The following is a 115,343-nucleotide window of genomic DNA, read 5'->3' as shown; positions in this document are numbered from 1 at the left end:
ACCGCTAGCGGGGCATAGCGGTTGTGGCGCAGTACACGCAGTACGCCTTCCTCCCCGAACTCCTCCTGGTTGCTGTCGAATACCTCCGTCAGGCCATCGGTGTAGGTGAGCAGCAGCGTACGTGGGGGCACCACTACCTCCCCTACCAGCAGCATGGGCAGCTCCTCCATCACGCCCAGCATAATGGTGCCCGACTTGAGCAGCAGCATGGGGCCCTGGTCAGGAATGAGCAGAGGGTCGTTGTGGCCCGCGTTTACGTATTGCAGTACGCGGGTGCCCCGGTCGTAGAGCCCGAAGAATACGGTGATGAACTTGTCGCCGCCGGCATTGCGGAAAATGAGGTTGTTCAGTTCATGCACCACCGTGGCCAGGTCGGCCTTCTGGCGCAGCAGGGTGCGCAGACCCGCCTGGAAGTTCGACATGAGCAGAGAGGCCGCCACGCCCTTGCCAGACACATCGGCCACGCAAAACAGGAACCGGTTATCGTCGAGGCTAACCACATCGTAGTAGTCGCCGCCCACGGCGGTGTGAGGCACGTAGCTGGCCTGCACCGCCACCTGGGCATCATTGGGCAGCTTGCGTGGGAAGAGCATAGTCTGCACTTCCTGGGCAATTTCAATCTCCTTCCGGATGGCGGCATCGGCTACGCGCTGCCGCGCCAGCCGGCGGCTCTCAATGGCCCCGATAAGAATGTTGCTCAGCGTTTGCAGAAACTTGGTGGCTTCCTCATCGGCGTAGTCTTCGTGCACGTTGCCGATAAACACGTAAGCCTGCACATTCCCATTCGATACTACCGGAATCACCGTCTCCAGATGCTGCCACTCGGGGCTCAGCCCAAAGTGCTTAACCGGGCACGGCAGGGCCGTACAACCTTCCTGCACGGCCAGGGGGAGGCTCACCGTACGAAAATCAGGCAGCCCAGCCCCAAAGGATACCATGCACTCCCAGGCACCCTCATCCTTCACGTACAGCACCAGCCGTCGAATATTCAACTGGCCTAGCAGCGTAAACTGAAAGATTTTATAGAGCGCTCCTTCCGTCGGATCGAGGTTAATGGCTTGAGTGATTTCCAGCAAAGCCCCCAATTCACGCTCCTTCAGTAGTAGGCGTTTCTCAGGGCTTATTGAGCGAGAAGTAGACATCAGGTGAAGTGGTGAGCTTGTGAAGTAGTGGAGAAGTGAAAGGGTGCCCTTGTGAGGTGGTGCTTTTCAGGTTTACCAAGCCTGGGTTTAAAGCAGGCTCACAAGTTCACAAATTTGCCTTTCACCTGTGCTAGCCTACTGGCGTTTTAGGGTCGTACGCGTCGCGCAGGCCGTTGCCAAGCAAGTTAAAGCTGAGCACCAGCAGGCTGATGGCCAAACCTGGCAGCAGCGTGAGCCACAAGCCAGCCTCGGTACCCAGCAGCTGAAAACCCTCATTAACCATCAGCCCCCACGAAGGGGCCGGCGGCTGCACGCCCAGGCCTAAAAAGCTCAGGCCCGCTTCCAGCAAGATAGCGGCTGCAAAGTTACTGGTTGCTAACACAATCAAAGGCCCGGTCATGTTAGGCAGTAAGTGCCGCCAGATCAGGCGACTCTGGGGCAGGCCCAGCACCCGGCCGGCTTCCACGAAGGTTTTTTCGCGCAGGCTCAGCATCTGCCCGCGTACCACGCGGGCCACATCTACCCACATCGTAAGGCCAACTGCCACAAACGAAGTCCAGACGCCTTTGCTGTCGAGGGCGAGGGATATGGCAATGACCAGCATGATGCCGGGGATGCTCCATACCACCGTCATGAGGCCCAGCAATAGGCTATCAACCCAGCCGCCCACGTAGCCCGCCACGGCCCCAATGGCCATGCCCAGCAGCACCGATATCAGCACCGCCACCAGACCAATACCGAGCGAGATGCGCGTGCCCAGCAGTAAACGACTGAGCTCGTCGCGCCCAGCTTTATCGGTACCCAGCAGGTAGGTGCGGGAGCTGATGGCCTGCTCAGCAATGAATTGGGGGGTACTATTGGCGAGCCTGTTTTTGGTTAGGCTGGCCAGAGCAACACCCTGCTCAGCCACCCGCGCCGCCCCTGCCGACCGGTACGTCTGGAACGGGCGCACAAAAAGTGAGTCGGGGGTGGTGCGGTACTGCGCTTCAATGGGCACCTCCCGGTACGGCGAGGGCTGCCCACCCCACCACAGGCCCAGCAAGCCTACCCGGGCCGCACTGCGGGCTGAATCAGGCAGCGGAATACGCAGCACATTTACCCGTAAGCCGGGCGGCTGCTTCTGCAGGGCCACTAGGCTGTTGTTGGCGTTAGGAGTATTATCAGGCAGCACCCAATAGCCCAGCACCGCTACCAGGGTACACAGCACAATAAAGCCCAGCCCGAGCATGGCGGGCTGGTTGCGCAACAGCCGCCGCCGTACGTAATAGCCCGGCGGCCGGGCCGGGGGCAGCGTAGCCGAAACAGGAGCAGCTATGGCCACAGGCTAGCGGGTGTTATGCTGCAAAAGGCCTTCTTTGGAGGCCAGAAAAAAACTATCGCGCACGATGGCGCCAAAGGAGCTTTCTTCGTAGGCCAGCTCCGTGTCGGGGTCGGGCCAGAAGCTGCGGATGAGGTCCTGCGCTAACAGGTTACGCAGGTTACGCTCCAGCTCAGCCGGAGCTAACCGCGTTTTGGTAACCAGATCGGAGAAGGAGCAGACGAAATACAGCTCATCGAGAATATCGAATTCGGTGTCGGTCACGGGCAGAATGGGGCTTGGCAGGATGAACAAAGGTAAAAGGCCCCGCCCAATTTCAGCAGATACCAGCGAAAAGGCTACTCCCGGAACCTGAAAGTAACCCAGCTGGGCTTAGTGCGCACCACACGCCGCTGGGCTGCCGCCCCTTAATCAGCTGTTACTTAACTACCGCCACGGCGCCGTTATACTCGGCACCACTTGCCTTATGAGACTTCACATAGGCCAGTATTTGCCGTATTTCTGATTCAGAAAGCTGGAAGCTGGGCATTTGCTGCTGGCCATATTGATTAAAGATCTTTATGGCATACTCGTCGCCGCTGGCTACCATCCTGCCGGAGTTTTTAATCCAGCTCAGGAGCCACCTTTCGGACCGACGCTTGTCGAGCCCCATGAGCGCCGGACCCACTACCACCTCGTTTATGGCGTGACACTGAGCGCAATTGCCTTTAAATAAGGCTTCGCCAGCAACTTCTGTTTCTGATAGCGCAGGCCCCATGGCTATAGCTTGGCCCGCTGAATTGAGCCCGGCGACCTGGGCTTGCGCAAGTGAATCGGGCTGCGCGCCGCTTTGTGCCGTGGTTCCCATTTGGAAAGGCTCTATGACGCCGGTAGCGGCGAAAAAGACACCACCAATCAAGAAGAGCAACAACACAACCAGCAACGGAAACAGGGCTTTTAGGCTGAAATGGGACATAGCACCAGAGCTTATGGATAGACCTAACTTTTCGCCAATAAGTAGTGCTCAATTGCTACCCTACCACTCCTTTTCGACTTTTTATTTTCTGATTACTATATAGTAGAAAAAGCGTCTTACGTCTGGGTCTGGCGGCCTTTCCACACATATCCGCCCCGCAGGCCCAATAGGCCGGTAGCTAGCGCGTACGGCGCGTAGGCCAGTTGCAGCACAGGCACCCAGCGTAACCAGTGCGCCCTTCCCAAAAACTGCAATACCGGTCGTAGAAACACTACATCTCCTGCTAGTTTCAGCCCCCAAGCCAGAGGTGCTAACCACCCCGCAGAGGCACCGCCCAGCCAAAGCCCTAGGCCTATTGGGAAGGTGAGGTTAGCCAGCAGCACCAGCACCGCCAGCCGTTGGGGCGCGGCCGCCTGGTAATGGCGCCATTTGCTGGCCCAACGCACCCGCTGCCACAGGAGCTGCCGCAGGGTGGGTTGCGCCGCCGTACGCACAATTGCCTGCCGGTTTTGCAGGAAGCGTACCCCACCGGGGTAGGCCGCGTGCATCTTATGCAGCAGAAACTCATCGTCGCCGCTGGGTACGGCCTCATTGCCCCGGAAACCATCTACGGCGGCAAAGGCGGCGCGGCGGTAGGCCAGGTTGGCCCCGTTGCACATAGTGGGCTGTTGCCGGTTAATAGAAGCGGCCCCTACTCCTACCAAACCGGCCAGCTCCAGGCCCTGCAGGGCAGCCAACCAGCCAGTACCCGTCAGGAGCACGGGGCCGCTGATGAACTGCACGGCAGGGTCGGCGGCAAGGGTAGCGTAGGCCTGTAGCCAGCCAGCGGGCACCCGGCAGTCGGCATCGGTGAGGAGCACCCAGGGCGCCTGTGCTGCCCGCACGGCAGCTTCTACCGCTGCCTTTTTGCCGGTACGGGCACCGGGCAGATTCGCCAGCTGCAACAGCCGCACCGAAAACGGCAGGCGCTGCGCTGCCTCCAGCACTACTGCGGCAGTGGCATCAGTAGAATGGTCATCGGCCACCAACACCTCAAACCCGCCGGGCACTGGCAACTGCTGCTGCAAATCAGCCAGCAGCAGCGGCAAGTTCTCGGCCTCATTACGGGCCGCAATCAAAATAGAGAAGGCAGGCGCAGGCCTCTCTCCTGCTCCTGCTGTATTATGGACGAAGGAATCTGTGCTGGATAGGTCGTTGGGGCCGTCTGGCACCCTTTCCCCTTGGGAGCAGGGCTGAGCGTTGCACCAGGCGCGGCGGTAAAGCAGCATCTGCCACAGGTAAATACCCGCAATCAGCACCTGCAATGCCAGTAGGCCACTCCCCCACTCCCAGCTACTCATGCGCGGCGGGCTTTGCGGGTGCTTTGCCACGCTTACGAACTACCTTCAGCCGCAGCACAAAGCCCAGGCCGGCGGCGCTCGGCAGGGCAATATTAACAACCCACAGGCTGATGCTGGCGCTAAGCACCGGCAACACCGGCTCGCCCAGCAGCCCAAACAAATGCGTAGCCGACAACTCCCGCACGCCCACATCGGCCAGGGCATTGAGCGAGGGCACCAGTGACTTTAGCAGGAAGGTGCCCGCAATAGCCGCTACTCCCGGCCCGAATGGCGCATGGGCTCCGTAGGCCACTAGCAGCAACCCAAACTGCACGCAAAACACTCCGTACCGCAGCCCCGAAATAAGCAGGACTGCCGTGAGGGCCCGCGCCGGGTACGTGGGCATAACGGCCAGAAACCGCCGGAACCGCCGCAACGGCCGCACCGCCATTACGGCCGCCACCAGCAACCGTGAGCGGTACAAGGGCAACAGCACGGCCAGGTTAGCTAGCACCACGGCCACCACCAGGCCTAGGCCAGTGGCAGGGTAGCCGTGCAGGTAAAACCGCAGCACAAAGTACAGCAGCCCCGTAGTGCCGGCCAGCACGGTAACCACCAACTGGCAGTAGCGCCCCAGAAATACGGCCCCCAGCGCATCAAGCCGCCGGCTTTTGAGTTCAATAATGCGGCCAGCGTAATCCCCTACGCGGTTAGGGGTTACGAAACCCAGCGTGAGGCCCACCAGAACTGCCCGAAAGCTGCGCCGAAACGATACCGGCTCCAGGTGCCGGGCCAGGCGCCACCACTTCCAGGCCTCGAGGCCCCAGTTGGCTGGCATCAGGATCAGGGCCAGCAGAATAGGCCCGCGCCCCTCCCCGCTTAGGGTGCGGGTAAGCAAGCCGCGCCAGGCCGTGGCGGTGTCGGCGTCCTGAAACACCGAGTACCAGAGCAACCCCAGCGTGAGCAGGGTAACGAGAAGTTTGCCCATCACCACAAACCCGCGCCGACGAGCGGCACTATCCGGCTTTTGGACGTAGTTTTGTAGAAGGTCAGGGGGCAAAACGGCGGAAATAGTATTCGGTTAGCTACTTTGGTTTATCGGCCGACAGCCGCGTAAGTCCCCATCTGAACGACCTACTACGCCTACCCCGCCATGATTCTGCCCCTTGCCACCACCGATTTGCTACCCAAGATTATCATGGGTGTCGACCCTGGCACGCAGATTATGGGCTATGCCATTATTGAGGTGCAGGGCCAGCGGGTGCGCGTGGTGCAGTACGACGTGATTAACATGAAAGCCCTGGGCTCGAATCACGCCGTAAAGCTAAAGAAGATCTACGACCGGATGGTGGAACTCATCGACGAGTTCTTACCCGACGAGCTGGCCATTGAGGCGCCATTTTTTGGGGTGAACGTGCAAAGTATGCTCAAGCTGGGCCGGGCCCAGGGCGTGGCCATTGCCGCGTGCCTCTCCCGCCAGATCCCGTACGTGGAGTACGCGCCCACCAAGGTGAAGCAGTCGGTAACAGGCTCGGGCAACGCCACCAAGGAGCAGGTAGCCCACATGCTCCGCCAGACCCTGCAGCTCCCACCCATTGAGGAGGCCCCGAAGTTCCTGGATGCTACCGATGCCCTGGCCGTGGCCATGTGCCACCACTACCAGAAAGGCAACAACGTGAAAGCCGGTGGTAAAAGCTGGGGCAAGTTCATTGCCGATAACCCCGGTAAGCTGGCGGCCCCCGTGGCCGGCAAGAAGGCGGCAGTCAGCAAGAAGAAGCCAGCGGCGTAGCTGATTGCTATTTGCTGAAAATACTATCACCAGAGTCTGGACAGCGACTCTCCTGAGCAGCTACTTCGGGGACACGAGAAAATTGCCTCACGGTGCTCCTCTGCTTTAGGGTAGCACTAGTGAAATAGCCCTGGCGGTGGGGTGTACGGTTTGCTTGCGAGGGCCGTATGTTTGCGGCCATGACTGATCTGCCGCGTCTTCTGCTGGTACTACTGCTGCTCGCCGCCGGCATGGTGTATAGCTGGCGCCGGAATAAACTAACTCCGGTGGCTATCTGGACGGGGGGACTGCTAGGCCTGCTTATCTACAGCGGCTGTGGCTTGCTGGGGGTAGGCCTGCTGGCTTTATTTTTTGGCTTAGGCTCCGTGGCTTCTTCCTGGAAGGTAGTCGAAAAGCGCCGGCTAGGCCTCGCAGAGGCCAACAAGGGCCAGCGCACGGCAGGACAGGTGCTGGCCAATGCGGGGGTAGCCGCGTTGGTAGCGGGGTGGGGCTGGCAGTTCCCCGCCAACGCCTCGGTAGCTCAGCTCATGCTGGCCGGCAGCTTTGCGGCCGCAACGGCTGATACTCTCTCCTCTGAGTTGGGCAACGTATATGGCCGGCGGTACTTTAACATCCTCACCTGGCGCCCTGATGTGCGGGGCGAAAATGGAGTAGTAAGCGTAGCAGGCACTGCGTTGGGTCTGTTGGGTAGCGCGGTGGTTGCCGGGGTCTATTGCTTAAGCACGGGCCTGGGGTCAGCTTTCTGGTTGCTCTTGGTTGCGGGCACAGCTGGCAACCTGGCCGATTCTGTCCTGGGCGCTACACTAGAGCGGCGACATTATATTACGAACAACATCGTCAACTTTTGCAACACCCTGGTTGGCGCTGTGGTGGCGGCCGGCTTGGCTCAAGTATTCTAACCGCATTAAGTGGCAAGCCGGGTACGTGGGTTGATGTGGCTTTGCTTACCAGAAACGGTTGGTACATACCACCTGCGCCTTTTTCTTGAGGCGTAGGCCTACCAGTATCTCGTGGCTGCCGCCGTGGTAGCCGGCCAACTGAGACAGGCCCGCGTCATAGGAATATCCTACCGTAAACTGCTCATAATTGAGGCCCACCATGCCCACGAATGAGTCAAAGGCGCGCCACGAGACGCCGCCCCACAGCAGATCCTGGTACTTAAGCTTGGCGTTGAGGTCAACAGAAAGCGGTGCTGGCTGCACGGCCTTCACCAGCACCGATGGCACCAGCGACCAATCATCACTGAGGGGTACCCGCACCCCGCCCGTGGCAAAGTAGTGGCGCTTAAGTGTATTGCCCTCCCCTGCCTCCAGTGAGTTAGGGCCATAGGAAAAGTTAAGCTTATTGCCCAGCAGCTGCGCCCCCGATACGCCAAAGTAAAAATCGGAACTATACACCCATAGGCCTACTGACCCATCGAGCACCCGTGAGGCGGCGCTGGCGGCTACAGTGGTAGGATCAAAAAACTGCAGCTTCTGCCCATCAACGGCAAACTGCTGCATACCTGCCGACACCCCCAGCGCCGCCCGCAGGTTAGGCCGCAGCACCAGGTTATAGGCGTAGGAAAGATAGGCACCGGTCCGGCTGGTAGGGCCGGTTTCATCCTTATACACTAGGCCACCTATGGCATGAAACGGCCGGCGCCGGTCGCGCAGGGTGCGCTTGCCGGTGGTGCGCCACTTGCCCAGCGAGGAGCTGGCGCTGGCGTAGTAGGTCTTGGGGGCTCCCTCCAGACCTGTCCACTGGGTGCGGTAGCTAAGCTTGACGTCAATGTAGTCCTCTACCCCGGTGGCGCCGGGGTTCAGGATGTAGTTGTTGTTCATGTATTGGCTGTACTGCGCCTGCTGCTGGGCCAGGGCCGGCACGACAGCCACAAGCAGCAGCGGGAGCAGCAGTAGAGTTAAAGCTCTTTTCATAACAGTTGGGACCTTAGCGTAAGAACTAAGCGGTAGCCCTGCTGCGACACACGCAGCAGGGACAGATTGTTAATACAGAATGGTAATGGAGCCACTATAGGATTTGCCTAACGGTCCCTTCGTGACGACGACGTAATAGTAGGTTCCCACCGGAGCGGGCTGGCCGTTGATGTCGCCGCGCCACTCATTGGCCCGGCTGTAGTTCTCAGCTGAGAATATTTTGTTGCCCCAGCGGTTAAACACGGTCACGGTGTTTTCGGGGAACTGCTCAATAAACTCAATCTGCCAGGTATCGTCGCGGCCATCACCGTTGGGCGTGAAGGCGTTCGGAATGCGGATGGCGGGGCGTACCGTGATGGTGACCTGGTCGCTGTCTGCGCAGCCCCCGCTGCCCGCCGACAAGGTGTAGGTGGTAGTTACCAAGGGAGTAACTCTAGGCCGCAACTGGTCATTAAACGGGAAAGTCAGCCCCGCAGCCGCGGTCCACGTCACGGGGTAATTGCCGTCGGCGCGGCCTTCCAGCGTAATAGTGGTACCCGCCAGAATCTCCCGGTCGGGGCCCGCGTCTACATCAACCGGTGGTTGAATCTGCACGGTTATTCCATTAGAAACGGCCGTAACTGGTTGCCCGCACACGTTGGTTGTACGCAGCCGCAGGGTCACGACCTGACCTTCGCGCAGCGTTGTGCTAGTAAATACTGGCCCCGTAGCCCCGGCCACGTCTCCGCCATTCACCTGCCACTGGTATTGAGGGGCCGGACCAGCCTCCGTTACGTTGACGAGGCTGAAGGTAAGGGGCGCGCCCAAGCAAACGGGCCCGCCCGGCTGCACCGAAATAGTGAGCGTGGGTAGCGGAGTGGGCGTGCGCGTTACGGTAACCGTTGCCACGGCTGGCCCCGTGCTGCAGAGCCCCGCCGTGGGGGTTACCTCCACCCGCACTTGGTCGCCGGTGACCAAGGTGCTGCTGGTGAACGTGGGCCCCGTGGCAACGGCTACGTTATTAACGAGCCAACGGAAAGTAGGCGCGGCCCCCGCATTGGTCACCACCGCCGTGAAGGTAAGCGGCGTGCCAGGGCACTGCACGGGCGGAGTAGCCAGAGTTACCGTGGGCGTCACGGCAGGCTGCACCTGTATGGTCACCACGTTGGAAACCACCGTTGCGCAACTGCCCATGCCCGACGTTACCCGGCGGCGGAAGTACGTGGTAGCCGTGAGGGTGCCCGGCGCGAAAGTAGAGTTAGTTGCCCCGGCTATGGCTGACCAGTTTGAGTTATCAGCCGAGGATTCCCACTGATACGCAAACGTGCCAGTACCTCCGCTGGGGTCAGTGGTGTTGGTGAGCGGGTTGGGGACAGTACCAGTACAGATAGTCTGGTCGGCCGCAATAGAACCCGCCGTCAGGACTGGCAATACCCTTAGAATTACTGGCTGTGAATACTCCGGCCCACAAGGCCCGGAGGTCACCCGACGCCGGAAATACGTAGTGGCTGTCAGCGGACCAGGCGCAAAGGTTTCGCCAGTGGCACCGGCAACCACCGCCCAGGTAGAGCCATTGGGGCTAGCTTCCCACTGGTAGGTGTAGCTGCCCGTGCCGCCGGTAGCAGGAGTGGCACTGGTCAGGGGGGCCGGTGTTGCGCCCAGGCAAACGGTTTGGTCGGCGGCAATGCTGCCGGCCGTTAGCGCCGGAGCCACGGTAATAGTTACAACATTAGAATATACTGGTCCACAGTCTCCGGCCATCACCCGCCGCCGGAAAAAGGTAGTTACCGGCAGTGGGCCGGGCGCAAATACGGCCCCCGTAGCACCGGACACAGCAGTCCAGGTGGCATTATCAGTTGATGACTCCCATTGGTAAGCCAAAAAGCCCGTACCACCCGCCGCTGATGTAGTGCTGGTCAGTGGGGCAGGTGTAGTGCCAGCACAAACCGTTTGATTAGCCCCAATGGTGCCAGCTGTTAGCACGGGCAATACCGTGATGGTAACAACATTTGAATATACCGGTCCGCAGGTTCCGGAATCTACTTGCCGCCGGAAGTACGTGGTAGCTGCTAGTACGCCAGAAGCGAATGTTTCTGTGTTCGCCCCAGAAATAGGCGTCCAGGTAGCGTTGTCCGTTGATGACTCCCACTGATACGCAAACCGGCCAGTTCCGCCGCTAGGTCCAGCCGTGCTGGTAAGAGGGGCAGGCGTAGCACCTGAGCATACCGTTTGGTTGGCCGCAATAGTGCCGGCTGTTAAAACTGGTAACACTGTAATAGTAACGGCGGGTGAATACACGGGGCCACAGGCTCCTGCAGTTACTCCGCGCCGGAAATACGTGGTGCTGGTGAGCGGACCGGGGGCATACTCCGAATTGGTCGCGCCGGTAATGGCCGTCCAAGTAGTATTGTCCGGGGAAGATTGCCACTGGTAGGTGAATGCGCCCGTCCCGCCCGTGGCCGGAGCGGTGCTGGTTAGGGGAGCAGGCGTACCGCCCGGACAAATAGCTTGGTCGGCGGCAATGGTACCGGCTGTTAGAACGGGTAGCACCGTAATGGCAACCGTATTAGAAACTGCCGGAGCGCAGGCAGTGCCTGTGCTAGCCTGCCGCCGGAAGAAGGTGTTGGTGGTAACCGGACCGGGAGCATAGTCGGCGCCCGTTGCGCCAGGAATGGGCGTCCAGGTAGCGTTGTTCGTTGACACCTCCCACTGATAGGCAATAGCGCCAGCGCCACCTGTGGCTGGCGTGACACTGGTGAGGGGCGCCGGCGTACCGTTAGCGCATACTGTTTGGTCGGCGGCAATAGTACCGGCCACCAGGGCGGGCACTATCGTAATCTTAACCACATTGGAGGGCGTGGTAGCGCAGGCGCCAGAGCTTACCTGCCGCCGGAAGTACGTGGTAGTGGTAAGTATACCGGGCGCAAACTCCGGGTTAGTAGCACCCGAAATCGGTGTCCAGGTGACGTTGTCCGGGGAAGATTCCCACTGATAGGCAAACGTGCCAGTGCCGCCTGTAGCCGGGGCTGTGGTGGTAAGCGGCGTAGCGGCAGTGCCAGCGCACACGGTCTGGTCGGCGGCGATGCTGCCGGGGGTGAGGGCCGGCAACACGGTAATGGCTACCGAGACAGTAAAGGTGGGAGTACAGTACGGCCCTGACTGGTCAGGCAGCAACAGTTGCACGCGCCGACGGTAATACGTCGTGCCAGGGGTTTGGGTAGTTGGGGGCTGGTAAGTTGGCCCATTCGCTCCACTGATAGCCGTGAAAGTAGTATTGTCCGATGATGACTCCCACTGGTAAACGAGCGGCAGGCCGGCGTCGCCGGAGGCATCAACAGCGCTGGTAAGCGGAGCCGACGCTGTGCCGGCGCACAGAGTTTGCGGGCTGGCAATACTGCCAGGCACCGGCAAATCTGGCACTTGAATAGTGACTGAACTTTCGCGGCAAAAACAGTTGGTCGTGATGCGTAGCGTTACGGTGTAGTTGCCGGGCGTAGCATAAATATGAACTGGATTCTCTTCTGTTGAGGTGCTACCGTCACCGAACGTCCATGCATAAGTCTTCCCATCAAAGTCAATGGGAGGAGCCCTAAAGGATATTTGCCGACATCCCGTTATCTGCGCACTCGGTCCCACGCGCAACAAGGAGCTTTGGTTGAAATTGACCAGACCTAGGCCACTCGTACGGCTGCCGCCCAGCTGCAGACTATCGTCGGCGTAGAGGGCTTTGGGCCCTAGTGAGTCGGGGTAGGCAATAAAACCCACCGCGGGCTGGTTGTCGCGGGCCACGTATATTTTGCCGTCGGGCGCGGCCTGCAGGGAGCCCAGGTCGGCGGGGGTCTTCTGCTTGAGCGGAATATCCTGCTTGGTAACCGGGCCGTTGCCGCTGATATCAAATTGCAGCAGCTTGGGCGGGTTGCGCACTGTGGCGTAGAGGAAATTGCCAGACGAAAACCCTACCCCATAGTATTTTCCTTCGCCCTTGTCCACGATGTACGGAACCTGGGGGTTAACGCTCACCTGGCCCGTGCCGGTGTCAAACCCAAATAGCTCAACGGTGCTGGTGCTGTCGCCCAGCGCTTCGCTGTAACGGGCCAGGGCCAGCCGCTGCCCATCGGGGGTTATCTTCATCTGGCCTTTGTAGCCCAGGGCCGCCACGCTCGGCGCGTGCAGGCTACCAACGGGCGAAGAAATGGGCGCATCAATGAGGACCGGACCTGTATAGCCGACTGATGGCCGCACGCGGTAGGCCAGAAAGGCGTCGCCTCGGTTGTTGTTGCCGGTTTTGGCAGCGCCCCAACCGTGCGCGATAATCCAAATATCGCAACCGTTTTTATGGAATACCCCCGTCAGTTTCTCCGCCGTACCGCGGGCCAGAGGCGTGTTTTTGGTAGCTGCTATGACGGTACCCGGTCCGCCAGTCGCAGGAATTTCTATTTCCGAATAGCTTAGGCCAACGGTGTCTTGCAGAGTGAACAGTAGGTAGCGCGTGGGCTGGCCTGTTCCAGGTAAGCCCGGCAGCTTAATAGGTAAGGGGCCGTCGGTGGTGAAGCGGCTGCCAGCTAGGCCAGTGCCATTAGTCATCACGGTGCCGTCGCCGTTCCACACGGTTTCGCCGTTGCTGTAAAAGAGAATTTTGCCGTTTTTATCCGACATCACCCCCGAGCCGGCGGGAGCATCCATGGCCCCATCGGTGAGCACCTTTGGGAGGGAATCGGCGGAGGCCTGATTGAAGTCTAACCCGGCCTTAAAGCCGAAGTACCACGTGTTGGCAAATTTCTCATCGGCCGCACACTCGGGGGATGTTGGCGCTTGTGCAAGAGCCGTTGAGGCGGCACCGCTTACCAATAGCAGTAGGGTAAGTAGCCACCTAATACCAGGCAGCCTTCGCCCGCTTGAGCAACAGGCGCTTATACCACCCGATGAACGGTTTGGCTTAGTGGGAAACGGGTAAGAAGTATAGGTAGTAAACCGGGCGGAAAGCGGTAGCTCTGCGGGCATAATGGAGCAAGTAAGTGGGCAGATAGGTAAACGAATACTTCTAAAGAAAAGTACTACTCCCTGCCCTGAGAGAAGGAACCTGATGACCAGTTAGTACTAATAAGCGCAGTCAGCCGGTAGTAGTAAATCTACACACTGCCGACCAGCTTTGTGCAAGACAATGTTCGAATAGTGATGAAGTACAATCACCGCCGGTATGTTTACAGAAAATTCGGCGTGTCCTGCCTTCTAGGCCACTTGCTAAGTTTTTTCAAGCTCCGTCAGTCCAAAAACTTCCTAGCCTCCACAGCTTCTATTTCACCCGGATTAGTTACCCTATCGGGTCACTTTCAAACGTCTTGAAAAATAACGCTTTAACTTGGCCTACAGCATTATTTTCGTCCCTACAGCCTGTTGAATATCGGAGCTCATGCAAGAAATGGCAGCTCAAATCCGACATGAATAGTTTGATGCAAGATTAGTTATATCTAATTTTTGGGCTCAGTTAAACAGCCTTCTGAGCGTAGGGTGTTCGTCTGTCTCACTAATGGAAATCATTCTATTTTATTCCCATTCATCTATTCCTATGCAACGCCGACCAATCCGTTCTACCTCGCTTAAAGCGGTGGGCTATGATGCCACCACCGAGACCCTGGAAATAGAGTACCGCCATGGTAGCCTGGTGCGCTATACCGGTGTGCCAGCCGCTCTGTATGAGGCATTACTGCAAGTGCCAGGCAAGGCTATGTTTGTGGAGCAGGTGATTGAGCGCAGCGGCTATGGCCGCCAGCAGGTGCGCGGTTCCTAGGCCAGTTCGCAGCAACGTACTGCTCTAAAGCCTGTAGTAACGTTAACCTGCAGCTCCTGAATTGTGAAGCCAGCAGGGGAAATGGGGAGCCAGCCACAGCAGAGGCAGTAAGTTCCGGTGAAACGACCAAGCTACTTCGGTCTCTCAACTGGCCTGTGGTTGCTTGGGCTGAGCTTCTAATCTGTGATTTACGCACCTCGGCAGAGCTGTTTTACGTTTAGATGGTTTTGCTCTGCCCCTGAAAGCGCGCAAAGTGGCCTACTCACACGGCGCAGAGATTTCCGGTTTCACCTCCAGAATCATCCTGATGAGAATTTCCACTCTGCTGCTTTCCGGCTGTTTTTGCTTAGTACAGCTGGGCAGTGTTAGCTGCACAACCAAGCAAAACCCGAATGAGGAAAATAACAACAAGCGTAGCACTCCAGCTTTCCTGGCAGACGAACCCTCATCGACCGAAACCACTACAAACGGGGCTGCTGCAGGTATTGGCAACTTTGTAAAGGCCTCCAAGGCGGCTACTCCGGCCGTGGTGCACATCAAAACCTCGTATGGGGCTGCCTCATCTTACGATGACCCATATGCCCAAACGTACGGCTCACCCTCCCGCGGTGGAGTAGCTATGGCCTCTGGCTCTGGGGTACTGGTCACCAGCAACGGCTACATTGCCACGAATAATCACGTGGTGGAAAACGCCTCTACAATTGAGGTAGTGCTGCCCGACAATCGTCAGTTTGCCGCTGAGTTGATAGGCCGGGACCCCAACACTGACTTGGCGCTCATCAAAATAAAAGCCGATGACCTGCCTCACATAAAGCTCGGCAACTCCGATAGCGTGCAGGTGGGTGAGTGGGTGGTAGCAGTAGGCTATCCTTTCTCCCTGAATACTACCGTTACGGCGGGCATTGTGAGTGCCAAAGCACGTAGCATTGGCATAATTAACCGGCCCAGCGGCAATGGCTATTCGGGGTCGCGGGGTAATACCGGCATTGAGTCTTTCATTCAAACCGATGCGGCCATTAATCCCGGCAACAGTGGGGGCGCTTTAGTTAACACGAATGGTGAGCTCATTGGTATTAACTCCGCCATTGCCTCGCAGACTGGCAGCTACGCTGGCTACTCGTTCGCCATTCCGGTGAATCTGGCGAAGAAGATTTTAGGTGACTTGAAAGAATATGGCTCGGTGAAGCGGGGGCTGCTGGGCGTATCGTTCCCCTCTCCTACTGCTGAGGCGCAGTTTCTGCAGCAGCAGGGTCTTGAGCCGGGTGTGGTAAAAGGCGTGTACATCACCGGCGTGCTAGACAACAGTGCAGCAGCGGCGGCCGGCCTGCAGGAGGGTGATATTGTGCAGAGCATTGACGGCCTGCAACTGAACTCCTCTTCAGAGTTCTCAGAAAGAATTGCCCGGCACCGGCCCGGCGATGTGGTTAAGCTAACCTACCTGCGCAACAACAAGGCTCGCTCTACCTCGGCTACACTGAAGGGAGAGGAAACTACGGTTACGGCGAAAAGCAATGCCAACCTCGATAAAATCTATAGCAAGCTCGGCGCCAGTTTCGCCCCAGTGCCTGATGCCCTAAAGCAACGGCTCAACCTAAAGGCCGGAGTGCAGGTTGCTGAGGTTAGGCAAGGCGGCTTCTTTGAGCACATTGGCATTCCCAGCGGCACCATTATCGCTTTTATCAATGGCAAAGCCATTGATACCCCTCAGGATATTGACCGGGCTCTGCTTTCGGCTCAAAATGGCATGATTCAGATGATGGCTATTGCACCAGATGGTTCGCGGGTGGTGTTCAATTTTTCGCTCGGCACCTAAGCGTATCGGATGGCTTCTGGGCTTTTAGCAGAGCTTACAGGTGGCCTAGGGCCCCACACCCGCCACCAACTTGCGTGGGTGTGAGGCTCTAGGCCTCTTATTAGGGGCGCAGAGAGTAAGCGGCCCCCTCTATCAGTGGGCACCTGCGCGGGGGTAACCTACCTGGGCCACTCGTAAGCCACTGACCATTCCTGGAAGGCTTTTACCTCATCGGGGTGCTGCTCCAGCCACTGCTGCACGTGGGGCTGGTCGGGTACTGATGAATGAATGAGGTAAGCAAAGGCTGGCACGTGGCCCGCCTTCTCCATGGCCACGAAATACGGCACGTACTGTTCCCACACGAAACCGGTGCTCCGCTTGCCGCTTAGCTCCTGCAGGTTCTGGCACAGGGTGGCAAATTTCTCGGCGAAGCGGGCCGTGCTGGTTTTGCCTTTGTTCTTGTCGTCGTAATCCATGGCCGACAGCATGGAGAGCAGCATGTCGGAGGGGCCGAAGTTATCGGGCTGCACCTTTTTCTTGCCGGCCTCTTTCAGCACACTGGAGTTTACACTAATGGTGATGTTGTTTTCGCCGGTTTTGGAAACGCCCTGCTGCATGGCTTTATCCAGGAGGGCAACTTGTTTGGGGGCGCGTTTGCTGTGGGGCTCCAGCACCAGAAAGCGCGCAATTTCCAACATCCCCGGAATGCGGTTTCCACTCTCTAGCGTGAATATCCCGAGGTAGAGCGGGGAGCTGGGATGCCGGGGCATGAGGCGGGCGGCCTGCTGCAGATCAGTAATGGCATCGGCCCTCTGATTCAGATGGTAATGCGTTAGGCCCAGGTTAAAGTGCAGCATACCATTGGTGGGGAAGCGTTTGATGCCTTCCTGATATACCTCAGCCGCCTGCTTAGACTGCTTTAAGTCGTCGAGGCTGTTGCCGTAGGTCACGAATACGGTGGGGTCGATGCCGGTGGGGCTTTTCACCAGCTCCCGGCACAGCTCTACGGCCTCAGCATATTTGCCCGCCGAGTTATACGAGAGGGCTAGTTCCGTCCGGGCCATTACGTTGCTGGGGTCTAGCTTAAGCGCCTCCTGGTATTTGGCTGCGGCCGCATCAAACTGATCCTGGTCATGCAGAGCTATGCCTTCTTTCACAAGCCGTTGCACATCGGCGGCCTGAGCAAAGCCAAGAATAGGTAAGGCCCATAGGCCTAGCAGCAGCCAGCAGCGGGAGTAGGTAGTAAAGGTGAGCACGACAGATAAATAAGATGGTGAAAGGACAAGTGAGATATTTGCGACGGATAAGCTTGTTATTTTTTTCTGCTCACCCAGTTATAGCATCAGGCTGCCTATTGCTTCTGTTAAAGCAATAGGCAGCCTGTATTTTTACCTTCAATAATATGAAGAACCTAAGCTCCCTATCCTACCGGCACCTCAATCTCGCCGCGCAGGTACGTGATGGCGTGGCCACTCATGAGCACCCGGTCGCCGCGTAGCTCGCACCACAGGTCGCCGCCGCGAGGTGAAACTTGGCGGGCGTGGAAGGTGGTTTTACTTAGGCGCTCAGCCCAGTAAGGCACCAGCGTGGTGTGAGCCGAGCCGGTAACCGGGTCTTCGGGCACGCCCACCCGGGGGCCAAAGAAGCGCGACACGAAATCAACACCATCGGAGCCGGGAGCCGTCACGATAACAGCCCGGTACTCCACTTTAGCCAAGTGGGCCATGTCGGGCTGAATGGCACGCACCTCGGCTTCTGTAGCGAACAGGCACACCAGATCGGGGCCAGCCAGCATCTGCAAGGGTGTAGCGCGCAGGCCGTCCAGCAAACCATCGGGATGAATGGCAAGGGGCTTGGGTGGCCTGGCGGGAAAGTCGAGGGTGAAGCGGCCTTCGCTGGCGCGACTTACGCGCAAAGGGCCGCTGCGGGAGTGAAAGATGATTTCAGCGTCGGAAAAGCCCAGGTGGTTGTACAATACGTGGGCTGAAGCCAGGGTGGCGTGGCCGCACAGCTCTACCTCTACGGCCGGGGTAAACCAGCGCAGTTCATACTCGTTCCCGCTCTTAGGCACGAAAAAAGCCGTTTCGGCAAGGTTGTTCTCGGCCGCAATGGCCTGCATGGTTTCGGCGGGCAGCCAGCTTTCCAGAGGGCATACGGCGGCGGGGTTACCGGCAAAGGGCCGGTCAGAGAAGGCATCAACCTGATAGATAGGCAGCAGCATAGCGAGCAGTGTGTTTAGGCAACCAGCAGTTGCAGACGGGTGGGCGAAGCTAGATATTGTCGGGTAATTATCTGTACGATTTGTTGCAGCTGACGCTATCTATTTGCCTGGTTGTTGGTATAGCCTAGCATCCTTCGCCTGCCCCACTTTTTTACCACTGGATGTTGAGAAGCTATTCCGGCCGCTCCATCCGCACCCCATTGATAATAACTTCCTGCACTGGGTTTTCACCGAGCCAGTATGGGATTTCTTCGTACGTTGGCACACTGAGCAGCAGAATATCGGCGCGCTTACCGGGCTCCAGGCTACCGCACTCTCGCTCCTGCCCAATGGCCCAGGCCGCGTTGAGCGTAACGGCGGCCAGGGCCTCCAGAGGCGTGAGCCCCATTTTCAGGCAGGCCATAGATAGGGCCAGCCACAGGTTTTTGCTGGGGCAGGACCCGGGGTTAAAATCGGTGCTGATGGCCACGGGCAGGCCGGCGTCAATGAACTGCCGGCCGGGCGCGTATTTCTCCTGGCGCAGAAACAGCGGCACCAGGGGCAGCAGCACGGCCACCGTCTGGCCAGCCGTGAGCTGCGCAATGCGGGCAGCCGCTTCGGGGGTCAGGTAGTCGCAGTGGTCGATGCTGGTAGCGCCCAGCGCGGCGGCCATTTCGCAGCCGCCCAGGTCGTGTAGCTGCTCGGCATGAATCTTTAGCCGGAAGCCCTGTGCCTGGGCTTCTGCCAGGTAAGCCCGGGCATCCTCAGTCGAGAAAGCCCCTTCCTCGCAGAAAATATCCACAAACTCTGCTACCCCCCGCAAAGCAGGCAGCACGTCTGTGGCCAGAAAGTTGAGGTAGTCGGTGGGGCGGCCTTTGTACTCTGGGGGCACCACGTGGGCGCCTAAAAAGGTGCGCACCACCCGCACCTCCTGCCGGTGGCCAGCCGTGCCCGCCACCCGCACCAGCGCCAGTTCCGTTTCACGGTCGAGCCCGTAGCCGCTTTTGGCCTCTACGGTAGTTACCCCATAGCGCCGGAAGCCCGCTAAATGGTGCATGGCGTTGTCAAGCAATTCTCCTTCTGAAGCGGCGCGCGTAGCCCGCACGGTGCTCAGAATACCGCCGCCGCTGGCCAAAATATCCAGGTAGGCCTCTCCCTCCAGCTTGCGCTGAAACTCGTGCGCCCGGTTGCCGCCAAACACCAGATGCGTGTGGCACTCTACCAGGCCGGGCATTACCACGTGGCCCCGCGCATCTATAATAGCCGTTCCGGCCGTCACCTGACTCAGATCCAGCTCGTGCATGGGGCCTACGGCCACAATCCGGCCTTCTTCGCACGCCACGTAGCCATCGGGAATAATGCGCCAGCTGCTCAGGTGGCTGCCCACCAGCGGCCGGCCGGCAGGGCCACCGGCCAGCGTCAGGAGCTGCCCACAGTGCCGCACAAGTAAAGTATAGGCCATAACGCGTTGAAATAGGTGCTGTGAGGAGAACAGAGGAAGTGGCCAGCTACGTTACAGCCAGCCCAACGGATAGCTCTAGGCCACTGAAGGCTTCTCGGCTACCACGGAATACACCAGGGGCAGCTTGTTTCTGAGGGGCTCAATCTGGTAGCGCCCCGGCTCCACTTCTACGGTATGCGAGAAGCAGTTGTAGGGCGAGTAATCATACTCCTGAAAATCATGGAGCTGCAGGCCCTGCCGCCGCAAACTGCCAAGCACCTCCCCCAGCCCGTGGTTCCAGCTCACGGAGGTAGTGGTGATGGGGGCGGCACGGTTGGCGTAGGTGCCGGTTTCTGTTTCCTCAATGGTTTCGCGGTTGAAGTAGCTGTACTGCACCTCAGTAAAGCTGCCGTTGAACATCCATACCACCGGATGAAACTCCACCAGCACCAACCGCCCACCGGGCTTCAGATAGCGGCCCACCACGGCGGCCCACCGGTCGAGGTCGGGCAGCCAGCCGAGCACCCCATACGTGGTGTATACCACGTCAAATGCCGGTTCCGCAGGCAGGTGCTCGGGCAGGCTGTACAGGTCGCAACACACAAACCGGGCGGGCAGCTGCAGCTCCTCCGCTAATTGCCGGGCGGTGCGTATGGCCTCATCTGATAAATCAACCCCCACTACCGTGGCCCCCATTCGGGCCAGGGAAAGCGTATCGAGCCCAAAATGGCATTGCAGGTGCAGCACCCGCTGACCGCTGACCTGGCCTAGCAATGCCAACTCAATCTCCTGCAACGAGGTGCGCCCCGCCCGAAAACCGGCTACATCATAAAACGCCGAGTGGAGATGATGCTCAGTCTTTGCATTCCAGAGGGCGCGGTTCAAGGAAATATAATCAGGAGCAGTAGCCATGACGAAAGATACACTTCTGCCCTGTTTTCTGCCTATCCTGGCGCCTGCTCCGTACAGCCAACTTTCTAGTCAGTGCCAAGCCTATGCTTCCTCCCGATTCTGCCCCCCTCATCCTGACGCTGGCCCTCGACCCGGCTTCTCAGGCCCACTTCAATGCCTTGCGGCAAGAGCACTTTCCGAAAGAGCGCAACTACTTGCAGGCGCACGTAACGCTTTTTCATCACCTGCCCGCCGCTGAAAAACCCGCCATTGAAGCGGAGCTGAGGCGCCTGAGCTGCCCCCTGCCTCCGCTTACGTTACGCGTGACTGGCCTGCGCTTTATGGGCCGCGGAGTGGCCTACGACCTTGAAAACACTGTATTGCAGCAGCTACACAAGCAGCTACAAACCACCTGGGCCGCTTGGCTGACGCCCCAGGACCAGCAGCGCCTGAAGCCCCACATCACCGTGCAAAACAAAGTAAACCCCGCCGTGGCCCGCGCCCTTCACGCAGAGCTAGCGGAGCAGTTCACCCCCTTTGAGGTAAACGGCACTGGCCTACACCTGTGGGCATACCGCGGCGGGCCCTGGGAGAAGCTGCAGGAGTTTGCTTTCAGCGGTGAAGTGGCCTAGCCATTACTTCTTGCGGGGCGTGATGGTGTGGGTGAGGGATTTAAACTGGCCTAGCGCCGTTTCGTAGTCTTGGCGGGCTAAGCCCTGCATGGCCACGGCGGTATTCCCAATGATGCTTACCTGCTGGTAAAGCAGCACACGCTGGCCCTGCATCATGCCAAAGCCTTCGGTTTCATAGGTGAGTAGGTCGTTTACTTTAGCCGACGACATTTTGCGCGCTGTGAAGCCCGTGAACCCAAAGCGGCTGAGGGTACCGAGTAGCTCATTACTCACATCGGCGGCCGTTAGGGAAGGGTTGTAGGGCAAGGGCGTAACGGTGAGCAGGGGCTCGGTGCCGTAATCGTCCTTCTGCTGGCCACCCAGCGCATACAGGTAAAGATTGGCCGTGGTTTTGGCGAAAGCAAAGGGCGACTTCTTCTCATCGAAGGCAAACACGGCCTTGGCGAAGGGGTCGGAGGCCAGGTTTTTCTGATAAGTAGCCGTGAGCAGCGCCTCCCGAATGGCCGTGCCCGTACTTGCCTCCGCCACGGGGTACACGCCTACCAGCTGCACCGCAAACGTGGAGTCGCCGAACATGAGCTGGGCCGACTCCTGGGTGGGCGAGTTTTGTACCCGCGCCAGCCGGGCTGGGTAACCCTGCACCGTTAGCTCCTGAAATTCCAGCACCTTCATGCCGCGGGCCTCAAAGCGCGCTTTCCCAAATGAAGCGGCGTTCTTGAAGTAGTTGCTGCCCGGCAAATCATACACCTGAATGGCAGCATTGCCCTTCCGGACGCCGGTAAGCCCGGGGGCCGGGCCAAACCCATCTGGCGGCACCAGCACCACGTGCGTGCCCGGAATAAGCCGCGGTACGGCGGCCGGTGTTTGGGCGGACGCTACCGAGAGGCCCAGAGAACTGGCAACAACAAGGGGGAAGAAAAAACGCGTCATTCGTATGCAATCCAACAGAAAAAAAAGCCCGCCCAACACCAGCGGGCGCTGAGCGGGGCACAAGGTAGGCAGGAAATGGCGCGGGTGCTATTTCGGGCGCTGCCTAGGCCAGCACAGGGTGGAGAGCCACAAAGTTTCGCAGAAGTTGCATAAGCGCCGGGCTGGCGTTGTGCGCCCGCGGCAGCGGAAACAGCGGCTTTTCGGGGTTCACGTACCCCGTCAGGCGCTCATACTCGGCAGAGTCGGCCACGGTAAAGCCCATGCTCCAGTCGGGGAATACGCGCTGCGGTACCGTGGTATCAACCAGCGTAACTAGTTGGTGGTGGCGCTTGTCGGAGGTAATGGCGCTGTATACAGCCCGCACTGCCGCCTCCTGCCCTTCCAGTACCTGCAGCACCCGCCCGTCAGCATACAGTAGAATACCCGTTATCAGGAGCCGGTGGTTTTTACTGCGCGCCTGGTGCAAAAGCTGAGTCAGCTGCTCCTCGGTGGGCTTTTCTCTGAATCGGCTGAGGTAGATAATTTGGTGCGTAGTCATAGCGGCAGGAATGGAAAGCAGACTAGTTTTAACCCGCCTTTGCTTATAACCGTTCATAAGCAGCCTACTGGTGGCACAAGTACGTTTGCTACCTTCTCCTTACCAGCTACTTACTTACATCTATTGCATTATGCGCGCATTACTGCTCATCGATATACAGAATGATTTCCTGCCCGGCGGCTCATTAGCTGTGCCCGGCGGCGAGGAAATCCTGCCCCTGGTTAATGCCCTCCAGCCCACGTATGAGCTGGTAGTAGCCACTCAGGATTGGCACCCCGCTACCCACCAAAGCTTTGCCAGCCAGCACCCCGGCCGGGGGCCTTTTGAGCAAATAGACCTGCATGGCCTTCGCCAAACCCTCTGGCCCGACCATTGCGTGCAAACCACCTCCGGAGCTGAGTTTAGCGCGGCCCTGGACCAGCACCGCATTGAAGCCATCTTTCGGAAGGGCACCAACCCTGAAATAGACAGCTACAGCGGCTTCTTCGATAATGGCCACCGCAAAAGCACTGGCCTAGCCGACTACCTGCGCGGCCGCGGGGTGCGTGAGGTACACCTGGCCGGCCTGGCCGCTGATTTCTGCGTTAACTTCTCGGCGCTGGATGCCCTGCGGGAAGGCTTTGAGGTGGTATTTCTGCAAGAAGCAACGCGGGCCATTTCGCCCGATGGCTACGCGCAGGCCCGGCAGGAGCTGCAGCGGCGCGGCGCGCGGTTTGGGGCGCGCTAGGCCACTCCGGCCTAACCTTTGGGCCGGGTTTGGGGTACAGAAGGGTTCTTTTTCTCTGCGCCGCTCCTTACTCCCGACGCCGTACTCATGCTTGATTTCTTTTCTGACCTTCCCGAGTATCTCCGCGTTTGGCTGCAGCCTCTGGCCGTTATTGCGGGCAGCCTGTTGGCCGGCAGCTTACTTAAATACGCGGTGTTTGCGCTGCTGGCCGCCTATAACCGGCGCGAGCCCGTGCTGCTCACCAAATCAGTGGCCCGGCACCTGAGCGCCCCCAGCGCGTGGTTTTTTCCGGTGTTGGTGCTCTCCTTTATGCTGCCGCTTACCTACCTGGAGGCGCACTTCCTGGAGGTAATGCGCCGGTTTGTAGAAACAGCCCTACTCATCACGTTTGCGTGGGGCCTGGTGAAAACCGTTGACGTAGTTCAGGATTTGGTAGAAGACCATTACCGCCTGGGTTCAGCTGATAATTTGCGGGTACGCAAGCTGTTTACGCAGCTTCAGTTTATAAAGAAGCTGGTAGTCACGCTCATCATCTTCGTGGCCGTAGCCCTTATTCTGATGAGCTTCGCCACGGTCCGTAAGATTGGTACCGGCCTGCTAACCTCGGCGGGTATAGCCAGCGTTATTGTGGGTTTTGCGGCGCAGCGCTCTATCAGCAACCTGCTGGCTGGCTTCCAGATTGCGTTTACCCAACCCATCAGGCTGGATGATGTGCTGGTGGTGGAGGGCGAGTGGGGCCGCGTGGAGGAAATTACGTTCACCTACGTGGTGCTGCGCATCTGGGACGAGCGCCGCCTGGTATTGCCGCTCAACTACTTCATTGAGAAACCCTTCCAAAGCTGGACGCGCACCACATCGCAGCTTCTGGGCACCGTGTTTCTCTACACCGACTATACCGCCCCGATAGAGGCCATCAGGCAGGAGCTGGAGCGCTACGTAAACGGCCACTCCCTCTGGGACCGGCGCGTGTGCGTACTGCAAGTCACTGACTCAAAGGAGCGCACCCTGGAGCTACGCTGCCTGGTGAGTGCTACCAACTCCAGCAACACCTTTGACTTGCGCTGCGCCGTGCGCGAGCACATGGTTACCTACATTCAGCAGCATCACCCCGAGGCCTTGCCCAAAACCCGCACCCTGGTAGAGGCCAAAGACCAGCCTTTTACCCTGGCACCCGAGGAGTAGACAAGCCTCACTAACGAAGTTGAGAAATAGGATTTTTTGCCGTAATTTAGCGGGTTCTGAAACTTAGCCAACGGTCATTTTCGTGGCCGTTCGGCGTCTACTTCTGCTTGCTGCTTACATGATTCAATTAGAATATTTCACCTCTTCTGATTTCGACCAACTCATCACCTGGATTGATTCTCCTCACCTGCTCATGAATTGGGCGGGCCCTATGTTTAACTTCCCCCTCAACCGCGATAAACTGGACTGGTACTTACAGGACAGCAATGAGCTAGGCCAGTCAGAGGTGTTTACTTTCAGAGCCGTTGATACGGACACGGGTACCGTAGTAGGCCACATCTCCCTGGGTAGCATCAGCGAAAAAAAACAGCGCAGCCCGCGTAAGCCGCGTGTTTATTGCCCCCGAAGCCCGGGGCAGGGGCTTTGCTCGGCGTATGCTGGTGGAAGCGCTGCGCTTTGGTTTTGAGCAGCTTCATTTGCACCGCATTACGCTGGGGGTGTATGACTTCAACACCGCGGCTATTTCAGCTTATACGCGGGCCGGTATGCAGCGCGAAGGCCTCTTCCGCGACGTACTCAAGTATAACGATGAATACTGGAGCTTACTGGAAATGAGCATGCTGCAACCCGAGTGGCAGGCCCTACACCAGAATAAGGTCGAGTGCTTAGCCTTGTAGTTGCACTTTTTCAGTACAAAGCAAAAGGCCGGACTCAGGTTGTATACCTGAGTCCGGCCTTTTGCTTTAAGCATGGCGATTTTCTACCAGCGGTGGCTTACGTCCAGTACTGAACAGGCGCATTAGGGAAGCGCTTCTGCCACTCTTCATAGAAGAACTGCCGCAGGGTGCGCATGTCTTCGGGCTGGTACACGTACTTCACGCCCCCAAACTTATTGCGCTTCACAGCACGAGTGGCTTCATCAAAGTCCAGGGAAGTATTAGGGTACCACTGCTGCAGCACGTCGCGGGAGCCGGGCGTAAAGCGGTGCGTAATGAACTCCACCGTAAGGTCGCACTCAAAGTCAAGCGCGGCGGCCATTCGGTCAAACAGTTCCGTGTAGTGCTGCCGCCAGTTAGGGATTTGCATAATGGGAGCCAGCACTACCCCCACGGGGTAGCCACCGCCACCCTGGGCATGCGGCAGGGCCAGCTGGCGCAAAGCCTGCAGGCGCGCCTCTATTGAGGCAGTCCCTCCTTCCAGCCGCCGGGCCACGGGCTCGGCGTTGAGGCTCACCCGGGCTCGGGTGTGGCCATTGTGAGGGAGGCCCAGCAGCGAGTCAACCTGGTTGTACTTACTCACAAAGCGCAGCTGCGCACCTTCGCGGGTGCCGAAGTAGCGGATGCACTCGGCCAGGCTGCCCGTGAGGTGCTCTATACCAAGTACATCGGTGTAGCAACTCACCTCAAAAGAGGTGCGGCGGCCAGCTTGCTCGTAGGTGGCAGTATTGTGCAGCAACTGGGGCAGGTTGGCAAACACCCGCACCACCGGTGGCCCCTGTAGGCTACCAGCCAGGTAGCAGTACTGGCAGTGCGCTGGGCAGCCCTCGGCCAGGTTCATCTGCCAGTCGGCGGAGGGCGGGGTGGGCTGCAGGCGCAGCGCGCCGGCCGGGGCTTTCACCACAGCCATAGTGTTCTTGGCATTGCGGTACGTCTCGCGCGCGTCCTCACCCCGTAGGCCAGTAATACGGTTGCTTTTCAGCACCTCAATGGGCAGCCCTTGAGCGGCCACGCGCTCATAAATCTGCTGGCCAAAGGGCTCATCCAACGCATCGGGGGTGAAGAGCACCCGCTTGGGCAGCCAGAGCCGCGCGTTATGCGTCAGGGGCGCTGGGGTGGGCTGCGGGGCAGCGTTCAACACAGGTAAATCGAAGAGCTCCAAGGTCTGGTTTGTCATAGCTAGTTATAACACGCCGCAGCCCCGGATAGCTCCCTCCCGCTCACTATTTCCTTGGATATTTACCTCAGGAAAAACCTATTGATAGGGAGAAGAAACGCCCTGTCAGGTGTCTCTTTCAGCCAATGAAGTTGTTTAGCAATTGCTCCTACCTTACAAAATGGTCCTGCTTGATCTGGCATCCGCGCAGCCGAAGCATTTCTACCGCTGGCTGCCCCCTATCGTAAGGAAGAAGCGGTAAAGATGCTTCGGCAAGCTCAGCAGGATGGTCTTTTAGCTTCCTGAACAGACTTAGTAGTTAGTGAGTGGCAGGCTACTGGCCTAGCCTACTTATTTATGAGCTTAAACCGGGTATTTAGCTGTTCACGTGAGGCCAGGCGCGCTTCCTCCGAAGTTCCGTAGCCTACCTCCTGCTCTCCCTGAGCCAAGCGCTCCAGCACCGAGTCGGCGAAGGCATCAACGGGTGCCCCAAAGGTGTGCAGACCCGGTCCGCCGAGGTCGGTGTTAACGGCTGGGGGCACAATCTCCAGCACCCGAATGGGCGTGCTGGCCAGTTGATGCCGCAACGACAGCGTAAAGGAGTGCATGGCCGCCTTGGTAGCACTGTAGATGGGCGCAAAAGCTGCTGGCGCAAACGACAGCCCCGAAGTAACATTAATGATGGCGGGATGTTGCTGCTGACGCAGGTGCGGTATCAGCAGCAGCGCCAGGTGCATGGGCGCCTCTACGTTAATGGCCAGCTCATTTTGGTAGTCGGCCCAGTTGCTAGACGTATCAGGAGCGGCCAGCTGCCAGCGGTTCTGAATGCCAGCGTTGTTAATGAGCACGTTAAGGCCTGGAAACTCTTGCTGCACCCAGCGGGCCAGGTCTTCGCGCTCCTCGGGGCGGGCCACGTCGCACACGCGGGTATGCAGGCCCGGCAGGCGGCGCTGGGCTTGTTCCAGAGCTTCGGCCCGGCGGCCGCACACTATAACCTTGCTGCCCACTTTCAGAAACCGTTCCGTAAGCGCCAGGCCTATGCCCGTGGCGCCGCCGGTAATCAGGATGGTGTTATTGCTAAGATTCATGAGTTCAGGAACAAGTTGGAGGAGAAAAAATGTACTGTACTACCGGGCTGAAGCCCTTTTTGTTGCCAGACCTCATGGCCCTTGGCTGAGCTGGTTACACGGTTCAGCTTTACATTCTTTCTGGAACAAAGGCCACCTTTTCGGACTTTCCCCGTACTTCGTAAGTCCTATTTCTGATCTGCGCATGAGTACTACTGATAGCTCCGCCACCCTCTCTGCCGATGTGGTATTGATTGGGGCTGGCATTATGAGCGCAACACTGGGCATGATGCTCAAGGAGTTGCAACCCGACTTAACCATTGCCATTTTTGAGCGGCTCGATGTGGCCGCCGCCGAAAGCTCCGACGCCTGGAACAACGCCGGCACTGGCCACTCTGCTTTTTGTGAGCTGAACTACACCCCCGAGAAGCCCGACGGCCACATCGATATTTCCAAAGCCATTGCCATTGCTGAGCAGTTCGAGCAATCAAAGCAGTTCTGGTCGTATCTGGTGGAGAAATACCAGGTGACGGGCGTTACGCGCTTCATCAACCATATTCCGCACCTGAGCTTTGTGTGGGGCGATAAGAACGTGGAGTTTCTGCGCAAGCGCCACGCCGCCCTTACGCAGTCGCCGCTGTTCCAGGGCATGGAGTTTACCCAGGACTATGATTTGATGGAGCAGTGGATGCCCCTGGTAATGGACGGCCGCGACCCAAACCAACCTGTGGCGGCAACCCGCATGAACCTGGGCACCGACGTAAACTTTGGCGCTCTTACCCGGGGCATGTTCACACTGCTGCAGCAAAAGCCGGGTGTCTCGTTCTACTTCCACCACGATGTGGATAAGATCAGACGCAAGGAAGATGGGCGCTGGGGAGTGCGGGCTGTAGACCTGAGCAACGGCAATAAAGTGAAGGTGCGGGCCCCCTTTGTATTTATTGGGGCCGGGGGCGGCTCATTGCCCTTGCTTATCAAGTCTGGCATTCCGGAGGGCCAGGGCTTTGGCGGCTTCCCCGTGAGTGGGCAGTGGCTGAAGTGCGTGAACCCCGCCGTAATTGCCAAGCACCACGCCAAAGTATACGGCAAAGCCTCGGTGGGCTCCCCCCCATGTCGGTGCCCCACCTCGATACGCGAGTGATTAATGGCAAGCAGGAGCTGCTGTTTGGCCCCTACGCCGGCTTTAGCACTAAGTTCCTGAAGCAGGGTTCCTACCTCGACTTGCCCCTGTCGGTGAAGCTGAGTAACATGCGCCCCATGATTATTGCGGGCCTCAAGAATATTCCGCTTACCAAGTACCTCATCAACCAGGTGCGGCAGTCGCCGGAAGACCGCATTGCGGCCCTGCGCGAGTACTTACCCGAAGCCAACCCCAAAGATTGGGAGTTGGAAATTGCAGGCCAGCGCGTGCAGGTAATTAAGAAAGACGCCAAGCAAGGCGGCGTGTTAGAGTTCGGGACGGAAGTAGTTTCAGCCGCCGATGGCTCAATTGCCGCGCTTTTGGGTGCCTCCCCGGGTGCCTCTACGGCCGTGAGCATTATGCTTGGCTTAGTACAGCGCTGCTTTCCGCAGTACGCTAACACGCCTGAGTGGCAAACCAAGCTGCGCGAGATGATTCCGTCGTTCGGCCAGTCTCTGAATGAAAATCCGCAGCTGGTAGAGCAGCTTCGGGCGCACACCAGCGAGGTGCTAGGCCTCAACGCCACCGCCGAAGCCGCGCAGTAAACTGCGCCCATCATACAAAAAGAGCCGTCTGATGTTATGTCAGGCGGCTTTTTTTGTATTATCTAACCTCATTTTTCTCTGGCAGATACACCTCCGCAAGCATACACCGTATGCTGCCACCCCCAAGGGTTTCAATAGTGGGAATGGGTAAGGGCAGCAGCTCGCAGTAGTGGCCTAGCGTGGCGCGCTGCTCCGGCGTAAGCGCCTCAAAAGCCCTCTGCGAAAGTGCCAGTAACGGCTGCTCCTGAGCACCTCGCAGGCTGAGCATGTTGCCGGCAAAGTGCGCTACTTGGCGTAGGCTTATGGCTACCAGGTGGTGGCCAGTGGCAGAAAGAGCTGCTACCACAGCTGCCCGCTCCGCCGCATCCGGAATGCTTTCCAGGCACACCACGGCAACTCCCGCGCTTACGCACATCATTACGTTGGTATGGTAAATGGCCAGCCCACGCTCATCGAAGGCATGGAACAGCACAGGCCGGTAGCCTAGCAGCGTGCACACCTGCCTGAACAAATTGGGGTCGGTGCGGGGCGAGATGGCCGCGTAGGCCACTCGGTGCTCATGATCAAATACCATACTACCCGTGCCCTCCAGAAACTGCCCCGCCAACTCTGGCCCCGATAGATCAAGCACCTCACTGATGTGGAACTGTTGACCCAAGGTGGCCAAAATATCGGGGCGGCGCTCCAGGCGGCGGTTGGGCGCACACATGGGGTACAGCAGTACCCGGCCATCGGGGTGCAGGGTAAGCCAGTTATTGGGGAATATGGAATCTGGAGTGTGCGGCTCCGGCGTATCGTCAAACACCGTAACCCGCACCCCTCTGAAGCGCAGGGTAGCTACTACCTGGTCAAACTCTGCCTGCACCTTCGCCTGCACTTCTGCCTCACTGCCAACGCTTACAGCCTGCTGAAAGTGGTTGGACGCGGCAGTTTCAACGTTAAACGAAAACCGCACGGGCCGGACCAAAAAGACGGTGGAGGCTGCCTGCATAGAGGGTAGAGAAAACTGAAAGAGGTATAAAGTAACTGTTTGCTGCGCACTTCCAGAAGCGCCAGCTAACAATTCTGGCGGCGAGTGGGCGTGCCAAAAGCTAAATTATTGGTAGATTAGGGTAATAATCTCTCCATAAAATCCTCTTTTGATATGTTACTGCGTTTGTCCCTTCTCGGAGCGCTACTGCTACCGGCCACGCTCTGCCTGGCCCAACAGCCCAATATTGAGCAGGTTGGTGCTGCTGGCCAGGCTAATTTACAAGCGCTGGCGGCGGGCTCTCCGGCCGTGTTGCCTAGCAGCGTTCGTAATGAGGTAATTGGCTCGCCCTACGCCGATCAGCGCTGGCTGCCGGCCCAGCTCATTATGAGCAACAAAGTACCCCTGGCCCCCGTGCCGCTGAAGTACGACGTGTACAACAAGCGCCTGCTTATGCGCCTCGTTGACCGGCCCAAAGACTCGCTGCAGCTGGATGACCGCCTGCTGGAAAGATTTATTCTGCAGGAGCCCGCTACGGCCATTTCCCCGGCCCGGCAACGCGTATTCCGCCGGTTTACCGACGCCCCCGTGGCTACCCACCGCACGCAATACGTTGAGGTGCTGCAGGACGGAAAATTCTCCCTGCTGAAGCAATATGTAAAGCTCCTGCACAAAGCCCAGACCGGGGCGTATAGCAATGGTAACCGCATGGATGAGTTAGAAGACAAACCCAACTATTACGTCCGCGGCTCAAATGGTACGGCGGTGCCCGTAAAACTGAACCTGAAGCAAATACAAAGCGCCGTGCCGGAGCTGTCGGCGGCGCTGCAGGCTACCCCCGGCGCCAAAACCGCCAAAACCGAAGCCGACTGGGTGGCCGTTTTCAAAGCCCTGAATGCCCGCCCCTAGAGCGGCCTGGTAGCGCTAAAAGCAAAAAAGGAGCAAGCCAAGTGGCCTGCTCCTTTTTTGTTGGGCTTCGGGTTAGAAGCAGAAACTACGCGCGACGAACTTTAACGGCGCTCAGGCCTTTACGGCCTTCTTCTACTTCAAACTCTACTTTGTCGTTCTCACGAATCTCATCGATGAGGCCCGTGGCGTGAACGAATACGTCTTGGCCGGTGGCGGCATCGTTGATGAAGCCAAAGCCTTTGGTTTCATTGAAAAATTTTACGGTTCCTGTTGACATGATGCTTTAGGAAAGAATTGAAAGAATAGCAACTGGCAACGGAACTCTACTATTATTCAGCACGCGAATTGATGGTAGTGACAGAAGACAATTTGCCTTAACGGCCGTAAACGTACGGCTTTTATTCTAATTAGTGCCCTAAGGTGGTAGCCGCGGCACTGCGGGCCGGTACCCCCGGGGCCCTCCCCTGCGCAGCACCGGCCGCAGAATTAGCGCACTGGCCTGAGCGCATCTCTTCGCATCCAGCCTCGGGTGGTTACCTTTTCCCAGTTCGTAAACGTCACGTACACGGCCTCTCCCTGCACATCGCCCAGCCACACCTTGTCGCCCTGCACGCAGTGAGCTTTGCGGGGCTGGCGCAAATCAGGCGAGTTGTAAAAGTAAGAGCGCGCCACCTGCACTACCGCCTGGGGGGTGGCGGCCGTATGGGGTACAGTACCCGTCCGTGGGGCCGGGGTAGCGGCGGGCGCCGGCTCCACGTTGGGCGTTGGGGCGGCGGGGGTATTTGTGGAAACTTGTACTGTGCTGGCCGGAGCAGCAGCCCTACTGGCCAGCAGGCCCAGCTCCTGCTGCTTTAACCAGCCCGTGGCGGTAGCGCCGTTGGGCAGCTTAAACTGCGTCCGGACGAACCCGTTACGCACTTCATCCCCATAAAGCACGTCGCCGCGAAGCAAATAATTGCCCGTGGGCTTGCTTGCAGGCGTGGGAGAAGCAAAGAAGTACGTGGTACCGGCCATCACTTTATACTTTCTTGGCTCGGTAGCGGTGGAGGCCTCGGAGCTGGGCGCCGTCTCTTCGGCAGCTATAGTCTCAGTTGGGCCGTTCGAGGCTGCTCGCTCGTTACCAACCGGCTTATCATCTGAGCACGCCACCAGCCCTGCCAGGAGTACTACTACGCCCCCTAGCGCCTTACCGGCGCACTTGCGGAGGTGGCCTAGGCCAGCACTGGCCCTTCGCCAGCTTCTGGCTTCTTCCGTATCTGACTGCTGCGGCTGACTGGTGGTTGGATGACTGCGCATATGCCTTGCGTGCTGTGGTTACCAAACGATACCCGAGTTCTTGTTACCTACTGATACGGATTCAGGTATTTTCCGACGGTCCTGGGCTTGGAGTGGGGCGCAAGCAGTAATTGAATTAGGGATTGCGCGGCTGTAGCAGCTTGGCGATGAGGCCCGTCCAGCCGGTTTGGTGGCTGGCGCCCAGGCCCTGCCCCGTGTCGCCGTGGAAATACTCGTGAAACAACACGTAGTTTCGGAAATGAGGGTCGGTTTGCCAGCGCTTCTCCTGGCCTAGAGCCGGCCGAATACCTTCGTCGTTACGCAGAAACAGCTTGGTGAGGCGACTACTCAGGGCATCGGCAATTTCGAGCAGGGTGCTGTACTGGCCCGAGTGGGTGGGGTACTCTACCTTAAAATCGTCGCCGTAGTAGTGGTGGAAGCGCTGCAGCGACTCAATCAACAGGAAGTTCAGGGGAAACCAAATGGGCCCCCGCCAGTTGGAGTTGCCGCCAAACAGTGCGGTTTCTGCCTCCCCGGGCTCATACTGCACTTTCATCTTCTTCCCATCATAGGCCAGGTAAAACGGGTGCGCCTGGTGGTAGCGAGACAGGGAGCGGATGCCATACTCCGATAAAAACTCGTTCTCATCCAGGGCCCGTGCCAGCAGCCGCTTTACCCGGTGCCCGCGCAGCAGGGAAAGCAGGTGAGTGTCGCCGCGGCCAGGCTCCCGCCACCGCGAAACCTGGCTGGCCAGTTGCGGGCGGTTCTCCAGAAACCAGTTCATACGCGCCACAAAGGTGGGCATGCCTTGCAACTCTTCATCTGTGAGCACCTCCACCGCAAACAGCGGAATCAGTCCCACTAACGACCGGGTTTTTAGAAACTGCCGGCCGTTTTGCGGGGTGTGCAGAGCATCATAGTAAAACTCATCCTCCAGGTCCCACAGGTCAAGCTCGTCGGCATCCATATTGGTCATGGCCCCGGCGATATAAAGGAAGTGCTCAAAAAACTTGCTGGCCAGGTCCTGATATACGGGGTTGGTTTTAGCCAGCTCCAGCGCAATGCGCATCATGTTCAGGGCGTACATAGCCATCCAGCTTGTGGCATCGGCTTGCTCCAGGTAGGTACCATCGGGCAGAGGTGCTGACCTGTCAAAGACGCCAATGTTATCAAGCCCCAGGAAGCCGCCCTCAAAAATGTTATGCCCGTGCCGGTCTTTGCGGTTTACCCACCAGGTAAAATTTAGCAGCAGACGATGAAATACCGTGCTCAGAAAGTCAAGGTCGCCGGTGTCGTTGCTTTGCTTCTGGCACATTTTATACACCCGCCACGTGGCCCAGGCGTGTACGGGAGGGTTCACGTCGGAGAAATTCCACTCGTAGGCGGGCAGTTGGCCATTGGGGTGCATGTACCAGTCTTGGCAGAGCAGGCGCAGCTGGGACTTAGCAAACCAGGGGTCAAGCTGCGCCAGGGGCACACAGTGAAAAGCCAGGTCCCAGGCGGCATACCAGGGGTACTCCCACTTATCGGGCATGGAAATAATGTCGCCGTTGTTGAGGTGCGGCCAGGCACTGTTGCGGCCGTGCTGCCGCTCCGGGGGTGGCTTGGGCAGCGCAGGGTCGCCCTGCAGCCACTGGGCTACATCGTAGTTATAGTACTGCTTGCTCCAGAGCATGCCGGCAAAGGCCTGCCGCTGCACGCTGCGAGTGTCGGGGTCGGGTAGGCCACGCTGCTGGTGCGCGTAGTACTGGTCGGTTTCCTGGCGCCGCAGGTTCAGCACCTCATCAAAATCGGCAAACGGGGTGGCCTGCCCCGCAGGAGCCAGCCGCACCCGCACTGCTTGGCAGCTGCCAGCAGCTACCGTTAGCGTATAATGAGCTGCGGCCTTGGTACCCACCTGCGTTGGGTTTACAGTGGGCGCCCCATGTACTATGCAGTCCTGAATGCCGTCTTTGTAAAACTGCGTTTGGGTGGGCGGGGCCAGGTGGGGCAACCGGTGGGGGTTGGTGTCGTTGTCGCAGAAGAGCAGAGCCGGGGCGTGGTCGGCGTACAGGCACAGATGAGGCAGCTCGCGGTGCCGAACGGCAATGGCTCCTGCCTCCTCAATCAGCTCCGGGCGGTAGCTATCAGTCTCCCAGGCCCAGGTATTCCGAAACCAGAGCTGGGGCAGCACGTGTACCTCCGCTTCCTCAGGGCCCCGGTTGTGCACGGTAATCTGCAGCAACAGGTCCTCGGGGCTGGCTTTGGCGTACTCTATACACACATCAAAATACCGGTTCTCATGGAAAATTGCCGTATCCAGGAGCTCAAACTCCGGCTCATGCCGGCTCCGGTGGGCATTTTCCTGCACCAGCCAGGAGTAAGGGAAAGCGTGGTGCGGGTACTTATACAGCATCTGCATGTAAGAGTGGGTGGGCACGTTCTCCAGGTAATAGTATACCTCCTTCACGTCTTCGCCGTGGTTGCCTTCGGGTGCCGCCAGCCCAAACAGCCGCTCTTTCAGGATGGGGTCGTGGCCGTTCCAGAGGCCCAGGGCCAAACACAAGCGCTGCTGGTCATCACAGATGCCGCCCAAGCCCTCCTCGCCCCAGCGGTAGGCGTATGAGCGGGCCATGTCGTGGGTGATGTATTCCCAGGCCTGCCCGTTAGCGGAGTAATCTTCGCGCACCGTGCCCCATTGCCGCTCCGAAAGGTAGGGCCCCCACTTGCGCCAGGGGGCTTTGCGGGCATTGGCCTCCGTGAGGCGTTGTTGCTCGGCAGTCATAAGGGGGTCCTGATTATTACGCGTACTCTACACTACGCAAGCTTTACCACCCGGGGTTAAGCCAGTAGCTTACGCGCAGGGCCAACGGGCAGATAACGCCTGTGCGTTGGCCGGCCATTTATCAAGAATGAAGCCCGTAGGCCAGTAGGTTGTTTCGTTTGTGCCAGGAAGCAGCTCCGGCGGAGGTATTAACTTAAATGCACCTGTTGCTTGGTAGATAAAACAAGGAAGGTGGCCGATACTACGCGGCAGTTGAGAGAGTAACTGCGCCCGAAAACCCTCTTACGAGCAAGCTGGCACTGGGCTTGCAATTGGGTTGGCAAGCGCTTGCTACTTATTTAGTCTCCTTTCTCCCAACCTTTTTCCCTTCTTATCATGAAAGCTTCTCTGTTTTCCCTCGTGGCCGCTCTAGGCCTGTTTGCCAGCTCTGCTTCTTTCGCCGCCGTGGCTCCTTATGGTCCGTACAAAGCCCGCAAAGAGGCTATCAAATACGACCGCAAAGCTGAAGTAGAGCGGGCCCGCCGCGAAGCCGCCCAGCGCAAGTATGAACTGGAACGCCAGCGCCAGCTTGCCGCCCAGCAGCGGGCCCGCCTGGAGGCCCAACGCCGCCTGGAGCAACAACGCGCCGCCGAGCGGGCCCGCTGGGAGGCACAGCACCGCCACGACGACCATGACCACGACTATGGCTACCGCCACTAAGCTGACCTGATTTTCGCAAAAAAGCCCCATCCGCCCCCCCGGATGGGGCTTTTTTGCAGGGTACTTTCTCTGGCGCAAGCAGGAAACTACAGAGAAGCCAGATGGGCAGAGGTAAGTAGGTTAGGGCTTACTGCTGTCACTCCGGCTCCTGGCTCACACTGCGCTACTCATGGCTGGTTCTCACTTGCGCGTTTTTGCGTTTTTCAGTTGCTGCATAGCTTTATACCCGTTTGCCGGGCCTGGGCGCGCGCAGTAGTCTGCGCAAAAGCAGGTGCGGTATCTCTCAGGCCGCGACATCCGACCAACGGTGCAGTAAGACGTTTACTGCACGGGTGGGCGCTACAGCAGCCACCAGAACAAAATAGTGGTGCCTTCGGGCTTGGAGCAGCAGGGTTTTGGGACCTACAACTACGGGCGCGACTACAAAACCTACGACAAAGAACTTCCGCCTCGCCGATGCGCAAGACCACTACCGGCACTCGCGCCGGCCTCTCAGTTATACACTACGTTGTTTGCGAACTGGTTCACACCTTCGCCTTCACGTTGGGGGTATGGTTGTCAATGCAAAGGCTTCCTGCAGTCCTCCGGTTGGCGCTGGCTTATTGTTCCTGCTCCCAGGCCACCAATCACTCGCCGCTGCCTGCATTTACTTAGATTGCAGCCGCTAACTGGAGCACTACAGGGAGTTGACGGGCACTACCTCTCCATCAGAGGAAGGGCCAGTACACGCCCTCCCCGCTACTGTACCTAACCCGGAGCTTCGCGTTACTTTATATCCTGCTTGAAAGTGGATAGCTTGCTCGTCCGCGCTGCCTATTCCTTGTTGCTCTACCAATGGATTCCGCTCCTAACTTGTCTCTTTCCTCTTTCCTACCGGCTAGTTTATTTTACGATCTGCTGGCCACCTCGCTCACGGGTGTCAATGCAATGCAACCGGTTTATAGCCCGGCGGGAGCAATTGTTGATTTCACCATTGAGTACCTGAACCCCGCCGGCCAGCGCATGCTTGGTCTTCCGGAGCGCCCTGGCGGCACGTTGCTCACTCGTTTTACGCACGCCGTTACCGCTGGCATATTCAACTATTACCGGCGCGTGTACACCGAAGGAATTTCTGAGGTATATGAGGTTAACTACCAGGCCGATGGCCTAGACAACTATTTCCAGCTATCGGCCCGGCGCAGCGGAAACTGGCTGGTAGTAAGCTTCACCGACACGGCAAATCAGAACCGCAGTGCCGTTGAGGAGGCCCTGCGTGCCAGCCAGGCCCGGGAGAAAGCCTTCCGCACGGAGGCTGAACACCAGCGTAATGCCCTGCGCGACTTTGTGGAGCAAGCTCCGGTGGCTGTGGCGGTGTACCGGGGTCCGCGCTACCGCGTGGAACTAGCCAACGCTACCACCCTGGCAATCTGGGGCCGCACTTTGCCCGACGTACTCGGCCGACCAGTGTTTGAGGTTATGCCCGAGGCAGCCACTCCCGAGGTGGTGGCAATCTTCGACCAGGTATACTCCACGGGCAACCCGCACACAGCCCACGAACAACTCACCCTCATTGACCGCCACGGCCGGCCGGAGCCGGTGTACTGGAACTTCGTGTTCCAACCCGAGTTTGATCCTGATGGCAGTGTTAGTGGTATTCGGTCCATTGGCACTGAGGTAACCGAGCAGGTGCTGAGCCGCCAGCAGGTGCAGGAGTTCAACCAGGAGCTGGAAGCACGGGTAGCAGAGCGTACGCGCCAGCTAGCCGAAACGCAAACCGAGGCCCTGGCCACCGCTGAGCGGCGCGTGCAGGACCGGGAAGAGCTATATCAGGTACTGGAGCAAACTCCCGCAGCCATTGCCATTACGCGCGGCCCCGACCACCGCTATATCTACATTAATCCTACCAGTGAGGTGCTATTTGCGGGCCGGCAATTGCTAGGCCACACCGTAGCCGAAGCCCTACCGGAAGCGAGTGAGTTAGGGCTCCTGGCACTATTAGACCAGGTGTACGAGACCGGAGAAACCTTTTTCGGCACTGAGCAGCCCCTGAACTTCACCAGCCACACCGCCGCCGCCCCTGATCAGGTCCGCTACTTCAATTTCACATACCAGGCCTACCGCGAAAACGGGGCTGTTGTGGGCGTATCTACCTTTGCCTACGATGTAACGGAGCAGGTGGTGGCCCGGCAACGCGAGCGGGAAAGTGAGCTGCAGATTAGAGCTCTTGTGGAGGGAGTGCCCTTCCCTATCAGTGTATGCGTAGGCCCTGAGTTTCGCATTCAGCTGGCCAACGAGGCAATGCTAACAGCCTGGGGCAAGGGCCCCCAGGTGTTTGGTCAGCGCTTTGCCGACGTGCTACCCGAATTGGTGCCGCAGGGCGTAACGGCACAATTTCAGCAGGTGCTGACTAGCGGCGTACCGCTCCACCTGCGCAACCAGCGCCTAGAGGTGCTCATTCATGGCCAGCCGCAAACCTACTACTACAACTACAGCCTCGGGCCCCTACGCGACAGCCGTGGCCAGGTGTACGGCATCCTTAACACGGCCGCCGACGTCACCGACCTGGCCCTAGCTCAACAGCGCCTTGAGGGGCTGACCGGCGAGCTGCAGGAAAGTGAGGCCCGCTTCCGCACCATGGCCGACGCCGCTCCCAATATGGTGTGGGCCGTGTACCCCGACTCCTCTATCCGCTACATCAACCGCGCTTTCCTCGACTTTGTAGGCCTGGAAAATGAGCAGCAGTACATTGCTACGGGCTGGAAATCATATATCCCGGAGGACGAGTTTGAGCACACGCAGGCCACCTTAACGCAGGCCATTGCGCAGGGCAAGCCCTACACTCTGGAGCACCGTATGCGCCGCCACGATGGGGAGTACCGCTGGCTGCTGGCCCAGGGTGCACCCAGCTATCTGCAGGGCGGCGAGCTGTACGGCTACGTGGGCTCGGCCATTGATATCACGGAGCTGAAGCAGACTAACGAGCAATTGCGGCGCACCAATGCTGATCTGGATAACTTCATCTACACGGCCTCGCATGACCTGAAAGCGCCCATTGCGAACATTGAGGGGTTGCTCTCCTTGCTAAGCGAGGAGCTCCCCCCCGCCGTGGCTGCAGACGAGGCCATTGCTCCCACCCTCATGCTTATGCTTGAGTCGGTGGAGCGCTTCAAGCGGACCATCAGCCACCTGACGGAAGTTTCTAAGCTGCAAAAAGAGTATGCCCCTGCCACAGTCGCCGTAGACTTAGCTGCCGTGGTGGAAGGTGTACGCCGCGACCTGCAACCGCTTGTAAAAGAAACGGCGGCTCAGCTGGTGGTGGCCGTTGAGCAGGTTCCGTGGGTGCAGTTCTCGGAGAAGAACCTGCGCTCTGTGGTGTATAATCTGCTTAGCAACGCCCTTAAGTACCGCCACCCGGGCCGGCCAGCCCAGGTAGAGCTGCGGGCCCGGGTGCAACCGGGCTACACGGTGCTCGAAGTGCAAGACAACGGTTTGGGCATTCACCCTGACCAGTTACCGCGGTTGTTCACCATGTTCCAGCGCTTCCACACCCACGTAGAGGGCACCGGTATTGGCCTCTATATGGTGAAGCGCATGGTGGAAAATGCCGGGGGCCACCTGGAAGTAAAAAGTCAACCGGGGGTTGGTACTACTGTGGGCGTTTACCTGCCCTATTGAAGCCCTTTCAACATTTTATAAAACGCCTCGGCATAGGTATCGCTGATGGGAATGAGCTGGTCTCTGATCTGAATTCGGTTTTTCTCGATGTGGTCAATCCTGTTCAGAGCCACCAGAAAGGACCGGTGCACGCGCGCAAACTCCTGCTTGGGTAGCAGCTCCTCTAGTTTGGCAAAGCTCAACAGCGTCAGAATCTTCTCCTGCGGGGTGTGAATCCGCAGGTAGTCTTTCATACCCTCCACAAAGAGAATATCATGGGTGGCTACTTTCTGGATGCGGTGGCCTACCTTCAGAAAAATATACTCCTGCTCTGGCTTAGCGTCGGCTGTATCCTGCTTCTTTTCCAGGAGCTGGCGGGGGCGCTGTTCCTGGTACAGGCGCAAAACAGCTTTATAAAACCGCTCAAACGTGAAGGGCTTCAGCAGGTAATCCCGTACCTCCAGCTCATACGCCTTCAAGGCGTACTGGTCGTAGGCGGTGGTGAGGATAATCATGGGCTTGGGATTCAGCATCGGGATGAAGCTGAGCCCATCCAGATCCGGCATGTTAATGTCCAGAAACAGCAGGTCGGGATTGTCTTCCTTCAGCGGACCGGCGGCTTCCAGGGGGCTTTCGTAGGCCCCTTTCAACTCCAGAAAAGGTACTTTTCGGATGTACTCTTCCAGAATCTCCTGGGCCAGATGCTCGTCCTCAATGATGTAGCAGGTGAGCTTCTCTTTCATGGGCTAATGCGTGAAGACCTTGAATGGTAAGGCGGGCCGTAAAGGTTTCGGTGGTGTGTTGGGTGCTCAGGGTATGCTGGCCGGGATACAACAACGCCAGCCTCTTCCGGACGTTGGGCAGCCCGATGCCTCCGGGCTCGCTTAGGGCGTTAGCCGATTTTGTGGCAATTGGGTTCTGCACGCTGAAAGTCAGGGTATCATCTTTTATCAGCACCCGCACCTTCAGGTCGCCGGGGGCTAGGCGGGCGGGGCTGTGCTTGTAGGCGTTTTCCAGCAGGTGAATGAACAGCAGAGGGGCAATGTAGTAGGATTCCGTTTCGCCCACTAGCTGCAGGTCTACCACGGGGCTATTCTTGTAACGGAGCTGCTGCAAACTCACATAATCCTGCAAATAGTCCATCTCCCGGGCCAGGGGCACCGTAGCCGCGTTTGACTCATAAATCATGTAGCGCATCAGCGAGGCCAGGTGCATTACCGCCTCCGGGGCGGCGGGGGCTTGCTTGTAAACCAGCGTGTGGATGTTGTTGAGGGTATTGAACAGGAAGTGCGGATTGATCTGCGACTTCAGATAATTCAGTTCTGCTTCCGCGGCCTGTTTCTCCAGCTGCTCTTTCCGGATAGTGTTGAGCACCAGCGTCTCGGTGACCCGGGCCAGCCAGCTCAGGAAGAGAAAGATGGGTACCGTCGTGATGACGTGCATTGAATAGTACCCAAAATCAAACTGCTCCTGGTGGAAGAACAAAAAAGGCGAGGGGCCGCTCAAGGCAATACCTCCCAACCGAAACCAGTACTCTCTTCCTTTTCTCTTACCGCCGTATTGGGTCAGCAGGTAGAAATGCATGTAAAAAACATACAGGCAGGTCGCAATAAAACCCGCCGTTGTGCTTCGCCAATGGGCATCGGTATCACTCTTGAGTTGCAAGCCGACCAACAAGGTGAACAAGACCCAAACGAATACGTGAATCAGCCAGAAGATTTTTTTGACGCGCTCCATAGCACAAAGGTGGGTGTTGTGGCAGTGGCCTAGGCCACCGTTTCGACCAGCTACGAAGGCTAATCTACGAGACGGGCAAAGGAGCCCGCCAGTGCTTTCGCGGCAGCAAAGCCCTATTTGGCAGATTGGTTCAGTACATCAGCCTATCGGTTTTTGCTATCCGCGCCGGTACCAATTGCTTCGTCCTGAAAGCCCGCCAGCCCAAGCCAAGCTGCTGGGCTCTTCTGCTCCTGAACGATTCACCGAAGCAAAACCGATACCATGGGAAAGCACCCGCTAGGCCTCTCTATCCGCAATGTCTCCAAAAAATATGCGAATGGCGTGCAGGCCCTGCATAATGTGTCGCTGGACGTGCCGCCGGGCATGTACGGCCTGCTGGGGCCAAACGGCGCCGGCAAATCTACGCTGATGCGCACGCTCGCCACCCTGCAAGAGCCTGATGAAGGACGCGTTTTTCTGGGCAACATTGATGTAATCAACCAGAAGGAAGCGGTGCGCCAGACGCTGGGCTACCTGCCCCAGGAGTTTGGGGTATACCCCAAGGCCAGTGCGGAAGAGCTGCTTAATTACTTTGCGATGCTCAAAGGCATCACCCATCGTGCAGTGCGCCGCGCCACCACCGAGGCCTTGCTCCGGCAAACCAACCTCTGGGACAAGCGCAAGCAGAAACTGGGCGGCTACTCCGGCGGTATGCGCCAGCGTTTTGGCGTGGCCGTGGCTCTGCTCGGCAACCCCCAGCTGCTCATTGTGGATGAGCCCACCGCCGGCCTCGACCCCGCCGAACGGGTACGCTTCCTCAATCTGCTGAGCGAGCTGGGTGAAAGCAGCGTGGTCATTCTTTCCACCCACATCGTGGAAGACGTGTCAGAGCTGTGCACCAACATGGCCATCATCAATCAGGGCCGCATTTTGCTGGAGGCCCAGCCCCTAGCGGCCGTGGCTGCCCTCAACGGCCGTATCTGGCGCAAGCTGACCGACAAACAGGCCCTGCCGACGCTGGAGCAAGAACACCACGTCATCTCGGCCAAGCTCCTGAGTGGGCGCACCATGGTGCACGTGCACAGCTATGATCAGCCTGGTCCCGGGTTTGAGCCGGTTGAGCCAGACCTGGAGGATGTGTATTTCAGCGCCATGACGGGCTGCTTTGGCCCGGCCAATCAGCAACTAAAAGCGGAGGAACTAGCGCGATGAAGCTCCAAACAATTTTTGCGTTTGAATTCTGCTACCAGCTGCGCCAGGCCACTACCTGGCTGTATTTCGGAGCCCTGCTGGTTCTGGCGTTTCTGATTGTCACGGCCAACTATGCCCCCGATGCGCGCGACGGGTACTTTTTGGTAAATGCGCCCGTCGTCATGGCGTCGGTGGCGGTGGTTTGCAGCGGATTTTGGCTGGTTGTGGGGGCTTCCGTGGCTGGTGAAGCGGCAGCGCGTGATGTGCAGACCCGCATGCATTTGCTCACCTACCCAGCCCCCGCGAGCAAGGCGGCCTACCTGGGCGGGCGGTTTCTGGCTGCCCTGGCCCTCAATAGCTTACTGGTGCTGGCTGTGCCGCTGGGTACGTTGCTGGCTCTGTACGGCTCTGGGTTGGAGGCCGAGCTGCTGGGTCCGCTCCGGCCGGCAGCTTACCTGACCACTTTGGGCTTCATCTTATTACCCAACGCTCTTTTCGCAACGGCCACGCAATTTTCGGTGGCAACGCTGAGCCGCCGGGCCATGGGCAGCTACCTGGGCGCCACTGCCCTCTGGGCAACGGCCTACCTGCTCGGCTTAGCGCTCCATCGGGCCGGGGAATGGCGGCACGTAATTGACCCGATGGGGTTTACTCCGGTGATGGATTACCTGACCTCGTGGGCTCCATTGGAGCGCGATGCGCGGCTGGTGTTGCCCGAGGGCTCCTTTCTGGCCAACCGCCTCCTGTGGCTCGCAGCCTCGCTAGGCCTGTTGGCGTTTACGTATTTCCGGTTTCGGTTCGTCTTACCGGAAACCGGCTCCAAACCGCAGCCGACAACGAATAGCACGACCCGGGAGCAACCGAAGTGGAAAACGGAAGACGCGCGGCCATCGGCCAAGGAGCCGTTTGGCGTGGCTACGCAGCTGCGCCAGTTGCGCCTGCTCACCGGGAATGCTTTTTGGCAGCTCGCTAAAAGCAAGTCGGGGCTGCCCCTGCTGGCGGTGCTGGCCGGGCTGGCCGCTCTCACCCTCCGCGGCAACCTGAAAGCCCGCGGCGTGCCCCTACTCCCCCGCACCGACTTTGTACTGCACCTGCTAACGGCGCCGCTGACGGAACCGAAGTTTTGCACGATTCTCATTACCATGCTCACCATTTTCTACGCCGGCGAGCTGGTGTGGCGAGAGCGGGAAGCAGGCCTAAGTGACATGACCAATGCCGCCCCCATACCAGAATGGGTGCTGTTTGGAAGCCGTTTTCTGGCGCTGGCCCTACTATCGGGGGCGTGGCTGGCCCTGCTGATGGTGGCGGGCGGAGTGGCGCAGATACTCCTGGGTGGCACAAGCCCGGAAATTGGGCTATACCTGCAAGCATTCTTCGGGCTGCAGCTGGTGGAGTGCCTGCTGTTTGCCCTGCTGGCCCTTTTGGTGCATGTGCTGGTAAACCAGAAATTCGTAGGCCACTTGGTGGCGCTGGTAGCGTATGGGTTTATCGTATTTGCCCACCTCCTGGGCATCGAGCACAAGCTGCTGGTCTTTTCTGCCAGCCCGCCCTGGACGTATACCAACATGGCTGGCTTCGGGCCGACGCTGGCACCCTGGCTGTGGTCTAAGGGGTACTGGATGGCGTGGGCGCTGCTGCTGGCAGTGGTCGGAGTGCTGTTCTGGGTACGGGGCCGGGAAACTAGCGTGGCCTCACGGCTGCAGCTGGCCCGCCAGCGCTTTACAGGTTCTTTGGTGCGGGTGGCAGCGGTGGCGGCGGTAGGTATTGCAGGGTTGGGTGGGGTTGTTTTCTACAACACCAACGTGCTGCATGCCTACACCAACGCTTCTGCCTCAGCGGCACAGCAGGCAACCTACGAGCAGCGCTACCGCCGGTACCAGAACGTGCCCCAGCCACAGGTGGCCGGCGTAAACCTGCGGATAGAACTATACCCCAAGCAGCAGGCGGCCGAAATACAGGGCACGTACCTACTGGTGAATAACGCGCCAGTAGCCATCGACTCGGTGCATCTGGCAACGGGAACAGATGCCGTGGAAACCACTGCCCTTGCGTTCGACCAACCAGCCAAGCCAGTGCTTTCCGACGCGGAGCTAGGCCACTACATCTACGCCCTGAACAAGCCGCTGCTCCCCGGCGATTCACTGCGCCTGCGCTTTCGGGTGAGGCATCAAGCGCGGGGCTTTTCCAACCGGGGTGCCGATGTGCAGATAGTAGCCAACGGCAGCAGCTTCCGGAACCTAGAGTGGCTGCCCGTCATCGGCTACCAGCCGTACCGGGAGCTGGATGAGGCTGGCGCCCGCAAAGCGCACGGCTTAGCGCCCCGGCCCGCTACCTACTCGCTCTACGATGTGGCGGCGCGTCGCTACGCGCCGTTCCCCGAGCAAATCCGCTTCGAGGCCGTGGTGGGAACGGATGCCAGCCAAACGGTGGTGGCACCGGGCACCTTGCGCCGCACCTGGACCGCCGCCGGCCGCCGCTACTTTCACTACGTCACCGATGAGCCCATCCGCAACGAGTACGCCTTTTTCTCCGCTAACTACGCGGTGCAGGAAGGCAAATGGCGCAACGCGTCGGCGGGCGCAGCACAGGACGTGGCCATCCAGGTTTACTACCCTCCCGGCATAACGGAGAACCCGGCGCGTATGGTCCGTAGCGCCCAGGCGGCCCTTGACTATTATACAAAGCAATTTGGCCCCTACCCGCACCGGCAGCTTCGTTTTGTGGGCCAGCCAGGGTATGGCTTCGGCAACCACGCTTCCCCCATCGACATTACGACGTGGGAAGGCTTTTTCTTACTGAACCCCAAGGCCGACCAGCGGGGCTTTGACCTGGTAACGGCCGTAGTGGCACATGAGGTGGCCCACCAGTGGTGGGGCAACCAGCTCAAGCAGGCCTACGTGGAAGGCGCCGGCCTGATTACCGAAAGTCTGGCCTGGTACTCGGCCATGGGCGCGCTGGAAGACAACTACGGAGCCGACTACCTGCCAGCGCTGTTGAGCTTTCTGCGGGAAGAAAACGAAACCCCGCGCACCCGCGCTGCCAAGCCGCTGCTGCAAGCCGACGACTTTTACCAAAACTACCGCAAGGGACCCTTCGCCCTGTACGCCCTGAGCCAGTACATCGGCCGCGACCGGGTGAACGGCGCGCTCCGGCAGCTGCTGGCAAAGCACCGCCCCGGCACCCGTCCGTTTGCTACGTCACTGGATCTGTACCAGGAGTTGCAAACGGCCACTCCCGACTCGCTTCACCCGCTGCTGCACGACCTCTTCAAAGCCAACACTTTTTGGGAGCTGGCCACGGAAAACACTACCACCCAACAAACCAAAGATGGCAGCTGGCAGGTGACGCTCACGTTACAAGCCAGCAAGCAGGTAGTGGACAGTGCCGGCACTGAGAAAACCCTCCCGCTGAAGGAATGGATAGAAATTGGGGCCTACGCTCCCGCTAAAGAAGGCAAGGAAATAGGCAGGCAACTCTATCTGCAAAAACACCTAATCAAATCCGGTCGGCAGACTATCGTTTTCACGGTACCTACCCGGCCCGCCAAGGCGGGGGTTGATCCACGTCAGTTATTAGTTGATTGGAAACCAACCGATAACTACAAGGTGGTAAAGTCAGCTCAGCGGCCATGATACCAAGACGCTGCTTACCCTTTTACCCTGCGTAGGCTGGCACTAGGCATCGGTGCGGAACGGAGTGGCAGGCTAGCCAGCCGCGTTGAACAGGTTGGGCATGGGCGACTTACGCCAGCCGAGGCGCACCGATTTGAGTGACGACCTTACCCACCACCCCGGCGCCAACGTGCAGCCGGCGGCCACCTACAAGTAAGCCACTGCCATGGGCACAGTGGAAGTATGGCTGGCCTCCGTGGCGTTTTACCTCAGCTTTTAGCTTCTTGCAGAATGCATTTATCTGATTATATGAGCAACCTGCCCTGCCGCTTCGGGCTTCGAGTGGTTGCCCTTGTATGGGTATGGAGCCTTTTCCCGGCTGGTGTATACGCCCAGCAAGCAGCCCCAGTAGTGAAAACCCGCCAGGGCAAGGTGTCTGGCGTGCGTGAGGGTGGCCTAGAGGTTTTCCGGGGCATACCGTATGCCCAGCCGCCCGTGGGGGCGTTGCGCTTCCGGCCGCCACAGCCGCTCCGGCGCCACTCCGGTACGCTGGCAGCGGTGCAATTTGGCTCCAGAGCGCCCCAAGCGGGCGGCCCAAATGGCGTGCAGGGCTCCGAGGATTGCCTGTATCTGAACGTGTGGGCACCACCAAGAAGTACGCCCAAACAGCGGCGCCCAGTGGTGGTGTGGGTACACGGCGGAGCCTTTACGGGCGGCTCGGGCCAAGATAATGACACCTGGACCTTTGCGGCTCAGGATACGTTGGTAGCCGTGAGCATCAATTACCGCCTGGGCAGCCTGGGATTCCTCGAACTGGGCAACCGCTTAGGGCCGAAATATGCTCAGGCGGGTAACTCTGGCTTGCTTGATGCGGTGGCCGCCCTGCGCTGGGTACACCAAAACATTGCCGCGTTTGGCGGCGACCCAAACCGCGTAACGATTATGGGAGAATCGGCGGGGGCTAAGCTGGTGGGCGCCCTGCTGGTGACCCCGGCCGCGCAAGGCTTGTTTCAGCAGGTAATTCTGGAAAGCGGAGCCGTGCAGGCCGTCCGCGACACGGCCACGGCGGGTGCCGTTGCCCGCCAGCTGCTGCAGGCGCTGCACTTGCCCAATGCACAGGCGCTGCTAACCCTGCCCGCCGACTCTCTGGTGCGGGCCCAGGCGCGCTTCACCAACGGCGCAGGTGGCCTACAGGTGTTTGGCCCCGTCCTCGATGGCCGCACTATTCCGCTGCCTCCGCAAGAGTACCTGCGCCAGTCACGAAAGCCGTTGCGGGTGCTGCTGGGTACCAACCTGGAAGAGGCCTACCTGTTCAGCGGCCCCGGCTCAGTGATACACCAGCCAAACGAGACAGCGCTAGACCAGGTGTTTGGCCCCAAAAACAGCCCCTATGTGTGGCAGGCCTACCAGCAGCTGCGCAAGACCCAGCCGGAGCAGGAAGCCTGGAACACAGTGCTTACCGATTACCTCTATCGGCTGGCTACCTACCGACTGGCTCAGCAGCTCGCTGAGCGCGGCACCCCCACCTGGCTCTACCGCTTCGATTACCGCGACTCGCTCACCCGCCCCATGCATGCCCAGGAGCTGGCCTTTGTGTGGAATGCGCCCAAAGGCAGTTCTGCCGCCGCCGTTACGGCTGCCCCCACAACTGCCCCACGGAAAGCTTCCAACCCTGCGCTGGCGGCCCAAATGCACGCCTACTGGGCTCACTTCATCAAAACCGGGCAGCCTGGCCCCGCATGGCCCGCCTATACGCCCACTCAGCGGCAAGTGATGGTCTTTAAAAACGCGGCCGGCCAGGCTGAGGCGGAACAGAACACCTACCAAGACCCCGCCTTCCCAATGCAAGGCTATAGCCGGTAACAAGCTCGCATGTTTGTAAATAGGTTGGTTTATAGCCAGCCAGCAGAGCCGCAGAAACGGCATTGCACTGCCACAGAATTTCAGTGCAGCTTACGCCACGCCTTGGGCGCTTTGTCAGGAGGTGCAGGTGCCAAACAGAAAGCTTGTTCACAAAGCTGAAAATTTGCCTTACTTGTAGCAGCCTAAATCGTTGGGCCAGCATTTGCTAAAACGTATTGGCAAGCTATACTTACCTCCCCACATGAAGAACTGCTTTTTGCTTGGTGCGCTGCTAAACTGCCTGGTAGCGGTTGGTGCATATGCGCAAACCACCGCGGCTACCGGTAAGCCAGCGGGGCGTAGGGCTAACGTGAAAGGCAGCCCAGAGCGGGCCGGCAACCCCGTGTTTCCCGGCTGGTACGCTGATCCTGAAGCCACCATCTTCGGCAAGCAGTACTGGATTTACCCCACTTACTCGGCGCCGTTTGACCAGCAGGTGTTTATGGATGCGTTTTCCTCCCCTGATCTGGTGCACTGGACCAAGCATCCGCGCATTATTGATACTGCCAGCGTTGCCTGGGCCCGGCGCGCCATGTGGGCGCCGTCTATTGTGAAGAAGGGCAGCCAGTACTTTTTGTTTTTCGGGGCCAACGATGTGCACGAGGGCGAGGTAGGCGGCATTGGGGTGGCCGTAGCCTCTAAGCCGGAAGGCCCTTTCCGCGACCACCTGGGAAAGCCCCTCATCGGTAATATTCACAACGGCGCGCAGCCCATTGATCAGTTTGTGTTTCAGGACGCCGACGGGCAGTACTACATGATTTACGGGGGCTGGTCGCACTGCAACATAGTGCGCCTGAAGCCTGATTTCACGGGCCTGCTCCCCTACCCCGATGGCTCTACCTACAAGGAAATTACGCCACAGAACTATGTAGAAGGGCCCTTTATGTTTCGGCGCGGCGGCAAGTACTACTTTATGTGGTCGGAGGGCGGCTGGGGCGGGCCCAACTACTCAGTGGCCTACGCCATTGCCGACTCGCCACTAGGTCCGTTTCAGCGGGTGGGCAAAATTCTGCAGCAAGACCCCACCGTGGCCACCGGTGCCGGTCACCACTCCGTTATTCAGGTGCCCGGCAAAGACGAATGGTACATTGTGTACCACCGCCGCCCCCTAACTGAAACCGATGCCAACCACCGCGTTACCTGCATCGACCGCATGTATTTCGACGCGCAGGGCCACATTCAGCCCGTGAAAATCACGGCGGAAGGCGTAACCGCCCAAAAGCCGTAGAACTCAACCAAAAGTTTCGGCACGCTAGGCCACCTGTTACTCTAAAGCCAGTTCCCTTTTTGCCGACTCCGCATTTCACAGGCGTGAGTTAGAAGTCACAGACTGGCCTAGCGCAATCATATAAGCCGTGAACAATTGCTCGTGTCAAGCTCACTAATCAGGTGGCTTTCTTACATGTAAGAAAGCCACCAATACGTGTGCTGCTGCTTGAAATTCCGGTACCAGCGGCAGGGCCAGTATAGCGCCAGCACTACCGCTGCCCACACCGTGTAAGCGCGCAACAAGCTAGGAACATACTCTTTGGGCCAGGAAGTGGGCTGGGTAAAGGATAAATTGATAGCCTGCCCAAAACTAAGTTGGGTCCAGAGCCAAGCGCCGGCGCTGATCAGCAGCAGGTGCAGCAGAAAGTAGAAGAACGGCACCTGTCCGTAGGTGCGCAGCCAGCGCGTGAAGCGGTTGTCAACGGTTTCTAACCGGCTCAGCAGCAGCAAAGACACCCCCAGCATCAGGCACACAAACAACAAGGATGGCGGGTACTTGCTCACGTTCACAAATGACAGCAGCGTGTAAAACCAGCCACGGGGTTGCGCGCCCCATGGAGATGGATCACCATACCAGTTGGTGGCCCGTAGCGCCACAAACAGGCCTAGCAGGCCTGCCCCCGCGAAGCGCAGTAGTCGTGTCCGCTCGGGTAGTGGCCTAGCAAACCAGGGCCCTACCACGTAACCCGCCAGCATCACCCCCAGCCAAGGCCCCACAGAGTAGGCCACCAGCAGGGCAGGTACTGATTGCCCTATGGGTAGCACGAAAGGAGTGTTGTGCAGCATGGCCCAGCCAGCATTGGCGGGCGTTACGGGCTGAATAAAGGGTAAGGCATCATGACCCAACACAATAACGGCAGCCAATACAGCCAGCACCGGCCGCGGTAGCCAGAGCAGCCCGGCCAAGAGCATCATACTCCCACCTATTGCCCAAATTACCTCTAGCAGCAACATATTGTGGCTCCACTGCAGCAAGAAGGTGATAACTACCACCTCCAAGAAAACCAGCCACAGCCCCCGGGTAAACAAGAACTTGCTTGTGGCACTCTTGCTCCCTAGTTTCTGCTGGAGCAGCCACACACTCACGCCCGAAAGGAACACGAACGTAGGCGCACAAAAGTGAGTAATCCAGCGGGTGAAAAACAGCGCGCCACTTGCCTGGCTCAGGTCCTCGGGCCGGAACGCAGTGGGGCTCCATAACTCGCGCACGTGGTCGAGGGCCATAATCACCATAACCAGTCCGCGCACTATATCTACGGCCTGTACGCGGGAAATAGCAGCCCTGCTTGGAGCCACAAGGGGAGGTAATACAGCGGAAGGTTGCATAGCGTGAGGGGTTGCGTCAAAACACGGGGGGGGGCTGCAGCTACGAGGAAATTCACATCCCCGTGGCCGCAGCCTCAAGCTACACACTTGCAAACACTATTGGCCAGCTGCAACTGATCATTTTTGCACCTGTAGCTGTGTGAAGTGCCAGGCAGAGTTTCTACTCCTGCACGGGTATAGAGGGCGGCAGCATTTGCCGTAGCCAGGGGTTGGTAAAGATGAAGCGCACGGTGTCGCTGCCGCTGTTGACGGTGGTGATATAGCGGGTGGTCCAGAGGAACTTGTGCGCCTGCACCGGCCCAAACGCCGACCACGGAATACACAGCGGCGGATGGCCTAGGAAGAAGATTTTCCAGGTGGTTAGCCACAGGCCCTGCGGAGTAGCGCCAGCCTTCACCGAGTTCTTGTAGTTAGCGAAGCCGATGCGCACGTAGGCCAGTAGCTTCCGCTCAACGGCACCGGGTACGGCCGCCACGGCGTACTGCCTGGCCAACCGGCTCCAGCCCAACCGCGACACCAGAAAGCTGATCAGCGTAAACAGCCCCGCCAAAAAGGGCAGCAACAACAACGGAAGCCAGGGCAAAACAGACTGCATGCTCAGAGCATACGCACTTAGCAAGCGGGAGTTGAAAGCGCCTAACAATGTGCTTACCGGTGCAACTAGCTAATAGCAGCCAGATACGGTAGCCGCAGGTGTAGCACTGTACTAGTGTAGCAAAGCCGGGTGGAAGCGGCACTCTCCGTTTTGCAGCACTTACGACTAACCCACTACAACTGCTGCTGCTGGAACCAGCGCAAATAGGCGGGTACTACCAGCCGCTGCCACTCCGGGTGCCGCTTCAGGTAGCTCTTCACGAATGGGCACAGCGGAATGAGCAGGCGCTGACGAGCCTCTATTGTCTGAAGGGTTTCCTCCACAATGGCCGTGCCTACCCCCTGCCCTTCCAGCTGCGGTGGCACCACCGTGTGCAGCACTGTAATAGCCTCGTCGTTTTCCTGGTATTCGATAAACGCTGTGCTATCCAGTACCGTTAGCTCAAAGCGGTGGTTTTGGCGGTTGTCTACCAGCAGCAACTCCTGGAATTCTGGTTTCATAAGGCAAATGAGCAGAAAGCGAATAACTTATTACAGGTTAACGGGCTCCATTTACTGTAAATCAATTGCAACTAAGTTGAAATCTGCCGTTGTGGCGCTGCGGTGCGTGCCCCAGGGCAGCAGTTGCTTTAATGCTCCGTGACCGCGGTGGAGCGGCAACATCTAAATGGATAGCGCCGCCTCAGTTTCCGGGGGCGGCGCTACAACAGTTTGCCACTCAGACGCAGCCATGGAAATATAATGTGCACTTAAAAACAGGCCACAACTACAGGCCTACGCTAGTTAGTGACCTAACCGGAGCAAGTTGCAGGCTTGCATTTTCTGTACCTGCACGCGGCTTTGGCTACCCTCAGCAAATATTACTCAGCTGGTGTTGCAGCCAGTTATCAGGTAGTTACTTCAGCGAGATGCCTTGGTCGGCCATGGCCTGCTCCTGCTTGGCATGGTTGGCCAGGAACTCCTTGTGCTGAGCCTCCGTGCGCTCGGTACCGAGGCTGGCCAGATGCTCGCGCAGCTTATCGGCGGCCATATCGGCGCCATACGAGGGCGTACCCGGCTGTTGCCGCCACGATTCGTGCAGCGTGCCATCGTCCACGGCGTCGAAGCCCAGCTCTTCTACCAGGGCCATTACTTTCTGCTTGGCGGCGGCATCATCACTGGCTACGGGCAGGGCAATGCGACCGGGCGTGCCGGCTGGCTGGCCCTTCTCCACGATGTGGTGGGCGTAGATGTTGTTGAACACCTTCACCACGGGGCGGCCCAGGTGCTGCTGCACCCACTCGCTTTCGGTCAGGTCGCCGGTTTCCAGCTCGGGCATTTTGCCGTCGCGCAGCATGGGGTAGTAGTTGCTCGTGTCGATGACGGGAACCTCGGCCGGTACGCCTGCGAACAGGTCTTTGGGAAGGTCAGGGATATTTTTCAGCGGAATGGTTACCACGATGAGGTCGGTACCACGCTGGGCGGCTTCCTCGGCCGTGACGGGCGTAGCGCCCGTTTTCTCGGCCACGTCCTTCAACGTTTCGGGGCCGCGGGAGTTGGCAATATAAACCGAGTGGCCTAGGCCAGTAAGCCGTACGGCGAGGGCGCTGCCGATGTGGCCGGCGCCAATGATTCCGATGTTCATAGCTGGGAGTGTTTAGTTCATGCGCCGGAGATGTGCCGGTGCAGGGAGGTAAACAGCGGAAGTGGGGGTTTTGCTTTTTCCTTACAACTCGGGAGCTATTCGTCGCGAGTACGCCACCATGCCCACACATAGCGGCCTATAACTAGCAGCAGCAGTACCCATAGCACCAGAATAAGGCCTCCTACTATCCAATTCGCGCGTTTCGAGATGGGTGTTGTAGCTGCTCTTTGCCGGGCGTCGCGTAGCACGTCAGCCGGAACTAATCGAATACTCAGCGCAATGCCAGCGGGCACCAACAACAAATCGTCGAGGTAGCCTATCACGGGAATAAAATCGGGAATTAGGTCGATTGGGCTGGCCGCGTAGGCCAGAGTGACCAACATTACCAAGCGGGCATGCCACGGGGTACGCGGATCCCGAGCAGCATAGTACAGGGCCACCAGCTCGCTCTTGAGGGCACGGGCACGGTTTCGGAGGGCAGATAACATACCACCCATACGACTGTCTAAAAGTTCAGGTGCCTTTCGCTCTCTCAATGACTTATCTGCTGCGCCACGAAATATGCTTGGTGGCTAATTATGCTCAGTTGGCACCAGTGCGTAGCTCGTACGCCGCCTGAGCTTCCCTAAGTGGTGCCCTGATGGTGTACCCTAGGTGCACTCTCAGAAGTGAAACCAAACAGCAAAGCTTGATTTGGGCTACAAACTCGCACTAGTTTCGGGTGCAGTTTATAAGCAAGTAGGCATTCCTGGTTTCGGCATACCCACAGGTTCCGCGCCGCTACTCACTTCAAACCAATCAGATATATCTGCGACTGGCCTCAATAATATCAAATTCAAAAGGGTTTTCCTGGTTGTAAATCACTGTTACAGTTGCGCCTTCAGGGAATCGAGGTATGGCAAATGCAATTCCATAAGTTGACTCTGATTCAATCGTCCGCCCGTCCATTGTTATAAATCGAATTATAGGTCGTACAGTAGTATTACGTCCCCAGTTTATCTTGTTACGCACCACTACACCTTGAGCGCGAGCACCTAATCTTTGCATTCTATCGCGGTGATTTTTTGCTCCTGAGTGAGCAGAAATCAATATTGCCACTACTACCAGTGCGAAGAAAATTATGTATACATATGGCTCTGATTCCATAAATTCTTGATCTATTCAATACCCGGAATTTTCACCCCACGCTCCTCAGCTACCTGCTGGGCCAGTTCGTAGCCGGCGTCGGCGTGACGCAAGACGCCCATGCCGGGGTCGGTGGTGAGTACGCGGCGCAGGCGCTCGGCTTTTTCGGGGGTGCCGGTGGCTACTATCACCATGCCGGCGTGGGTGCTGTTGCCGATGCCCACGCCGCCGCCGTTGTGCAGGCTCACCCAGTCGGCGCCGGAGGCACAGTTGGCTAGGGCGTTGAGCAGGGGCCAGTCGGCTACGGCGTCGGAGCCATCCTTCATGCCTTCGGTTTCGCGGTTGGGCGAGGCCACGGAACCGCAGTCGAGATGGTCGCGGCCGATGACGATGGGGGCCGAGACTTCGCCGCGGGCTACGAGGTCGTTGATGACCAGGCCGAACTTCTCCCGCTCACCGTAGCCCAACCAGCACACGCGGGCTGGTAGGCCTATAAAGGGCACTTTGGCTTGGGCTTTTTCAATCCAGCGGGCCAGCATTTTGTTGTCGGGGAAGGTTTCGAGCAGGGCGCGGTCGATGCGCAAAATATCCTGCGGGTCGCCGGAGAGGGCCGCCCAGCGAAAAGGGCCTTTGCCCTCGCAAAACAATGGGCGGATGTAGCCGGGCACGAAGCCGGGGTACAGGAACTGGCCGTGCTCGTCGCGCACCCGTAGGCCACCCTTCTCGGCTTGGCCGCGCAGGTTGTTGCCGTAGTCAAGGGCCACGGCCCCGCCGGCCTGCATATCAATGATGGCCTGGCAGTGCTTCATGATGGAAGCCAAGGCCTGACGCTTGAACTCCTCGGGGTTGTCTTGGCGCAACTGCAGCACCGCCGTGATGTCGCCCTCCGGAATGTAGTCCATCAGGTCGTGGGCCGAGGTTTGGTCGGTTACGATATCGGGGCGGAAGTTGCGCTGCAGCAGCTCGGGTAGCACGGTGGCAGCATTGCCGGTCAGGCCGATGCTCCAGCCCTGGCGCGCCTGCTTATATTGCTCCATCAGTTTCAGGGCGTGGTCTAGGTCGTGGGCCTGCTCATCGAGGTAGCCTTCGCGCACCTTCTGCTTCACACGGGCATCAATGGGCTCAATGACGAGGCACACACCGTCGTTCATGGTCACGGCCAGAGGCTGGGCCCCACTCATGCCGCCCAGGCCTGCCGTGAGGGTAACGGTGCCCGCCAGAGTGCCATTGAAGTGCTTGTCGGCTACGGCGGCGAAGGTTTCGTAGGTACCCTGTAGAATCCCTTGGGTGGCAATATAAATCCAGGATCCGGCCGTCATCTGCCCGTACATCATCAGGCCCAGCTTATCCAGCTCGTCAAAGTACTCCTGGGTGCTCCAGGCGGGCACTAGGTTACTGTTGGCAATGAGCACCCGCGGGGCGTGGGCCCAGGTCCGAATCACGCCCACCGCCTTGCCGCTCTGCACCAGCATGGTTTCGTCGGCTTCCAGGCTCTTGAGCGTGTTTACGATGGTCTGGTACTCCTTCCAGTTGCGGGCGGCCCGGCCGGCGCCCCCGTACACAATCAGCTCATCATACACCAGGCTCACGGCCGGATCCAGGTTGTTTTCCAGCATGCGCAGGGCCGCCTCGGCCTCCCAGGTTTTGCAGCGCAGCGTGGTGCCGTGCTGGGCGCGCACGGTTTCTGCGGGCTTGTACTCGTAGTACATCGGGCGCTTCGACGACTCCCCTCTTGCCCCAGGAGATGAAGAGGCAGTCGACGCGGGGTGCGTGTGCTCAGCTTGGCTGGTGGCTTCGAGATTCAGCTCGGGTGTATCGAGAGGGGCGGGAGTATGCGACATGGCGGGACAGGGATGAGGGTGGGGCGGCAAGTTATTGATTTTGCTGAGTGCCAAACCCCCGTTAGTAGCAGCTGCCGCAGTGTGATACTGCCTAGCACCAAGGCCTCTTCTATTCCCACAGTTGCCCTGAGCCCCACCAAATGGCAAGCTCAAAGCGAGTCAGCCTCATCTGACGTCCATGCTAGCAAGCTGACGTAATGCGGTGTAGTGACACAAGTAGGTGGCTTTACACCGCATAATGTTAGCCAGAAACTGCAGCTGCGCTTAGCTTATTGTTCTGGGAAGCCGCAGGGCAGCAACTTGATATTATCCCTAGTGCTAGGCCACTGCTGCGCTATGTAGCTGACACCTATATCCAGGCGGGCACCTGCTATTTATCATCTTGGCTTATATGATGTTACTTCTGCTATATCTATTGCTAAGCACTCCTAATACTGTAGTTTAGACACTAGCTCAACAATATAAAAATACCACTATTTTGTCGCCAATAAGTTGGTTGCTTTTCACGGTTTGGAGTATAAAGCCTAGCCTGCCAGACATAAAAGCTCTGAGCAGGTTCTGGCATCCTATTTACTTCAGATGTTCATCCTATGAAAAAGACTTTTTTTCTCGCCCTCGTGGCGGCCTCGTTTAGCGTTGTTTCCTGTGGCGGCAACCAGCAAGAAAGTGAGGCAAGTGGCCCTACGGGGGGCTCAGGTACTGAAAGCAGCTCGGGCTCATCCGGCTCAGGCTCAATGGATGCTTCCGGTGGCGGCAGCATGAACAACAGCGACACCAGTTCTATGGGGGTTGGCTCGGGTGGGGGCGGCACCACCAGCAACGGCGACGAAAGCATTGGTGGTACCACTGGCTCTACGGCAGGCAGCTCCACAAGTGGAGGCACTACCACCGGGGGCAGCACTGCCGGTGGTAGCACCACGGGTGGGGGCTCTATGGGCGGCGGTAGTACAACCGGTGGTGGCAGCACCACGGGCCAGTAACCCAACGCGTTTTAAAAAAACTTACAGAAAAGCCTCTCTAGCTTTAGAGAGGCTTTTGTATTCTTATTACAACAAGCAAAAGATGCTTCTGCCTAACATTGAAAAGCAGCATGAACCACGCTTTTAGTGCTTTAAGCTTACATACAGCCTATTACTTAAGCTCGGAATAAGGAAAGCTGAACAGTATAATAAAGCCAATATTTTGTTAGCTAAATCAGGGTTACCGCTTTACCCTTTTGGTATAAAGGCTGAATTCTGAGCCAGCTAACGGCGGAATTTATTTTTACCAATTCCATCATATCCAACCTACACCATGAAAAAAGTTCTGTTTTTAGCTCTGGCTGCGGCCTCTTTCTCTTTTGCCTCTTGCGGCGGTAACAATGCCGGCGAAGGCAGCGAAGCTGGCGTTGGCACTGAGTCTTCCTCGACTTCGACCACCGAAACTACCATGAGCACCGACTCGACTATGAGCGGCGACGGCGCCATGAACAGCGACATGGGCGCTGGCTCTACTGCTGGTGGCGGCGCTAGCACGGGCAGCACCGGCAGCACCGGTTCAACCACGGGTGGTTCTACGGCCGGCACTACGGCTGGTGGCTCTACGGCCAGCACCACTACGGGCGGCTCTACTATGGGCACTACGGCTGGTGGTACTACCGCTGGCACTACTACTGGCAGCACCACTACTGGCACCACGGCTGGTACTACTGCTGGTACCACCACGGCTCAGTAAGCTTTTCTGGCTTTCTAAATACGTACAAAAGCCTCTCCTCCGGGAGAGGCTTTTTGCGTTTCAGCCCCTGCCCTTTTCACGGCAGCGCTTGAGTTTTCTGCCAGAGCCTCACCCCTACGCGGCAAATCTGCGTACTCTTTGCTTACACTAAACCGACCGACGAGTATGAACCAAGTAGCCGCTGGCGTGACCCAGCTTCAGATCCAACGTTTTGTCAACGTGTACTTCGTGGAAACCGGTACGCCCGGCGAATGGGTGCTGGTGGATACTGGCCTACCCGGCTCTGAAAAAGATATCATTGCTACCGCCGACAAGCTATTCTACCCCGGCACGCACCCCGAGGCCATCATTCTGACGCACGGCCACATGGACCACTCCGGCTCGGCGCAGGCCCTGGCTGAGCACTGGAAGGTGCCTGTGCTGGCTCACCCCCTGGAAATGCCCTTCCTCACGGCCCGTGCCGTGTACCCGCCCGCCGACCCAACGGTGCAAGGCGGTGGCTCCCTGGCCTTTGTGGCGCGCTTCTTCCCGCCTCAGTCGTTTCAGCTTTCTGATTTCGTGCAGCCCCTGCCGCCCAACGACACCGACCCACCCTTCCTGCCCGACTGGCAGTGGATTCATGTACCCGGCCATGCGCCCGGCCAGGTGGCACTGTTCCGGGAGAAAGACCGCACGCTCATCGGAGCCGATGCGTTTGCTACGGCCAACCATGAGTCGGTGCCGCAGCTACTGTTGCAGGTGCCCAAGGTGAGCGTGGCCGGTGCGCCGTTTAACTACAACTGGCAGCAGGTGAAAGAATCGGTGCAGAAGCTGGCGGCCCTGCAGCCCCAAGCTATTGGCTGCGGCCACGGCCCAGTTATTACTGGCCCAGAGGCGGCAGAAGGCTTGCAGCGCCTAGCCGATGAGTTCCCCATGCCTACCTCAGGCCGCTACGTGCAAGACCCCGCGCGCCTCGATGAGAACGGAGTAGCCTACCTACCGCCCGCTCCCCACGACCCCATCCGGACCAAGCTGGCCATTGCCGGCGTAGGCCTGGGGGCATTGGTAGGCACTGCTCTACTGATCAAGCAGCAACAAAAAAAGAAGCAAAATGAGTACCCCAAGAAATACCCCGACCCGGAGCGCATTTACCGCACCGGCGAAAAGCCGTTCGTGCACGGCCGCGAGGTAGTCGTCCCCGGCAAGTCTGGCCGGTAGATAAAGGCAAGTCCGGTAGATAGAACCAACAAGGCCCGTGCTTGCGCGCGGGCCTTGTTGCTTTTACTGCGGAGTTATGCGGGCCGATAAGCCTAGGCCAGTCGTTTCCATGAGGGTGGTTAATGACGAGACTCCAACTGTTGTGCTTCTACCGCCTACGTCAGCACGTGAGATATTTAGGCTCAGCTCAACATGAGGTTTTGAGGCTTCCTGCTCACACGGCCCAGGCCTGTTTACCGGCCGCTAGGCCAGTCAGGTAGGCTGCAATGATGGTAGCCGCCAGGCGGGCCGTTTGGTTGTCGCGGTCGAAGATGGGGTTCAGCTCCACTACCTCAAACAGGTGTACCTTCTCACTGCGCCCCGCCAGAAATGCTGCCTCCGTAGCTTGACGTGGCGTGAACCCATCAGCGCTGGGTGCCGATACGGCCGGCGCATAAGCCTCGGCGCAGCCATCCATATCAAAGCTCACGAAGGCAGGGCTTTCCAGGCGCCGCAGGGCGCGGTTTATGTATTCGGGCATCCCATCCGTCTGCACGTGGGCCAGTGGCACAATGTGGGCGCTTTGCTGGTGCAGGAAATCAATGTCTTCCCAGGTATTGAGGTTGGAGTGCAGTCCTATTTCGGTGAACCGCTCGCCCGTCAGAATTCCTTCGCGCAGTAGCTTCCCGAAGGGGGTACCGCTGCTTATACTGTCGGGCTTATGTTTCACGTCGGCGTGAGCATCTAGGTTAATGCCGCTCACAGCCTGGCCTTCGTGGGCATCGGAGAGGCCACGCACGGTGCTGTAGGTGCCATCATGTGAGCCGCCCAGCACCACTACCCGCGGGTACTGGCCTAGCAGCCGGGCTAGCTCCTGCCTAATGGTTTGGTGGTTTGTAGTGTGCTCAGGGTGGCCCAGGGAAAGGTTGCCGGCGTCAGCAATGCGCAGCCCCTCCAGGCGCACGTTGTGCTCCAGATTATAGGTTTTGTGGTAGCGGCGCAGCTCACGCCGGATGGCATCAGGGGCTCCCGTAGCTCCGGCCCGGCCACCCTCCAGCACCGTTCCAAAATCGAGGGGCAGGCCTACCAGGCACACATCAGCTTCTGGCAGGTCAGTGGCAGGCTGTATCAGTTCTCTCAGGAAAGTAGCCATAGCACAAGCAAGTAGGTTGGCTCCGGAAATGTAGCAGATTCCGGCACGATGCTGTTCTACTGTGTTCCAACTACTGCCACCTTCCTGCCCAGGCCACTCCAGCAAGGTGGCAAGTAGTATCTTTCGGGATGATACGCTGTGTTCTTTTGCTCACGCTCTTACTGGCTAGTTATGCGGGGGCAGTTGCCCAACGGGCTCCAACCACCATCCCAAGGGTTACGCCCTCCTTCTTCTCCACGTACACCTACCTCTCTTATTCCATTCAGGACAAGGCAACCAGCGCCGAGCCAATGGCGGCCCAGGGTGTGGGCGGCACCCTCACGCTCCGCCCCGATGGCACCTACCAAAAGCGCCTGAAGCTGGCGGCCAACGGCGGCACCATGTCGTTTGACCAGGATGGCCGCTTCACCTTCACCGGTGACCGGATCACGTTCAGCTACACCGATAAAAAGGGGCAGCCTCGTACTGATCAGGGTACGTTTCGGCTGCAGCCGGCCGCCCGGCTTCTTACGCTCACGCTCATAGGCTACCCAGCTGGCAATACGGGTATTTACACCCTGCGCGTACAATAAGCCCGGCAGCGAGGAACCGCGCCTTCACCTGGCCTACTGGCCTGGTGCACCAGCCTTATGGTTGGTTGCGGCTGGGAGCCTTCGCAAAGCTGAGCGTAGGCAGGCTTGAACTCTTACCCGGTACTCCTTCCAGACTTTTACTCCGGCCTGCTGTTTCACGGAAGTCTGGTAATTGCGCCCGCCCGGGCTTTCTGCTAACTTGCGGCCCCTTTCGGCCCCACCCGCGCCGAACGAACATTCACTATTTCACAACTTCACAAATTCACCATAGATGGGACGCGCATTTGAATTCCGCAAAGGCCGCAAAATGAAGCGCTGGGACCGGATGTCCAAAGACTTTACCCGCATCGGCCGGGAAATCGTGATGGCCGTGAAGGAATCGGGCTCCAACCCCGATACCAACTCGCGCCTGCGGACCGCCATCCAGAACGCCAAGGGCGTAAACATGCCCAAAGACCGCGTGGAAGCCGCCATTAAGCGCGCCAGCTCCCGCGAGGAAAAAGACTATCAGGAAGTGGTATATGAGGGCTACGCGCCCCATGGTGTGGCCGTAGTTATTGAAACCGCCACCGACAACCCCACCCGCACCGTGGCCAACGTGCGCATGTACTTCAACCGCGGCAACGGCGCCCTGGGCACCGCCGGCTCCAGTGACTACACCTTCACCCGCAAGGGCGTATTCAAGCTGGCCGCCGAAGGCCTCGACCTCGACGAGCTGGAGCTGGAACTGATTGACGCCGGCGCCGAAGACGTGTACGCCGACCAGGAGGAAGACGAGCATGGCAACGTGAAGGAGTACATTGTAGTAGAAACCGCCTTCACTGACTTCGGCCAGATGCAGAAAGCCCTCGAAGAAAAGCAACTGAACGTGGTATCGGCTCAGCTCCAGCGCGTGCCCAACACCACGGTGCACCTCGAAGGCGAGCAGCTCGAAGAAGTGATGAACCTCATCGAGAAGTTCGAGGACGACGATGACGTGCAGGCCGTGTACCACACACTCGGCTAGGCCTAGGCCACTACTCCAGGGGGTTATTCTCAGCTGGTAGTACCTGAACGCGGCTTGCTTCACATGGAGCAAGCCGCGTTTTTTTACCCAACGTAAGCTTTAAAGCTTTGCAACTTTAATGGCGCAGTGTGGCTCTTGCCTTTACTTTTTATCCTCTCTCAACTTATGCTCTAGCCAGATGAATAAACTGCTACTATTTGGTTTTACACTATTCATGGCTGCGAGCAGTTGCAATAAGGCAAACCAGGAGGTAGAGCCGACGGCGGAGCTGACTTCGACTAGGCTTCCTTTCGAGAACAACACCCTTAAAGTTTCTGTGGCCAGTATCACCCTTCCGGTAGGTATTACAAGCATCTTCTTTCTATCAGAATCTACTGGCCTGGCCACTACTTACGAGGGTAAAATTTACCGCACTCAAGACCAGGGGGCTACCTGGTTAGCGCAATACATCCCTGCCCTGACGGATCAGCCGCTATTTGATCTCCTGTTCACGGATCAGAAAACGGGCTACGCCGTGGGGGGCAAAAGCGGTTGTGGCGGGGCTGGGTGTGTGCCACCCGGTGGTATAGTGCTGAAAACCGATGACGGCGGCGCTACCTGGCATAAGGTATACACAGGCAGCCAAAACGAGATAGTCTCGATTGCGATGAATAAGAACGGGAGCTTGTTTATCGCAGCTAATGGCTCCCCAGCGGGGCTCTTCCGCAGTACCGATGCTGGTTTTAGCTGGCAGTTGGTAGAAACCGCAGGCAACTCCTTTTCTAAAATTGTATTCACTGATAACGCGGGCTTTTACACGGGAGGCGGTGCCCAGCTTGTAAAAAGCACCGATGCAGGCGCAACGTGGCCGTCGAAAACAGTGGTTAGCTACAACTATGTTAATGACCTAGCCTTTTCCAATGAACGGGGCTACTATGTTCTAGGCTACAGTCAGGCGTTTACCACTTATAACACCGGAGCCTCCTGGCAGGAAGTGCAGAGCCCGGTTATATCTATCTCCAAGGTGAACAGCCTTACTGTATCCTCGGCTTTACTATGGGGCGGCGGGCACTCTACTGGCGGCGACTTCCCCGTTCAATACGCGGCAGTTGGCCAAACCACCAACGGCGGGAAAACCTGGACGGGCACAGAATTTCCAGAAATTTCGCGTGTGACAACTGCCCATTTCTACACTCCACAGCAGGGCTACGCTGTTGCCGGCAGAACGCTGCTCAAAGTCACGGTAAAGTGAGGAAGCAGGTTCTAGGCCACTTAGCCCCATTTTACTAATCTGCTCCCTATACTCAGGCTTATCTTTGCGGGCCTTCGGCACGTATTTCAGCCGCTACTTTTGGGCGTCAACCAACTGCTCCTGTTCCATGCCTATCTCCTATAAAACGCTCTTCCTCCTCGAAGCTAATGCATTCTCTCTCATTGAGATCAAGTTGTTAGATGTACAGAGCGACGACCCCGCCAAGGTGTACTTCTGGCTTCAATTCCATAAGGCCAGCCACACACTTGATAAGCTGGATTTTGTGGCGATGCACAAAGACGAGTATGAGCAGCAGCGCGAGTTTCAGCAGGGCAAGCTGCAGTTCAACCAAAGCAACGGCACCTATACCCCTACTGAGGCGGCCGAGCCTATCTCGCTCAAAGCTCAGGCCACCACTCAGCTACCCGCTGAACTGAACGATGCCATTCAGCGGTATTTCGTTGCGGGCTAATTTTGCATTTTTACTATTGTAGCTCGCTAGTTAAGAAAAGATAAGAATCTTACTTTTGGCCAATATAATTCCACTCTTCCCTATCTCTGAACGCATTATATGGAGTCTGTTATTGACACCCCTAAGCCCTCCCTCTATTCAGCCCGAGCAATTCGCATTTTTTCAATTTTATTTACCCCGATAGCTGGCGGGGCTTTACTTGCCCAGAATTTCAAAGTTACAGGGAATCGGGAAGCCGCACGCCTTGCCTTGTGGGGAAGCATTGGGGGAATGCTCATCATCTTGCTGATAATAGCCGCGTTGCCCGACCTGCCCGGTGGTAGCGGCTTAGGGTTAGGAATTGGATTGGCAGGCGGACTAATCTTGAATGCGTATTCTGATAAGATACTAGGCAGCAAAGAAGGCTACCCAACTAAAAAGACCTGGAAGCCCCTGCTCATTTGTTCGGCGGTGTTCATCCCAATTATATTCATACTGCTGATACCCTTATTTCAAGAGTAGTAGCTTCACTAAAAAATTTGCGGTAGCTAGCAGTAGCAATTAATTGGCTCTTGCAAGCAGCTTAAAAAGAGCTACTTAGGTGCGTGTGTAGCACGTAAAACCGTTTCGGGCAGCTCTTCTTTTATCTGCGCTTCTCCCACCTACTTCTGGCGTATCTTTGCGGCCCGCCGGCACCTTCTGGGCCGGCGGGCTGTTGTTTTCCTTCGCTTAGCATACTCACCTCATGGCAACCCGTCTCAATAAATACATCAGTGAAAGTGGCGTCTGCTCCCGCCGGGAGGCCGACCGCCACATCGAGCAGGGCAACGTGTTCGTGAACGGCAAGCGCGCCGGCATCGGCGACCAGGTAACCAGCAAAGACCGCGTGGTGGTAAACGGCAACCTTATTGAGCCCCGTGCCGAGGAAGATGCCGTGTACATTGCCTACAACAAGCCCCCGGGCATCATCACCACCACCGACACCGGCATCAAGGATAACATTATCCGGGCCATCAAGCACTCAGTGCGCATCTTCCCCATCGGCCGCCTCGACCGCGACTCCCAGGGTCTGATTCTGCTGACCAGCAACGGCGACATCGTCAATAAAATCCTGCGCGCCGGCAACAACCACGAGAAGGAGTACATCGTGATGGTGGATAAGCCCATCAACGAGCAGTTTATTGAGGCTATGGCCAACGGCGTACCCTTGGGCGGCGTGATGACCAAGCCCTGCAAAGTGACCAAGGAAACGCCCTACATCTTCCGGATTATTCTGGTGCAGGGCCTCAACCGCCAGATCCGCCGCATGTGCGAGTACTTTGGCTACGAGGTGGTGCAGCTGGAGCGCATCCGGGTGATGAACATCAACGTGAAAGGCCTGGGCGTGGGTGAATGGCGCGAGCTGAAGGAGAAGGAGCTGAAGGTGCTGTTCGAGATGATCAAAGACTCGGCCGGCACCGACGACGGCTCTGGTTCTCGCCGTCGCAAGCGCCCCTCTTCCGCTGAGTTTTGGGCCGAGCGCCCCACGCGTAAATCATCGGCGCCGTTGGCAGGCGTAGCACCTGGGCAGCCCAAGCTCGCCGGGGCCTGGGTAGATAAGCCCACCAGCAAGCGAGCCGTGGGCCGTGCTGCCAAGAAGCCTACCGCTCCTGCTCCTTCCGACGCCACGGAGTGGCCTACGGGCCCTGGCCGCCCACCCGGGCCAGCCACCGGCATCCGCCCCGATGGCCCGGGCTTTGGCAAGTCGAGCCGGCCTGCGGGCCCTCGAGCTGCGGGAGCTGGCACTAGGCCACGTGGTGCCGCTGCCGGTAAAGGAGCAAAAGGGCCTGCCGCGCCAGCTAAAGGCAAAACCAGCAGCCGTGGTACGCGCGGCGCAAGTCGGCCGGGCAAACGCTCCTAAGTATCTCCCTCTTACATAGCGGGCTACTCTACTTAGAGTGGCCCGTTTTTGTGTGTTTTAACTCCTGCTATAAAGTCTAATTTTCGACGATAAAGCCCTGTGCATAGCTCTACTGATTTGGGCTATAGGCGGTACATATGATGCCTATATCATGCACAAGGGAGTTTTTCACATAATCAGGAGCGCCGTTTTGCTAGCTACTCTCATGACTGGCCTGGCATAGCAAAAGTCTAGAATTTGCGCTTTCTGACTTTCGCTTGCCCCCAAAACCCGGCATCCTTGCATCATCCAACCCGGGACACACCTTTCTAGGCCAGTAAGTATTGGTGCTAGGGCGGCAGAGAGGTACTCTGAAACGCAACAGTGCATTCCCCGCGGTTGGAACAGATCATGCGGAAAACCTCCAATGCCTTCGTTGCTGCTTCCTGGTTTGCCCTGCTAACGGGCATGGTGGCCTATATTGTGGGCCTGTGGAATGCCTCCATGCTTCTTAATGAGAAAGGCTACTATTTCGCCATCTTACTGTACGGCCTGTTCAGCGCTGTATCGCTGCAAAAAAGTGTACGCGACCAGCTGGAGGGCGTGCCCGTAACGGGCATCTATTACGGTTTGTGCTGGTTTGCTACCCTCTCGGCGGTACTGCTGCTGGCGGTAGGCCTCTGGAACGCCAACCTGTTGTTGAGCGAAAAAGGCTTCTACGCCATGTCATTCATGCTAGGCCTGTTTGGGGCCATTGCCGTGCAGAAAAACACCCGCGACAACCGCAGCTCAGAGCCAGCTGCTGCCGCCACGCAGAAGGCACTGGCCTAGCGGAAACTTGCTCCCAGCCCCTCTCTTCCGACCGACGCGGGGTAATAAGCAGTAAGCAATTAGCCATTACTGCTGAACCACTGGTCATTCTTCATACCTCATTACCTCTCCTCTCTTCCCGAGGAGGGGCGGGGGTGAGGTATTACCTTGCCGCTGATGAACAGGACCGAGAAAGAGAAGATGCTGGCGGGCGAGCTATACCAAGCCAATGACCCGCAACTGGTAGCGGAACGCCTACAGGCCAAGGAGCTGTGCCACCGATATAACCAGGAGCCAGTGCACCTGAATAAACAGATACTCGCCGAACTGCTGGGCCAAGAAACCGATGCCCATCTGGAGGCTCCATTGCGCTGCGACTACGGCCACAACATCCGGCTGGGCCGCAACGTGTACGCCAACTACAACCTCACCATTCTGGATTGCGCCCTCGTTACCATCGGCGACAATGTATTCATTGCCCCCAACGTAGTTTTGACAACTGCGGCGCACCCTGTAGAGGTAGCGTCCCGCATTGCGGGCTGGGAGTTTGCCCGGCCCATTACCATTGGTGATAATGTGTGGCTGGGCGCGGGGGTACTGGTAATGCCCGGCGTGAGCATTGGGGCGGGTACCACAATTGGGGCGGGCAGCGTGGTCACGCGGGATATTCCGGCGGGCGTGGTAGCCGTGGGAAACCCGTGCCGCGTGATTCGGCAGCTGGAAGCCTAGCGAAAACCCGCTTCTCATGTATCTTGCAGCCCGCGGCGTAGCTTTAGCTGCCTGCGGATGGCTGTTTTCAGCCTCTACCCCCTACCAGAAACCCAGAAACGACTTCCTCCCCACCCCCATGATTCGCACCGACTGGACCCTCGACGAAGTAAAAGCTATCTATAACCTGCCCGTGTTGGAACTGGTGACCAAGGCGGCGGCCATTCATGCCGAAACCCAGGCTACTGGTGAAGTGCAGGTGTGCACCCTGCTGAGCGTGAAAACCGGCGGCTGCCCCGAGGACTGCGCCTATTGCCCCCAGGCGGCGCGCTACCACACCGGCGTGCAGGCCCACAAACTTCTTCCCGATGCTGAGGTCCTGGCCTCGGCCCAACGCGCCAAAGACTCCGGCAGCACCCGTTTCTGCATGGGCGCCGCGTGGCGCGAAATCCGCGACAACCGTGACTTCGACCGTGTGCTAGGCATGGTGGAACAGGTGAATGGCCTGGGCCTTGAAGTGTGCTGCACTTTGGGCATGCTGAACGAGTACCAGGCGGAGCGCCTCAAGCAGGCCGGCCTCTACGCCTACAACCACAACCTCGACACCAGCGCCGAACACTACTCCGAAATCATTACTACCCGCACCTACGATGACCGCCTCAACACGCTGGAGCACGTGCGTAAGGCCGGTATCTCGGTTTGCTCGGGTGGCATCATTGGCCTGGGCGAAACCGACGAGGACCGCATTGCCATGCTGCACACCCTGGCCACGCTGCCCGCCCACCCTGAGTCGGTGCCGGTGAATGCGCTGGTTCCCGTGGAGGGCACACCCCTCGCCGATCAGCCCCGCGTGAGCGTGTGGGAAATGCTGCGCATGATCGGCACGGCCCGCATCCTGATGCCGCACACCATGGTGCGCCTTTCGGCTGGCCGCCAAGAGATGCCCGTAACGGAGCAGGCCCTGTGCTTCCTGGCCGGTGCCAACTCCATCTTCTCGGGCGAGAAGCTGCTGACTACTCCCAACCCCGACTTCGACGCCGACAAGCAGATGTTTGCTCTGCTCGGCCTCACGCCCCGTAAGTCGTTTAAAGACGTACCCGAAGGTGCTATGGTGCTGGGCAAAGAAGCTGCGCCTGTAGTAGCTTAATCTAGTATTGAAAACTAGTTCCCCCCCTTCGATGAGGAGGGGCTAGAGGTGGCTGGCATTCCTTGTTTACAGGGACCGTCATGCTGAGCGCAGCCGAAGCATCTCTACCGCTTCGTTGAGTTACTCTGGTAACATCAGCACGCGAGATGTCTCGGCAAGCTCTGTATGACCGTTTTGGCATAATCATTTTAGGCCATTCAACCACCCCTAGCCCCTCCTCACCGAAGGGGGGAACTAGTTTTAGCCTAGTTCACCCCTTATGCCCACTTCCCCTCTCCATCAGCGCCTCGCGCAGCACCTCGCCCAGCGAGACGCTGATGGTACCCGGCGCCAGCTTACCCTCCCCGCGGCTGGCCTAGCCGACTTCAGTTCCAACGATTACCTGGGCCTGAGCCAGCACCCCACCGTGCGGGTGGCCTTGCAACAGGCGGCAGATGAACCAGCCGGCAGCACGGGCTCCCGGCTGCTGACAGGCAACTCAGCAGCGGCCGAAGCATTGGAAACTACCCTAGCCAGTTTCCACCGGGCCGAAGCAGCGTTGCTGTTCAACTCAGGCTACGCAGCCAACATGGGCTTCTTCGGGGCGGTGCCACGCCGGGGCGATACTATCCTGTACGATGAGGCTTCCCATGCTTCGGTAAAAGACGGCATCCGGGCCTCGTTTGCCACCGCCTGGAGCTTCCGCCACAACGACTTGCAGGACCTGGAGCGGAAACTAGTGCGAGCCACTGGTGCCGTATTTGTGGCCGTGGAAGCCTTGTACTCCATGGATGGCGACATGGCGCCGCTGCCAGAGCTGGCCGCACTTTGCCAGGCGCACGGGTTGTATCTGGTGGTAGATGAGGCCCACACCAATGGTATCTACGGCCCCCTGGGCGAAGGCCTGGTATCGGAGCTGGGCCTGGAGGATGCCGTTTTTGCCCGTATCCTCACCTTCGGGAAAGCCCTGGGCAGTCAGGGCGCCGCCATTGCCGGTGCCGCCGTCCTGCGCGACTATCTGCTGAATTTCAGCCGCCTCTTTATCTATACTACGGCCCTGCCGCCGCTTACCGTTGCTGGCCTAGCGGCGGCCTACCAGTTGCTGCCTACGCTCACCGAGGAAAGGAAACAGCTCTTCGCCCTCTCCGATTATTTGAAAGCTCAGCTGAACGCGGTACCTGGCCTACGGGTGCCGCTGAAAAGCCACATCATTCACCCGGTGTTTTTTACAGAAAGCCCCGGCCCCACCCACGTACGGCAAGTGGCAGCCGCAGCACAGGCTGCCGGCTTCGATGTGCGCCCCATCGTGTCGCCAACGGTGCCGGTGGGCACGGAGCGGCTGCGGCTTATTGTGCACAGCTACAACACGAAAGAGCAGATGGATGCTTTGACTGAAGTACTAAGCCAAGCCGTGAAAAATGCTGAGCCCGACAATGCATAGACTTCTGTAGATATAAGTTGTTAACCACAGGTCTTACTACCTATTTACCACTATGCGCATCCCAACAATCCACGGCATTATTGATAGAAGAATCCTGATCAATTTTACCGCTGACCCACAGGATGTGGCAAAGATCCTGCCTGCTCCCTTCCGGCCAAAAGTTTATAAATGGAAAGCTATTGTTGGCATTTGCCTGATCCGCCTAAAGAACATCAAGCCGAAGGGGCTGCCTGACTTTTTAGGCATCTCCTCTGAAAATGGGGCCCACCGGATTGCTGTGGAATGGGACGAGGATGGCAGAACGCAGGAAGGCGTTTTTATTCCGCGGCGCGATACATCCTTGAAGCTGAATGCCGTTGTGGGTGGGCGCTTGTTTCCGGGTAAACATTACCTGGCAAACTTCAATGTGCGCGAGACAGGCCTCGATTACCACATTGACTTCACGAGCTCAGACCAAACAAGTATTTCAATCGACGCCAAAGAAGTGGAACACTTCACCAAGGATTCAATTTTTGAAACGCTCGAAAACGTGTCAGAATTCTTTGAAAAGGGCGCTATTGGCTATTCTCCCAACGGAAGCAAGTTTGACGGCTTGCAGTTAAAAACCTACAACTGGCAGGTGAAGCCACTTGCAGTGAGTGAGGTACAATCGAGCTTCTTTGCTGACAGCACAATCTTCCCAGCTGGCTCCATCAAATTCGACAATGCGTTGTTGATGACAAAAGTGGAGCACGAGTGGCATAGTGTAGCCGATAAATAGTCGCCATAGCACGCAGCGTGCGAGACAGCGCTATGGGCTGTTTTTGTCTGTACGCCCCCTGTGCTACAACTGCAGAGCTACCTTCCCCACGAGTACATCTTACCCCATTAGCTTCGAGTTTCTTTTCCCTTGGAACGTCTTTTCATCACCGGCATCGGCACCGACGTAGGCAAGACCTTCGTGTCGGCTATTCTTACTGAAGCCTTGCAGGCCGACTACTGGAAGCCCGTGCAAGCAGGCCTGGAACCCACTACCGACGCGGGCACTGTACGCAGCCTGGTCCAGAATACAGTCAGCACGTTCTTCCCCGAGCAGTATCGCCTCCTGATGCCCGCCTCTCCGCACGCCGCCGCCGCTGCTGAAGGCCTCACCATTCAACTCCAGGATTTTGAGCTACCAGAAACGCAAAACCATCTGCTGGTAGAAGGCGCGGGTGGCCTGCTCGTGCCGCTGGCACCGAGCCTGTTGATAGCCGATCTGGTGCTACATCTGGGTTTAGAGGTGGTGGTAGTATCGCGCAATTATCTGGGCAGCATCAACCACACGCTGCTTACCCTGGAGGCCCTGCAGGCCCGCGGCATTCGTGTACGTGGCCTTGTATTCAATGGAGAACCCAACCAGGCCACGGAGGAGTTTATCAGCCAGCACACTGGCGTGCCTCTGATGCCCCGGGTGCGACTGGAGCCGGCCATTACACCAGAAGTAGTAGGCCAGTACGCCCAGGTTTTCCGAGCGTGGTTCACCACCGTGTAGAACGCCTCAGCGTACTCTGCGAAAACCTCTGCGCCCACTGCGGGAACCGTCGTTGAACCGTCGTCGGCCCTACTGGTTGTAGCTTTGTAGCTGCCGGCAACTCCGGCGCCACCCGTAATGCCCCAACCTACTTCCCTCGCCCAGCGGGACCACGCCGTACTGTGGCACCCCTACACCCAAATGCAAACCGCCCCGCTGCCCGTGCCCATTGTGCGCGGCGAAGGCAGCTGGCTCATTGCCGAAGACGGCACCCGTTACCTCGACGGTATTTCCTCGTGGTGGGTAAACCTGCACGGCCACGCCAACGCCCACATTGCTCGGCGCGTAAGCGAGCAGCTGCAAACCCTGGAGCACGTACTGTTTGCGGGCTTCACGCACCCCGCCGCCGTAGAGCTGGCCGAGCAGCTGCTGGAGATTCTGCCGCAGAACCAGGCCCGCGTTTTCTACTCCGATAACGGCTCTACGGCCGTGGAAGTAGCCCTGAAAATGGTACTGCAGTACTTCCACAACCGGGAGCAGCCCGAGCGCCGCACGTTCATCTGCTTCCGCAACTCCTACCACGGCGACACCTTCGGGGCCATGTCGGTGAGCAGCCGTGGGGCCTTTACCGCGCCGTTTTGGCCCCTCCTGTTTCAGGTAGAGTTTATTGACGTGCCCGTACCCGGCCGCGAGGCGGAGGTACTAGGCCAGTTAGATGCTCTCATTAGCCGGCCCGACGTGGCGGGTTTCATCTTTGAACCCTTAATGCTGGGTACGGCCGGCATGGTCACCTACTCTGCGGAGGTGCTGGATGAGATGATCCGGCGCTGCCACCAGCACGGCGTGCTGTGCATTGCCGATGAAGTAATGACCGGTTTTGGTCGCCTGGGCCACCTGTTTGCCACCGACTACCTCACCGAGCAGCCCGATATTATGTGCTTCTCCAAGGGCCTGACCGGCGGCACCATGGCCATGGGCCTCACTACTTGCGCGGCACCTATTTATGAGGCTTTCCTGAGCAGTGAGCTGATGAAGGCCCTTTTCCACGGCCACTCCTACACCGCCAACCCCGTAGCCTGCGCCGCCGCGCTGGCCAGCCTGGCGCTTACCCGCGCCCCCGAGTGCACCGCCCAGCGGGCCCGTATTGCAACGGCACACGCGGCCTTCCGGCAGGAGATGGAAGGCCAGCCCGGCATCCGGGAGGTGCGCCACCTGGGCACAGTGCTAGCCGTGGAGTACGACCCCGGCGAAGACACCAGCTACTTCAGCCGCCTCCGCGACGGCTTCTATCAGCTTTCCCTGGAGCATAACGTGGTGCTGCGCCCCCTCGGCAACGTGGTATACCTGCTCCCGCCCTATTGCACCACCAATGAGGAGCTAGACCTGCTCTATACTGTGCTGCGCGCCATGCGTGAGCTGGTCCTCAACTTCGCTCCCGCTCTTACCCTGCCCGAATACCTGCATGACTAATTCACTTCCGCCCCAGGAGCTCATCGTCATTCGGGGGCGCGGACGCGTGTCGGCGCTAGGCCAGTCGCTGGATGGGCTAAGTGCCGCCTCTCCCTTTACCCCGCGCCAGCTTGGCTTACACAGTATACCCGTAGCGGCATTGCCCACCGCCGCAGAAGCGGCGGTTCAGGAGCTTCGCCGCAGCCAACCCGCCTACCGCCAACTCGACCGCACCGTGCTGCTAGGCCTGCTGGCAGCCCGGCAAGCTAGTGCTGCCGCTGGCTGGCCCACTTCTTCCGGAATTCCAGCCCCTGGCAATCAGCAACCAGCAACCAGCAACCAGTTAGCCGTTAGCATAGGCAGCAGCCGGGGCGCTACGGGCCGGCTAGAGGAGTTCCATGCGGAGTTTCTGCGGGAAGGCTCCGTACCCGTGCCCGCATCGCCCCTCACCACTTTGGGCAACGTGGCTAGCTGGGTGGCCTACGATGCGGGTAGCACCGGTGGCGCCAGCCTCAGCCACTCCAGCACTTGTAGCAGTGCCTTTCAAGCCCTAGGGAATGCCACAGCCTGGCTGCGGGCGGGCATGGCCACGCGGTTTCTGGCCGGCGGCACCGAGGCTCCTCTCACCGCTTTCACTCTGGCCCAAATGCAGGCCATCGGTATCTACTCGCCCTTTGCCGCCGCCGATTTTCCCTGCCGGCCGGGGGCGGGCAAGCCATCTACGTTTGTGCTGGGAGAAGGGGCCGCCGTATTTGCGCTAGAGAAAATATCTACTGCCAGCTTGGCTGAGCAGCCCCACCAGCCGGTGGCGGTGCTGGAAGGTGTGGGCTTCGGCTTTGAGGCTATTGGCAGCAAAACCGGCCTTTCCGCTGATGGCCAGCACTTTCAGCAAGCCATGCGCAGTGCGTTAGGCCAAGCTGGCTGCGACTTGGCTGAGGTAGACGCCGTGGTGCTGCACAGCCCCGGTACGCCAGCCGGCGACGCGGCGGAGCGGGCTGCTCTGCGGACAGTGTTTGGGGATGAGCTGCCGCTTCTGCTGTCTAACAAGTGGCTGATTGGGCATACGCTGGGGGCTTCTGCGGCATTGAGCCTCGACTTTGCCCTGCACGTGCTGGAAACCCAGCAGTGGCCTACACCACCTTTCCCCACCGATTTAGCTTTGGTATCGGGGGTCAGGCCGCTCCGCCGCATTCTGGTAAATGCGGCTGGGTTTGGTGGTAATGCGGCTAGCGTAGTGGTGGCGCTGCAGTAGGGGGTATTGCCATTTTGGTTGGTTGTGGTGCATTTATTTAACAGATTAATGAAAATAATACCACAAAACGGTGCGTATTTACAGCTCTAATTGTTCTACACCAGTAGCCGCCCGCAACGGTTAGCGCTAGTCTGCGTCTGTACCCCGTCTTAACCTCCTTCATATCTGCATGCGTCGTTTTACTCCGTTCCTGTTAACGCTGGGCCTCTCGGCCCCGGCTTTCGCCCAGAACCAACCAAGCACCACCCCCGACCCCGTCATCACGAAAATGGTGCAGGACATCTCCGAAAAGAACCTGCGCTCTGATATTGATAAGCTCGTGAGCTTCGGTACGCGCCACACCCTCTCCGACACCAAGAGCAAAAAGCGCGGCATTGGGGCGGCCCGCAATTGGGTGGAGGATGAGTTTAAAAAATACAGCAAAGCCAACGGCGGCCGCCTCAAAGTAGAACAGGACACCTTCACCATCAAGCCCGATGGCCGCCGCATCAACCGGCCCGTAGTGATGGCTAACGTAATGGCTACCCTGCCCGGCACCGACCCCACCGACAAGCGCGTGTTTATCGTGAGTGGCCACATCGACTCGCGGGTATCCGACGTGATGAATGCCACCGCCGATGCACCCGGTGCCAACGATGATGGCTCGGGCACCGTGGCTGTAATGGAGCTGGCTCGCGTGATGTCGCAACACCAGTACCCCGCCACCATCATCTTCGTGGCGGTGCAGGGCGAAGAGCAGGGCCTGTACGGCTCTACACACCTGGCCAAGCGCGCCAAGGCCGAGGGCTGGAATCTGGTGGCCATGCTTAACAACGATATCATGGGCAATTCCTCGGGCCACGACCCCGAGATGAAGGACGACACCCACCTGCGCGTGTTTAGTGAGGGCGTGCCCGCCACTGAAACCGCCGATGAGGCCCGCGTGCGTCGCACTCTTTCTTCCGAAAACGACTCACCTTCCCGGGAACTGGCCCGCTACTCGCGCCTGGCCTGCAAGCAGTATGTCCCCAACCACGAGGTAGTGCTGGAGTATCGCCCTGACCGCTTCCTGCGCGGCGGTGACCATACGCCCTTCAACCAGCAGGGCTTTACGGCGGTGCGCTTCTCGGAAATGAATGAGGACTTCCGCCACCAGCACCAGGATTTGCGCACCGAAAACGGTACCGAGTACGGCGACTACGCCAAGTTCATGGACTTCGCCTACCTGCGCAAAAACACCGGCGTGAACCTGGCCACCCTGGCTAGCCTGGCCCTGGCCCCCGCCGCCCCCGAGAATGTAGGCGTGCTCACCGCCGAACTAACCAACCGCACCCAGCTCAAGTGGGAAGCCCCCAAAGCCGGCGAAAAGCCCGTGGGTTACTATGTACTGATGCGTGAAACCAGCGCCCCGGAGTGGCAGCAGAAGTTTTTTGTAACCGACACCAAGGCCGACCTACCCCACAGCAAGGATAACTTCATCTTTGGAGTGGTATCTGTAGATGCAGAAGGTCATGAAAGCCTGCCAATAATACCTAAGCCGGTGCGCTAGGCCAGTCGTTTTAGCACAGTCATCCCAAGCAATCCGTAGATAATATCACGGGTTGTTTGGGATGGCTTTTTGTTGCTCCAGCCGATACAGCACTACACTAAGAATGTGTTTCCATGTTTATGGACCAGCTTTCCCCTGACGCTATTCTAAATTACGCTGCCCAGCAGCAGCTGTCAAGCGCATGGGCTCATCGATGGTTCATAGACTTACCCATAGAAGCACAGAAAAGCACTCTAGTGCTGTTGAACCTCTTTGTACAGCAAAGTCATCCTACTCCCACAATGGTGCAAATGGCCATAGCGGCTCAACCACCCAGACCATTCACTACCCCGTTAGCTTTGCTGAAAGCGCATCCTTTTAACCTAGCGCTTACCAAAATTCTTGCTTTACCCACACCTGAATATCCAAACGTTTTCAAAGCTCTGCTAGCCGTATTCAGCATTGCGGACACTCATCGCCGTACCTATACGTGCCAAAGGCAATGCTCTCATGAATGGCACCATCTTCCTCCCTTACTACCACAGGAACTTGAGTAAAAACCATTAGCAGAAACTGTACTTTTTCGGTACTATTGGTGAGTCTGTCTTCCCTCCCACTCGCGCTCTATATGAAGAAATTTACTCTCCTATTAGCTTTTGCTTTGCTTTCGGCGGCTCCGGCAGTTCTGGCGCAATCAGCCTACAAAGTACCTACTAATTACACGCTGCAGCGGCCGGAAGATTACGCCGAATACAACAAGGAAGTGGTAGCCACCGTGGATTGGCTGGAGAAGACCCCCAGCAGTAAGGAGCCCGAGAAGCGCCGAGAAGCCAACCGCTTTCTGTTTCAGTGGATTAGCGGCACACCCGATGTGTCGGTGCAAATGCAGAAATACGTGGCCGACCTGACGGCTCAAGATCCCGATTTGCTCCTGCTGTTTATGGGTGGCTGGGCCCGCTACCAAATCCAACATCCGGAGGTGAAAGACCCGGTGGTATTGAACACAGAGGGCATTAAGACGGTGCTCAAAGCGTACCAGTCTGGCGGTAATAAACGCAATAAGCACCTAGATTCCTTGGTGGAGTTAAACGCCAAAGGAACGCTTGCTGACTGGGTCAGAAAGCAATTGGCTGGCTAGGCCACCAGCCCCCGAATGGAAATTTTCTGATAAGAGCGCTGGAGTTTTTAACAGAAACTCCTTACTTGCGGCCGCAAAACGGCAGCACCATGCCTGTGCTGCTCATATACTTCTCCCGCTGATGTCAGCTCCTACCCTCTCAATCTGTGTTTCCATGCCGCGGGCTGTTGCTCAGGTGGCTGGGGTGCGCATGATGATGGGAAAGAAGTGTAAGCACGCCACTGGCCTACATGCGGGCCTGCTGATGGTCAAGAAATCGAAGAAACGTAACCCGATCTGACCGTCGCACCTGTTCGTCGTACCCGAATAAGAATGCAAGCGCCGGTCCTCCCAGGACCGGCGCTTTTTTTGGTCCATCCCTATACTTGCCGCAACCTGTGGCCTCCATTTCCGCCTCTTACTCTCCAGTTTTTCACCGTTTATGAAAGTTCTAAAGTTTGGCGGTACGTCCGTCGGGTCAGCGCAGCGGATGCGCGAAGTAGCCGAGCTGATTCATGCGCCGCACCTGCAGCGCCGCATTGTGGTGCTGTCGGCTATGTCGGGCACTACCAATGCGCTGGTGGAAATTGCGGGACTACTATTTGCTGGCAACGTGGCGGCGGCCACCGCCAACGTGGAGACCCTGCGCCAGCGCTACCACGCCGTAGCCCAGGAGCTGCTGCCCGAGCCTGCAGTTGCCGACGAAGCCATCGAGCACCTCGACCAGCGCTTTCAGTCCATTCTTGACCTGACCTCTGCCCCCCTCTCAGCAGATGGCGAACGGGTAATTCTGGCTCAGGGCGAGCTGCTGAGCACCTTGCTCGTGCACCGCTATGTTACGCGCATCTTGGGCCGCCCCGCCGTGCTGCTACCGGCGCTGGAGTTTATGCGCCTTGATGTGGATGATGAGCCTGATGCGGCTTACATCCGGGAGCACCTTGCCAGCACCTTAGCGCCTTATGCGGCCGAGCAGCTGTTTATCACGCAGGGCTACATTTGCCGCAGCGCCCAGGGCCACATTGATAACCTCAAGCGCGGGGGCTCCGACTACTCCGCCTCGCTGATTGGCGCGGCTGCTAACGCCGAGGAAATTCAGATCTGGACGGACATTGACGGGCTGCACAACAACGACCCGCGCATTGTGAAGGGTACCTACCCTATCCGGGAGCTGTCGTTTGATGAGGCGGCCGAGCTGGCCTACTTCGGCGCGAAGATTCTGCACCCCAGCTCCGTACTACCCGCTCGCCAACACGGCATTCCGGTGCGCCTGCTCAACACTATGCAGCCCGAAGCGCCCGGCACTCTGATTTCGGCTAAAACCGGCGCGGAAGCTATCAAGGCGGTGGCGGCCAAGGATGGTATTACGGCCATCAACGTGAAATCAAGCCGGATGCTGCTGGCCCACGGTTTCCTGCGCACCATCTTCGAGGTATTTGAGCGCTACCGCACCTCCATTGACATGATTACCACCTCGGAGGTGGCCGTGTCTCTGACCATCGACGATGCCACGCGCCTGCCCCTGATCTTAGATGAGCTGCAGCGCTTTGCTTCGGTGGAAGTAGATGAGAACCAGACCATCATTTGTTTGGTTGGCAACCTGGAGCAGGATGCCCACGGCGCTGCCAACCAGGCATTTGCGGCCCTCAAGGACATTGCCGTGCGCATGATCAGCTACGGCGGCTCACCCAACAACATCAGCATTCTGGTGCACACTAACGATAAAACCCGCGCCCTTCAGGCACTCAACGCTGGTTTGTTTCAGCGATAATTTTTAAGAGGCTTGCTCTCTTTCACCAAGAGGAAGTAGTCTTACTCGCCTGAACTATGCCTCCACAACGTCATGTTTCACAAGCTCGACATGACGTTGACCGATGTAAAGACGCAACATGTTGCGTCTTTACGTTGCTGAAGTTGATTACCTCGGTTGTTCTAGGCCAGTCGTAATGGTGTTGCCGTTCAACGACAAGACGCAACATATTGCGTCTCTACATCGGTCAACGTCAGCACAGGCGATGTATCGCAAGCCCGGCTTGACAGTCTGGAATTATCGTTCCAGGCCATATCAACCACCCCCAATCTCGCCTTTCCAAGGGGAGGGGAATTGTTTCTAGTTTTTGTTTTCAGTTGCCTTAGCTGCACCATGTCTTTTCAACTTCCGGCGGAGTTCAAGTCTCAGCCGACGCCCTTTTACTACTACGATCTAGCCTTGCTGGACCAAACGCTGGCCGCCCTGACGGCGGCAGCGCGGCCGGGCAACTTTCAGGTGCACTACGCGCTCAAAGCCAACTCCAACCTGCCCATTCTGCAGCGTATTCAGCAAGCAGGCCTAGGGGCCGACTGCGTAAGCGGCGGCGAAGTGCAGCGCGCTCTGGAGGCCGGCTTTGCGCCCAACCATGTGGTGTTTGCCGGGGTGGGCAAGTCTGATGCCGAAATCAACCGGGCACTGGCCGCCGATATCTTTTGCTTCAATGCCGAGTCGGTGCCGGAGCTGCAGGTGCTGAACGAGCTGGCCGCAGCCCAGGGCCGGACGGCGCGGGTAGCGTTGCGCATCAACCCCAACGTAGATGCCCATACGCACGCCTACATCACCACTGGCCTGGAAGCCAACAAGTTCGGCATCAGTTTGTCGGATTTGGCCGGCGTGGTAGATGGGCTAGACAGCCTCCCGAACGTGGAGCTGATTGGCCTGCACGCCCACATCGGCTCCCAGATTACGGAGCTGCATGTGTTTGCCAATCTCAGCCGCAAGCTCAATGAGCTGCAAACCTGGCTCGAAGACCGCGGCCATCAGTTGCCCCACCTCAACGTGGGCGGTGGCCTAGGCATTGACTACCAACACCCCGACACCAATCCCATTCCAGACTTCGGGGCGTATTTTGGGATGTTTGAACAGCACTTGGTGCGCCGACCCAGCCAGCAGGTACACGTGGAGCTGGGCCGCGCCGTAGTGGCGCAGGCTGGTACGCTGGTTAGCCGGGTACTCTACGTAAAGGAAAGCCAGCAGACGCGCTTTGCCATTCTGGATGCGGGCATGACCGAGCTAATCCGCCCGGCTCTCTACGGCAGCCATCACCATATCGAGAACATCAGCAGCCAGCTCCCGGCTCTGGCCTACGATGTAGTGGGCCCCATCTGCGAGTCATCAGACACCTTTGCCAAAGCCGTGCAGCTGGCCGAAACCCGCCGCGGCGACTTAGTAGCCATTCGCTCCGCCGGCGCATACGGCGAAGTGATGTCATCCAGCTACAACCTCCGCGAGAAAGCCGAGGCGCTGTATCGGTGATGAGGTGAAAAGGTCATAAAGTGCTAGGGAGAAAAGGCAGGTATCATTGCGAGTATGTGACACCTCCAGCCAGTGTCAAAGCAATCTTTCTTTGACGTGTGTACCACACCTGACAAAACTGAAAACCCCTACGTTCGCGCTGGGAGTAGGGGTTTTTAACAATATTACCTATTCGCTTCATCACCTACTCACCACATCACCGTCCACTTGCCTAGCTTTTGCTGTTGCTTGAAGTAGCGGAGCATCCAGTGGCGCTCGGGCTTTATTTCTCCTTTCACCAGCATAACGGGCTGCTGCAGAAGCAGGCCGCCCAGCAGGGGTTCTTGCTTGGGGTCGTTGAGGTAAAGCAGGTAGCGGTGCCACGTGTCATTGGGCTCAAACTGGGTTTCACGGTTGAGGCTGGCGTTGCCATCATTAAGCGAAACGGGTACCTGGCCTAGCTCAAATGCCAGAGAGGGCAACAGTTCATTGTATACCAGCACACGCCGGTTTTCCAGGTGGTTGTTGCGGATGAACTGCGCCAGGGGGCGGCTGCCATTGAAGGCTAGCTCATTTTGCTGCATGATAGGTTTGGCCGTGAGCAGCAGAGTAACCGTGAACAACACTGTAGATACCAGTAGGCGCGGCGCAATGCGCACCTGGTTCCAGAGCGTCAGCAACAGTACCATTACCACTACTCCGGCGGCGGGATATGCCGCAGTGAAGGGCCGTACTTCAATACCCAACGGGAATACCGCACTGAAGACCGGCAGCATGCATAACAGCCCAAGTAATAAGCCATAAAATGCCAGGATGCCCACGTACCAGCGGTGCAGCGCGGCTTCGGTACAACGGCCCAGGTAGTATACCGTGAGCAGTACCACCCCGGGGAAAATGGGCAGCACGTATAGCAGCAGCTTCGACTTGGAAAGCGAGAAAAACACCAGCGGCACCAGCACCCAAAAGATGAGTACGTTGCGCCACTGCCGCGGCACCGAGTTCCAGGGCGTCTGGATGGCCCGCACAATGAGGGCTACGGCCCAGGGCAGGCTGGTTGCCGGAGCTAGCACCAAGTAGAACCACCACGGCTTGGCCCGGTTGAATGTGGCCGCGTTAGCAAAGCGCTCCACTGTGTGCTCATACAGAAAGTAACGAATGAAGGCCGGGTCCTCGGCAACCAGATACAAATACCAGCTCAGCCCCACCAACAAGAATAGCCCAAAGCCCAGCCAGTGGTGCACCGTAAAGGGGCGCTTGTGTTGCCCTTGCTTCACATAAAAGCCCAGCATCACCATCAGGGGCAGTACAAACCCCACCGGGCCTTTCGTGAGAAAAGCGAGGCCCAGGCCTATCCAAAACAGGTATAGCCACCGCACACCGCCCCCAGAGTAGTAGCGCAGAATGCCGTATGCCGCCGCCAGCTCCAGGGTAGCTAGGTACGCATCAGTGGTTACGTTAAGCACCGAAATCAGCACTACGGGCAGCGTACCGTAAATGACTGCCGCGGCCAGGGCGCGGGCGCGGTCTTGCTGGAATAGCAACAGGCCCAGGCCATACATAAGTACTACCTGCAGCAGCACCGCCAGTACTGGCAGCAAACGCACGCCCAGGGTGTTCTCGCCGAACAGGCCTAGCCCGGCCGCCGTGAGCCAGTACGTGAGCGGGGGCTTATGGAAGTGCTGAATCCCGAGCAGGCGCGGGTGTAGCCAGTCCTGCCCCGTGAGCATCTCGCGGCCAATTTCCGAGTAACGGGCTTCACTACTCTCCAGGGGTCCCCATGCGCCTAGCTGAACTAAAAAAGCGGCTCCCAGCATCAGCAGAAACAGCCAAAGCCAGCGGCGGGAAGTCATCGGGAAGGGCATAGCGGAAAGCGTTGGCAAGTACACAGAAAACGGCGGCGAAGTTAGCCAGAAAGCGCTAGGCCACTAAACGTGTCACACCCACGCAGCAGGGACTGGGGCTGTTCACGTAGCCAAGGCCCCAATTCTTCCCATTGCTCGGGACGCTGGCTCTTCCCCTTCAGCATAACTAACCCGTCTCAAATCAGTTACACAATTACACCCACCACATCCGTTGCCATGAAGATTCTGCTCACCGGGGCCAACGGCTATATTGGCCAGCGCCTATTGCCGTTACTGGTGGAAGCGGGCCACGAGGTGGTGTGCCTCGTCCGCGACCCGCGTCGCTTTGTGCTGCCGGAAAGCTTACGCGCCCAGATTACCGTTGCGCAGGGTGATTTACTACAACCCGACAGCCTGCAAGACTTGCCCCTGGATGTTGAAGTGGCCTATTACCTGGTGCACTCCATGAGTGGGCACGACAAAAACTTCTTTGACTCGGAGCAGCGCTCGGCTCAGAACTTCACCGAGTTCATTAACCGCACCTCAGCGCGTCAAATTATTTACCTCTCGGGCATTGCCAACGATGCTTCGCTGAGCACTCACCTCCGCTCTCGCCGCTCGGTAGAGCGCGTGCTGGATGAGGCTGAGCACGCGGCCCTCACCGTGCTCAGGGCCAGCATTATTATTGGGTCGGGCTCGGCATCGTTTGAGATTATCCGAGATTTAGTGGAAAAGCTGCCGGTAATGGTAACGCCCCGCTGGCTGAACTCCCGCTGCCAGCCCATTGGCATCCGCGACGTGATGTTCTACCTCACCAGTGTGCTGGATAACCCCGCTTGCCTGGGTCGCTCCTTCGACATTGGCGGCCCCGATGTGCTGACCTACCGCGAAATGCTCCTGCAGCTAGCCAAGGCCCGCGGCTACCGGCGCTACATTGTTACCGTACCCGTGCTCACCCCGCGGCTTTCCTCGTGGTGGCTGTACCTGGTTACCAGCACCACCTTTTCGCTGGCGCAGAGCCTGGTGGAAAGCCTGCGTAATGATACGGTAGTGGACCCCAAACGCAGCATTGCGGAGGTGCTGCCCCATGAGTGCATGGGCTACCAGGATGCCGTGCAACTGGCCTTCCAGCGCATCGACCAGAATGAAGTAGTGAGTAGCTGGAGCGACGCGCTGAGCAGCGGCGTGATGCCCCGCAACTACATGGACCACATCCAGATTCCGCAGCACGGCCTGCTCCAGGACCGCCAGACGTTGCGCTTCACCCGCGACCCGAAGGAAGTGCTCCAAAATGTCTGGAGCATCGGCGGCGACCGAGGCTGGTACAAGGTCGACTGGCTCTGGCGGGTGCGGGGAATCCTCGATAAGCTGGTGGGCGGCGTAGGCCTGCGCCGGGGGCGCCGCTCCCCCACCAAGCTCCGCGCCGGCGACCCGCTCGACTTCTGGCGCGTGCTGGTAGCCGATAAAGCTGCCCGCCGCCTGCTCCTCTACGCCGAGATGAAGCTCCCCGGTGAGGCCTGGCTCCAGTTCCGCATTCTGGATAACGAAGATGGCTCCCACACCCTAGAGCAGCTCGCCGCCTTCCGTCCCGAGGGCTTGGCAGGCCGCATGTACTGGTACTCGCTGGTGCCCTTCCACTTTGTCATCTTCAAGGGCATGATTGAAAATATTGTGCACTATGAGGCTCCAGCTACACAAGAGTCGTCTGCTCCGGGAGGCCAACCCCAGCCACGCGCAGCTACTTCCTAAACAGCTTTGTTTATTCAGGACCCTTGATATCTTTTTTTTGACCGTTAATAACACTGATCTACAGTTATTTACACTTTCAATCAGCTGATTTTAAAGTCTGATGCATGAGGATCTTGATTAGCCCATACACTACGGGTACTATACTTTCGAAACGTTATATATCTCCACCTACTCGTTATAACCGGGCCGCTCTGTCCCACCTACTTCTTTCTATTTTTACCAGCTTATCTGGCCGTTTTTCGTTGCCCCACACAGGTGCGAAAGCGGCCCTTTTTATTGCCGCTGAGCGGTAGCTGCATGCCGTGAAAATTTGGTTTATTGCTCCCTACCCGCAAGCCCTTATCATGCAATTTCGGTTGGCATTCCAGCCGAGGGCACACAGGGTACTAGCGGTAAACAGAAAGAGCGCAACTCAGTGGGTTGCGCTCTTTCTGTTTATTAATCTGAGAGCCTACAGGTCTAGATCTTTTCTGGCAGCAGCGTAGCGTCCTCGAAGTTGCCTAATATAGGCTTGCTTCCTTCGGTTACGGCTTCCACGAGCAGGGCGCCCCCCACGAAAGCTCCTTTCCAGGATTCACCCAGGCCACCAAACACTTCTTCTCGGTCGCCGCGCGAGCGGAGCCTGTTGAGACCTACCTTGAAGGCACGTACTTCCTTAGCGGTGCGGGCGGCCCACTTCTGGTCGTCGGAAGCCACGGCAGATACCAGGGCGCCATTGCTAATATTCATCTCGCCTACCAGCTCTTCCACACGATCTACGAGCACGATGGAATCAATCGGGCCGAAGGGCTCCTTGAAGTATAACTCACTCTGGCGGGGCAGATTTACGAGCGCGCGTGGGGCGCGGTAGGCGCTCATATCCTGGCCAGGTAGAAAGAGGCTTTCATCGAGCTTGCCTTCAAAAATTGGCGTGGCGCCGGTTTTAAGGGCGTTTTCGTAGAGGCGGTCGAGGTCTTCGGCCTGGTTCTTATTGATAACGGGGCCAAAAGCCAGGTCGGGCAGCTTATCTTCGGCGGAATCCACCAATGTGGGGTTGCCCACTTTCAAGCCCTTGATAGTGTTCCAGTAGGTTTCAACAAACTGCGGGAACAGGCGGCGCTCTACCACAAACCGCACGTAGGCCGTGCAACGCTGCTTGCCATAGTCATAGCCTTTCTTGAGCTGGTCAGCGAGGCCATCCCAGTCACTGTAGTTCCAGATGCCATAGGTATTCACGCCCTCCATTTCCAGCATGTAGCGCTTGTGATTCTGACCTAGGGCGTCGGCGATGTTGCGGCCATTGTAGCGGCCACCCACAAAACTGAGGCAGTCTACGGCTTCGTGCTTCACCAGCACATCGCTCAGTTCCCCACCCGAGCCACTCACCAGCGTAACCGGCAGGCCGCAGCGGCGCGCAATGGCGAAGGTCAGGCTCAGGGAAATAAAGCCTCCATCGGTAGGCGTTTTGGCAATAACTGAGTTACCAGCCAGCGCCTGCACCAGCACCGCATGCAGCAGCACCGACATAGGGTAGTTCCAGGAGGCAATGTTGCTCACCAGGCCCAGAGGCTTGCGCGAGCCCAGCATGCCTTCAATGTTGTCTACGTACCACTGCACGCCGTCAATGGCGCGGTCGATGTCCGTGAAGCCCAGCTTGTAGGTCTTGCCAATTTCCCAAATCAGCAGTTTGCCAATCAGGTCTACCTGGTTGCGGAGCTGGTTGAGGCAATCCTGCACGCGGCGCTTCCGCTCATCCAGATCAGTAGCGGCCCAGGCGGCGGCTTCCTGCTTGGCGGCCAACACGGCGCGCAGAGCAGTAGCATGGTCCAGCATGGGCAAGGAGCCCAGTTCCGAGCCATCGACGGGAGAAGTAAACGGCCGGGGTTTGCCAGGCTCTTGCCAGCGCCCTTCCAGCAGATTCAGAAACTGCCCGTCGGTGGTAAACACTTCCGGGGTAATGGACTTCATCTGGTTCAGCAACCCGCCGAACTCTACTTGGGGCGAAACGATCTTTGGCATGACGTGGAGAGGAGCAGCCGCGAAATGGCTGATTGGTTTTGCGTGCTCCCTGAAGAAGGTTGGTTGTAGAATTGTTTCGGAAAGGAACTGGCCTAGCGCCCGTCCCTGACGCCGGGGGCCTCAAGCACCGGAGCTGCTTGCGCTTTACCAGCACAGGCTAAGAGACTGTTAACCAGCTCCGGCGAGCCAATATACAGAGGAGCGCGTTGATGATATTCAGTAGGCACTATATCTAGTACCTTTTCCTCACCGGTCATGGCCTCGCCGCCGGCCTGTTCAATCAAGAAAGCCAGCGGGTAGCCCTCATACAGCAGCCGGAGCTTGCCTTGAGGCGTTTTGCGAGTGGGCGGGTACAGATAAATACCACCCGTAAATAAGTTGCGGTGATAATCGGCCACCAAAGAGCCCACGTATCGCCCACTCATGGTTTTTTCCTTGCACTGCATCAGGAAGTCGCGCACGTATTGGGGGTAGTCGAACCAGTAGCCTTCGTTGCAGGAAAACACGTTGCCCGTAGCCGGAATAGTAATGTTGGGGTGCGAGAGAAAGAATTCGCCGAGGGAGTTCTCATAGGTGAAACCCACTACGCCGTGCCCGGTGGTGTACACCAACATAGTGCTGGAACCATACAGAATGTAGCCCGCCGCCACTTGCTGGCGGCCACCCTGCAGAAAGTCTTCGCGGGTGGCCTCCTGCCCTACCGGTGTTACGCGGCGGTAAATGCTGAAGATGGTGCCAATACTGATGTTCACATCAATATTGGAAGACCCATCCAGCGGGTCAATAGCCACCACGTACTTGCCCTGGCAGTTACCGGTGTGAATCATGTCGTCTTCTTCCTCCGAGAGCACCGCGCAGGCCTCACCGCCGTTGGTTAGGGCCCGAATGAAGCGGATGTTGGCCTCCACATCTAGCTTTTGCTGGGTTTCGCCCTGCACATTTTGCTGGCCCATGGCCCCAATAATGCTGGTCAGGCCCGCCCGGTTTACTTCCCGGTTTACAATTTTGCCGGCCAGCGCAATGTCGCGGAGTAGCTGCGAGAGTTCTCCCGTAGCAAAAGCAAACTCGGCCTGATTGCGCATGATGTAGCGCTCCAGCGTAGTGCCAACGGGTTGGGCCAACGCATTCTCGCGGTTGATACTCATAACTGAATGGAAGAGATGAAAAATAGTAGCCGAGGTGCGACGGCGTTCCGGATGATTGATGGCCCCTAACCTCCACGCACATCTGGTAGCCGCCGCAGTTTCACTCGGTAATAAGAGCAGAGCTCAGAGGTGGCCTAGGCGCAAGCAAATGCGCCACACAACGCTTTCGTACGCCACCACCACTCTGTTTCTTGACTTTACCCGCGCCGCTTGTGCGGGCATGGCCTCGTCGATTGCAACAAAAAGGACAAGAAGGCTCCAGCCTCTCTTTACCCAAGGGCTCAGGAGGGGAAAATTAGCCTTCACTTACTGCTAGGCTACTGTAGTTTATTGAGCGCTTAACTCTTGGCTTCGGGCTGCTTCTGCGACTGCCACAACACCACTTGCCAGCCTTTCTTGGGGTCTTTCACCTGCACCACCACGTACTTGAGGTGGGCCAGATTAGCGGAACCATCGGGTTTGTTAGGCAGCGTGATGGTGATGGTGCCGTTTACTACGGCCGCTTTGCCATCGTTGTAAGCACGCACATTCAGGGCTTCCACGTCAATCTTTTCGTACTGGCTTTTGCCGTCGCGGATTGATTGGATGTATTCCTGCTTGTTGTTTTGGTGGCCGTTAGAGTGGGTGTACACGAGGTCGTCGGCAAAAACCTTTTCCAGGAAAGCATAGTCCTTCTTAACCTGAGCCTCAAAGCGCTGGCGCTCCAGGGCTTCTACTTCCGAAACGGCAACTACATCTTTCTTCGTTTTGGTTTGGGCGAAAATACAGGCGGGCATGGCTAGCAAAGCCAGCAGCAACAGCAGAGCTGATTTTTTCATAACAGGAAGAGGGAAAGGAATTAGCGGGTAGGAGCCGCAGCCGGTGGCACATCATCGAGCTGAATCTGCTTCATGGTGGGCGCCAGGAAGTGCATAAGCACCCAGGCCAGCAGGTAGGCCCCGCCGCAAATCCAGAACATGATGTAGTAGGCTTTGTCGAGTTGGTTGATGCTCTCGTAGTACACAAACATGCGCTTCTGCACCAGTGCCGATAGCAGAATGCCACCCATACCGCCTGCCATGCCGCCAATGCCGGTTACCGAAGCTACGGCCCGTTTCGGGAACATGTCGGAAACTGTAGTGAAGATGTTGGCGCTCCAGGCCTGGTGAGCGGCGGCGGCAATACCAATTACCAGTACCGCCAGCCACATATTGATCTGGCCTAGCTGCTGCGCAAACACAATCGGGAATACACACAGCGCAATCAGCAGCATGGAGGTTTTGCGGGCCCTGAAGGCCGGCATACCGTGCTTAATGAAGTTCAACGGAATCCAGCCCCCACCTACGCTGCCTATGCTCGAGAGCATATATACCACGGCTACGGGCATGGCGATATCAGTACCCCGTAAGCCATATTGCTTGGTCAGGAAGTCGGGCAGCCAGAACAGGTAAAACCACCACACAGGGTCAGTGAGGAACTTGCCCAACACGAAGCCCCAGGTCTGGCGGAAGGTCAGGAGCTTAAACCACGATACTTTAGGCTGGGTCTCGATAGAAGCCGCCGCCAGATCATCCACATCACTATGGATGTACTCAAACTCTGCTTTGGTCAGCTTAGCGTGTTTGGCCGGCACCTCATACAGCACAAACCACAGCACCAGCCACACAAACCCAAGCGCACCCGTAATCACAAAAGCCCACTTCCAGCCCCAGGTTTCAGCAATCCAGGGCACGGTGAGCGGGGCAATGATAGCGCCCACGTTAGAGCCCGAGTTGAAGATACCCGTGGCCAGGGCCCGTTCCTTCTGCGGAAACCACTCGGCGGTAGTTTTAATAGCCGCCGGAAAGTTGCCGGCCTCTGTTACGCCCAGAAAGCCCCGCGCAATGCTAAAGCCCAGGGTGCTGCTTACTAGGGCGTGGCCAATGGCGGCCAGGCTCCACAGAAAAGTGGAAAGGGCGTAGCCCAGCTTGGTGCCCAGCTTGTCAATGATGCGTCCTACCCCCAGCATACCCAGCGAGTAGGCCAGCTTAAACGCAATTTCAATGTTAGCGTAGTCGCCGGCGTTCCAGTTAAACTCGGTTTCCAGGTAAGGCTTCAGCAACGAGATAACTGCCCGGTCGAGGTAGTTAACGGTAGTAGCAAAGAATACCAGGGAGCAGATGGTCCAGCGGTATTTACCGATGGTGGTGGAAGTCGCCGTCGCAGCGGGTGGGGTTTGTATCATAGAGGTCGGGCTGAATTCGGTGGGAGATACTCTAGGTGCTGCAGGAAAAGCTAGGGGAGCCGGCGCACCTACCCAGATCGTGAAACTATTTCTTTAAGGTACCAACAAACTCCAGCAGATGCGCAATCTGCTGGCTGAAGGCCTGTGTGTCATCGACGTTTTTGAAGAGCTGAGAGCCCATGCCCACCACGTTTACGCCCGCCGCGAACCACTCGCGCAGGCTGTCTTCGGTGGGCTCCACGCCGCCCGTCACCATCAATGGTACCGTAGGCATGGGGCCGCGCAGGCTCTTGATGAAACCGGGGCCTACCACGTTACCGGGGAAGATCTTGACAATGGCGGCGCCCAGCTTGGTAGCCTGGTACACCTCCCCCACCGTCATGGTGCCGGGCAGCCAGGGCGTGCCGTGGGTCCGGCACACATCAGCCACTTCCGTGGTCAGGCAGGGCTGCACCACAAAGTCGGCGCCAGCCTGGATGAAACGCTCCGCATCTTCGGCGGTGTAGATGGTGCCGATGCCCAGCAGCATGCCGGGGCAGTTTTCCTGCACGAAGGGCATCAGGGCCGAGAACACCTCAAAAGCATTAGCACCGCGGTTTGTGAATTCAAAAACGCGTAGACCACCCTCATAGCACGCCTGCAAAATACGTTGAGTGTAGGCCACATCGGCGTGAAAAAACACCGGTACAATGGGCGTATCCAGTACAATCTGTTGAATAGCAGCGGCGGAGTAACGAGGCATGAGTCAGGAGTATCGGTTGCTAGGCCGGTAGAGAGTGGCCTAGAAAGGAGTTCAAATTTGATTACCGCAACAAGCGGCCCGACGTATTGCCGGCCATAATGTGCTCCACTTCAGCGGCTGTCACCAGATTGATGTCGCCGTGGATGGTGTGCTTGAGGGCCGATGCGGCCGTGGCAAACGTGAGGGCCTCAGCAACGGTGCTATACTTCTGGCTGCCGTAGATGAAGCCGGAAATAAAGGAGTCGCCGCCCCCGATGCGGTCTACCACGGGGTTTATATCGAAGTCTTCGGTTTCGTGGAAGGTGCCGTCGATGTAGGCAATGCCCCGGATGCGTTCATGGGAAGCGCTCTGGGTGTTGCGGCGAGTAGCAATGATGCGCTTGATCTGGGGGAAGCGCTGAACCAGCTGCTCGCTCATGGCAACGAAGCTGTTCTCCGCTCCTGGTTCAGCTTTAATGCCAAATAGGTCTTCCGCGTCGCCCTCGGTGCACACTACCATGTCGCAGCCGGCTACTAGCGGGGGCATTACATCTTGGGCGCGCTGCCCGTACTGCCACAAGTTGCGGCGGTAGTTTACATCGGCCGAAACCGTGATGCCCAGGCGGCGGGCGGCCTGAATGGCCTCGGCAGTAGCCTGAGCAGCCGTGGCTGAAATGGCGGGCGTAATGCCCGTCCAGTGCAAATAGCTGGCGTCTTTCAGAATTTCATCCCAGTTAAACCACTCTGGCTGCAGGTTGGCAAACGCTGAGTTATACCGGTCATACACGATGCGGCTGGCCCGCAACGAGGCCCCCACTTCCAGGAAATACAGGCCTAGCCGGTCGCCTTTGAACACGCAATGGCTCATATCCACCCCCAACCGCTGAAACGATTGGGCGGCAGCCTGGCCGAGCTCGTTGTCGGGGAAGCAGCCGGCGTGGGCAGCTGGCATGCCCAAACGCACCAGCGAAGCTGCCACGTTGGCATCACCGCCGCCGTAGGTTATTTCCAACGAGCTGATCTGCGTGAGGCGGTAATTCAACGGCGGCGAGAGCCGCATCATGATTTCACCAAAGGTGACAACTTTCTTCATGTTGAAATGGAAAGTAGCTGAGAGCTAGAGGCTAGTTCCCCTCCTCAGCTGAGGAGGGGCTAGAGGTGGTTGATACTGGCCTAGAATGATGTCTGGAGATAGAGCTAAGACTAGAGGATGTTCAACGATTGTTAACCACCCCTAACCCCTCCTCAGCTGAGGAGGGGAACTAGTCCCTAGCTCTAGCTAGGCCACTTCAGTGGTTTCCGGCACGCCAGCTTTTACAAAACCGAAGTACTCCTTCGCATTGCCGTAGCAGATGTTCTGGATGATCCGACCTAGGCCTTCGATATCCTCGGGCAGTTCGCCATTTTCCACGTCGTTGCCGAACAGGTTGCAGAGCACGCGGCGGAAGTACTCGTGGCGGGGGTACGAGAGGAAGCTACGCGAATCGGTGAGCATACCCACGAAACGGCTCAGCAGGCCCATGTTGGAGAGGGCGTTGATTTGCTTTTCCATACCATCCTTCTGGTCCAGGAACCACCAGCCCGAGCCAAACTGCACCTTACCCGCTACCGAGCCGTCATTGAAGTTGCCAATCATGGTGGCAATCAACTCGTTGTCGGCGGGGTTCAGGTTGTAAATAATGGTTTTGGCCAGTTTGTCCTGACCATCTAGGCGGTTCATGAACTTCGACAGGGCGCGGCCCTGGGGGAAGTCACCAATGGAGTCCCAGCCGGTATCGGGGCCCAGCTCGCGCAGCATGCGGGAGTTGTTGTTGCGCAGAGCGCCCAGGTGAAACTGCTGGGTCCAGCCTTTCTCCCAGTCCATCTCGGCCAGCAGCACCAGCATAGCCGACTTAAACTTCAGCACCTCTTCCTGGCTCAGCTCCTCCCCACCCCGCACCTTGGCGAAGATGGCTTGTACTTCTGAGTCTGTGTACTCAGCAGCGTATATCTGCTCCAGACCATGGTCAGAGAGGCGGCAGCCCAGAGCCGCGAAGTAGTCGTGGCGCAGGCGCAGAGCGGCTTCCAGGTCGCGGAAGGTTTTGATTTCCACGGCCGCCGACTGGCCAAGCTTGTCGAGGTACTCATTGTAGGCTACAGCGTTTTCAGGCGTCATGGCCTTATCGGGCCGGAACGTTGGCAGCACCTGCACCTCAAAGCCGCTGGCTGCCAGGGCGCGGTGATGCTCCAGGGAGTCGGCGGGGTCGTCGGTGGTGCAGAGCGTTTCCACGTTCATCATGCGCAGCAGGTTACGCACCGAGTACTCGGGCGTGCGCAGCTTCTCGTTGCACTGGTCGTAGATACGGCGGGCGCTGGCGGGGTTGAGCAGCTCCGTGATACCGAAGTAGCGCTTCAGCTCCAAGTGCGTCCAGTGGTAGAGCGGGTTGCGCACCGTTTGGGGCACGGTTTCGGCCCACTTCTCAAACTTCTCCCAGTCAGAAGCATCACCCGTGATGTAGCGCTCCGCAATACCATTGGCCCGCATGGCGCGCCACTTATAATGGTCGCCGTAGAGCCAGATCTGCGTGATATTATCGAACTGCTTGTCCTCCGAAATCTGGTCGGGCAGCAGGTGGTTGTGGTAGTCGATGATGGGCATCTGCTTGGCATACTCGTGGTAGAGCGTGCTGGCCGTGGCCGTTTGCAGCAGAAAGTCGTCGTTGAGAAATGGCTTCATAAACAACCGAAATTATGGGCAGAATCCGCAAAATGCGCGGATGGGTGTTAGGTAAAGGTATCAGCTTCCGACTGGCCTAGGGTGTGTTTTGGCGGCTTTTTTAACGGAAACGATTACGGTAGGTGGGTACTTACTGGCCTAGCTGGTGCCACTCGTCATGCTGAGCTTGTCGAAGCATCTCTACTGCTTCGTTCACTGATTCTAGGCCAGTAATTAGCCAGAGGTAGAGATGCTTCGACAAGCTCAGCATGACTTTCTAGTTGCATGCTTACAGCGACACCCCACGTTTCCAGGGGATGAAGTCGGTTTGGCCGTGGCGCACGGCGGCAACCTCTTCGCCGCTGGCCACCCGGATGATGTAATCCAGAATCCGCTCCCCGGCCTGCTCAATGGTTTCTTCCCCATCAATCACGGTGCCGGTGTTTACGTCGATAATGTCGGGCATGCGCTTGGCCAGGGCCGTGTTGCTCGAAATCTTCACCACGGGTGCAATCGGGTTGCCGGTAGGCGTGCCCAGGCCGGTCGTGAAGAGCACCACATTGGCGCCAGAGCCAACTTCGGCCGTGGTAGACTCTACATCATTGCCCGGAGTGCACAGCAGATTCAGGCCGGGCTGAGTCACGGGCTCGGGATAATCAAGCACCGCTACTACCGGCGACGAACCGCCCTTTCGAGCGGCCCCCGCCGATTTCATTGCGTCCGTAATTAAGCCGTCGCGGATGTTACCCGGCGAGGGGTTCATGTCGAAGCCCGAGCCGACAGCTACGGCGGAGTCGCCGTAAGCCTTCATCAGGGAGCTAAAGCGCTCGGCCGTGGCGGGGTTCACGCTACGGTCAACAAGCTCCTGCTCTACACCGCACAGCTCGGGGAACTCCGCCAGAATAACGGAGCCGCCGAGGGCCACCATCAGGTCAGAAACGTGGCCTACGGCGGGGTTAGCTGAAATGCCGGAGAACCCATCGGAGCCGCCGCACTCTAGTCCTATGCACAGCTTGCTCAAAGGGGCAGGCTGGCGCTGCAGCTGGTTGGCTTGCATCAGGCCCGCAAAGGTCTGGCGCAGGGCCATGCTTACCAGCGTTTCCTCGGTGCCCAGCTTCTGCTGTTCCAGAATAAACAATGGCTTATCGAAGCCTTTGGGGCTGCGTTTGTTGATTTCGTCCTGCAACATGCTCACCTGCGCATTCTGACAGCCCAGGCTCAGCACGGTAGCGCCGGCCACGTTGGGGTGCGTGATGTAACCCGCCAACAGGCCGCACAGCGTCTGAGCATCCTGGCGAATACCGCCGCAGCCCCCCTCGTGGCTCAGGAACCGGATACCATCCACGTTCGGAAAGGGCTTTACCTTTTGCTGGTTGATTTCAGCGGAGTGCAGATCAGTAGCCAGAATTTCCTCTACTGATTTGCCGGCCTGCATCAGCTCCAGCAACGCCTGGGTTTGGGGCTGGTACGACTTGCGGCGGGCGTAGCCCAAGTTATTCACCAGGGCTTCTTCCAGCACCTGAATGTTGCGGTTTTCGCAGAACACCAGCGGAATTACCAGCCAGTAGTTAGAGGTACCCACGCTCCCATCGGCGCGGTGGTAGCCCATGAAGGTGCGGTCTTGCCACTTGCTTACGTCGGGGGCTTGCCACTCGGCGCGGCGCTGGTGGTGCTCGTCGTAGCTATCGGTGGCGTGCTGCATGTTGGCGGTGGTCAGGAGGCCCCCCACGCTGATTGCTTCGCGGGCTTTGCCTACCAGTACGCCATACATGTGCACGGGGTCGCCGGGAGCCAGAAACTCCAGGGCTAGTTTATGCTTGGCTGGAATACGCTCCGTGGTGGTCACAGTGGTACCGTCCCAGGTAACGGGCGTGCCAATGGGCAGGTCAGTGAGGGCGACCAGCACGTTATCCTGCGGATGTATTTTGGCTACCAGATGTTTCATTTCTTCAGAGTATTTGCGGTCTGTTTCAGACCGTGTTCAGGACGCCGGTTTGTGGTTAGTAACAGGCCTAGCGGGTCTGTGCTGACTTGCCAGGGCTATCTGCCTACTCCGCGGTGGCCTTTTGCCCAACTGTTTTGTTGAGTGCTTCAGCCACAGTCGCGTGAGCTCCTTGCGTCAACAATTTTTCGAGGTACCGAGTTACCGTAGCTGCAAAACCCGGCAGCGCCAACAGATCGTGGCCCCATAGCGCCTGGTTGTGCAGCACCGTGCGGGTAAGTTCTGCGGGTTGCAAACGGCTCCACAGCTCAGCGAAATAATCAGCCTTCTCATCTTGAATTGGGTAAGCCAGGCCGTTGGCTTCACCGTACCACACCTGCTCTTCCTGGTGAGTGCCCCGCATGAAGAGCAGGTACGCCGCAAAGCCCAGCGCCATGTAGTGCGGCACCGCGCTAAGCTGCTTGTAATAGTGCAGCAGCGTAGGTACGTTGCGCATGTGCATCTTGGCCGTATAGTTCATAGTAATGGCCAGCCAGCGGTGCTCAATGGCGGGGTTCCGGAACCGGTCAAGCACCTGCATGCCAAAGCGCTGCCCTGCCTTTTCATCCACGGCGTACGGAATGCCCGGCAGCAGATCGGCCAGCATCAGGTTGTGAATGAAGCCCGCCACACAGTCGTCTTCCATGGCCTCACGCACCGTACCAAAGCCCGCCAGGAAAGCCAGGCCACAGCTTAGCGTGTGGGTGCCATTCAACAGGCGCAGCTTCATCTCCCGGAACAGGTTGATGTTGGGCTGCACAATCACGCCCGCATCTACCTGCTCAAACGACAGAATCTGCTTCACCCGCTCGTCGCCCTCAATGGCCCAGAGCGTGTACACCTCCGACATCGTCAGCAGCTCGTCATCGTAGCCGAACTCTTCGGCTAGCTCTGCTTGCACGTTGGCGGCGGGGCGGCCCGGCACAATGCGGTCTACCAAGGAGTTGCACACTTGGTTGGCGGTTTCCAGCCAGTCAATAAACTCAGCATCGAGGTTATTGCGGTGGGCCTGCTCCAGCAGGATGGCCTCCAGCTTGGTGCCATTATCCGGAATCAGTTCCGTTGGCACTATCACCAGGCCCTTTTCCTTGTCGCCGCCAAACGCCTGGAAGCGGGCGTGCAGAAAGGCCAGCAACTTACCAGGGAAGGATGTTGGGGGGCTCTGCGTTACATCATCAGCTACCAGCTGAATCCCTACCTCAGTGGTATTAGAAAGTACCACCTGCAGCTCGGGATTTGCGGCGCAGGCCAGAATTTCGGCCCACTGGCTTTTAGCCGACAGTACCCGGCTGATGGCCGAGCATACCACGTTTTCCTCGATTTCCCGACCGTCTTCAATACCACGGATGCCGACCGTGTAAAGCCCATCCTGGCGGGTGAAGGCGTCGATGTCGCCCCCGTCAGTGCTTTTCACCACCACAATGCGGCCGTTGAATATGCCTTGGCGGTTGGCTTTGTCGATGAGATAGTCGGGCAGGCCACGCAGGAGTACGCCCGTGCCAAATTGCAGGACTTTTTCGGGCAGCTCAAACAGCTCCGGAGTTGGCAGCGCGGCGGCCGAAGAGGCCTGCAGTACGAATTCTTTTGATAAGTGTGGCATAGCCAAAATCCTAGAGTTTGCTTCCCTCTTGTTTCGTTGAGTTGGCGGCCCACTTCTGCTGCCACTTAGGGTATTCCCGCTGCAGGAGTTTCTCAGGCCAAGTGCCGGCGTACAGGTAGCCCGCACGGCGCTCATTTTCTATTTCGCTTAGCGCGTAGTGCACTTTGCTGTCGCGACCCACATAAATGGGTCGGTTAGTTTCGAGGTCATAGAACCGCGCCCACAGCGTGGCGCCCGGCTCGGCTACTATCACCCGGTCGCGGCCCGTGGGCTGGCTTGGGTCTTTGATTTCTTTCATGGCCTGATTGGGCAGCTTCACCTTCTCAAACCAAGCCATGGCGCTAGTAATGGCCTTTTTCACCTCAGGAGAAGGATTCTCGATGCCCATCAGAAATTCTACAATAGCCGCCGACTCATCTCCGCTCAGCGAGGCCAGCTCAAACGCACGGGCTTTAGCGGGCTGCAGTGTTTTCTCGTCGTACTGCGCGCACCAGGCAGTCAGCTGGCCCTGCTGCACGTACTGGGTTTTGAGGATGCAGGAGACGCCCCGCTCCACGGCCTCTTTTGCCTGCGGTACCAGAGCCGGATCTACCACGGCAAAGTCGCCCTGCTGCTTAGCTACTGCCCGCAGTACCAGCAGCGCCCGAATCATGGCGTTGTCGTTGTAGGTAATCTGGTGGCGGTAGTTGCTGAAGTCGGGGTAGAACTGCGGAAAGCCACCGTTAGCGTACTGCATTTTCAGCAGGTACCGGATGCCCCGCTCTGCCGCCTCTTTGTAGGCCACCTTGTTGCTGGCTTTGTAGGCCTTGAGCAGATACGTGATTTCGCGGGTAGTGGCGTTGTTGTCGATGGTAGCATCGGTGCGGCTGGCGTCAGTCAGGGTAGCCGCGCGCAGAGTGGCCGACAATGGCTTGGTGTAATCCACCTTCACTTCCTTCACGGCCTTAGGCCACCCGCCTATGCTGCGCTGGTACACCAGCATCTTCTCGGCCACACTGTCTACCTGGTCGGCCTGCCGATTGGCAGCACTGGGCAGCACCGAGTTGGTATTTTGCAGGTTTGAGGGCGGCAACGCTACCGTTGCTTTCTTGCCCGATACCGGGTACCAACGGCCACCGTAAGTCCAGTCGGCCGTAATCTTCTTGGCCTTCGGGGCACCTTCAGCGGTTTTCAGGTTATCCTGGTGCCAGGCATAGTCTCCGCCCTGGCGGTGGCAGTTCTGGTAATACACGCGGCGGCCCCACAGTTTAGCGCCGGGCCCCGATTGCGCCCAGTAGATGTCCGCATCGGCCATGTTCTGGGCAAACTTGCAGTCAATGAGGTAGAACTGTGCTTCGCGGTGGAACCGGCCCAGCTTGAAGTTGTCGTCGCCCTCAAAGGTGCAGTTCTTGAGCACCGTCTTTTCATCCTTGTTGCCGGAGCCGTCGTGCCAGATGGCCGCATTGGGGTTGTGGCAGATGAACCGGCAGTTCTCGGCGTAGGCCCATCCCCGGGGGCAGTAGAAATCTACCCCGCCCTCCATGGTGCAGTCCTTAAAGTAGTACAGGCCGGCATCCACATCCCACGGGCTCACGGTGTCGCCGCCCAGGGCCCGGAAAGTGCAATGCTTCACCGTTAGGCGAGTAGTGCCGGGCATCGTACGCAGAGCCATCTGGTGGCCAGTTTTGCTGATGGTCCGTTTGCCGGTGGGGTCAGTGATGCAATCCACCGTCACGTCGCCTTTGGCATCAAAGCCATAGCTATTGATAACGGTGAGATTTTCCAGCGTGATGTCGGGCGAGTTGCGCATGTTGAGGGTAGCTACTCCCCAGTCGTCCTGGCCGGCCACGGGGTCACAGCGCCACTCGTCGCGGGCCTGCGGGTAGGTTAGTACCACGCCCTTTTCACTTTGGCCCTTAAGGATGATATTCTGCTTGCCATCCACGAACACCTTCTCCCGGTAGGTGCCATCTTTGATGTACACCGTGCGCGGTTTAGCGGCTTCGTTGGGGAGGCTGTTCAGGGCGGCCTGGATGGTCCGGAACTGCCCCGAACCATCCGCCGCCACCGTCACCTGTTGGGCACGGGCAGATTCTATTCCCATTTCCCCAACCCCCACCAACAGGAGCAGTAGTTTCACTATATTTTTCATCGCGCGCTGCACAGGCCTACACAAAGTCTTCCCGCATCGGGCTAAAAGAATCAAGCAGTACCCCGGCTTCTTCGCACACCACCCCATGCCATAGGTTAGAGGGGGCATGAAAACCCTCACCCGCCCGTAGTACGCGCTCCTCCTCTCCTACCAGGCAGCGGAAAACGCCGCTTTCCACGTAGGTGATTTGGGCGTGTACGTGCCGGTGAGGGGCCCCCACAGCACCAGTTTCAAAAGCCACCTTCACCAGCATCAGATCCGGCCCGTAGGCCAGTAGGCTGCGGCGTACTCCCTCCCCTACTGTTTCCCATTGCTGGGATTCATTCGTAAGAAAATGCTGATCAGCGGAAGCGGCCATTGGTAGTGATAAGGTGAGCGGTGGGATGAAATGAAGTACCAGGAAATTCTCCTGGCATCCCTCATGTAGTCTCCTGTTAGTACCCGAAGTTCTGATTCAGCGCAGGGTCAGAGGCCAGCGTGCTCTGCGGAATTGGCAGCAGCTCTTTGCCCTGACCGGGTACGTATTCTGCAGCTAGGCCCGAGCCTACGCTGCTGGCCGTGGTAGTACCTACCGTGGCAGTGGTACCCGTAGGCTGGGTATTGGCCACATATTGGGCATCAATTCCCTGACGCCAGTTCACGCGCACCGTACCCGTGGGTGCAGTGTTAGGCGTAGGCGAAGGCCGGTAGAAAGAGCGCGTCCACTGTACATCACCTGCTGCAGGCGTTTTGAAATACATATAGAGTGGCACTTTATCGTAAGGAGCTTCGCCCTTAGCCATCTTGAGAATGTTGGCTTTGGCTTCGGCCAGCTTGGTAGCAAACAGGTTCCAGCGCAACAGGTCATACTTGCGAATGCCTTCACTGCCGAACTCCAAGTACCGCTCGTTCACCAATGCATTGAACAGGGCAGCTTTCGAGTTGAGGATCAGGCCGGCTTGCGCCTTGGCCTTGGTGCCGTATGCGCGGGTCCGCACTTCCAGCAGGGCATCCTGGGCAGCTTGGGTCGGGCCATTCAGCTCGTTTTCAGCCTCCGCAAACATCAGCAGCACATCGGCGAAACGGATGATAGGCCAGTTGTAACCCAGATAGTTATTGGTACCCGGTACCGGCGGCACGTGCCAGTCGCGGCGGAATTTACCGTCCGTCACCGACGTAAGGGCTACCCCAGCCCGGAAGTTATTGGCCGGAATAGTGTAAGGCGCAATGGTCACGTCGCGGCGTACGTCCGTTGAGTCGAAGGCGTAGAAATAGGTGGGCACAATGGTTACGGCACCCTGCGTTGAGCCATAAATGGTGGAGGCGTTCAGACGCGGGCCGTTGTAGTAGCCCAGCTTGCTGTCAGACACAGCCGTGGAGCCGCCCATGCCCACCTGGAACATGATTTCATTAGCCGACTCTGAGCGCTGCTCATTGATGCTTTTGAATACTTCCAGGAAGCTGGGGTTGAGCGTGTGCTCAGAGCGGTTAGCCATCAGCTCAGCGCACTCCTGGCGGGCAATGCGGTAGTAGTCGAGATAGTCGGCGGGGCGCACCATCTGGTTGCCTTTCAGCGAGTAGCCACCCCGGTATAAGGCCAGGCGGGCGCGCAGGGCTTTCACCGCTCCTTTCGTAATCCGCTCGCTGGCCGCGCCGGCCTTGGAGCGCCAGGGCACCAGCTTCTCAGCCTGGAGAAGGTCAGCAATGAGCTTGGTGAGCGTTTCGTTGCGGTCAGCATTCGGCAGGTTGAAGTCCTGGCCCGAAACGGAGGCCGTAAACTGCGCCGGCACATCGCCCCAGTTGCGTACCAACTCAAAGTAGTACTGCGCGCGCAGCGTAAGCGCCTCACCGTGCAAGCGGTGCAGCGTAGCCGTGTCGGCCGCCGTGCCCGTGGTGTACAGCGACATCTTCGGGATCTGGTCGATGCAGATATTGCTGCGCTCTACGCCCTGATAAAGGGTGTTCCAGGGGTTGGTAATTTCGGTGTTGGTGGCCAGTGCCTTGTAGCGGGCAATGCTACGGCGGGCTCCGTCAGCAGCCCCCGATGACCCGATCATCTCATCGGAGTCGAAGGGGAAATACATGCTGATACGCGTACCATATGACTGGTCTCCGGAGAGGGGGTCATAGGCACCAATGATAGCGGCAGTAGCGCCGGCCACGGTGCTGAAAGTGGCCTCAGTAGTATTGAGAGCCAATGGCTCAACATCCAGAAAATCTTTGCAGGAAGATACCACCCCGGCGGTGCTGGCCAGGGCCAGGCCAGCTAGTGCAGCCCGGAAGGAAACGAACGATTTCATATACGGAGTGAAAAAGCGGGTGGGATTAGAGGGAGAGGTTCAGGCCGAACAGGAAGGCCCGGCTGCGGGGGTAAGCGGCATAATCAACGCCAGGCGTGAGTGGCGTGGCACGGCGCGTGTTCACCTCTGGGTCGTAGCCCGTGTATTTGGTAAAGGTGTACAGGTTGTTGAGCGTCACGTAGAAGCGCAGCGTCTGGATTTTAGCGCGGGCGGTTAGTAGCTTGGGCAAGGTGTAGCCCAGCGTGATGTTGTTCACGCGCAGGAAGGAGCCATCTTCTACCGCCCACGAGTGCAGGAAGTAGTTGCGAGTGGGCGTCCAGATATCAGCGTTTTGGTTTACCTGGCGCAGCGTGGCCAGATCGGTGATGGGTGTACCATCAGCATTGATGGTGCGGTACCGGTCGCTCATCTGATCCAGCACGTTGCTGAATACCGTGTTAGCCGTGTTTGAGGTAAACTCAATTTTGTTGGCGTTGTAGATATCGTTGCCCAGCACGAAGTTCAGGAACACGCTGGCATCGAAGTTTTTGTACGTAAACTGCTGGTTCAGACCGCCGGAGAGCTTAGGGTTGGCATTGCCAATTACCGTCTGGTCCTGGTCGTTTATAACGCCATCACCGTTCAGGTCTTTTAGCTTGATCTGGCCGGGGCGGGCAACAGTTTCGCCAATCAGACCCAGGTTGTTCGCGAATACGTTTGCTCCCTGGTCGTTTTTCCGGGGAGTCCAGCTTTGCGTAACGGTATTATACCCTTCAAAGTCATCGGCGGTCAGGAAACCATCCGTCACGTAGCCATACATCTGGCCTACGGGCTGGCCTACGCGGGCTACATAGTCGCGGTTGAGGGCCGTGCCGGCCCAGCCTGATGCAATACCGGGAATCTCCTCCAGCCCAGACCCCAGGCTTTCAATGCGGCCCCGGTTGAAGGAGGCGTTAGCCGTAGCCGTCCAGCCAAAGTCAGGCTTGTTGAAGATTACGCCCGTCAGCTGCAGCTCTACCCCTTTGTTGGAGGTTTTGCCAATATTTTGCAGCTGGGAGGTGTAGCCCAGGAACGGAGGAATGGGGCGGTTGATCAACAGGTCGGTAGTCGTGTTATAATACACATCACCCGTGAACTGCACCCGGTTTTCCCACAGGGCCAAGTCGATACCGATGTCGCGCGAGGTGGTTACCTCCCACTTTAGGTTGGGGTTAGGCAGCGTGGTGGCCGAGGAACCCAGCACCTGGTTGTGGTTGAGGTAGTATGGTGCACCACCAGCCTGGAAAAGCTGGCTGAACAGGAAGTCGTTAATACGGTTGTTGCCGGCTTGGCCATAGCTCACGCGTAGCTTCAGGTCAGATACCGCTTCCACCGACTTGAAGAACTCTTCCTTGGAAATACGCCAGGCAGCCGAAGCGCCGGGGAAGAGGCCCCAACGGTTGCCCGCCTTAAACTTCGAGGAGCCATCGGCGCGGAACGTGCCCGTAAAGAGGTACTTGTCGTCGTAGGAATACGTTAGGCGGCCAAAGCCCGAAAGCAGGCGGTAGTCGTTCGGGATGCCGGTGCTAGGCAGCACTGGCTGCGAGTTCTGGCCGGTAGGTAATACGCCCTGGTTGATGTTGGCCAATGCCCGCTCCGCCGTAATATCCAGGGGCAGGTAATTGGTCTGGATGAACTGCTGCTTGGTTTGCTGCTGGTAGGTTTCCTCACCTAGCAGCAAGCCCATCTGGTGCTTGCCCTTGGTGCGCGAATAATCCAGTACGTTGGAGTTGTTGAAGGTAATCTGGGTGCCCGTGGTGATGGTAGCAAACGGCAGGTTCTGGTAGCCGCCCGCTGCCTGCCGGATAGTAGGCGAGAACCGACCATTGAACGTACCCAAATCGGTATTGGTGATGTCGAAACCAGCCGTAGAGCGGAACAGCAACCCCTTAGCCAGCTCCAAAGCGGCGTTGCCACCTACGTTGAAAGTGCGGCGCTTGTCGCGGCGGTATTCGCTGTCAATCGTAATCAGCGGATTCACCAAGCTCGAGTTAGTGAAGAAGTCATCGTCGAAGGTGCCGGGGTCGATGATTGCGCCCGATGCTCGTGGCACCGAGAGAGGCTGGTACTGCACCGTGTTGCGCAGGCGTGAGGTAACGCTGGAGCCGCTGGTAGAGGTGCCGGCGCCATTTACTTCCTGGTCGTTGAAGCGCATGTTCAACCCGATGCGCAGCTTATCGGTGGCCTTCGTATCGAAGCGGAAGTTGATCAGGTTGCGGGAGTAATCGGAGCCACGCTGAATACCTTCCTCATCGTTGTGCGTGAGGCTTAGGGAGTAGGTAGTGCCTTTCACCCCACCTGCTACCGAAACGTTGTGCGTTTGCTGGAAGGCCCGGCGACCAAACACCTCCTCCTGCCAGTCAATGAACGGGGCACTGCGGGCGCGCTGCAGCGTATCGCTGTTATAATTAGAGCTGCCGAACAGCGTTTTAAACGTCGAGAGGCCGCCAGTGCCGGTAGCACCTGCTTGCTGAGCGCGCTCAAATTGGTAGTTCAGGTAGTCATCGGGCTTCAGTACGCCCAGCTTCTTGCTGATCTCCCGGAAGCCGGCAAACCCGTTGTAGCTGATGACGGTTTTGCCTTCCAGGCCCTTCTTGGTGGTGATAATTACCACGCCGTTCGCACCACGCGCACCGTAAATAGCCGTGGCCGAGGCGTCTTTGAGCACGTCGACGGAGGCAATGTCCTGGGGCGTAATAACCGACAGGGCATTCTCAATCTGGATACCATCTACCACATACAGCGGCGAGTTATCCTGAGTGATTGAGCCCCCGCCCCGCACCCGAACGCGCACATCCTGGTTGCCAGGGGTACCTTCTGAGGAGGTTAGCTGCACGCCCGCCAGACGGCCAGTGAGTGCCTCCGCAGCGGAGTTTACTGGAATGTCCTTGATTTGCTGCGCGCTTACCGAGGATACGGCCCCCGTTACGTCGCGACGCTGCACCGACTGGTAGCCAATAACCACTACGTCATCCAGGGTTTTGGTATCCTCCTTCAACGTAACGTTGATGTCGGTTTTAGTACCCACAGCCACCTCAAACGGTAGAAAACCAATGTAGCTAAAGCGCAACGTAGCGTTGGCGGGTACGGCTAGGTTAAAACGGCCGTCGGCATCGGTGGAGGCGCCGACAGTCGTGCCACGCACAACTACTGTCACGCCGGGCAAAGGCTCGCCCTTCTCCGACTTGACGATACCCTGAACGCGCTGTTGTTGCTGCTGTGCCCAGGCCGGTGCCATAGCACATGCCAACAGGGGTGTTAGCAACAGTAATTTTCTTTTCATGACAGTGGTGTGGGAATTGGTAATGGGATAAGAGCTTCAGCTGTAGTACCAGAGTTATGCATCCTGCGCGGAACCGGTGAGCGGCCCCTTACTTACTATCCCGCCGTTAAGTGAACAGTTCTGCGTTGGGATATTTCAAGAAGCATTCTAGCATCGTTACCGAGGCCAACTAACTACCACCAGCTTTTTGGATTGTCGGCTAGAGTATTAGTTGATTAAGTTTAGTCTTACCCCAACAGAATGGGAAGAGTAACCTAGGATTTATTTCTGCAATCGATGTCGGGAACGTTCCCATACACCCAATTTCTTTGATTGCAGCGTATTTAGCGACAGTAATAGGAAGAAGCCATTATTTTCTTGACCTGCTATCCAAGCACAAGAATTAAACTTAAACAATTGTACTTTTCCTATTTAGTGCCTGCTACACGCGGGGCACTAAGCATCTAGCTTTACTACTCTTTTCACCAGTTATTTTTCTTTGCTGGATTAGTACCTATGACTCCCCCCGTGCTACCCGTGGTTGCCTCAACACTTACTCAAAAAAAGAACCTTGCAGCACGGGACTAGCAAGGCTCACTTAGTGCACGCGTACTTACGCCTCTGTTTCTACTCTACCCTGAACCAATCAATGTCAGCGGCACCGGCATCATTTGTTTGGGCGACTCGTGTGCAGAACAGGCCTAGCTTTGCGCCAATCCACTTTCCTTCGCGGGCGGTAAACACGGGGCCTACGGCGCGGAACTGCTGCCCATCGAGGCTGTAGCTGAATTGGCACTTGGCTTCTGGCTGCATGCTCACGCGCAAGTAAATGGGCTGCTTAGCGGGTATTTCCACTGGCGCCGAGCTGGTTTCCGGACTAAGCTTATCGGCGTTTTGGCAGGTAGTCAGGCCTAAAAGCAGTTTGCCCCCCTGGTTGGTCACGGAGAGGTAAGCGTAATCCATCCCCATCATGATCAGGCCGGTTTTTTCACCCTCAAAGCGCGGGGTAAACGAGAGCTTGGTGGTAGCAGTAAACTTATCAGCGGGCAGCTTTTGCAGCAGCAGGTTAGGCACTTGCCAGAAGTTCTTGAAACCTTCGGGCAGCGGCACTGAGTATAGCCGCAGGAACCCTTCATTACCGTTAAGGAAGGCCCAGCCTACCTGGGGGTTGGCATGCCACTGCCACTGCAGGCCTAGCCTGTTCGTGTTGAACTCATCGGAAGTGGCTGGCGTGGCAATGGGCTGCGTTTTGCCAGCGGGCTTGCGGTAGGTGAGTACGGGCTGCCCCTTGCCGTCACCGTCGGGGTCTTCACCAATGATAGGCCAGTCATTCTTCCAGGTCATGGGCTGCAGGTGCACCACGCGGCCATAGGCGCCCTGGTCCTGGAAGTGCAGAAACCAATCTTCCTTACCGCCGGGCGTATCTACCCAGGCACCCTGGTGTGGGCCGTTAACGGGCGTTTTGCCCTGGTCCATTACAATGCGGTCTTCGTAGGGACCAAACACATTCTTGGAGCGCATCACCACCTGCCAGCCAGTAGGCACACCCCCGCCGGGCGCGAAGATGTAGTAGTAGCCGTGGCGCTTGTAGAACTTAGGACCTTCAATGGTAGGGTGCTTGTCGTGGCCGTCAAACACCAGCACCTCGTCGCCTAACAGGCCCAGGCCATCGGGGCGCATGCGGCTCACAGCAAGCACACTCTTAAAGCCCGCCCGCGAACCGGCAAAGCCGTGCACGAGGTAGGCCTGTCCGTCTTCATCCCACAAGGGGCAAGGGTCAATCCAGCCTTTAGCTTCCTTGATGCACACGGGCGCCGACCACGGACCCGCTGGGTTCTTAGCCGTCGTCACGAAGATGCCCAGGTCAGGGTCGGGGTAAAAGATATAGAACAGCTTGTTGTGGTACCGGATGGCGGGTGCCCATACGCCGTTGCCGTGCTGGGGCAGCGCGTAGCGGGCGGCCGGAGGCTGCTGAGTGAATACAGCTCCAATAATCGACCAGTTTACCAGGTCTTTGGAGTGCAGAATCTGCAGGCCCGGCACGGCATTGAAGCTCGATGAAGTGAGGTAGTACTCGTCGCCCACGCGCACTACATCGGGGTCAGAGTAGTCGGCGTAGAGCACGGGGTTCTTGTACATCCCATTACCCAAATCCGGCACCCATACTTTAGAAATGGCAGAAGTTTGCGCAGCTACTTTCAGTGGCTGTAGGCCAGTCAGGGCAAGTAGTAAAAGCAGTGAAAGACGCTTCATGGGCATAACAGCAACTGTGTTAATAAGTGGACTTGTCATTCCCACCGCAGGGAGGAATCTGGAGACTGGCCTAGAGCTTACCTCAGATTCCTCCCTGCGGTCGGAATGACAGCGGGAGTCAGCACAACTGGTCTTTTATTCCTGAGTTGGGTTCCAGTTGCGGAATACCTTTTCGAGGGTGTATTCTTGGGCTTGCTGATCGGTGAGCTGGCGCGACCACGGCACGCGGCGGGTGGGCTGAAAGCCTTTGCCCCGGTTCTTATACTCGGCGTAGGAGGCAGTTTGCTTGTTGCTTTCTTTCTCCCAGTGGTCCCAGCCCTCAGACCGGATTTGCTCACCTAGCTCACACTGCATGAAAACAGTTTTGGCGTAGGGCCGCCAGGGCCGGCCCAGCACAAAGCTGCCGGCGGGCGCATCGCCTGTGATTTTGCAGTTGCGGAATATGTAGCCGTAGCGCGTGCTATCAGGGGTTGAAGCCGCCGTGACGTAGCCCCCACCCTTCTTGCAGAAAATAGTGCAGCCCTCAAACCAGGCCGTGCTAGAGCCGAAGATGAAATCAACGGTACCCTCGATGTAGCAATCCTGATAATACTGGCGGCTGCCGTAACCGTAGGTGTAGAGTGTGTCTTGAAAGCCCAGAAAGCGGCAGTTTTTAAAACGGGCCTTGTCGCCGGCTACCCACACGGCCACGGCTTGGCCTACCGGGCCGGAGGAATTCTGGAAGGTGATGTTCTCAACTGAGAAATCGGAGCCGTAGATGTAGATACTGGAGGAACCAGAGGTGCCTTTATCTTCCCCGAAGATGTTCTTCTTCTGATTGTAGTCGTCGTAGGTGAGGATGGTATTCTTGAGGTCCTCCCCTATCAGCTTTACCAGGTTTTTGGAGCCGGCCAGAATGAGTTTCTCTTTGTAGGTGCCGTTCTTGATGAAAATGGTGGTGACTTTCTTGCGAAAATCGGGCACGGCATTGAAGGCTTCCTGCACGGTTCGGTAGTTGCCGCTGCCATCTTGGGCCACTACAAAATCGTAGGCCACTGCCCGGCTCATCAGCAGCCAGCTTAGGCACAGGAATGCAATCAGTTTTTTCATGCTCTTGGATGGGATGAGTAGAACGGGGCTGTTACTGGCCTAGCGGGCCTGCGGATCAACGGTGGTCTTAACTTCCCGCTTCACAATGCGGTCAGCGAGTTCCAGCTTCAGGCGGCGAATGTCGGCTAGCACCAGCTGCGCCATTTTGCGGGCACCCAGCTCGTTGAAGTGGGTGTTATCGTCGCGGCCGTCGGGGTAGTTGGGATGCTCACCCGGGGCCAGCTGGTTGAACAGTAATCGGGAGTTTTCCACCCCAAATTGTTGCAACACTGCTTGGCTTTCAGTGTCAAGGTTGATGAGCGGAACTTGCTGCTGCTTGGCTACATCGCGCACTATACCGACGTACACAGTATGGGTGCCTTCTACCTTACCGGCCGCATCAAATTTGCGGCGAGCTACAGGCGTAATCAGTACCGGCGTAGCTTTCTTAGCGCGCGTTTCCGTTACAAACCGCACTAGATTAGCTCGGAAGTCGGCTTCGGGAGTGTAGCTCCGTTTGGTTGGCACTTCGTCGTTGTGCCCAAACTGAATCAACACGTAGTCGCCGGGGCGTAGGGCAGCTGCAACGGGCTGCCAGCGGTTTTCGGTTAAAAACGTTTTGGTGCTGCGCCCGTTTTGAGCGCGGTTATCTACCGTCACCGTTTCATCGAAGAAGTGTTTAAACGGCGTGCCCCACCCAGTTTCCGGAAAAGCCTTTTCCTGCTTATCCGCCATGGTAGAATCACCCACCAAATACACTTTTATGGGAGTGGGCGAATCAGTGGTAAAAGCCAGCAGAGCCAGTATAGCTACTAGACCTAGCCCCCAGATTTTCTTCGACAATAAGCGGACAACCATAGCGTGTGAGGCAATTCAGAGGAGAGAAAAGTGAGTAGCAGAACGTCATGCTACGCTTAGCCAAACCCAGGTTGGTTTTGTGTTGCCTAACGGGCAAGCGAAAACCGAATAACGGCCGGCTACTAGTCAGAAAGCAGCCGGCCGTTACAGAAGATTAGCTTAGGTCGTGAATGCTCACGGCGTCCATGTCGGTGTATTCCAGGTTCTCGCCGGCCATACCCCAAATGAAGGTGTAGTTGCTGGTGCCGCAGCCGGTATGGATAGACCATGGCGGCGAGAGGATTGCCTGCTCGTTGCTCACCCACAGCGGCCGCGTTTCGTGGGGCTCGCCCATCATGTGCAGCACGCGCTGATTTTCAGGCAGGTTGAAGTACAGGTAAGCCTCCATCCGACGGTCGTGCACGTGCGAGGGCATGGTGTTCCACACGCTGCCGGGCTTCAGCTTGGTCAGGCCCATTACCAACTGGCAGCTCTGGATGCCCTGCAGGTAAATGTACTTGTAGATGGTACGCTCATTGGCCGTTTCCGTGGCACCCATTTCTACGGGCGTAGATTCGGCCTGCGTCATACGGGTGGTGGGGTACACAGCGTGAGCGGGGGCCGAGAGTAGGTAGTACTTAGCAGGCCGCACGGCATCGGCGCTAGCAAATACTACTTCCTGTGCGCCTTTGCCCACGTAGAGGCAATCTTGCTCGCCCAGCTCATATACTTTGCCATCCACGGTAACGGTGCCTGCCTGACCGATATTGAGGATGCCTAGCTCGCGGCGCTCCAGAAAGAACTGTGCCTTCAGGTTCTCGGGGCAAGGCAACGGCAACGCCGAAGTGGTAGGCGTAGCGCCACCCACAATCATGCGGTCGTAGTGGGTATACACGAGTTCAATTCCGCCCGCTACAAATAGGCTCTCGATCAGGAAATTATTGCGCAGCTCCTTGGTATTCAGGCCGGCCGTTTCGCGTGGGCCAATGGCATATCGTTGGGTCATGAGAGGTGAAGTTGTGAGTTTGTGAAGGGTGAACTTGTGAAGTGTAGAAGTAGTGGCCTAGTGAGAGTGGTCTATACTGGCCTAGAGAGCGAAAGTAGCGCAAGCCGCACCAACAAAACGGCCAACTCACGATTTCACCACTTCACAACTTCACCTTTGATTAGCGTCCCATCCAGCCACCGTCGACGGTCAGGATGGTGCCGTGCACGTAGTCGGCGGCAGCGGAGGCCAGGAACACGGTGGGTCCTTTGAAGTCCTCGGGCGTGCCCCAGCGGCCCGCCGGAATGCGGCCCAGGATGCTGGCAGAGCGGTCAGGGTCGTTGCGAAGAGCCTCGGTGTTGTCGGTGGCAATGTAGCCGGGGGCAATGGCATTCACATTCACGCCGCGGCCCGCCCACTCGTTGGCCAGCGCTTTCACTACGCTGCCAATGGCGCCTTTGCTGGCCGCGTAGCCTGGCACGTTAATACCGCCCTGAAACGTGAGCAACGAGGCTGTGAAGATAATTTTGCCCGCGCCCTGCTGCAGCATCTTCCCCCCTATGGCGCGGGCAATCCGGAAGGGAGCATCTAGGTTAATAGCTAGTACTTCGTCCCAGAGGTCATCGGCGTGCTCAGCAGCGGGGGCACGCTTGATGGTGCCAGCGTTGTTGATCAGGATATCGATACGAGGAAAATCTTGCTGCACCTGGCCCAGAAAGGCATCCACGGCGGGGCGCTGGCTGAAATCGGCCTGGTAGGCGTAAAACTGGCGGCCCAGGGCGCGCACTTGCTGTTCCGTGTCGGAGCCGCTGAGGGCCAGCGTGGCCGATACGCCAATAATGTCGGCGCCAGCCTCTGCTAGGCCTAGGGCCATAGCCTGCCCAATGCCGCGGTTGCAGCCCGTTACTAAGGCTATTTTTCCTGTCAGATCGAACCCTGAAGTATTCGCCATATAAGAGAGAAGTGTTTGTAAACTTTTCGGAGAAGCCTCGTGTACGTTTAGAACAAGGTGTGACTTCTAGGCCTGTTAAGGTTACAGGATGTGACTGCGGAATGGAAGCCAAGCCCATTTTTTATTCCCGCAATCGTTATCGGGAACGTTGCCAGTCCGGTGTTCAGGTAATGCCCCAGGAGTATTTACCCCAAAAGTGCCTAGCTATTTCTATTTTGAGGCCCCGTTGAGTTTAGTTGCTGCTTTTGCAGTTCTTGGATTTACCTAAGCCGCCGCTCCTCCCCCTTCCTTTCCCACTATACCCCGTCTCCATCGTGGAAACTTTCACCATCAAAGACATTGCCCGCGAACTGAATCTTTCTACCTCCACGGTATCGCGCGCATTGCGGGGCAGCTATGAAATTAACCCCGAAACCAAGCGCCTGGTAATGGAGTGCGCTGAGCGTCTCAACTACCGGCCCAATCCCATTGCCCTGAGCCTGAAAGGCAGCGCCAGCCGGGCCATTGGGGTTATCGTGCCCCAGATTGCCAACTACTTCTTCTCACAGGCCATCAATGGGATTGAGGCTATTGCTTACAACCGGGGCTACCACGTTATCATCTTCCAGAGTCAGGAGTCGTATGAGCGCGAAGTGGCCAACGTGCAGCAGTCGATGTCGCGGAAAGTGGATGGCTTGCTGATTTCGCTTTCCAGTGAAACCTCCGATGTGGCTCACTTACAGGATGTGCAGGACAAAGGGGTGCCCATTGTGCTCTTCGACCGGGTGTCGTCGCAGCTGAACGTAACCAAGGTGGTGGCCGATAATTTTGGGGGTGCCTTTGCCGCTACGGAACACCTGATTCAGTCGGGTCGCCGCCGCATTGCGCACCTCACCATTCAGCCCTGGCTGAGCATTACGCAGGAGCGCTTAGCCGGCTACCGCGCCGCCCTGGAAAAGTATGGTCTGGAGTTCGACGAAAACCTGATTCGCTACGGCACATTTGGCCCCGATGAAGTGGGCCCTATGGTGCAGGAACTGATGCACCTCGACTCGCCGCCCGATGCGTTCTTCACCGCCTCCGACCGCCTGGCCGTGGGTTGCCTTACTGCCCTCCGGCAGCAGCATCTCACTATCCCCGACGACGTTTCCATTATCGGCTTCACCAACCTGAACGTGGCCGACCTGATGGCTCCCTCATTGAGCACAGTGGTGCAGCCAGCCCAGGAAATTGGCCAGGTAGCCGCTGAGCGCCTCATCGACCAGATTGAGCGCAAGCACCGTGCCCTGCCCATTGAAACGGTTAAGATCCCGACGGAGCTTATTGCCCGGGACTCTACGCGTTTGTCTACTGAGCCAACAGAGCACAACGAGGTGTATACCACGCGCAAGTCAACAACGCTGTAAGGGCAACTTACTAGTTCGATAAACGCAAAAGGGCTGTCGTTCCGAGTGGAGCGAGGAATCTGGAGAGTGGCCTAGAGGCTAACTCAGATTCTTCGCTCCACTCAGAACGACAGCCCTTTGTTTATACGCAGGTTACCCTCGCGGCTGTACAACTACTTGCGGCCTGACTGTTGCAGCAGCCAGGTAGCGAGATCTTTCCCTGCCAGGAAGTTTTCGTACTCGGCCGGGATTTTCCGGCCATCGGTGTACTCGTTGTACAGCCACGGGTCACCCACCGCGAAGACGGTGCCTTTGCCCACTTTGGCGGTTGCCATAATCACGTTGCCGCCCTGGCTGATGAGCGGCGTGGCGGGCGCCTTCACTTCAATGGGAGCCAGCTCCTTGATGTAGGCTTTGTGCGCATTTTTGAACACAGCGTCACCGGCTGGCAGCGCTACCTGGCCCTGCTCAAACTGGCTACCTTTTACCATGTTCAGGTTCACATCGCGGAACTTCATCCCGAAGGCCTGGGCCAGCGTATTGAAGCGCGGAATCTCGCAGTTACTGGTGTCGTTAGCCATGAGCACTAGGGTGCCGCCGGCTTTCACCCAGGCCGTGAGGGCCTGCACATCGGCGGGCGCCACAAAGTTGGGGTTGGGCGTTTCCTTCTTGGTGTCGGGGTCAACGATGATGTACACGTCTACCCCCTTGAGAGAGGCTGCTGTGGGCGCTGTGGGTACTGACACTGTGTTGGCGCCTAGCTCCCGGAACTGGTTGCCCCAGAGGTAGAACCCGCCGTGCGAGCGGTCTTCCCAGGTGTAATGGAAGGGCTCAGGCTGGCCCGTGATGCTGCTCTTGCGGCTCTCGTGGTTGAAGTAGGTGTCTACGCCCACCGTCTTGCCTTTCCCCAGGCCACTCTCGGCAGCAATTTCCATCTCCACGCTGGCCAGAATAAATGGCCCTACGCCTTTCAGATCGTTCTTGCGCAATGGCTCCGAGAGGTAATACTCAAAGCTGCCATCGCGGTAGGGGTTACCGCCCAGGCCACCCACGCTCACCGTGCCATTGAACGCCAGCGCATCGCCTTGCTCCGTTGCCACAAATTGCTTCAGTAAGCCATCATAGCCTTTCTTGGCGGCCTGCGCATACTTCTGATCGAGGTAGCCCATGCGCACGCCCTTCTGCAGGAAATACACAAACATGCTGCTACCCGAAGCCTCGGCGTAGTTACCCTTGCGCGAGGCTTGGTCTACTACCAATGACCAGGTGCCGGTCTTAGAATCCTGGTACTTCGTGAGCACCGGGGCCAGGCGCTGCACATCCTTGATGAGTTGGGCACGCTGCGGATGATTCTGGGGGAAATAGTCGAGCACATCTACCAGGGCCATAGCGTACCAGCCCATGCCCCGGTCCCAGAAGTTCGGCGACTGGCCCGTGGTTTTGTTGGCCCATTTCTGCTCCTTGCTTTCGTCGTAGCCGTGGTACAGTAGGCCAGTCTTAGCGTCCACGAGGTTCTTCTCAATGAGGGCAAACTGCTTGGCCACGTCATCGAAGCCGGCAGGCTGCTGGAATACCTTGCTGTACTCGGCGTAGAAGGGCTCAGCCATGTAGAGGCCATCTAGCCACATTTGGTTGGGGTACACCTTCTTATGCCAGAAACCTCCGGCTTTCGTGCGGGGCTGCCCTTCCAGTTGCTTGCGAAGCAGTTGCGCGGCCTTCTGGTACTTCTCCTGATTAGGCACCGACATCTGACTGAGCAGCAGCAAGGCGTGGCCCGTCGTCAGGTTATCGAGGTTATAATCCTCCAGCTTGTAGGTCCGGATGGAGCCATCGGGCTGCACAAACTGGTCGAGGTCCTTCTGGATATAGGTGAAGTAACGGGCATCGCCGGTGCGTTCCCACACGCGCTGAAGCGCCTTCAGCATCAGACCTTGCTCATAATCCCAGCGAGCAGTTTTGCGGTTACCAATGACAATAGAATCAGGATGCCACTTGATGAAGGCATCCGTCATGCGCTGCGACATGGGTCTAGCAGCCGGCGCAGTTTGCGCCTGCGCGGCCAAGCTCGAAATCAGCAGCCCGGAAAGGAAGAAACGACGGAGAGACATGGGAGAATTAAGCTAAAGCTAGAGAGCTAGTTCCCCTCCTCAGATGAGGAGGGGTTAGGGGTGGTTGACTGGCCTAGAACGATGCAGTTTGGCGGGTGATCTTCCCCAACCCAATGAGACTACTTGTGGGTATGGAGTAGCATCAGGAAAGCAAGTATAGGGCAGCTAGTTCACGAACCGTCACACATTGCGCCTTTCGTGTAACTATTTATCGATGTGCAAAGCATCCTCAATACAGCGTGAAACCAGTTCCAGTAATTCAGTGCCGCCCGTAGCTTCTACTACTAGCCCATACTGAGAGGTAAGACGTACGTGGTAGATGCCATTAGACAGCTCATCATAAGAGAGAGCCGAGCCTAAAGAGATATCAGGAAAATCTTTTGCCGTAAGGCTGGAAGGCAGTGGCTTCATAAACAGGCTACGAGCAGCAAAGCAGCTTACCGCTTAGAAACCGTTACTACCTTCTTCGACACCTTCTGACCAATTTCCACGTCTTTCTTCGCGGCTTTGGTGTCGGTGTTGCGCAGCGTTACGGCCTTGCTCCGGTCGCCGGTTACGCGCAGGAGCAGCTCTGCCCCGGAGGCGTAGCGTAGGTTATCGAAGCTGATGTTACGGCTGTTCTGCACCTCAAGCACGGGCTTGGTGTCTTTGGAGAGCAACGTTACGTTTTTGAGGCGAATACCGTCGGCCTCCTGGCACACCATTCCTTTGTTGCACTCCAGTACCGTGTTCTCGATATCTACATCCTTGATGCTCATCTCGGGCAAGCCACGTACCAAAATGCCGGTGTTGGCACCTTTGCAGGTTACGTTTTTGATGCGGAACCCCTGGAACTGGGGCGTGCCCTCACCCAGCGGCTCGGCCTTGATCTCGGGAATACCGTAGGCCTCTCCGTTTACCTGCACGGGGTCTTTAGCAGCGTAGTACATATCGAAGAGGATGGCTTCGCCGGCAATATCGGTCATGTCAACCCCGTCCACGAAGATGTTTTCCACTACTCCACCGCGGCCACGGGCTGTTTTGAAGCGCAGGCCTACATCGGTGCCCATAAACGTGCAGTTGCTCACATAGAGGTTGCGTGCCCCGCCCGACATCTCTGAGCCAATCACGAAGCCGCCGTGGGCGTGGTACACTTTCGTGTCGCGGATGATGAAGTTCTCAGTGGGCACGCCCCGCTTGCGGCCTTCCTCATCGCGGCCCGACTTGATGCAGATACCATCATCGCCCACGTCAAACGTGCAGCCCTCTACCAAGCCATTGCGGCACGACTCCAGGTCCAGGGCATCGGTGTTCTGGCCATACCAGGGGTTGCGGGCCGTTACGTTGCGCAGCGTGATGTTGTCGCAGAGTAGTGGGTGAATCGTCCAGGCCGGGGAGTTCTGAATGGTGAAGCCTTCGAGCAGGATTTGCTTGCAGCGCTGCAGGCTGAGCATGTTGGGGCGCAGGAAATCCTTGAACTCGGCGTACTTGCTGTAGTCGGGCTGCTGACCGGCCGGAATGGTCCAGGGCTTGTTGAGCGTGGAGCCTTTCAGGGAGCCCGCCGACGGATACCAGGTGGTGCCTTTTTCGTCTACTACGCCGCCCGATTTTACCAGGCGCTGCCACTGGCCGGCGTTCAGCTTTTCCTTTTTCACCATGCGCCACGCGTCGCCGGCGCCATCGAAGGTGCCTTCGCCGGTAATGGCAATGTTTTCGAGGTCGTAGCCGTAAATGGGCGACTGGTTGCGGATGGCATCCTCCCCTTCCCAGTTGGTTTTGATCAGCTGGTAATCCGAGAGCTTGTTGCTGAACTGCACCAGCGCTCCTTTGGCTACGTGCAGGTTTACGTTGCTTTTCAGCTGAATGGGGCCCGTGAGCCACAAGCCGCGCGGTACCAGCACCACGCCGCCCTGCTGGCTGCAGGCCTCAATGGCTTTGCGGAAAGCCTCTGTATTAAGCGTCTGTCCATCGGCCACGGCGCCGTACTTCGTGATGTTAAAGGTGTCCTTCCGGAAGTAGGGTTGCAGCACCACTGGCAGGTCGTAGGTGTATTTGCCGTTGAAGGCCAGCGGCTGCAGATGCGAGGCAATGCCCAGGTTAAGCTTCTTTACATCCTGGGCCACCAGCTGGGCTACGCGCTCAGCGCCGTACGCTGAAAAGTGCGTGTTATCGAGCTTGGTGTTGTTGGCGCCGTTTTGGTAGCTCCAGAACAGGGGCTTGGTGCCCGCGTCGCCGAGCTGGCTGTACATGGCCCAGCTGGTTTCGTGCAGGTCAATCAGGGGCACTTTTTGGGCTTTGGCCACTTCTTTTACCACGCCGGGGTATTCGCCGTGGTCGTCCTTGCGCTTGCCCTGGTCGTCGAAGTAACGGCGGCCTACGGGTGTAATGAGCACGGGGTTTGCGCCTTTAGCGCGGGCTTCCTGCACGTAACGCGTCAGGTTTTGGCGGTAGGCGATTTGCGGCGCGGCGTAGCGGGCGGTGTCTTCCTGCTTTGAGTCGTTGTGGCCGAACTGGATGAATACCCAGTCACCGGGCTTCACCTGCTCCAGCACTTTGGCCCAGCGGCCCTCATGGCGGAAGTTGCGGGTGCTGCGGCCGTTCACGGCGTGGTTATGCACCTTCACGTTCGCATCGAAGTACTGCTGGAAATACATGCCCCAGCCGCGCTCAGCCTTATCCAGGGGTTTATCGGACATGGTGGAGTCGCCGACCAAGAAAATCTGAACCTTCTTGTCTTCCGCGGGCCGGAAAGCCCACAGAAGCAAAGCAAAAAACAGGAATGCAAATTGTTTCATACGAAAGGAAAAAGCCTTCCTGGGCCACTACCTGAGTGGCCTAGGAAGGGAGAGAGAAGGCTATCTGTAACCAGGATTTTGCGTGAACTCATTCTTGTTGCTCACGGCGTCAAGCTGGCGCTGCGGAATGGGCCGCACCAGGTGGTAGTCCTGAATGCTGGCCCCAGCATCGGGGTTGTACTTCTTTACTCGCTCTACCAGCTTGCCGGTGCGCTTCAGGTCAAACCACCGGAGTTGCTCACCGCCTAGCTCCCGGCCGCGTTCATCCAGAATAAAGTCCAGGGTAACGTCGGCGGGCTTTATGAGCATGTCGGCCTCTTTACCTGGCAGGGCCGCGCGGCGCCGCACCACGTTAATTAGGTCGGCGGCTTTGGTGGAGTTG

At 57.9% G+C, this 115,343-nt stretch carries 93 protein-coding genes and 1 pseudogene (2 of these 94 only partly in view); 41 read left to right on the top strand and 53 right to left on the bottom strand.

Going from position 1 to position 115,343, the window contains the following annotated elements; all coding sequences use genetic code 11:
* The 6 genes from HMJ29_RS14455 to HMJ29_RS14430 form a co-directional block, all read right to left on the bottom strand.
* A protein-coding gene (locus HMJ29_RS14455) for a PP2C family protein-serine/threonine phosphatase (protein ID WP_171592157.1) crosses the window boundary here: on the bottom strand, nt 1-1,142 show its 5' portion. 97 nt of this gene lie to the left of the window's left edge; the window shows 1,142 of its 1,239 coding nt (coding positions 1-1,142); the start codon lies at nt 1,140-1,142; its stop codon lies beyond the left edge, outside the window.
* A 130-nt stretch (nt 1,143-1,272) separates the two neighbouring features.
* A complete protein-coding gene (locus HMJ29_RS14450) occupies nt 1,273-2,463 on the bottom strand; it encodes an ABC transporter permease (RefSeq protein ID WP_244679227.1) in 1,191 nt (396 codons plus the stop codon).
* A gap of 3 nt (nt 2,464-2,466) precedes the next feature.
* Nucleotides 2,467-2,754 (bottom strand): hypothetical protein, encoded by a 288-nt coding sequence (locus HMJ29_RS14445; protein ID WP_244679228.1) that lies wholly within the window; start codon nt 2,752-2,754, stop codon nt 2,467-2,469.
* Between the two features lie 124 nt (nt 2,755-2,878).
* Nucleotides 2,879-3,415, bottom strand: coding sequence for a c-type cytochrome (locus HMJ29_RS14440; protein WP_244679229.1), 537 nt, complete (start codon nt 3,413-3,415; stop codon nt 2,879-2,881).
* A 116-nt stretch (nt 3,416-3,531) separates the two neighbouring features.
* Complete coding sequence (locus HMJ29_RS14435) at nt 3,532-4,755, bottom strand: glycosyltransferase (protein ID WP_171592156.1); 1,224 nt, start codon at nt 4,753-4,755, stop codon at nt 3,532-3,534.
* Nucleotides 4,748-5,794: a lysylphosphatidylglycerol synthase transmembrane domain-containing protein gene (locus tag HMJ29_RS14430; RefSeq protein WP_244679230.1), complete on the bottom strand. Its 1,047-nt coding sequence runs from the start codon at nt 5,792-5,794 to the stop codon at nt 4,748-4,750. The genes HMJ29_RS14435 and HMJ29_RS14430 overlap by 8 nt, the downstream gene beginning before the upstream one ends.
* A 93-nt stretch (nt 5,795-5,887) precedes the next feature.
* Here HMJ29_RS14430 and ruvC point away from each other — a divergent pair, with 93 nt between their 5' ends.
* Both ruvC and HMJ29_RS14420 read left to right on the top strand, forming a co-directional pair.
* Nucleotides 5,888-6,523, top strand: a complete 636-nt coding sequence (gene ruvC, locus HMJ29_RS14425; RefSeq protein WP_171592155.1) for a crossover junction endodeoxyribonuclease RuvC — start codon at nt 5,888-5,890, stop codon at nt 6,521-6,523.
* Nucleotides 6,524-6,702: 179 nt separating this feature from the next.
* Nucleotides 6,703-7,422 carry a DUF92 domain-containing protein gene (locus HMJ29_RS14420; protein ID WP_171592154.1) on the top strand — a complete coding sequence of 240 codons (720 nt, stop codon included), beginning with the start codon at nt 6,703-6,705 and terminating at the stop codon, nt 7,420-7,422.
* Between the two features lie 45 nt (nt 7,423-7,467).
* On the opposite strand, the gene HMJ29_RS14415 is transcribed toward HMJ29_RS14420, so the two are convergent.
* Together HMJ29_RS14415 and HMJ29_RS14410 are read right to left on the bottom strand one after the other, a co-directional pair.
* Nucleotides 7,468-8,439 carry a PorP/SprF family type IX secretion system membrane protein gene (locus HMJ29_RS14415; protein WP_171592153.1) on the bottom strand — a complete coding sequence of 324 codons (972 nt, stop codon included), beginning with the start codon at nt 8,437-8,439 and terminating at the stop codon, nt 7,468-7,470.
* Between the two features lie 69 nt (nt 8,440-8,508).
* A complete protein-coding gene (locus HMJ29_RS14410; RefSeq protein WP_171592152.1) occupies nt 8,509-13,266 on the bottom strand; it encodes a DUF8696 domain-containing protein in 4,758 nt (1,585 codons plus the stop codon).
* Between the two features lie 718 nt (nt 13,267-13,984).
* Here HMJ29_RS14410 and HMJ29_RS14405 point away from each other — a divergent pair.
* Together HMJ29_RS14405 and HMJ29_RS14400 are read left to right on the top strand one after the other, a co-directional pair.
* Nucleotides 13,985-14,206, top strand: a complete 222-nt coding sequence (locus tag HMJ29_RS14405; RefSeq protein ID WP_171592151.1) for a KTSC domain-containing protein — start codon at nt 13,985-13,987, stop codon at nt 14,204-14,206.
* Between the two features lie 307 nt (nt 14,207-14,513).
* Nucleotides 14,514-16,019, top strand: coding sequence for a trypsin-like peptidase domain-containing protein (locus HMJ29_RS14400; protein ID WP_171592150.1), 1,506 nt, complete (start codon nt 14,514-14,516; stop codon nt 16,017-16,019).
* A gap of 158 nt (nt 16,020-16,177) precedes the next feature.
* On the opposite strand, the gene HMJ29_RS14395 is transcribed toward HMJ29_RS14400, so the two are convergent.
* From HMJ29_RS14395 to HMJ29_RS14380, 4 genes are all read right to left on the bottom strand, one after another.
* The gene (locus tag HMJ29_RS14395; protein ID WP_171592149.1) at nt 16,178-17,254 is read right to left on the bottom strand and encodes a tetratricopeptide repeat protein; all 1,077 of its coding nucleotides are present in this window, start codon (nt 17,252-17,254) and stop codon (nt 16,178-16,180) included.
* A 164-nt stretch (nt 17,255-17,418) separates the two neighbouring features.
* On the bottom strand, nt 17,419-18,219 hold the full coding sequence (locus HMJ29_RS14390; protein ID WP_171592148.1) for a PhzF family phenazine biosynthesis protein: 801 nt from the start codon (nt 18,217-18,219) through the stop codon (nt 17,419-17,421).
* A gap of 172 nt (nt 18,220-18,391) precedes the next feature.
* A complete protein-coding gene (gene hutI / locus HMJ29_RS14385) occupies nt 18,392-19,660 on the bottom strand; it encodes an imidazolonepropionase (RefSeq protein ID WP_171592147.1) in 1,269 nt (422 codons plus the stop codon).
* A 75-nt stretch (nt 19,661-19,735) separates the two neighbouring features.
* A complete protein-coding gene (locus HMJ29_RS14380) occupies nt 19,736-20,551 on the bottom strand; it encodes a class I SAM-dependent methyltransferase (protein WP_171592146.1) in 816 nt (271 codons plus the stop codon).
* 83 nt (nt 20,552-20,634) lie between these two features.
* Here HMJ29_RS14380 and HMJ29_RS14375 point away from each other — a divergent pair, with 83 nt between their 5' ends.
* Nucleotides 20,635-21,162, top strand: a complete 528-nt coding sequence (locus HMJ29_RS14375; protein ID WP_171592145.1) for a 2'-5' RNA ligase family protein — start codon at nt 20,635-20,637, stop codon at nt 21,160-21,162.
* Nucleotides 21,163-21,165: 3 nt separating this feature from the next.
* Here HMJ29_RS14375 and HMJ29_RS14370 read toward each other — a convergent pair whose 3' ends face one another.
* Together HMJ29_RS14370 and HMJ29_RS14365 are read right to left on the bottom strand one after the other, a co-directional pair.
* Nucleotides 21,166-22,092 (bottom strand): hypothetical protein, encoded by a 927-nt coding sequence (locus HMJ29_RS14370; RefSeq protein ID WP_171592144.1) that lies wholly within the window; start codon nt 22,090-22,092, stop codon nt 21,166-21,168.
* A 103-nt stretch (nt 22,093-22,195) separates the two neighbouring features.
* A complete protein-coding gene (locus tag HMJ29_RS14365) occupies nt 22,196-22,630 on the bottom strand; it encodes a BLUF domain-containing protein (RefSeq protein WP_171592143.1) in 435 nt (144 codons plus the stop codon).
* A 130-nt stretch (nt 22,631-22,760) separates the two neighbouring features.
* On the opposite strand from HMJ29_RS14365, the gene pncA reads away from it, so the two are divergent.
* The 4 genes from pncA (at nt 22,761) to HMJ29_RS20360 (ending at nt 25,216) form a co-directional block, all read left to right on the top strand.
* Entirely contained in the window at nt 22,761-23,357 is a 597-nt protein-coding gene (pncA, locus tag HMJ29_RS14360) for a bifunctional nicotinamidase/pyrazinamidase (RefSeq protein ID WP_171592142.1), read from the top strand.
* An 87-nt stretch (nt 23,358-23,444) separates the two neighbouring features.
* Complete coding sequence (locus HMJ29_RS14355) at nt 23,445-24,539, top strand: mechanosensitive ion channel family protein (protein ID WP_171592141.1); 1,095 nt, start codon at nt 23,445-23,447, stop codon at nt 24,537-24,539.
* A gap of 118 nt (nt 24,540-24,657) precedes the next feature.
* Nucleotides 24,658-25,005: a hypothetical protein gene (locus HMJ29_RS20365; protein WP_216634133.1), complete on the top strand. Its 348-nt coding sequence runs from the start codon at nt 24,658-24,660 to the stop codon at nt 25,003-25,005.
* Nucleotides 24,929-25,216: a GNAT family N-acetyltransferase gene (locus HMJ29_RS20360; protein WP_216634058.1), complete on the top strand. Its 288-nt coding sequence runs from the start codon at nt 24,929-24,931 to the stop codon at nt 25,214-25,216. Before HMJ29_RS20365 ends, HMJ29_RS20360 begins: the two co-directional genes overlap by 77 nt.
* 97 nt (nt 25,217-25,313) lie before the next feature.
* Here HMJ29_RS20360 and HMJ29_RS14345 read toward each other — a convergent pair whose 3' ends face one another.
* Together HMJ29_RS14345 and HMJ29_RS14340 are read right to left on the bottom strand one after the other, a co-directional pair.
* Nucleotides 25,314-26,432: a spore photoproduct lyase family protein gene (locus HMJ29_RS14345; RefSeq protein WP_253805645.1), complete on the bottom strand. Its 1,119-nt coding sequence runs from the start codon at nt 26,430-26,432 to the stop codon at nt 25,314-25,316.
* 326 nt (nt 26,433-26,758) lie between these two features.
* The gene (locus HMJ29_RS14340; protein ID WP_171592140.1) at nt 26,759-27,499 is read right to left on the bottom strand and encodes an SDR family oxidoreductase; all 741 of its coding nucleotides are present in this window, start codon (nt 27,497-27,499) and stop codon (nt 26,759-26,761) included.
* Here HMJ29_RS14340 and HMJ29_RS14335 point away from each other — a divergent pair.
* Nucleotides 27,450-29,203: pseudogene (locus HMJ29_RS14335) on the top strand (malate:quinone oxidoreductase). The gene HMJ29_RS14340 and the pseudogene HMJ29_RS14335 overlap by 50 nt on opposite strands.
* 58 nt (nt 29,204-29,261) lie before the next feature.
* On the opposite strand, the gene ctlX reads toward HMJ29_RS14335, so the two are convergent.
* Nucleotides 29,262-30,194, bottom strand: a complete 933-nt coding sequence (ctlX, locus tag HMJ29_RS14330; protein WP_171592139.1) for a citrulline utilization hydrolase CtlX — start codon at nt 30,192-30,194, stop codon at nt 29,262-29,264.
* A gap of 165 nt (nt 30,195-30,359) precedes the next feature.
* Between ctlX and HMJ29_RS14325 the strand changes: the two genes are divergently transcribed.
* Complete coding sequence (locus HMJ29_RS14325) at nt 30,360-31,082, top strand: hypothetical protein (protein WP_171592138.1); 723 nt, start codon at nt 30,360-30,362, stop codon at nt 31,080-31,082.
* An 85-nt stretch (nt 31,083-31,167) separates the two neighbouring features.
* Here the strand turns inward: HMJ29_RS14325 and HMJ29_RS14320 are convergent, their stop codons facing one another.
* The 3 genes from HMJ29_RS14320 to HMJ29_RS14310 form a co-directional block, all read right to left on the bottom strand.
* The gene (locus HMJ29_RS14320) at nt 31,168-31,359 is read right to left on the bottom strand and encodes a cold-shock protein (protein WP_135528637.1); all 192 of its coding nucleotides are present in this window, start codon (nt 31,357-31,359) and stop codon (nt 31,168-31,170) included.
* Between the two features lie 209 nt (nt 31,360-31,568).
* Nucleotides 31,569-32,378 carry a hypothetical protein gene (locus tag HMJ29_RS14315; protein WP_171592137.1) on the bottom strand — a complete coding sequence of 270 codons (810 nt, stop codon included), beginning with the start codon at nt 32,376-32,378 and terminating at the stop codon, nt 31,569-31,571.
* A gap of 115 nt (nt 32,379-32,493) precedes the next feature.
* Nucleotides 32,494-35,121, bottom strand: a complete 2,628-nt coding sequence (locus HMJ29_RS14310; protein ID WP_171592136.1) for an MGH1-like glycoside hydrolase domain-containing protein — start codon at nt 35,119-35,121, stop codon at nt 32,494-32,496.
* Nucleotides 35,122-35,496: 375 nt separating this feature from the next.
* Here HMJ29_RS14310 and HMJ29_RS14305 point away from each other — a divergent pair, with 375 nt between their 5' ends.
* Together HMJ29_RS14305 and HMJ29_RS14300 are read left to right on the top strand one after the other, a co-directional pair.
* Nucleotides 35,497-35,820, top strand: a complete 324-nt coding sequence (locus HMJ29_RS14305; protein WP_171592135.1) for a hypothetical protein — start codon at nt 35,497-35,499, stop codon at nt 35,818-35,820.
* Between the two features lie 852 nt (nt 35,821-36,672).
* Nucleotides 36,673-39,474, top strand: coding sequence for a PAS domain-containing sensor histidine kinase (locus HMJ29_RS14300; RefSeq protein WP_171592134.1), 2,802 nt, complete (start codon nt 36,673-36,675; stop codon nt 39,472-39,474).
* On the opposite strand, the gene HMJ29_RS14295 is transcribed toward HMJ29_RS14300, so the two are convergent.
* The gene (locus HMJ29_RS14295) at nt 39,468-40,196 is read right to left on the bottom strand and encodes a LytR/AlgR family response regulator transcription factor (protein WP_171592133.1); all 729 of its coding nucleotides are present in this window, start codon (nt 40,194-40,196) and stop codon (nt 39,468-39,470) included. The two genes, HMJ29_RS14300 and HMJ29_RS14295, sit on opposite strands and share 7 nt — an antisense overlap.
* A complete protein-coding gene (locus tag HMJ29_RS14290) occupies nt 40,165-41,037 on the bottom strand; it encodes a sensor histidine kinase (RefSeq protein WP_244679240.1) in 873 nt (290 codons plus the stop codon). The genes HMJ29_RS14295 and HMJ29_RS14290 overlap by 32 nt, the downstream gene beginning before the upstream one ends.
* 414 nt (nt 41,038-41,451) lie before the next feature.
* Here HMJ29_RS14290 and HMJ29_RS14285 point away from each other — a divergent pair, with 414 nt between their 5' ends.
* The 4 genes from HMJ29_RS14285 (at nt 41,452) to HMJ29_RS14270 (ending at nt 49,101) form a co-directional block, all read left to right on the top strand.
* Nucleotides 41,452-42,381: an ABC transporter ATP-binding protein gene (locus tag HMJ29_RS14285; RefSeq protein ID WP_171592131.1), complete on the top strand. Its 930-nt coding sequence runs from the start codon at nt 41,452-41,454 to the stop codon at nt 42,379-42,381.
* Nucleotides 42,378-45,992: an ABC transporter permease/M1 family aminopeptidase gene (locus HMJ29_RS14280; protein WP_171592130.1), complete on the top strand. Its 3,615-nt coding sequence runs from the start codon at nt 42,378-42,380 to the stop codon at nt 45,990-45,992. The genes HMJ29_RS14285 and HMJ29_RS14280 overlap by 4 nt, the downstream gene beginning before the upstream one ends.
* Nucleotides 45,993-46,262: 270 nt before the next feature.
* A complete protein-coding gene (locus HMJ29_RS14275) occupies nt 46,263-47,834 on the top strand; it encodes a carboxylesterase/lipase family protein (protein ID WP_171592129.1) in 1,572 nt (523 codons plus the stop codon).
* Between the two features lie 241 nt (nt 47,835-48,075).
* Complete coding sequence (locus HMJ29_RS14270; protein ID WP_171592128.1) at nt 48,076-49,101, top strand: glycoside hydrolase family 43 protein; 1,026 nt, start codon at nt 48,076-48,078, stop codon at nt 49,099-49,101.
* Nucleotides 49,102-49,271: 170 nt separating this feature from the next.
* On the opposite strand, the gene HMJ29_RS14265 is transcribed toward HMJ29_RS14270, so the two are convergent.
* The 7 genes from HMJ29_RS14265 to hutU all read right to left on the bottom strand — a co-directional run bounded on the left by HMJ29_RS14265 (nt 49,272) and on the right by hutU (nt 55,652).
* The gene (locus HMJ29_RS14265; RefSeq protein WP_244679241.1) at nt 49,272-50,468 is read right to left on the bottom strand and encodes an acetyltransferase domain-containing protein; all 1,197 of its coding nucleotides are present in this window, start codon (nt 50,466-50,468) and stop codon (nt 49,272-49,274) included.
* Nucleotides 50,469-50,628: 160 nt separating this feature from the next.
* Nucleotides 50,629-51,063 carry a hypothetical protein gene (locus HMJ29_RS14260; RefSeq protein ID WP_171592127.1) on the bottom strand — a complete coding sequence of 145 codons (435 nt, stop codon included), beginning with the start codon at nt 51,061-51,063 and terminating at the stop codon, nt 50,629-50,631.
* Nucleotides 51,064-51,236: 173 nt separating this feature from the next.
* Nucleotides 51,237-51,563, bottom strand: a complete 327-nt coding sequence (locus HMJ29_RS14255) for a GNAT family N-acetyltransferase (protein ID WP_171592126.1) — start codon at nt 51,561-51,563, stop codon at nt 51,237-51,239.
* A 394-nt stretch (nt 51,564-51,957) separates the two neighbouring features.
* Nucleotides 51,958-52,686, bottom strand: coding sequence for an NADPH-dependent F420 reductase (locus tag HMJ29_RS14250; RefSeq protein ID WP_171592125.1), 729 nt, complete (start codon nt 52,684-52,686; stop codon nt 51,958-51,960).
* A 95-nt stretch (nt 52,687-52,781) separates the two neighbouring features.
* Nucleotides 52,782-53,174, bottom strand: a complete 393-nt coding sequence (locus HMJ29_RS14245) for a YkvA family protein (protein WP_171592124.1) — start codon at nt 53,172-53,174, stop codon at nt 52,782-52,784.
* A 310-nt stretch (nt 53,175-53,484) separates the two neighbouring features.
* A complete protein-coding gene (locus HMJ29_RS20705) occupies nt 53,485-53,733 on the bottom strand; it encodes a DUF3592 domain-containing protein (protein WP_436409441.1) in 249 nt (82 codons plus the stop codon).
* Between the two features lie 110 nt (nt 53,734-53,843).
* Nucleotides 53,844-55,652 (bottom strand): urocanate hydratase, encoded by a 1,809-nt coding sequence (gene hutU / locus HMJ29_RS14235; protein ID WP_216634057.1) that lies wholly within the window; start codon nt 55,650-55,652, stop codon nt 53,844-53,846.
* 590 nt (nt 55,653-56,242) lie between these two features.
* Here hutU and HMJ29_RS14230 point away from each other — a divergent pair.
* From HMJ29_RS14230 to HMJ29_RS14220, 3 genes are all read left to right on the top strand, one after another.
* On the top strand, nt 56,243-56,632 hold the full coding sequence (locus HMJ29_RS14230; RefSeq protein ID WP_171592122.1) for a hypothetical protein: 390 nt from the start codon (nt 56,243-56,245) through the stop codon (nt 56,630-56,632).
* 313 nt (nt 56,633-56,945) lie between these two features.
* Entirely contained in the window at nt 56,946-57,365 is a 420-nt protein-coding gene (locus HMJ29_RS14225; RefSeq protein WP_171592121.1) for a hypothetical protein, read from the top strand.
* 165 nt (nt 57,366-57,530) lie between these two features.
* Entirely contained in the window at nt 57,531-58,562 is a 1,032-nt protein-coding gene (locus HMJ29_RS14220; protein ID WP_171592120.1) for an MBL fold metallo-hydrolase, read from the top strand.
* 214 nt (nt 58,563-58,776) lie between these two features.
* Here HMJ29_RS14220 and HMJ29_RS14215 read toward each other — a convergent pair whose 3' ends face one another.
* On the bottom strand, nt 58,777-59,694 hold the full coding sequence (locus tag HMJ29_RS14215; RefSeq protein WP_171592119.1) for an arginase family protein: 918 nt from the start codon (nt 59,692-59,694) through the stop codon (nt 58,777-58,779).
* Between the two features lie 146 nt (nt 59,695-59,840).
* Here HMJ29_RS14215 and HMJ29_RS14210 point away from each other — a divergent pair, with 146 nt between their 5' ends.
* The 19 genes from HMJ29_RS14210 to lysA all read left to right on the top strand — a co-directional run bounded on the left by HMJ29_RS14210 (nt 59,841) and on the right by lysA (nt 79,018).
* Nucleotides 59,841-60,266, top strand: coding sequence for a hypothetical protein (locus tag HMJ29_RS14210; RefSeq protein WP_171592118.1), 426 nt, complete (start codon nt 59,841-59,843; stop codon nt 60,264-60,266).
* A 271-nt stretch (nt 60,267-60,537) separates the two neighbouring features.
* The gene (locus HMJ29_RS14205) at nt 60,538-61,272 is read left to right on the top strand and encodes a YebC/PmpR family DNA-binding transcriptional regulator (RefSeq protein WP_171592117.1); all 735 of its coding nucleotides are present in this window, start codon (nt 60,538-60,540) and stop codon (nt 61,270-61,272) included.
* A 316-nt stretch (nt 61,273-61,588) separates the two neighbouring features.
* Nucleotides 61,589-62,503 (top strand): WD40/YVTN/BNR-like repeat-containing protein, encoded by a 915-nt coding sequence (locus HMJ29_RS14200; RefSeq protein ID WP_171592116.1) that lies wholly within the window; start codon nt 61,589-61,591, stop codon nt 62,501-62,503.
* A 127-nt stretch (nt 62,504-62,630) separates the two neighbouring features.
* Nucleotides 62,631-62,975 (top strand): hypothetical protein, encoded by a 345-nt coding sequence (locus HMJ29_RS14195; protein ID WP_171592115.1) that lies wholly within the window; start codon nt 62,631-62,633, stop codon nt 62,973-62,975.
* Between the two features lie 99 nt (nt 62,976-63,074).
* Nucleotides 63,075-63,476 carry a hypothetical protein gene (locus HMJ29_RS14190; protein ID WP_171592114.1) on the top strand — a complete coding sequence of 134 codons (402 nt, stop codon included), beginning with the start codon at nt 63,075-63,077 and terminating at the stop codon, nt 63,474-63,476.
* A gap of 223 nt (nt 63,477-63,699) precedes the next feature.
* Nucleotides 63,700-64,854: a 23S rRNA pseudouridine(2604) synthase RluF gene (gene rluF / locus HMJ29_RS14185; RefSeq protein ID WP_171592113.1), complete on the top strand. Its 1,155-nt coding sequence runs from the start codon at nt 63,700-63,702 to the stop codon at nt 64,852-64,854.
* Nucleotides 64,855-65,244: 390 nt separating this feature from the next.
* A complete protein-coding gene (gene yiaA, locus HMJ29_RS14180) occupies nt 65,245-65,664 on the top strand; it encodes an inner membrane protein YiaA (protein WP_171592112.1) in 420 nt (139 codons plus the stop codon).
* A gap of 156 nt (nt 65,665-65,820) precedes the next feature.
* Nucleotides 65,821-66,372 (top strand): sugar O-acetyltransferase, encoded by a 552-nt coding sequence (locus HMJ29_RS14175; protein WP_171592111.1) that lies wholly within the window; start codon nt 65,821-65,823, stop codon nt 66,370-66,372.
* Between the two features lie 118 nt (nt 66,373-66,490).
* The gene (gene bioB, locus HMJ29_RS14170) at nt 66,491-67,498 is read left to right on the top strand and encodes a biotin synthase BioB (protein ID WP_171593342.1); all 1,008 of its coding nucleotides are present in this window, start codon (nt 66,491-66,493) and stop codon (nt 67,496-67,498) included.
* 259 nt (nt 67,499-67,757) lie between these two features.
* Entirely contained in the window at nt 67,758-68,918 is a 1,161-nt protein-coding gene (locus HMJ29_RS14165; RefSeq protein ID WP_171592110.1) for an aminotransferase class I/II-fold pyridoxal phosphate-dependent enzyme, read from the top strand.
* Between the two features lie 52 nt (nt 68,919-68,970).
* The gene (locus HMJ29_RS14160; protein WP_171592109.1) at nt 68,971-69,678 is read left to right on the top strand and encodes a DUF2071 domain-containing protein; all 708 of its coding nucleotides are present in this window, start codon (nt 68,971-68,973) and stop codon (nt 69,676-69,678) included.
* 129 nt (nt 69,679-69,807) lie between these two features.
* A complete protein-coding gene (gene bioD, locus HMJ29_RS14155; protein WP_171592108.1) occupies nt 69,808-70,431 on the top strand; it encodes a dethiobiotin synthase in 624 nt (207 codons plus the stop codon).
* Nucleotides 70,432-70,548: 117 nt separating this feature from the next.
* Nucleotides 70,549-71,880, top strand: a complete 1,332-nt coding sequence (bioA, locus tag HMJ29_RS14150; protein ID WP_171592107.1) for an adenosylmethionine--8-amino-7-oxononanoate transaminase — start codon at nt 70,549-70,551, stop codon at nt 71,878-71,880.
* Nucleotides 71,873-73,111 (top strand): beta-ketoacyl synthase N-terminal-like domain-containing protein, encoded by a 1,239-nt coding sequence (locus tag HMJ29_RS14145; RefSeq protein WP_171592106.1) that lies wholly within the window; start codon nt 71,873-71,875, stop codon nt 73,109-73,111. The genes bioA and HMJ29_RS14145 overlap by 8 nt, the downstream gene beginning before the upstream one ends.
* Nucleotides 73,112-73,280: 169 nt before the next feature.
* Entirely contained in the window at nt 73,281-74,639 is a 1,359-nt protein-coding gene (locus tag HMJ29_RS14140; protein ID WP_171592105.1) for a M28 family peptidase, read from the top strand.
* 113 nt (nt 74,640-74,752) lie between these two features.
* Complete coding sequence (locus tag HMJ29_RS20700) at nt 74,753-75,175, top strand: DUF5958 family protein (RefSeq protein WP_366670518.1); 423 nt, start codon at nt 74,753-74,755, stop codon at nt 75,173-75,175.
* Nucleotides 75,176-75,246: 71 nt separating this feature from the next.
* A complete protein-coding gene (locus tag HMJ29_RS14135; protein WP_171592104.1) occupies nt 75,247-75,756 on the top strand; it encodes a hypothetical protein in 510 nt (169 codons plus the stop codon).
* Nucleotides 75,757-76,177: 421 nt separating this feature from the next.
* The gene (locus tag HMJ29_RS14130; RefSeq protein WP_171592103.1) at nt 76,178-77,503 is read left to right on the top strand and encodes an aspartate kinase; all 1,326 of its coding nucleotides are present in this window, start codon (nt 76,178-76,180) and stop codon (nt 77,501-77,503) included.
* A gap of 372 nt (nt 77,504-77,875) precedes the next feature.
* Entirely contained in the window at nt 77,876-79,018 is a 1,143-nt protein-coding gene (lysA, locus tag HMJ29_RS14125) for a diaminopimelate decarboxylase (protein ID WP_171592102.1), read from the top strand.
* A gap of 188 nt (nt 79,019-79,206) precedes the next feature.
* Here the strand turns inward: lysA and HMJ29_RS14120 are convergent, their stop codons facing one another.
* Entirely contained in the window at nt 79,207-80,877 is a 1,671-nt protein-coding gene (locus HMJ29_RS14120) for an ArnT family glycosyltransferase (RefSeq protein WP_171592101.1), read from the bottom strand.
* Between the two features lie 198 nt (nt 80,878-81,075).
* On the opposite strand from HMJ29_RS14120, the gene HMJ29_RS14115 reads away from it, so the two are divergent.
* Complete coding sequence (locus HMJ29_RS14115; protein ID WP_171592100.1) at nt 81,076-82,587, top strand: SDR family oxidoreductase; 1,512 nt, start codon at nt 81,076-81,078, stop codon at nt 82,585-82,587.
* 459 nt (nt 82,588-83,046) lie between these two features.
* Here HMJ29_RS14115 and HMJ29_RS14110 read toward each other — a convergent pair whose 3' ends face one another.
* The 18 genes from HMJ29_RS14110 to HMJ29_RS14020 all read right to left on the bottom strand — a co-directional run bounded on the left by HMJ29_RS14110 (nt 83,047) and on the right by HMJ29_RS14020 (nt 108,715).
* Nucleotides 83,047-84,585 (bottom strand): aldehyde dehydrogenase family protein, encoded by a 1,539-nt coding sequence (locus HMJ29_RS14110; protein ID WP_171592099.1) that lies wholly within the window; start codon nt 84,583-84,585, stop codon nt 83,047-83,049.
* 92 nt (nt 84,586-84,677) lie between these two features.
* Nucleotides 84,678-85,730 (bottom strand): class 1 fructose-bisphosphatase, encoded by a 1,053-nt coding sequence (gene fbp / locus HMJ29_RS14105; RefSeq protein WP_171592098.1) that lies wholly within the window; start codon nt 85,728-85,730, stop codon nt 84,678-84,680.
* 338 nt (nt 85,731-86,068) lie between these two features.
* On the bottom strand, nt 86,069-86,548 hold the full coding sequence (locus HMJ29_RS14100) for a nuclear transport factor 2 family protein (RefSeq protein ID WP_244679243.1): 480 nt from the start codon (nt 86,546-86,548) through the stop codon (nt 86,069-86,071).
* Nucleotides 86,549-86,568: 20 nt separating this feature from the next.
* Nucleotides 86,569-87,933 (bottom strand): MFS transporter, encoded by a 1,365-nt coding sequence (locus HMJ29_RS14095; protein ID WP_171592097.1) that lies wholly within the window; start codon nt 87,931-87,933, stop codon nt 86,569-86,571.
* 85 nt (nt 87,934-88,018) lie between these two features.
* A complete protein-coding gene (locus HMJ29_RS14090; RefSeq protein ID WP_171592096.1) occupies nt 88,019-88,675 on the bottom strand; it encodes a beta/alpha barrel domain-containing protein in 657 nt (218 codons plus the stop codon).
* Between the two features lie 61 nt (nt 88,676-88,736).
* Complete coding sequence (locus HMJ29_RS14085) at nt 88,737-89,747, bottom strand: sugar kinase (protein WP_171592095.1); 1,011 nt, start codon at nt 89,745-89,747, stop codon at nt 88,737-88,739.
* 186 nt (nt 89,748-89,933) lie between these two features.
* Entirely contained in the window at nt 89,934-91,370 is a 1,437-nt protein-coding gene (gene uxaC / locus HMJ29_RS14080) for a glucuronate isomerase (RefSeq protein ID WP_171592094.1), read from the bottom strand.
* A 268-nt stretch (nt 91,371-91,638) separates the two neighbouring features.
* Nucleotides 91,639-93,294 carry a UxaA family hydrolase gene (locus HMJ29_RS14075; RefSeq protein ID WP_171592093.1) on the bottom strand — a complete coding sequence of 552 codons (1,656 nt, stop codon included), beginning with the start codon at nt 93,292-93,294 and terminating at the stop codon, nt 91,639-91,641.
* A 103-nt stretch (nt 93,295-93,397) separates the two neighbouring features.
* A complete protein-coding gene (locus HMJ29_RS14070; protein ID WP_171592092.1) occupies nt 93,398-94,930 on the bottom strand; it encodes a tagaturonate reductase in 1,533 nt (510 codons plus the stop codon).
* 10 nt (nt 94,931-94,940) lie between these two features.
* Nucleotides 94,941-97,061, bottom strand: a complete 2,121-nt coding sequence (pelA, locus tag HMJ29_RS20490) for a pectate lyase (RefSeq protein ID WP_244679244.1) — start codon at nt 97,059-97,061, stop codon at nt 94,941-94,943.
* 16 nt (nt 97,062-97,077) lie between these two features.
* A complete protein-coding gene (locus HMJ29_RS14055; RefSeq protein WP_171592091.1) occupies nt 97,078-97,419 on the bottom strand; it encodes a cupin domain-containing protein in 342 nt (113 codons plus the stop codon).
* A 76-nt stretch (nt 97,420-97,495) separates the two neighbouring features.
* Complete coding sequence (locus HMJ29_RS14050; protein WP_171592090.1) at nt 97,496-99,340, bottom strand: RagB/SusD family nutrient uptake outer membrane protein; 1,845 nt, start codon at nt 99,338-99,340, stop codon at nt 97,496-97,498.
* A gap of 25 nt (nt 99,341-99,365) precedes the next feature.
* Nucleotides 99,366-102,641, bottom strand: a complete 3,276-nt coding sequence (locus HMJ29_RS14045; protein WP_171592089.1) for a SusC/RagA family TonB-linked outer membrane protein — start codon at nt 102,639-102,641, stop codon at nt 99,366-99,368.
* A 606-nt stretch (nt 102,642-103,247) separates the two neighbouring features.
* Nucleotides 103,248-104,873: a glycoside hydrolase family 43 protein gene (locus HMJ29_RS14040; protein WP_171592088.1), complete on the bottom strand. Its 1,626-nt coding sequence runs from the start codon at nt 104,871-104,873 to the stop codon at nt 103,248-103,250.
* 135 nt (nt 104,874-105,008) lie between these two features.
* Nucleotides 105,009-105,962 carry a pectinesterase family protein gene (locus tag HMJ29_RS14035; RefSeq protein ID WP_171592087.1) on the bottom strand — a complete coding sequence of 318 codons (954 nt, stop codon included), beginning with the start codon at nt 105,960-105,962 and terminating at the stop codon, nt 105,009-105,011.
* Between the two features lie 39 nt (nt 105,963-106,001).
* Complete coding sequence (locus tag HMJ29_RS14030; RefSeq protein ID WP_171592086.1) at nt 106,002-106,799, bottom strand: rhamnogalacturonan acetylesterase; 798 nt, start codon at nt 106,797-106,799, stop codon at nt 106,002-106,004.
* Between the two features lie 154 nt (nt 106,800-106,953).
* The gene (kduI, locus tag HMJ29_RS14025) at nt 106,954-107,784 is read right to left on the bottom strand and encodes a 5-dehydro-4-deoxy-D-glucuronate isomerase (RefSeq protein WP_171592085.1); all 831 of its coding nucleotides are present in this window, start codon (nt 107,782-107,784) and stop codon (nt 106,954-106,956) included.
* A 160-nt stretch (nt 107,785-107,944) separates the two neighbouring features.
* Nucleotides 107,945-108,715 (bottom strand): SDR family oxidoreductase, encoded by a 771-nt coding sequence (locus HMJ29_RS14020; RefSeq protein WP_171592084.1) that lies wholly within the window; start codon nt 108,713-108,715, stop codon nt 107,945-107,947.
* Nucleotides 108,716-109,029: 314 nt separating this feature from the next.
* Between HMJ29_RS14020 and HMJ29_RS14015 the strand changes: the two genes are divergently transcribed.
* The gene (locus HMJ29_RS14015; RefSeq protein ID WP_171592083.1) at nt 109,030-110,100 is read left to right on the top strand and encodes a LacI family DNA-binding transcriptional regulator; all 1,071 of its coding nucleotides are present in this window, start codon (nt 109,030-109,032) and stop codon (nt 110,098-110,100) included.
* A 152-nt stretch (nt 110,101-110,252) separates the two neighbouring features.
* Here the strand turns inward: HMJ29_RS14015 and HMJ29_RS14010 are convergent, their stop codons facing one another.
* From HMJ29_RS14010 to HMJ29_RS13995, 4 genes are all read right to left on the bottom strand, one after another.
* Nucleotides 110,253-112,187, bottom strand: coding sequence for a DUF4350 domain-containing protein (locus HMJ29_RS14010; protein ID WP_171592082.1), 1,935 nt, complete (start codon nt 112,185-112,187; stop codon nt 110,253-110,255).
* A 204-nt stretch (nt 112,188-112,391) separates the two neighbouring features.
* Nucleotides 112,392-112,598: a hypothetical protein gene (locus tag HMJ29_RS14005; RefSeq protein ID WP_171592081.1), complete on the bottom strand. Its 207-nt coding sequence runs from the start codon at nt 112,596-112,598 to the stop codon at nt 112,392-112,394.
* Between the two features lie 26 nt (nt 112,599-112,624).
* Nucleotides 112,625-114,961, bottom strand: a complete 2,337-nt coding sequence (locus HMJ29_RS14000; protein WP_171592080.1) for a glycosyl hydrolase family 28 protein — start codon at nt 114,959-114,961, stop codon at nt 112,625-112,627.
* A 60-nt stretch (nt 114,962-115,021) separates the two neighbouring features.
* Nucleotides 115,022-115,343, bottom strand: partial view of a RagB/SusD family nutrient uptake outer membrane protein gene (locus HMJ29_RS13995; protein ID WP_171592079.1) — the 3' end only. Its footprint extends 1,334 nt past the window's final position; the window shows 322 of its 1,656 coding nt (coding positions 1,335-1,656); its start codon lies off the right edge, out of view; the stop codon is at nt 115,022-115,024.

It is taken from the genome of Hymenobacter taeanensis, assembly GCF_013137895.1.
Classification (GTDB): domain Bacteria; phylum Bacteroidota; class Bacteroidia; order Cytophagales; family Hymenobacteraceae; genus Hymenobacter; species Hymenobacter taeanensis.
The sequence above is the reverse complement of the archived record's forward strand: the minus strand, read 5'-3'. Positions and strand labels throughout refer to the sequence as shown.

Bases quoted from the DNA above. Each gene is read 5' to 3' on its own strand.
- HMJ29_RS14165 (WP_171592110.1), top strand. From the start codon at position 67,758: ATGCCCACTTCCCCTCTCCATCAGCGCCTCGCGCAGCACCTCGCCCAG.
- HMJ29_RS14040 (WP_171592088.1), bottom strand. From the start codon at position 104,873: ATGAAGCGTCTTTCACTGCTTTTACTACTTGCCCTGACTGGCCTACAG.
- HMJ29_RS14265 (WP_244679241.1), bottom strand. From the start codon at position 50,468: ATGCAACCTTCCGCTGTATTACCTCCCCTTGTGGCTCCAAGCAGGGCT.
- HMJ29_RS14345 (WP_253805645.1), bottom strand. From the start codon at position 26,432: ATGACAAACCAGACCTTGGAGCTCTTCGATTTACCTGTGTTGAACGCT.
- HMJ29_RS14030 (WP_171592086.1), bottom strand. From the start codon at position 106,799: ATGGTTGTCCGCTTATTGTCGAAGAAAATCTGGGGGCTAGGTCTAGTA.
- HMJ29_RS14000 (WP_171592080.1), bottom strand. From the start codon at position 114,961: ATGAAACAATTTGCATTCCTGTTTTTTGCTTTGCTTCTGTGGGCTTTC.
- HMJ29_RS14440 (WP_244679229.1), bottom strand. From the start codon at position 3,415: ATGTCCCATTTCAGCCTAAAAGCCCTGTTTCCGTTGCTGGTTGTGTTG.
- uxaC (WP_171592094.1), bottom strand. From the start codon at position 91,370: ATGAAGCCATTTCTCAACGACGACTTTCTGCTGCAAACGGCCACGGCC.
- HMJ29_RS20705 (WP_436409441.1), bottom strand. From the start codon at position 53,733: ATGCAAAGATTAGGTGCTCGCGCTCAAGGTGTAGTGGTGCGTAACAAG.
- HMJ29_RS14175 (WP_171592111.1), top strand. From the start codon at position 65,821: ATGAACAGGACCGAGAAAGAGAAGATGCTGGCGGGCGAGCTATACCAA.
- HMJ29_RS20700 (WP_366670518.1), top strand. From the start codon at position 74,753: ATGTTTATGGACCAGCTTTCCCCTGACGCTATTCTAAATTACGCTGCC.
- HMJ29_RS14250 (WP_171592125.1), bottom strand. From the start codon at position 52,686: ATGAACATCGGAATCATTGGCGCCGGCCACATCGGCAGCGCCCTCGCC.
- HMJ29_RS14280 (WP_171592130.1), top strand. From the start codon at position 42,378: ATGAAGCTCCAAACAATTTTTGCGTTTGAATTCTGCTACCAGCTGCGC.
- HMJ29_RS14435 (WP_171592156.1), bottom strand. From the start codon at position 4,755: ATGAGTAGCTGGGAGTGGGGGAGTGGCCTACTGGCATTGCAGGTGCTG.
- HMJ29_RS14145 (WP_171592106.1), top strand. From the start codon at position 71,873: ATGACTAATTCACTTCCGCCCCAGGAGCTCATCGTCATTCGGGGGCGC.
- HMJ29_RS14405 (WP_171592151.1), top strand. From the start codon at position 13,985: ATGCAACGCCGACCAATCCGTTCTACCTCGCTTAAAGCGGTGGGCTAT.
- HMJ29_RS14095 (WP_171592097.1), bottom strand. From the start codon at position 87,933: ATGATACAAACCCCACCCGCTGCGACGGCGACTTCCACCACCATCGGT.
- HMJ29_RS14010 (WP_171592082.1), bottom strand. From the start codon at position 112,187: ATGTCTCTCCGTCGTTTCTTCCTTTCCGGGCTGCTGATTTCGAGCTTG.
- HMJ29_RS14290 (WP_244679240.1), bottom strand. From the start codon at position 41,037: ATGCATTTCTACCTGCTGACCCAATACGGCGGTAAGAGAAAAGGAAGA.
- HMJ29_RS14045 (WP_171592089.1), bottom strand. From the start codon at position 102,641: ATGAAAAGAAAATTACTGTTGCTAACACCCCTGTTGGCATGTGCTATG.
- hutI (WP_171592147.1), bottom strand. From the start codon at position 19,660: ATGGCCTATACTTTACTTGTGCGGCACTGTGGGCAGCTCCTGACGCTG.
- lysA (WP_171592102.1), top strand. From the start codon at position 77,876: ATGTCTTTTCAACTTCCGGCGGAGTTCAAGTCTCAGCCGACGCCCTTT.
- HMJ29_RS14275 (WP_171592129.1), top strand. From the start codon at position 46,263: ATGCATTTATCTGATTATATGAGCAACCTGCCCTGCCGCTTCGGGCTT.
- bioA (WP_171592107.1), top strand. From the start codon at position 70,549: ATGCCCCAACCTACTTCCCTCGCCCAGCGGGACCACGCCGTACTGTGG.
- pncA (WP_171592142.1), top strand. From the start codon at position 22,761: ATGCGCGCATTACTGCTCATCGATATACAGAATGATTTCCTGCCCGGC.
- HMJ29_RS14085 (WP_171592095.1), bottom strand. From the start codon at position 89,747: ATGAAGAAAGTTGTCACCTTTGGTGAAATCATGATGCGGCTCTCGCCG.
- HMJ29_RS14195 (WP_171592115.1), top strand. From the start codon at position 62,631: ATGCCTATCTCCTATAAAACGCTCTTCCTCCTCGAAGCTAATGCATTC.
- HMJ29_RS14245 (WP_171592124.1), bottom strand. From the start codon at position 53,174: ATGTTATCTGCCCTCCGAAACCGTGCCCGTGCCCTCAAGAGCGAGCTG.
- HMJ29_RS14315 (WP_171592137.1), bottom strand. From the start codon at position 32,378: ATGCGCAGTCATCCAACCACCAGTCAGCCGCAGCAGTCAGATACGGAA.
- HMJ29_RS14320 (WP_135528637.1), bottom strand. From the start codon at position 31,359: ATGTCAACAGGAACCGTAAAATTTTTCAATGAAACCAAAGGCTTTGGC.
- HMJ29_RS14110 (WP_171592099.1), bottom strand. From the start codon at position 84,585: ATGCCAAAGATCGTTTCGCCCCAAGTAGAGTTCGGCGGGTTGCTGAAC.
- HMJ29_RS14135 (WP_171592104.1), top strand. From the start codon at position 75,247: ATGAAGAAATTTACTCTCCTATTAGCTTTTGCTTTGCTTTCGGCGGCT.
- hutU (WP_216634057.1), bottom strand. From the start codon at position 55,652: ATGTCGCATACTCCCGCCCCTCTCGATACACCCGAGCTGAATCTCGAA.
- HMJ29_RS14420 (WP_171592154.1), top strand. From the start codon at position 6,703: ATGACTGATCTGCCGCGTCTTCTGCTGGTACTACTGCTGCTCGCCGCC.
- HMJ29_RS14205 (WP_171592117.1), top strand. From the start codon at position 60,538: ATGGGACGCGCATTTGAATTCCGCAAAGGCCGCAAAATGAAGCGCTGG.
- ctlX (WP_171592139.1), bottom strand. From the start codon at position 30,194: ATGCAGGCAGCCTCCACCGTCTTTTTGGTCCGGCCCGTGCGGTTTTCG.
- HMJ29_RS14365 (WP_171592143.1), bottom strand. From the start codon at position 22,630: ATGACTACGCACCAAATTATCTACCTCAGCCGATTCAGAGAAAAGCCC.
- HMJ29_RS14090 (WP_171592096.1), bottom strand. From the start codon at position 88,675: ATGCCTCGTTACTCCGCCGCTGCTATTCAACAGATTGTACTGGATACG.
- HMJ29_RS14070 (WP_171592092.1), bottom strand. From the start codon at position 94,930: ATGCCACACTTATCAAAAGAATTCGTACTGCAGGCCTCTTCGGCCGCC.
- HMJ29_RS14220 (WP_171592120.1), top strand. From the start codon at position 57,531: ATGAACCAAGTAGCCGCTGGCGTGACCCAGCTTCAGATCCAACGTTTT.
- HMJ29_RS14005 (WP_171592081.1), bottom strand. From the start codon at position 112,598: ATGAAGCCACTGCCTTCCAGCCTTACGGCAAAAGATTTTCCTGATATC.
- HMJ29_RS14130 (WP_171592103.1), top strand. From the start codon at position 76,178: ATGAAAGTTCTAAAGTTTGGCGGTACGTCCGTCGGGTCAGCGCAGCGG.
- HMJ29_RS14305 (WP_171592135.1), top strand. From the start codon at position 35,497: ATGAAAGCTTCTCTGTTTTCCCTCGTGGCCGCTCTAGGCCTGTTTGCC.
- HMJ29_RS14310 (WP_171592136.1), bottom strand. From the start codon at position 35,121: ATGACTGCCGAGCAACAACGCCTCACGGAGGCCAATGCCCGCAAAGCC.
- HMJ29_RS14355 (WP_171592141.1), top strand. From the start codon at position 23,445: ATGCTTGATTTCTTTTCTGACCTTCCCGAGTATCTCCGCGTTTGGCTG.
- HMJ29_RS14140 (WP_171592105.1), top strand. From the start codon at position 73,281: ATGCGTCGTTTTACTCCGTTCCTGTTAACGCTGGGCCTCTCGGCCCCG.
- HMJ29_RS14190 (WP_171592114.1), top strand. From the start codon at position 63,075: ATGGAGTCTGTTATTGACACCCCTAAGCCCTCCCTCTATTCAGCCCGA.
- yiaA (WP_171592112.1), top strand. From the start codon at position 65,245: ATGCGGAAAACCTCCAATGCCTTCGTTGCTGCTTCCTGGTTTGCCCTG.
- HMJ29_RS14295 (WP_171592133.1), bottom strand. From the start codon at position 40,196: ATGAAAGAGAAGCTCACCTGCTACATCATTGAGGACGAGCATCTGGCC.
- pelA (WP_244679244.1), bottom strand. From the start codon at position 97,061: ATGAAAAATATAGTGAAACTACTGCTCCTGTTGGTGGGGGTTGGGGAA.
- kduI (WP_171592085.1), bottom strand. From the start codon at position 107,784: ATGACCCAACGATATGCCATTGGCCCACGCGAAACGGCCGGCCTGAAT.
- HMJ29_RS14285 (WP_171592131.1), top strand. From the start codon at position 41,452: ATGGGAAAGCACCCGCTAGGCCTCTCTATCCGCAATGTCTCCAAAAAA.
- HMJ29_RS14370 (WP_171592144.1), bottom strand. From the start codon at position 22,092: ATGACGCGTTTTTTCTTCCCCCTTGTTGTTGCCAGTTCTCTGGGCCTC.
- HMJ29_RS14100 (WP_244679243.1), bottom strand. From the start codon at position 86,548: ATGAAAAAATCAGCTCTGCTGTTGCTGCTGGCTTTGCTAGCCATGCCC.
- HMJ29_RS14050 (WP_171592090.1), bottom strand. From the start codon at position 99,340: ATGAAATCGTTCGTTTCCTTCCGGGCTGCACTAGCTGGCCTGGCCCTG.
- HMJ29_RS14255 (WP_171592126.1), bottom strand. From the start codon at position 51,563: ATGAAACCAGAATTCCAGGAGTTGCTGCTGGTAGACAACCGCCAAAAC.
- HMJ29_RS14230 (WP_171592122.1), top strand. From the start codon at position 56,243: ATGAAAAAGACTTTTTTTCTCGCCCTCGTGGCGGCCTCGTTTAGCGTT.
- HMJ29_RS14215 (WP_171592119.1), bottom strand. From the start codon at position 59,694: ATGGCTACTTTCCTGAGAGAACTGATACAGCCTGCCACTGACCTGCCA.
- bioB (WP_171593342.1), top strand. From the start codon at position 66,491: ATGATTCGCACCGACTGGACCCTCGACGAAGTAAAAGCTATCTATAAC.
- HMJ29_RS14380 (WP_171592146.1), bottom strand. From the start codon at position 20,551: ATGGCTACTGCTCCTGATTATATTTCCTTGAACCGCGCCCTCTGGAAT.
- HMJ29_RS14390 (WP_171592148.1), bottom strand. From the start codon at position 18,219: ATGCTGCTGCCTATCTATCAGGTTGATGCCTTCTCTGACCGGCCCTTT.
- HMJ29_RS14225 (WP_171592121.1), top strand. From the start codon at position 56,946: ATGAAAAAAGTTCTGTTTTTAGCTCTGGCTGCGGCCTCTTTCTCTTTT.
- HMJ29_RS14400 (WP_171592150.1), top strand. From the start codon at position 14,514: ATGAGAATTTCCACTCTGCTGCTTTCCGGCTGTTTTTGCTTAGTACAG.
- HMJ29_RS14075 (WP_171592093.1), bottom strand. From the start codon at position 93,294: ATGAAACATCTGGTAGCCAAAATACATCCGCAGGATAACGTGCTGGTC.
- HMJ29_RS14115 (WP_171592100.1), top strand. From the start codon at position 81,076: ATGAAGATTCTGCTCACCGGGGCCAACGGCTATATTGGCCAGCGCCTA.
- HMJ29_RS14375 (WP_171592145.1), top strand. From the start codon at position 20,635: ATGCTTCCTCCCGATTCTGCCCCCCTCATCCTGACGCTGGCCCTCGAC.
- HMJ29_RS14260 (WP_171592127.1), bottom strand. From the start codon at position 51,063: ATGCAGTCTGTTTTGCCCTGGCTTCCGTTGTTGTTGCTGCCCTTTTTG.
- fbp (WP_171592098.1), bottom strand. From the start codon at position 85,730: ATGAGTATCAACCGCGAGAATGCGTTGGCCCAACCCGTTGGCACTACG.
- rluF (WP_171592113.1), top strand. From the start codon at position 63,700: ATGGCAACCCGTCTCAATAAATACATCAGTGAAAGTGGCGTCTGCTCC.
- HMJ29_RS14340 (WP_171592140.1), bottom strand. From the start codon at position 27,499: ATGAATCTTAGCAATAACACCATCCTGATTACCGGCGGCGCCACGGGC.
- ruvC (WP_171592155.1), top strand. From the start codon at position 5,888: ATGATTCTGCCCCTTGCCACCACCGATTTGCTACCCAAGATTATCATG.
- HMJ29_RS14270 (WP_171592128.1), top strand. From the start codon at position 48,076: ATGAAGAACTGCTTTTTGCTTGGTGCGCTGCTAAACTGCCTGGTAGCG.
- HMJ29_RS14415 (WP_171592153.1), bottom strand. From the start codon at position 8,439: ATGAAAAGAGCTTTAACTCTACTGCTGCTCCCGCTGCTGCTTGTGGCT.
- HMJ29_RS14035 (WP_171592087.1), bottom strand. From the start codon at position 105,962: ATGAAAAAACTGATTGCATTCCTGTGCCTAAGCTGGCTGCTGATGAGC.
- HMJ29_RS14055 (WP_171592091.1), bottom strand. From the start codon at position 97,419: ATGGCCGCTTCCGCTGATCAGCATTTTCTTACGAATGAATCCCAGCAA.
- HMJ29_RS14020 (WP_171592084.1), bottom strand. From the start codon at position 108,715: ATGGCGAATACTTCAGGGTTCGATCTGACAGGAAAAATAGCCTTAGTA.
- HMJ29_RS14160 (WP_171592109.1), top strand. From the start codon at position 68,971: ATGCGCATCCCAACAATCCACGGCATTATTGATAGAAGAATCCTGATC.
- HMJ29_RS20365 (WP_216634133.1), top strand. From the start codon at position 24,658: ATGATTCAATTAGAATATTTCACCTCTTCTGATTTCGACCAACTCATC.